Origin of the sequence: Robbsia andropogonis, from assembly GCF_000970345.1 — a bacterium.
Lineage (GTDB): Bacteria > Pseudomonadota > Gammaproteobacteria > Burkholderiales > Burkholderiaceae > Robbsia > Robbsia andropogonis.
The window spans coordinates 115343-203357 of the sequence record NZ_LAQU01000008.1 but is presented as its reverse complement, the minus strand read 5'-3'; the positions used below and the strand labels follow the sequence as shown (position 1 = coordinate 203357).

Genomic DNA, 88015 nt, shown 5'->3' with positions numbered 1-88015 from the left:
GGATTGAGGGATTTGCAAGGAACGGGCATATTACGTGTTGAATCCTGCAAATTCTGACGAGGTTTGAATGGGTCCGAAGAAGGTAGTGCCCGAGGAAGATTTCTTTCGACAGCCGCTGCGCGAGCAGATCAACCTGAAGCATTCCTTGGTCAAGCTGAGCGACTTGATCGAGTGGGAGCGCCTGAGCGTTGCGATGAGTGCGAGCTTCGCATCGTCGCGTGGGCAGCCGGCTAGTTCGCCGCGCTTGATCGCGGGTCTACTGTATTTGCAGCATGCTTTCGACTGGTCCGATGAGGACGTAGTATGGCAATGGATCGAGAATCCGTACGGGCAGGTTTTTACCGGCGAGACGTATTTCCAAACGACGCCGCCAATCGATCCGTTGAGCCTCACGCGCTGGCGCAAGGGCCTTGGTGAGGCACGCGTGGAGGAGTTGCTGGCCGAGACGATCGAAGCGGCCAAACGTGCCCAGGTTGTTGAAAGCGCAAACCTGAAGCGGGTCATCGTCGATACGACGGTGATGGAAAAAGCCATCGCGCACCCGACTGATTCGCGCCTGCTGGAGCGCTGCCGAGAACACTTGGTGAAGGCCGCGACACAACATGGTTTAGCACTGCCCCAGAACTACAATCGTGAAGCGCCTCGCTTAGCAAGTCAGATTGGCCGATATGCATACGCCAAGCAATTCAAGCGAACGAAGAAAACATTGCGAACACTGCGTTCGCGCGTTGGACGCGTCATGCGCGATGTAGAACGTCAAATTGACGGGGTCGCGCAACAAAGCCGCGCGGCACTCGACACGCTGCGGCTCAAAGCAAAACGGTTTCTCGCGCAACAACCCAAAGATAAAACCAAACTGTACGCGTTGCACGCGCCGGAGGTGGAGTGCGTCTCAAAAGGCAAGGCACGACGCCCGTATGAGTTTGGCGTGAAGGTGTGGATCACCACGAGACATCGCGAGAGCTTGGTGATCGGTGCGCGCTCGATGCCGGGGAACCCTTACGATGGACATATGTTAGCCGAAGCCTTGGAACAGGCAGCGATTCTGAGGTACGTTACGGCAAACATCGCGGCAGTGGAACGAGGTTATAGGGGCGTTGCGATAAGCGGAGTGAAGATCTATTACCCTGGTCCGCGACGTGGCATTACGCGAGGGCTACGAGCGATGATCAACAGACGCAGTGCGATCGAGGCGGCGATTGGCCACATGAAGTCCGACGGCAAACTAGATTGGAACTGGTTCAAGGGGGCGCTCGGCGACGCGATCCATGCTGTCATGTGCGGCACGGGCCACAACCTGCGGATGATCCTGAGGAAGCCGCGGTGTTTTTGCATCCTGCTATTGGCGTTGGCGTGGGGTGCGGAGTATGTCACGCGGCCGACGACCTGACCATCGCCAATCAAATTCCTTCAGGAAACGAATTTTTCAGGTCCGACTCCGTAAAGCTGTCGTCAGTGGGGCGTGAGTCAAGCAGGAGAGACGATGCATAGGAATATGCATTGATGACGGTTTGCATGGAAGGTGTTCCTGGAGACGGATGTGGTGGTGGCTTAGTACCCTCCCTGAGTATCAGTTCCTTTGAAGTAGAAGTGTATTAAAAAAGCGAGGCTTACCTACTCCGGGAAAATAAGACCAAATTGATCTAGGATAATGTCGCACCGAGACGGAGCGCGTCATTAAGAAGAGTCGATATAGCGATGAGCAGATTTTTCGGATATTGCGAGAGGCACGACGGCGTGCCGACGCCGATGTGCAACTGTTCGACATCTAGCCGACAGTGATACGACTGATTCGCGTCGTAAGCATCATAATATTGCATGCTTACATGCGTTAAACCGCTTTGCGGAACACTTACTATGTGCACCCGCTATATACAAAACACTTTAACAACGGGCAGCGCGGGAAAATGAGGTGGCCTCGCGAATGGAATCATCTCATCGCTTGTCGGTTCAGCGACCGCTCCATAAATCGAGTGCAGTAGCAGAAACGGCCCATTTGGAGCGAAGGTGCACACCCACCATTACCCTATCTCCGAAATCGTAATGCGGTTCGGCAGCGATCGTCGCTTCCTCTGCCTGGATAACGAAAGCGGCATCGTCTTCGCGCCACGCCTGGCATAGGTCGTCAAATTTTTCGCCAGGTCGATAAGGCAGTGCAAGATGAATACGGGATGCGACACGTTTGTCGATAGCAGACCACTGAGATTGGGTAAATAATCCTAAGCCGGACTCCATTCGTTTTCGCACAAATTCTCCTTTGCTTCGCTTATACAAAAATGAAGATTCCCATACGACAGGCGTCCAATTGTGGTCGAAGAATAAGTTATTCGCAATGATCCCCGCGACTTCATCCGAGACATCCACTTGATGACGAGCACAGAGATATACACTTATTTCGTAAGATAAGCGCTGCAACAACGGTTCTGCGTTCACAGATACGATCATTGCCGGCAATAAAGCCTTATCAAAAAGATCTAATGAATCCGTCAGCGAGTTTCGCGTAACACCGCTGCCTGACATAAAGCGTATCACCAAAATGTCGAGTAAGGAAAACGCTTCTTGAGATGATTGAGTAGGCTTACTGATTTCCTTTTCAATTGCGGCAATGATGCTCTTCAAGTCGGCACTGAAGATACACAGACCGTCAGGCAAAGCACGTTCTAAAAATATTTTAGAAGCTGGTATTCCCATGACTAATTTTCGGAGCAGAGCAGTCTGATCCGTTTTGCGAGGATGTGCCTGGATACTCGTTATAACGTCGGACGAAAGGAGCGGCATCCATCCCGTGTGAACGGCTCTTATTTCAGAGAGCGCGTTGAAGAGCTGCGGAAACAATGATTCCATAAAAGTTGCAAGGCGCTTGCTCGTTGATGCGAGTGTAACAATGCTCCGTGTCGAAAGCTGAAGCTTGCCGGCCTTAAATATATCGCCCGGAATATTTTCGAGATGCGTGCCAGCGCTGTGATTGACGTCATCGCATGATGCTTGCTTCGCAGAATCATCGACAGAGAACCAGGGCTCAAGCAGGCGAGATGATGCATAAGAAAAGGCGTTTGGGATGATTTGCATGAAGTACGATTGGAAATATAGTGGCAAGGCCTGTTCGGTAACGCTTTACTCGAAATTGTTCATCTTATGTGCGAAGATAAGTTTTGCAAAACGAAGCGATTTCATTTGACATGCGCGGCAAGTTATCGGCAATAACGCGTATCCGGTAGCCTTGCTGACAAGGCAGCATGCTGCATCTCTATCTAGGAAAGTCGGCGAGATTGCGCGCAGGAAAAGCCAGAATTGTGTTAAAAGCAAGTCTTGCTAGAAACGCGTTGCACAATTGGCAGAGGTATTACCATGCCTGATGCCGCGAGAATGGCGTTTATCCGCAGGAGCTTGCACAATGGCGGCAGGCGGCGACGCAGTTGCTGGCCAAGCCCGAAGATGCGCGCGCCATGTTCGTACATGCAAAGGCCGATGGTCAGCGGGCTAAGGAGCCTAAGCGCGCATCATGGCGTAAGGAGAAGGCGCTGGCTGAGACGGCGGCACTGCTCGTACTGTCAAAACACGTGAGGGTATATTCATTAAGAGCTGGTGACAACGTTGATCCGCACAAGATCTGGGCGACCATGTTCGCCAACGAGAAGTCGGGCGGCCATGGCGAGCGCCCAGTCGCGATTGGAACAATTGACATGGCGATCTGCCCGGCATCGGCTTCGAAGGGAAGGCCGACCTTTTCGCTGAGATGCAAAATCTTTCCGCATAAGCCTCCAAAACGCGGAAACGCCGGCAAAAGTGTCGGCGTGGCGTTCAAAAATACAGATTTCGAAAAGATCTTACGTTGGCGCTCTGCACCGTGCATCATCGTAACCTTTCAACTGCGGAGTGGTTCCGTCGCCATTTTGAGCAGCGGCACCAGGAAACGATACTTTCCGGTTACCGCGACGCTAACATGACGATGCCTTTTTCGAGGATACCCAATTAAAAGCGCTAGGGTATCCAGAAAGACCCATCAGCCTTTTACATTTTTCAGCACTTCGCGCGCTGCGCGGACCACGGCGTCCGTCGTAATATCGAACTTCGCGTAGACATCCTGGATCTTTCCGGACTCGCCGAAATCGTGCATTCCGACGAATTTACCTTCCAGGCCGAGATACCGCTCCCATCCCAGCTCGACAGCAGCCTCCACGGCCACGCGCGCGTGCGTGTCGCCTAACACTTTCTTCTTGTACTGCAGGTCCTGCTGTTCGAACAACAGGCGACATGGCATGGACACCACGGCTGTAGGCACGCCTTCCTTTTGCATGATCTCGCGCGCTTCCACCGCCAGATGCAATTCTGAACCGGTCGCAAGCAGCGTCAACTGCCGTGGGCCACCTTCCGCTTCAAGCAGAACGTAGGCGCCGCGAGCCGATTTGTTCTCTGTGCCGGCCTCCGTACGCAGCAGCGGCATCGGTTGGCGCGATAATGCGAGAAGCGCTGCCTGTCTTGGGTGTTCCAATACCAACTCCCACGCTTCGGCTGTCTCCACGGCATCTCCCGGACGGAAAACAGCCAAGTGCGGAATCGCGCGCAATGCCGCAAGGTGCTCCACCGGCTGGTGCGTCGGACCATCCTCTCCGAGGCCGATCGAATCATGGGTCATCACGAATGTCGTACGCACCCGCATCATCGCGGCAAGGCGAATGGCTGGCCGACAGTAATCCGAGAAACACAGGAAGGTACCGCCATAAGGAATCACGCCGCCGTGCAAGGCGAGGCCGTTCATTGCCGCCGCCATGCCGTGCTCTCGCACACCATAGTGGATGTACGACCCGTCATACTTGCCTGGCTTGATTTCTACCTGATTTTTCGCCTTGGTGTTATTCGACGGGGTCAGATCCGCCGATCCGCCTAACAATTCGGGAATCGCATCGAACAAGTGATTCAACACGGCACCGCTGGCTTGACGCGTTGCCATCTCGCCACCCTTGCTGACGAATTCCTCTCTCGCCGCCGCGATTGCGGCTTTCCAGTTTGGTGGTAATTCACCTTTGGTGCGCCGTTCGAATTCGCCACGCAGGGCATCCGGCGCTTTCTTGACACGCTCAGCCCATTTTGTCCGAGCCTCGCGGCCTTTGGCGCCGATTTCCCGCCATTCGTTCAGCAACTGTTGTGGGATCTCGAACGGTGCCGAATTCCATCCTAAAATTTTTCGTGCACCCGCGATTTCGTCCTCACCGGGCGCATCGCTGTGCGCTTTTTGCGTGCCGGCCTTCGTTGGGAAACCGAATCCAATAATGGTTTTACACGCGATCATCGTAGGCTGATCGGTTTTTGCACGGGCGGTCTTGATGGCATCGCGAATCGCATCGGTGTCGTGGCCGTCGATTTCGAGCACGTGCCAGCCGGATGCCTTGAATCGCTCGATCTCGTTGTCGGACACGGCAAGATTCGTCGCACCATCGATGGAAATGGAATTGTTATCCCAGAATGCGATCAACCGGCCCAATTTGAGATGGCCTGCCAGCGAAATCGCCTCCTGACTAATCCCTTCCATCAAGCAGCCGTCGCCGAGGAATACATAGGTGAAGTGATTCACGAGGTCGTCACCGAACTTGGCATTCATGATGCGTTCGCCAAGTGCCATGCCGACGGACTCCGCAATCCCTTGCCCGAGCGGGCCCGTGGTGAGTTCAATGCCGTCAGCGTGTCGATATTCCGGGTGGCCTGGGGTCTTGCTGCCAACTTGTCGGAATTTCTTCAATTCCTCGATCGGCATATCCGCGTAACCGGTCAAGTAGAGCAGGCTATACAACAGCATCGATCCATGGCCGTTTGACAGCACAAACCGGTCGCGATCAATCCAGTGCGGGTCCGCCGCATCAAACTGCATGAAATCCTTGAATAACACCGTTGCGATATCGGCCATGCCCATTGGCGCGCCAGGATGCCCGCTTTTTGCTTTCTGCACTGCGTCCATGGACAGGAACCGGATACAGTCCGCCATGTCTCGCAGATGTTTATCGCGCGGAGCCGGAAAATGGATCGGGGCTGAGGAAACTGAGGAAGATTGTGAGGTCATCGGGCTATCCTTTCGGGTCAATAGCGGGGCAGTACTGTCAAATGGACGTCTAAGTCCGGACGTGGGAGGCTGGGCGGCAGTCAGGGAAGGGGCGAACAGTCGTTCGCGGCGGCGTTGCTGACGGTCGATGCGTTCCTCTTATGGTAAGTCCGTCTGAGATCATTTGCAGGATGCTGTGAACCGAGGCTAGCAGGATGGATTGATGCCGGCGCTAGTACAGGGCGTAACGATGGGACGTGGGGAATAAACGCAAAAGGCGCCTGGGAGCGCCTTTTGCATTGTCAGTACGGCGTACACCGTGATTATTGCGCGGTGTAAGGGTTCATCGACACGGGACGACCGGCTGCGGACGAACCTGCTTCGACACCGCCGAAGCTGTTGCCCATGCGTGCGCGTGCCGCTTGTATATCATTTGGGTAGTCAGGATTGTTTCTTGCTGGTTCATATCCGGCGCGTTCCAGCTGTATCAGCTCGGCGCGAACCGATGCCCGCGTGACCGGTGCTGTTGACTGTGCGAAAGCTGCCAACGGCAAGGATAGGGCAACGGCAACGGCCAGTGATTGAATAAGTGCTTTCATGATCCCTTCTTCATTTTGTCTTTGTTACCAATGCTGCACGCCCGTGCAGTACGTCGATGCATGCATCTTACGGTAGGTTGCAAAGACAATAAATGGCGCTGAGACGAAGGAATTTGTACTAAAAAAGTAATAATAAAAGCGCGCGGGCGGGGTCACGGGGTTGCCATGCCCGATTGGCGCGAGACCAGGCGCGCATAGGTGCCCCCGTTCGCAATCAATACGGCGTGCGAGCCCGCCTCGACGATCCTGCCCTCATCCATCACGATAATGGTGTCCGCGTTCTTGATGGTCGAAAGACGATGCGCGATGACAATAGCAGTCTTGTTTTGTTTCAAGGCGTCGAACGCGGCATGGATATGATTTTCGTTGATCGTATCCAGCTGCGATGTTGCCTCGTCCATGATCAGGATCGGTGCATTCTTCAGAAACGCCCGCGCGATCGCAATCCGTTGGCGTTGACCCCCTGACAGTTGCACGCCGCGTTCCCCCACATGGGTTGCAAGACCGTCGGGCAGCGATTTGACGAAGTCGTCGAGTGCCGCGAGCGCCAACGCGCGCCGCATGTCATCATCGGACGCGTCAGGGCACGCAAGCCGAATGTTTGCTTCGAGGGTGTCGTTGAAGAGGTACGTGTCTTGGCTGACAAGTGCGATGTGCCGACGCAGGTCATCGAGACGTATGGTGCGCAGGTCGGTGTCGTCTAGCATGATGCTTCCTTGCTCTGGGTCCCAGAAACGCAGTAGCAAGTGCGCGAGGGTCGACTTGCCGGCGCCGGACGCCCCGACCAGTGCAACGCAGCTTCCCGGCTTCACCTGAAAGCTGACGCGTGCAAGTGCGGGTCGGGTATGCCCAGGATAGGCAAACGTCACGTCGTTGAAGCAGACGACCGGATTCTCCGGTACCGGTTGTATGCCGTCGCACACGGGTTCCGGTTCCGTTTCCACTAGATGTAATCGACGGGTGGATGCAATCGTGCCGGCCAACTGGCGTGCGGTCTGCCCTATCTCGGATACCGGCATGAAGGCGGCTACCGAGACAAGCGCGAGCAATGGCAACCATTGCGGCGCGATCCAGCCTTTTGCGCAAAGCACCGCGCCAAGGACCGTGACAGCCAGTGCGCCTGCGCCTGTCGCCACTTCCAATGCGGCACTTTGGCGTGCGAGGTCATCGAGCAAAGCGGAACGTACGCGCTGGTATTGTGAGACATCGGCCATGAAGACCGCTTTTCTTGCCTCTGTTGCCTGGAATGCGGACAATTCCGCAAGCCCCTGTATTGTCTCCGTAAGATGGGCGCCAAGTTGTCCGAGTGCCCCGCGCGCTTCGCCGCCGAGTCGATCGATCTTTGCGCGAGCGAATACCGGGTTTAAAGCCGCCCATGCGAGAAACGGGAACAGGATCACGGCAAGCGGCCAGGCAACGCATGCCAGCAGAACCAAGACCGCCGTGGGAATCAATACCGCGACGAACGCCGGGGCCACCGTATGCGCATAGAAATATTCGATTGTTTCCACGTCTTGCGTAGCCAGTGCGACGAGGTCTCCTGAGCGCCGACGTAGTAGATAGGCCGGCGCCAACTGCGACAGCTTTGCGAACAAGGCGATGCGCATCTCCGCAAGCAGCCGATAAGCCATGTCGTGTGCTTGCCAGGATTCGAGCCAGTGCAATGTCGCGGCGAGTGGCGCTGCCAGCAAGAGACCGAGCGTCGGCAGTAAAACCGGGCCTCCCGACGCGACTTCGGCCACGACCAGCGATCCCAATAAACTCACGGCGATAAACGCCAGCACACGGCCGATCCCGCAACATACGGTCAGCGTCAATCGTGACCGCCAGGGCGCCACGAAGCGCAGTAGCGTTTGCAACGTGCGCGTCCAACTCACCTCGGTCGGGTCATGGGCGAATGGTGGTGGCGCCGCCGATCCCGGCGCAGCGGTGCTGCTGTTTCGTCGATCGAGCGCCATTGATTGCGCCACGGCTGTTCCTATTTGCGGCGCCATCAATCTTGCGTAAAGGCCCGATTGCATGATCAGCTCAGCGTGCGTGCCGTGTTGCACAACACGTCCCGCGTCCAGCACCAGGATGCGATCCGCACCGATGACGCTGGACAGACGATGCGCCAGAATCAGCGTGGTACGGCCACGCATCAACGTATCCAACGCTTGTTGAATGACGGCTTCATTTTCCGCATCCACGGCGGAGAGGGCTTCGTCCAGAATCAGGATGGGCGCATCCCGGAGCAAGGCACGCGCGATTGCGATACGCTGGCGCTGGCCTCCTGAGAAACGCGCGCCTCGTTCTCCCACGCGTGTCTCGTATCCCTCCGGCAGCGCCGCGATGAATTCATGGATATTGGCGGCGGTTGTCGCGGCGATCATGTCGGCATTGCTTGCTTCCGGCCGGCCAAGTCGCAGGTTTTCCGCGATCGTCCCATGAAACAAGGTACTGTCTTGTGAAACGATGGCGATCATGCCGCGCACCTGTTGCGGATCTAGCGACCGAATGTCATGCCCCCCGATGCGAATGGTGCCCGTTTGCGGATCGTGCTGACGCAGCAACAGCCGCAGGATCGTCGATTTTCCCGCGCCGCTCGGACCGACGATGCCAATGGTCTCGCCAGCGTTTATCTTGAAGCTCAGGCCTGTGTGCGCATCGAGGCGGCGCCCCGGATAGGCGAAACCGACTTCCTCGAATGTGATGTCGGAAGTGAGGCCGCTTACATGCGCCGCCACGGTTGGCGGCAGATCGGTAGGCGTTTCCATCAGCGTATGGATGGCCGTCGCCGCGGACTGTCCCATCATGCCGCGATGGAGCACGGAACGCAGATCGCGAAGCGGCCGGAATACCTCGGTACCTGCCATCAACACGATTAGCAGTGCCTCGATATGCATTTCGCCGTGGTACACGCGCCATGCACCAAGCGCGATCGCGGCCGCGGCGCCCAGTGCCGTACCGAGGTCGGTGAAGAAACGCGTTAGCAGCCCGAGTGCCAAGACCCAGAAGGTACTATCGGATAGCGCCCTTGCCTGCGCTGCGAGTTTTTGTGCAAACGCATCGCTTTGGCCGAAAGCCTTGAGGGTCGGCAGTCCTTGCACGGCGTCGAGAAATGCTTCACCGAAAGACTTGAATGCGTGGGCGCGTTCAATGGCTGCTTTTTTATCGGCGTGATGGATCGTCATTGGCAATGCCAATGTGACAAGCGCGGCAACAAGCAGCACGGATGCGGTTGGCAGGTCCCACCATGCAAGAATGCCGAAGATGATGAGCGGGGCGCAGGCGGCAATGACCAACTGCGGGACATACGAACCGAAAAACGTCTCCAACTGTTCGACGCCATCGATGACCGCCAACATCACGCCGCCGGTGCGCGCCGATCCGAACCATGCCGGGCCGAGCGCGACGATCCGATCGAACAAACGCGCACGTAATATCGATTGGATCCGTCCCGCCGTCGCTTGCGCCAACACGACCCTGCGGTGGTCCAGCCATGCGCGCATGAGAATGCACGCCAGTGCGCTGGCGGCGTCGACGGCAATTGGCTGAACCGCCGCGCCACCAAGCACGCCTGCCAGGACGCGGCCGAGAAAAACGAAACGGAGCACACCAAAAACCATTGCCACGAGCCCCAGGCCGACAGCGCCCGCCACGCGCAGGCGGAATCCGGTCATGAGGGTCCACAGGGTATGGTTAAAATACATGCTTTATGCCTCCCGTCATGTCGTTTTGTCAGTTCGCACGGTATCGCGAGTCCTGCGGCAAGGCAAAAGACGTTTTTTCACGAGGTGTTGAGCAAGTTACAATACCCCCATGCCATCGCTTCCATCCCTGCCGTCGCTACGTGCTTTCGAGGCCACCGTCCGCCTCGGCGGGTTTGCGCGTGCGGCCGTGGAGTTACATGTATCGACGAGCGCGGTCAGCCACCAGATACGCGCTCTGGAAGAGACGCTTGGCGTGCGTTTGCTGGAGCGTAGCACCGGTCTGGGCGGTATCGCGTTGACGCAGGCGGGCGCACGTTTGCTGCCGGCCGCATCGGAGGCGTTGTCGATGCTCGAGGCAGCGTGTCTTGAGATCACGAAGTCTACAAGGCGTCTGACGATTTCGGCGAACGTCTCGTTCTCGTCGATGTGGCTCGCGCAGCGCATGGCCGCGTTCTCCGCGAGTCATCCCGAGGCGTCGCTGAATTCGATCGTCCAGGAAGGGCCGCCGGACGAAAGTCGCTATTCCGTCGATGTCGCGATCGTGCATGTTGCCGAGCGAGACATACAGCCGGACGATCTAGTCCTCTTGCGCGAAGCCGTGTTTCCCGTATGCAGTCCGACGCTGCACGCCGTTGCCGCCACTGCCGGGCCGTGTCTTTTGCTGCAGCAGGAGCACCGCGATTTCCCGGAGATCGAGTGGCATTACTGGATGGGCCGAATGGCACTCCCGGATAATTTTGAGACGAAGATCGTTCGTTATAGCAGTTTCAGTCAGGTCATTGGTGCCGCGGTGGCCGGCGCAGGTCTCGCACTGGGGCGTCTGCCGTTGATCGAGTCGGAGTTGAAAAGCGGGCGATTGGTGCGCGTGCGGCCCGATCTCTGCCAGGCGGCGTCATGGCGGTATGTGCTACGCAGGGGCAAGGCGCGGGAACACCGCTTGGTGGATCGCTTGATTGCGTTTCTACAAGCCGAAGCGGCGGCAATACCGGAAGTAACGCGGCAAGACGTGCGTGCCTGAATGTTCGTTAGAATCATGCCGTCGCATCGCATCACTTGCATCCCTTGAAATCATCACGATCGCTCATGACAACCATCAATGCCGCCAAGCCCGTCTACCATTCGCTGTTCCGTCGGCCAGATGTATTGGCGCTCCGCCAGGATCTGGCGCTGGCTTTGCGCGCCGCAGCCTATCATGACCTAAGTGAAGGTGTCTGCAATCACTTCAGCGTTGCCTTGCCAGACGACGATGGCCTGTTTCTACTTAATCCACGAGGCTTGATGTGGCGCGAGGTGACGGCGGAAGATATCGTCATCGTCGACGCCGCTGGCAACCGCGTCGCGGGGCGGCACGAAGTCGAACCCACCGCCATGTTCATTCATGCGGCGATTCATCGAATCGCGGGCAAGCATACGGTCCTTCATACGCATATGCCCCATGCAATGGCGTTAACGTTGATCGAGGACTGCGGCCTTGATACACGTTTATCTCAGAATGCCATGCGGTATCACGGCCGGGTCGCCATCGACCGCGAATATAACGGGCTCGCGCTGGATGCCGGTGAAGGCGAGCGAATCGCACGGGCGATGCAGGGCAGGGATGTGGTGTTTCTCGCCAATCATGGGGTGATTGTTTGTGGCTCGCGCGTCGATCATGCATACGATGACCTGTATTACCTCGAGCGTGCCTGTGCGGCGGAAGTTCTTGCGCGTTCGACCGGGTGCGTCTTGCGACCGGTGGATGATGCGATGGCCGCACGTGTTGCAACGCAGACCCTTGGCGAACGACTGCAATCCGAGCTGTTCTTCGCGGCACTGAGGCGCACTTTGTCGGCACCGGGCGACGGTGCCTGTTAAACGCGCCATCATGCTGATGCGATCCCCGACCCCAAGGCTCCCGCTCTCGCCGGGCTAACAAGCGCTGGGCTTGAAACAGGAATAGACGATGATCCCCGCCGCTTCTTCCGTCCCATCCTCCGTATCGTCCCTCCTATCGCCTGCGCGTATTGCCGCATTGCGCGCCGCAACGCCGGGAGTGCGGACAGTAACCCATTTCAATCACGCTGGGGCGTCGTTGCCGTCAATCGCGACGTTGGAGGCGATAAAAGCGCATCTGTGGCGCGAGGCGACCATGGGCCCCATCGAAGCGGGTGTTGCTGCTAAGGCGGTGACCGAGCGCGCGCGAACCCTTGCTGCGCGCTTGTTAAATGCCGATCCTGCCGAAATAGCGATCACAAGCGGCAACTCGGCGGGGTGGAGTGCCGCATTCGCCGGACTGGATGCGTGGCGACCGGGTGACCGCATTTTGACCGCGAGGCATGAATGGGGCGGCAACGTGGCCAACATGCAAATGGCCGCGCAGCGTCATGGCGCATCGGTGGAAGTCATACCATGCGATGCCAACGGCATGGCTGATCCGCAAGCGCTGGAAACGATGCTCGATGCGCGTGTCCGTTTAATTGCCATTACATGGTTGCCTGCGAACGGCGGTGTCATCAATCCCGCCGTTGCGATCGGCGAGGTGGCGCGACGGCACGCTATCCCCTATTTCATCGACGCGGCGCAGGCGCTTGGGCAATACCCGATCGATGTGGCGGCCGTTGGATGCGATGTCCTTACCGCGGCTTGCCGGAAAGCGCTTCGGGGACCGCGCGGCACCGGACTGCTATATGTGCGGCGCGATTTTCTCAAACATTTGTCGCCATCACAGGTTGACACCCATTCCGCGCCGTTGGTGGCCGAGACCTTACCCGACGGCGCCGCTTCTGTCCGTGCAGCCTTACGGAATGACGCGGCGCGCTTCGAGACGAGCGAGGCTTCTTTCGCGTTGCATTGCGGCTTGGCCAACGCGTTGGAAGAAGCGCTGGAACTAGGGATCGACATGATCCGTGTGCGGATCGATGCGACCGCCCGAGCAGTGCGAGCCCGTCTGGCATCTATCCCTGGCGTAACACTCCTGGATATGGGCATCGAACAATCGGGGTTGGTGTCCTTCGCTGTTGATGGCGTGGATTTACCCGCATTGCAGCGGGGCTTTGCCGATCGCGGAATAACGATCAGCGTGAACGGTGTGTCATACACGCCGTTCGATATGCGTGCGCGGGGCTTGTCGCACGTCGCGCGGGCGTCGGTAAGCTATCTTACGACCGATGACGAAATCGACATATTAATCAATGGCCTTCGTGCACTGATGGCATGACGATGCGATTGGCATTGACCGAGCGTTTCTCGCGGAGCGCGGGATAAGCATGCCATGCTACATAGCATTTTCCAATGCAATCCATCTGAAAAAAATTATTTGTCTTTAAATTTGGATTGTTAATTTATCAAGGCAAACCTTGGTGCCAAGTCGGCGTCGATAGACAGACCACGCGCGGTTGCAGGTAAATGCTCGCGTCATGCTATGGCGTGCATGACGCCGTTCTTCCATATCGAACTGTACAGCTTGTAATAATCAGCGTATGGCTGCTGGAAAATGTAACAATGACCTTCGATTGGCACTATTTTCTGAGTCTTTTTGGTGAAGTCGATTTTTGGCTGGCTACGTGGACGGTCATCAAGCTCAGTGTCTTGACCTGGGTCGCGAGTATCGTCCTTGGTTTCGTTCTGGCGATGGCCAAGCAGTCTTCTCGAAACATTCTCAGTCTGCCCGCGCGCTTCTATATCTGGCTTTTCAGAAGTGTACCGTTACTGGTTCTTCTTATTTTTGTCTATAACCTGCCGCAAGCGGCGCCGGCATTATCCGTCGTGCTCGGCAACCCATTTTGGGCCGGTGCGATCGCGTTGATCATGAGCGAGACAGCCTATATTGCGGAAATTCACCGTGGCGGATTGCTCTCGATCGATAAAGGGCAGTGGGAGGCCGCGCAGGCCTTGGGGCTCCGATTTGTGGGTATTCAGTGGAAGATTGTCATTCCACAGGCGCTGCGCGTCGCACTGCCCGCGCTAACCAACGAATACATATCCATCGTCAAGCTGAGTTCGCTGGTCTCAGTGATCTCGCTGACGGAAATATTGATGGTTGGGCAGCGGCTTTATTCCCAGAATTTCCTTGTCATGGAAACCATGGCGGCAGTTGCGGTTTATTATGTTCTGATCGTTACGGTATTCGACTTCATTCTCAAGCGCACCGAACGGATGCTTGATGTCACGCAGCGCAAGGCAACGCACAAACTGGATGAGAAAGTGCTGGCGTTGGCAACGCGCCAACGTATTTCGACCGTGCGTCAGACAGTGGAAGGACAAGGGCCTGCGTTGCAAGCTTGGCGATTGCATAAGGCCTACAACAATGTCGAGGTCTTGGGGTCGGTCAATCTGCAGGTTCAGCCGGGCGAAGTCGTGTCAGTGATCGGACCGTCTGGCTCCGGAAAGACAACGCTGATCCGTCTGCTCAACGGACTAGAGAAAATTGACAACGGTGAGATCCGCGTCAATGGACGGCCTTTTATTCATCTGAGTAAGCGGGGAACAGAAAAACCGCGTTTCGTGGAGCATCTGGAACATCGCTTGAACATCGGCATGGTGTTCCAGAGTTTTAACTTATTTCAACACCTCACCGTATTAAATAACCTTTTGCTTGCTCCGCGTTATCACCGGCTTGGTACGGTAAGCGAGTTGAAGCAGGATGCCTATGGCTTGCTGCATAAAGTCGGGATGCTGGAACACGCCTGGAAGTACCCGCATCAGCTCTCTGGTGGTCAGCAGCAGCGGATCGCCATAGCGCGGGCATTAATGATGCGTCCTCAGATCATGTTGTTCGACGAACCGACATCGGCGCTTGATCCGGAAAAGGTCAGCGAAGTACTTCAGGTGATAGAAACATTGGCCAAGGAAGGAACCACAATGGTCATCGTCACACACGAAATGCATTTTGCATTCAAAGTGTCTGACCGCATCGTCTTCATGGAGAAAGGTCGGGTTATCTGCGACGACAAGCCTTCGGTGCTACGCAATGGTGAGAATCCGCGCATGGCGGCATTTCTGAAAGGCGTAGTGCTGGCGTAATCAGGCAGTCCATTGTGACGGCTGTCAAACTTCCATCAACGTCGATCTGTTACTACAACTGCAAAAAGGGATTGCCATGAATCTGCTGCGACGAATCAACTGCCGCCATATCGCTGCGACGATTTTAGGGGGAGTGCTTGCCGTTGGTGCACTTCCGTCGTTTGCGTTCCAGCAGTCTGGAAAGATTATTGTCGGCTCGGACATGACCTTCTTTCCCTATGAGTATATGGATAAAGGTCAACCTGCCGGTTTCGACATTGAGTTCATCGACGGCGTGGCGAAAGTCATGGGGTGGAAGGTCGAAAACATCGATACTCGGTTCCCAAATCTTATCATTGGATTGCAAGGCGGGAAATTCGATATCATTAACTCCTCGATGTACATCACCGCGGAACGTGTCAAGGTGATCGACATGATCCCTTATCTCAAGAGCGGTGAGTCGTTGTTGGCATTGAAGGGTAGCGATTTTCAACCTAAGGTTCCGGAAGACTTGTGCGGCCATAAGCTGGGCTCGATGGGGGGCACGGCATGGCTTAAGCAAATGCACGCGGTGTCAGACGATTATTGCGTGAAGAAAGGCTTGCAGCCGATCACGATCAGCGAATTCGTGACGGATCCCCAAACAACGCAGGCGTTGCTTTCTCACGCCGTTGATGCCCAGATCACCGATGCCGCGGTGGCGCGCGGCGTGATTCAGAAACTCGGCAATCGTGTCGTCATTTCATCGGACTCGCTGATCTACCCTGTTTTGAATGGGTTTGGTGTCAAAAAGGGAAATGACGACGTCAAGAATGCTTTGCTGAACGGCATCGAGAAGTTTAAAAAGACACCGGCTTATGCCGCCTTGCTGAAAAAGTATCATTTTGAGGCACCCACCGAGCAAGATATCGCCACACTCATGCCAAAGCCCTGATAAACACGCGGGTGGTGTCGCCTACCGGTGGCATGCGGCCGCGTTTTTGAACGGCGGTGTCGAGGATCAAAAGAGAATGCTGACCGAATCGCAGAAATCATTTTTTCATGAAAACGGCTATCTCGTTGTGCATGATGTCGTTAGCAAGGCGTTGCTCGACCGTTTGCAAACGGCGTTTTCCAGTTGGGTGCAGGAAAGTCGCGCGCATGCCAACGCCTACGGTGAAACAGTGGATGGACGTGCGCGCTTTAGCGTGGAGCCGGGGCACAGTGCGGAACGTCCGGCGTTGCGGCGCGTGAATTCACCGGTGGAAATTTCGGAAGCCTACCTTGAGGCAATGCGTGATTCCGACGTGGTAACGGTGATTGCCGACCTCATTGGGCCGAACGTCAAATACCATCACAGCAAAGTGAATTCCAAAATGCCGGGGGCCGCTACAAATGTCAAATGGCATCAGGACTTCCCATTCACGCCGCATTCAAATGACGACATCATCACGGCATTGTTGATGGTCGATGAGGTCACGGCGCAAAACGGCCCTTTGACAGTGGTGCCGGGCAGCCATAAAGGGCCACTTCACGATTTGTGGCATGACGGCAAATTTACCGGGTTCGTCGCCGATGAGGTCGCGGCGCAGTGTGTGCCACAAGGCGTGCAATGCATTGGACCTGCGGGCTCCGTTTGTTTGATGCACACCCGTCTGTTGCATGCGTCGGAAGCGAATCTGTCGGCGGAACCACGGACGCTGTTCATCGCTGTGTACACCGCCGAAGACGCCATTCCGCTCTGCCCGAATCCTATCCCGAGTCGCTTTGAAGGACTGGTGGTTCATGGCGAGAAGACAGGGGTAGTACGATCGAAACCGTACCAACTGCGTTTGCCCGAGCATCCGAAGGGGGCGTCTTTTTTCGAACAACAGGCCGCTACTGCCGTGCAGACGATGCGCTGAATCGTAAGAAGTCAGTTTGACAGCGCATTATCCGTGCGTGTTCTATTCCGAATCCGGTCGTCCCAAAACGGGCAAATCGCGCGCTCCTGGCGGCACACGCCAGCTGCGCGAGATGGATCGACGGATCGATCGACGGCACACACTACCATGCATCTCGCCACCGTTTTTCCGCTTCGGCGGCGTACAACGTACGACCGACTGAAATCAGGAATTCAAGATCGGACGGCTCCAGATGGGCGGAATGTCCTGCGATCCATGCGGCCAATTCATCAGAGGTGGTACGTGGTCGATCCGCCGCTTGTTCGGAGTCTCTGAATTTTTTTCTAATTTGAGCCTGATTCATGGTGCGCCTCGGAAATGACTACTGTCCGAGCCCCACTGCGAGCGATCTCAGATTGACCGATTACGTTCCCAGCCGAGCATGTGCCTGTTCAAAATAATTTTTTTGAGCCGGTTCTTCTATTGGATATCGGCACGTATTTCTAATCCTTAAGGGAAATTTTAAGAAAAAACCGAAATTCTTTCTCTCATCATATGAAAGCGTAAAACCATGTTTATGCAAGATATATAGCGATATTTCCAATTAGTGACCAGGATTGAACCGCATTGTTACAGATACGCGCGCGTGCTTCACTGGAAGCGTTGCATCCTGAAAGGTGCCAGCAACGGATTACCACCAGCGTCGATGTTGCCCGATGATCCGGCGAGTGCGTCGATTGCCAATTGTTCACCAAGACCCGCGGAGTTTTTGAAGCCGTGCCCCGAGCAGGCGGAGACCATGCGAACATTTTGCATATCGCGGTAGGCATCAATGATGAAGTTGGAATCCTTGCTGACGGTATATAAACATGCGGCGCTGGCGATAGTTTCGCTTTGTACGAATCTCAGGCGCGTCGCGACGTGTCTTTCGTACATCGCCAACGACTCTTTCGTATCCACCTCTCGCAAATAGCAATCGGGTTCCGTCTCGGTGTGATATTGCTCGGAGGCAACCTTGACGCCGTGCTTGCCGTCCACCATCGGGAAGCCGTACAGATAGTCGTCGTCGCCGTTGCCATGCATCCAAATAAAGATCGGGCAGTTTTCCGGTGCGTAGAGAGAAGGTTTGTCCGTCTTGAACCAATGGAGCGTTTGTCGTCTTACGGTCAGATGACGCTGTACCTTGCCACCGGCCATCGCCGGCGCCCACGGACCGGCGGTCACGATGGCCTTTGCCGCGGAATAGGCGCCAGACGCGGTTTTGACGTTGACGCCATTGCCATCTTCTTCAATGGCGATGACTTTCTCGTTCAGGCGCAACGTTGCACCAAGCATTTTGGCTTGGTCGAGTTGTGCCTGTACGCAGGCCTCGGGCAGCAGTGCGCCCGCGCCGGGTTCGAAGTAGGCGGTTTCGTCGCCGCGCGTGATGAATTGCGGATAACGTTTCCGGATCTCCATTGCGTCGAACACTTCGTGGGGAATATCGAATTGCGCGGCATTATCGATGGTTCGCCGGACGAAATCAGGTTTTCCGTGATGGCTGACGGCGCCGCTGATCGAACCGATGATGAGGCCGCCTGTTTGATGAAAAAGGGTCTTGCCGGTTACCGCTTCCAATTCCCGCCATATCGCGTGTGAACGCTGTATGAGTGGGATGTAAATCTGGCCTTCCCCAACGGCGACGCGCGTGATGCGGCTTGCGCCATGGCTTGATCCGCGGTCGTGCGGTGGCGTGTATTGATCGATCCCGATGACACGGGCACCGCGCTTCGCCAATTGGTAGGTTGTGGCGCTGCCGAATGCGCCGAGCCCAATGACAATCACGTCAGCGCTTTGGCGATGGCTCATTCTTGCTTCCCTCTCTATTTTTGACGATTCGCAGGCATCTCCGCGCCTCGCGACAACAGACGCACGTTTCATTTGAACGCCAGTCTTGTTCGGGCGGAATGGCTTGGTCTTGTGCGCGCTGCGCCTAGGCCTCGACACGATGATTGCAGGGGACCGCACGATGGTGCTCGATCCTGTGTATCTTTCGGCGCGAGGAGAGTGGATGGCCGGGTGCGGCGTCCGTTTGACGCAGAGAGACGTATTACATCACGACGCGATGTCGCGATGTCAAGCGCGTGTCGACCGAAGGCCGGCACGGCATCGGATGGGCCAGGTACGCACGGTGGCGGGCTGGCCGTTGATGTCGAAAAGAGGCGATATCGCAGCATCGGCGCAGACTGCATCGCGTGTGGAAGACCTCCATCCGCGACGACAGGCTGCGCCGATGACCGCGTGACGCAGTCGTTTTCCCGGCGATGGGTCAGAATACGTGCTGAATGCCGGCGAAAACACCCGTTTGGCTGTGCCCAATCAGCGGATTGCCGGAACTCGCCGTGGTGCCCGCGCTGTTGGCATTCAAGCTGAAGTTTGCCGTTGAGCTGTTCTGCACGGTCGCGGCTTCCAGGTGCAATTGGGTGCGTTTCGACAAGTTGTAGGTTCCACCGACCGTGTACATCGTCGCGTTGCCCGCACCCTTGTTCGCATTCACGTGATACACGGCCGCGGTGAGTGTTGCCGCTGGTGTTGCTTGCCACGTGATGCCGCCCCATTCGTGATCCAGCGACGTCGGCTGGCCCGCGACATAGACACCGCCCGACGACCGGATCGCTTGATAGGCTGCGCGAACCGTGAATTGACCGAGGAAGACGTTCAGCGCCGCAGTGTATTCGCGAGAGGCGGTGAAGGCGTTATCCAACGAGCCGTTGCCGCTGTCACGCTGTTCGTCATAGAGGCCTCGGACCTGGAATAGCGATGATGTGTACGTTACCTGTGCGCCATCTGAACGCCCTTGCGTGGTCGTACCGTTGCCGTTCCAGTTAGTGGCGTTCGCGAAGGAATACTGTCCTGCGAAGTCGAAGCCACCATAAGTCGGCGATTGATAGGAGATGTTATTGCTGGTTTGATTCCAGTTACGACCCCGTACCAATGATGCCGATGACCAGTTCGACTGACCGAAAGGATCGAAATCCCATACGCCGTTGGAAATCGCAAGCTCACGGCCCATATTGAACGTACCGTATTGCTTGCTGGCCAATCCCACCGTGGCGTAGCGATTAAATATCTGGTTGTTGCCGGGCCCCGAACCGCTCATCGTATTGAAGGACCCTTCCAAGCGGAAGAGGGCCTGCAGCCCACCACCCAGGTCCTCTACTCCTTTCAAGCCCCACAAACTGGTTCCCCAATCGCCGCTTTCCGCGCGCCAGCGACTACCACCTCCACCCGGGGTGGTGTGCTGCAAGCCATTCATGTATTCAATGCCGGCGTCCAAACGACCGTACAGCGTCACGCTACTTTGCGCGTACGCGCTCGTCAAGGGTAATACCAGGGACGCCAACGACGTCACAATCCACGCTTTTTTCATTGTCTCTTCCATTTGATGGCGTGTTGTCATGGGTGACGGATTTCCGTCCTCATGTTCACGATAGTGTCGCTACTTTGTGATGAAGCCTCGGCGCTACTCCTCCTCTCAAAAACGGGTCATGCGACCCAAATCAACCCCGATCAGGCACCGGAAAAGCGATATTCCGACATGCCGGTAAATGTCGTTCGTACCGAAAATACACCGCCTGCCATGGGTTCGCTGGCAAGGGCCTCCGCCTGGAGACCAGTACGGGCACTCGTAATGAACAACGTGCGTCGGTCAGGTCCACCAAACGTCGCGCAGGTCAATCGCGATGCCGCTACATGAACATGAACGTCCATGACGCCCTCGCTATCGAAACGCACCATCCGGCTACCGTCCCAATGGGCGTTCCACAAGCCGCCTTGACTGTCGACGGTCGAGCCGTCCGGGCTGCTTTCATCGGCCAGCAATGTCGCAAACAAGGTGGGCACGCCCAGTCGACCGTCAGCAAAATAATCGCAGCGATGGATCTTGCGTGTCAACGAGTCGGCAAAGTACATTCTTGCCGGGTCGGCCGGTGCCTTTTGATCTTTTTCGGACGTTTCAGCGCCGGGGTAGGCAGCCGCGGCGCGCGTGTCGAACGCGATACTGTTCGCGCACGCAATGCGGGGCAGAGGCAACCGCTCCAGGCGGAGGTCGGCGTTCAGTCGCCAGAAATGCCCTACCGCTTCGGCTTTGTCTGCCTGGTCGAATGTGCCAAAAACAAAACGTCCTTGCGGATCGCAGCGGCCGTCATTGACACGGGTGCGGGGCAAATCGGCCTCCACCTCGACAATATCGACGAACGTATTCGTGGCAGGTTCGAACAACGCAAGCCGGGATGCCAAGCCAAGCAGCAACCAACCCGGTCGCGTGCAAAGCGCAAAACTGGCGAGGCGCTCGGGCAGTGCCCACTGATGCGTCTCGTATTGCGCGGGCGCGCCGTTGGACCAATCGGCGTCGGGGGCGAACGTATGCCGCCATAGGGTGGCGTTTTCGATATCGGTCCAATACAGTGCGTGGTTGATGTCATCCCAAAGGATGCATTCGCCAAGTGTAGCTTTGGCATCGTGAAACAGGCGTGCATGCAATTCAATCACGATCAGGTCCACCCGCCATCAACGACGAAATCTTGCGCCGTACACATCGCGCTGTCATCGGCTGCCAGGAAGAGCGCCATGCTGGCGATATGGATCGGTAGTAAGGGGGCATTGATGCATTGCCCCTTCGCAATGTCCTCTTTTGCCGCGTCGTCCACCCATAATGCCAACTGCTTCTCCGTCATGACCCAGCCCGGCATGATCGTGTTTACCCGGATATTGTACGGGCCGAGGTCCCGGGCTAGGCAGCGCGTCAGACCCTGCACCGCGGCTTTCGATGCGGTATAAGCAGGCATGCCGCCTTGTTTCAATTTCCAACTGATCGAGCCGAAATTGATGATCGAACCACCACCTGCCTGCTTCATGTCCTCCATCACCTGCTGCGCCGCAAAGAACTGGTGACGCAAGTTGACGGCAATGCCCTTGTCCCAGAATGCATAGGTGGTTTCTTCCACGCGATGCCGCTTATCGTTGGCCGCATTATTTACCAGCACGGTGATCGGACCGCAAGCGGCACGAATCTGTGCAATGGCATCGTTAAGCGCATTTTCCTCGGTGATATCTGCAGCGACAAAGCATGGACGATGGACCGTCGAAGGCAGGGGAGCGAGTTTTTCGACTAGCGCCGTGCCTGCTTTCTCGTCGAGGTCGACGAAGCCGACCCGGGCGCCTTGCGCGGCAAACGCCTCAACTAGCGCCGCGCCGATACCGGTGGCGCCACCACTGATGAATACGCAGCGATCTCTTAAAGTGGGATAGGCTGCATAAGCTCGCGCGAGAGACGAGGCCCCAAAATCCGGGGGCATGTTATTCGAGGCGTTTGTCGTCATATCAGAAAGAAAGGTCTACATTCCGCACTGCGTCAGCGGCGGGGCGTATTTATCTTAGCTAAATATCGTCGCACATGCTGAGGGCTCGAAAAGCATTCTAGTAATACCAATAGATCCCGTCATGCACGATATTCTCGGTGCTTACCCGTATTGAGTGCCTAAATAGTCTTACCATATGCTCTGAGCACTCAGGCTGGGCGTGTCAGAACCCTTGATATCGGTGCCTGGGCGACACAGAAGAAAGCCGCTGGCGAGGAAAGGCGCGCTTTTCTGTTAATCAAATGACACACGACCCAATATGTGGGATGTCGCCTTCGCGAATCGTCATCGCTAATCATTTATCGACCCATATCTTGGGATGTCCTTTAAATCGAGGCGTTGCGGTTCGGAGTAGCGCGGTACGCTCACTGACGCGAGGTTGGTTACAACAAGGATGGAGACTATAACGATGCGCATTTCAATGAAGATTTGCAGCCGCGCGATGGCAACTGGCGTACTCACGTCGGTGCTGGCGTTGGCAAGCGCCCACACTTACGCCGAAAAATTAGGGTTCCTCGTCAAACAGCCGGAGGAGCCGTGGTTCCAGACCGAGTGGAAGTTTGCGGATATCGCAGGGAAAAAGGATGGTTTCGAGGTCTTGAAGATCGCGGTTCCGGATGGGGAAAAGACACTGGCCGCCATTGACAGCCTGGCTGCGAATGGTGCCAAGGGATTCGTGATCTGCACCCCGGATCCCAAGCTTGGTCCGGCAATCGTTGCAAAGGCCAAAGCGGCTGGTTTGAAGGTCGTTGCGGTGGACGACCAGTTCGTCAATGCCAAGGGCCAGCCCATGACGGAAGTGCCGCTGGTCATGATGGCCGCGTCAAAGGTGGGTGAACGCCAAGGTCAGGAGTTGTATAAGGAGATGCAGAAGCGCCATTGGGACCCGAAGGTCACGGGTGCGATGGTCATCACGGCCAATGAGCTGGATACCGCACGTCGCCGGACCGACGGTGCTATGTCGGCGTTGAAGGCGGCGGGCTTCCCGGCGGCGCAGATCTACACCGTGCCAACGAAGAGCAACGACATTCCCGGCGCGTTGGACGCAGGTAATTCCTTGCTCGTGCAACACCCGAACGTGAAGAACTGGCTCGTTATCGGGATGAACGACAACACGGTGCTGGGTGGTGTGCGCGCGACGGAAGGTAATGGATTCCAGGCAGCAAATGTTATCGGGATCGGCATCAACGGTGTGGATGCGGTCAACGAACTGTCAAAGAGCAAACCCACAGGTTTCTACGGTTCGCTCCTGCCGAGTCCGGATATCCATGGCACCAAGAGCATCACGATGCTGCATGACTGGGTGACAAAGGGTATCGAGCCGCCGAAGTTCACCGAGGTCACCGATGTGGTGCTGATCACGCGTGACAATTTCCACCAGGAATTGAAGAAGAAGGGCCTGGAATAACGATTCCTGTGCTTATCTCCCGCACGCCCGGCCGATCGGGCGTGCTTTTGCGTCCCTATGGAACCTTTTTTACGGAGCGCAGTCATGCAGTCGAGCGCAACCTCGCTGGCATTTTGCGATATTGGCAAGACGTTTCCTGGCGTGACGGCATTGGCCGGCATCAGTTTCACCTGCCATCCTGGCGCGGTCCATGCGCTGATGGGAGAGAATGGCGCCGGCAAGTCGACCCTGCTGAAGATCCTCAGTGGCGCGTACCAGCCGAGCAGTGGCCATCTCGAAATCGACGGCAAGCCGGTGGCGTTCCGTAACACGCAGGATGCGTTGGCAAACGGCGTGGCTATCATTTACCAGGAATTGCATCTGGTACCCGAGTTGTCCGTGGCGGAAAATATCTGCCTGGGGCAGTTTCCCGGGCGCGCAGGTATCGTCGATCGCGCGTCGATGCGGGCGGCAGCGGGGTTGCAATTGCGACGATTGATGCAGGACATCGATCCCGATACGCCGGTCAAGTATTTATCGATCGGGCAACGTCAAATGGTGGAAATCGCAAAAGCGTTGCTGCACGAAGCCCGCATCATCGCTTTCGACGAACCCACCAGCAGCTTGTCCGCGCGCGAGATCGAGCAACTCGAACGCGTCATACGCGACTTGCGGGCCGAAGGACGGATTGTCATCTATGTGTCGCATCGGATGGAAGAAATCTATCGGATGTGCGACGAGATTACCGTTTTCAAGGATGGACGACTGGTGCAGACCTTTACCGATATCGCGCAACTCAGCCATGACCGGCTGGTGCGTGCGATGGTGGGTCGTGATATCGAAGACATTTTCGGTTATGCGCCGCGGCCACTCGGTGAGGTGCGGTTGGCAGTTTCGCAGCTGGACGTGCCCGGACTGGCGGCACCCGTGGATTTGACGGTGCGCCGTGGGGAGGTCGTCGGGCTGTTCGGACTTGTCGGCGCGGGCCGGACGACATTACTGCGGGCTTTGTTTGGTGCGGACCCTGCACGTTCGGGCGAAGTCAGGGTCGATGGCGCACTCTGTACGCCGGATTCTCCACGGGAGGCGATTCGCCAGGGCATGCTGCTTTGCCCGGAAGATCGCAAGGCGCAGGGCATCGTCCCCGTGCATTCGGTTGCCGACAACATCAATCTCAGCGCACGGCGTCACCATCTAGGCTGGCGAGCCCTGATCAATAGACGGTGGGAGCGCCACAATGCCGTCGAGCAGATCAAGTCCATGCGGATCAAGACGCCCGGCCCCGACCAGCTTATCCGTAACTTGTCCGGTGGCAATCAGCAGAAGGCCATCCTGGCGCGTTGGCTGTCGGAAGACAACATCAAGATCATGATCCTTGATGAACCAACGCGGGGCATCGATGTAGGCGCAAAACATGAAATTTATCAGGTGATATTTGAATTGGCAAAAAAAGGCGTGGCAGTGCTTTTTGCGTCAAGTGATCTTCCTGAGGCGCTGGGTCTTGCCGATCGGGTAATTGTCATGCGGGAAGGGAAGGTCGTAGGCGAGCGTAGTCACGATGAGGCGAACGAGGAAAGTGTGCTGGGCCTCGCGATGTTGTCCGCCGCGCCAACGGACAAGGACCCGATAGCCGCATGAACGCCGCGTTTTTTGCATTGTGCGACATGCATCTCGATTTACGCATTGGTTTTATCGATTTCAATCTATAGGTGAGAAAGAACATGGCCCTCACGCAAACGCAAGCAGGCAACAACGCGCCGCCGCAAAAGTCACGCGATGGCGCTGGCACTCTCGCATCTCGTGTATGGGACGGCTATGGCATGTTGTTGGTTGCCGTCGTTCTTTTCATCGTGTGTAGTGTCGCGGTGCCGAATTTCTTTTCGATGATCAATATGCGCGGCCTGGCGCTATCCGTGTCGCTGGCGGGGATGGTAGCGTGCGGCATGCTGTTCTGTCTGGCGGCGGGGGACTTCGATTTGTCCGTCGGGTCGATCGTCGCCTGCTCCGGCGTGGCGTGCGCCGTGGCGATGAACCGTACCGAATCCGTGGCCGTGGGCGTGGCGACGGGACTGCTCATCGGCGCGGCATTCGGCGCCTTGAATGGGTTTGTCGTAGCGCGCCTCAAGATTAATGCGCTGATTACGACGCTCGCCAGCATGCAGATGGCGCGTGGTCTCGCGTACATCATCTCGGACGGTCGCGCGGTGGGTATCGATCAGGAAAACTTCTTTCTGATCGGCAATACCAGCGTACTGGGATTGCCAGTGCCGGTATGGCTGATGATCGGGTGCCTGGTGATATTCGGCTTCCTGCTGGGACGGACGATCTTTGGCCGCAATACGCTGGCGATCGGCGGCAACGAAGAGGCGGCGCGACTTGCGGGCGTCAATGTGACATGGACGAAGTTCGTGATCTTCGTCTTAAGTGGACTGGTATCCGGGCTCGCAGGCGTGGTGCTTGCGTCGCGCATGACCTCGGGGCAACCGATGACATCGCTGGGCTTGGAGTTGACGGTGATTTCGGCCTGTGTGCTTGGTGGCGTCTCCCTGAAGGGCGGGGTCGGTCGGATTTCGTACGTGCTGGCGGGCGTGCTGATTCTGGGGACGGTGGAGAATGCGATGAATCTCCTGAACATCTCGCCGTTCGCGCAGTACGTTGTTCGTGGTCTGATCTTGTTGGTCGCGGTGATTTTCGATCGTTACAAGCAACAGTCGCGTACCTGATCGATGAGGCGGTGGTGTGTTTCTGGGCGAAGCACACCGCTTTCGGCTTGGTGAAAACCGGTCCGATGGACATGTGTGAGATAACGCAAAACGCGCCTCGGAGGCGCGTTTTGCGATTATACGGACGAAAGGGGTTGGTCGGCGAGCACGCTGTCCGCATCGACACCGGCGCTGTCGAGTTGCACAAGACTGGCCTGCCTGGCTGCGAGCGGGTCGCGGTTCTGGATCGCGGTCAAGATCGCTTTATGACGTGGCAGTGATAGCGCATGGGTGTTCGGATGGCGGCTTGTCAACTTGATCGACTCCGATAGTGCGAGCGACAGCATATTCCCGATGTGAGCCAGCATCCGGTTATGCGTGGCCGCCATGATCGCGCGGTGAAATGCGAGATCCGGTTCCAGCAGGCCATCCGGTGTATTGGCCGAAGCCATCTCAGAAAACGCGGTTTCAATGCGGCGGATATCGTTTTCATCAGCCGACGTTGCGGCAAGGGCAGCCGCGGCGGGTTCGATGATGCGGCGCACAGTCAATAGCGAGCGGAAGAAGTCTGTCTCGGGCATGCTGTTAAGTGTCCAGAACAGAACATCCGGATCGAGCAGATGCCAATCTTCGCTGTCTCGGACGACACTGCCCACACGCGGTTTCGAGACGACCAGACCTTTTGCAACAAGCACGCGCGTGGCCTCGCGCAGCACTGGCCGGCTGACGCCGTATGTCTCACATAGCAGGGGCTCAGGCGGCAACCTTTCCCCCGGTTTTAGCTTGCCGCTGACGATATCCGTCCCAATGTCTTGCACGATCTGGCTGTGCCGACTCTTGCGCGGTTGGGGATGGCGATAATCCATGCCTGCGTATGATTTGAGTTGGAGGACGGGCACGCAAGCATATCATGCAGAGATGCCGCAGGCGGATAGAACAGCGTTGCGTCACATATCACGCCGTTATCGCCGTAGAGGCATCGTATCATCGCGCGCTTTTTCCCCGCTTTGAGGCAAAGGCGTCTGGCGCGATCTGAATTATCTTGCCCAGCGCAGCACCAGGGGATCCAGCCGACGGGCGACGGTGAGCAGCCCGTCTCGGGTGGCCGGGTGAAGCGGCGCGAGCGGGTGACGGGTTGCATCGCTGGTGATGATGCCGCCCTCTCGCATCAACGCTTTGCAGGCGGCCAGTCCGGCTTGGCGATTTTCGTAGTTGATAAGCGGCAACCATTGCTGATATAACGCCGCGGCCTTCTCGGTATCGCCCGCGGTGTACGCATCGAGGATAAGCCGGATGCCGTCCGGATAGCCGCCACCGGTCATGGCGCCCGTGGCGCCGGCATCGAGATCCGCCATCAGCGTAATCGCTTCCTCGCCATCCCATGGGCCGATGATGGCGTCGCCGCCCAGTGCGATCAATTCGCGTAGCTTCGAGGCAGCTTGTGGTGTCTCTATCTTGAAATAAGATAGATTCTCGATCTCGCCAGCCATGCGCGCGAGAAAGGCCGCGGACAGCGGGGTGCCAGAAACCGGCGCATCCTGCACCATGATCGGAATCGAGATGGCGTCGGAGACCTGCTGGTAAAACGAATGGATGTGCGCCTCGCCGACGCGAATGGTTGCACCGTGATAAGGCGGCATGATCATTACCATGGCAGCGCCGGCATCTTGCGCCGCGCGGCTGCGCCTGGCGCAGATGTGCGTGCTGAAATGGCTCGTCGTGACAATCACCGGAACGCGGCCGGCCACGTGATCGAGGGCCAGTGTCTGCAGCACGTTTCGTTCATCGTCACTCAACGCGAACTGTTCTGAGAAGTTGGCCAGGATACATAAGCCATTTGAGCCGGCATCTATCATGAAGTCCAGCACACGACGCTGGCCCGCCAAATCGAGATTGCCATTGGCGTCGAAAATTGTCGGCACGACCGGGAACACGCCACGGTAGATTGGTGGGGAGTTCGTCGCGGCAACGGAGGGACGGGGCGCGTTGTGGTCGGTCATGCGGAAGGGCTCCTATGAGATTCGGTCGCGTTCATGCGCTGTTTGGACGGTGAAGAGGTCGAAGTGCCACGTTCAACATGGCGTGCGATAACGAAAGTCAGCAACACGCCAAGCAGCAGCACGCCGCCTGACAGGAAATACAGACCGTCTTCGATACGGCCAGTGGTTTGCTTGATCGCGCCCACGGCGAATGGCCCAAGATAGCCGCCGAGGTTGCCGATCGAATTGATGACAGCTATGCCCGCGGCCGCTTGCGTGCCGCTCAGGAAGCGCCCGGGCAAGGTCCAGAACACCGGTTGCGCGGCATACAGCGCACACGCCGTGACGGATAATGCCGCGAGTTGAACCACCGGTGAATGTACGGATGCCGACACGGCCAGGCCGATCGCGCCGACGCCCGCGGAAAGCGCGATATGCCACATCCGTTCGTCGCGCTTGTCTGAACTGCGCGGAATGGTTAGCAGACCGACGACCGCAAAGACATAAGGAACGGCCGTCAGCAAGCCGGTCGTGATATTAGATCCGCCAAAACCTTTGACAATGGTCGGCAGCCACGTGCTCAATCCATAGATCGCGAGCGGATAGGGCAGGAAATATAGCGCCAGCAGCAATATTCGCCGATCCTTGACCACGCTCAATAAGCCGCGTACCCCGTGTATGAGCGGTTGCGGTGCGGCGGCGCGCTCCCGTTCAAGGGTTCGTTCGAGCCATCGCCGGTCCGCTTCGGGGAGCCAGCGCGCTTTGGCGGGTGTGTCTGGCAGAATCAGAAGGGTGGGGACCGCCAGCAGGATCGCGGGGATGCCTGTCAGCAAGAAAAGCCATTGCCAACCGTGCAGACCGGCGACCCCTTCCATGTCCAACAATGCGCCCGATAAAGGGCCGGTGATGATCAGGGCGAACGGCTGGGACAGCAAGAACAGCCCGAAGATTTTCGCGCGATGATTTGACGGAAACCACTGGCAGAGAAAGTAGACCGCGCCCGGATAGAAACCCGCTTCTGCCGCGCCAAGCAGAAAACGCAACAGATAGAACGAATGCGGCCCGCTGATCAAGCACATGGCGGCCGTAATCGCGCCCCAGGTGACAAGGATGCGTGCGAACCAGCGGCTTGCGCCAACCTTCACCAGCATCACGTTGCTAGGTACCTCGAACAGGAAGTAGCCGATAAAGAACAGCCCGGCACCGAAGCCGTAAGCGGCATCGCCGATGCCCACATCGGCGTTCATCTGAAGTTTTGCAAAACCCAGGGTGGAACGATCGATATACGCGACTAGATAAAGCAATACCAGAAAGGGGACGAGACGCAAGCTGATGCGCCGTACGATGCGGTGCTCGGTAGCAGGGTCGAGATCGGCGTTGGGTACCGTTGCACCCCCAGCGGGAAGATTGTGCATCTCCGTCTCCTTGGACAGTAGCGCTATGGGGTCAATGCGAATGACGCGGTACCGCGGCGCCACGACAACCAACAAGGAAGTCGAAATCGCAACCCTGGTCCGCTTGCAGCACGTGATCTACGTAAAGATTGCGGTACCCACTCTGGTCCGCAGGGTCAGGCGCCTTTCGCGCATGCGTGTCGTGCCATTCCGTCAGTCGCGCTTGGAGTTCTTCATCAGGAATATCAAGGCGGAGGACGCCACGATAGCTGTCGAGATCAATCCAGTCGCCTTCCCGGACGACGGCAAGCGGACCACCGGCACGCGCTTCCGGAGCAACGTGCAGCACCACGGTGCCGTACGCGGTGCCGGACATCCGTGCATCCGACAGGCGCACCATGTCGGTAATGCCCTGCGCGAGCAATTTTGGCGGCAATCCCATATTGCCGACTTCGGCCATGCCGGGATAGCCCTTGGGTCCGCAGTTTTTCAAGACGAGTACGGAATCCGCGGTGACATCCAGGTCAGGATCGACGATGCGTGCCTTGTAGTCTTCCAGACTTTCGAACACAACCGCGCGACCACGATGTTTCAACAACGCGGCGGTTGCAGCCGATGGCTTGATCACGGCCCCGGAGGGAGCGAGGTTCCCGCGCAGGACGCACAGTCCGCCATCCGCCAGCAAGGGCTTGTCGATTTCGCGGATCACCTCTGTGTCGTAAATGGGTGCGTCCGAGACGTTTTCCCACAACGTTCGACCGTTGGCGGTACGTGCATCCGGATGCGGGATCAGATTTGCCTCACCCAGGCGCCGCAGCACGCCAGGCAGCCCGCCGGCGTAGTAGAACTCTTCCATCAGGAAGCGCCCCGACGGCTGCAAGTCGACCAAGGTAGGGGTGCCACGGCCGATTCGCGTCCAGTCCTCCAGTTCCAGCGGTACGCCAATGCGCCCGGCGATGGCTTTCAAATGAATCGCGGCGTTCGTCGAGCCACCAATGGCGGCGTTGACGCGAATGGCATTTTCAAACGCATCTCGCGTGAGCAACGTGGACAGGGTCACACCATCGCGAGCCATTTCCACGATGCGCATGCCGGACATATGGGCGAGCACGTACCGTCTCGCATCGACGGCGGGGATAGCCGCGTTATGCGGTAGTGTGACACCGAGCGCCTCGGCCATGCACGCCATGGTGGAGGCGGTACCCATGGTATTGCATGTGCCAACCGAGCGCGACATATCACCTTCGGCGGAGAGGAAATCATGCAGGGTAATGGTGCCAGCCTTGACCTGTTCGCTCAGTTGCCAGACCAGTGTGCCGGAGCCAACGTCGCGGCCGCGGTGTTTGCCGTTCAACATGGGGCCGCCGCTGACGAGAATGGCCGGCACGTCGCAACTGGCCGCGCCCATCAGTAGTGCCGGTGTTGTCTTGTCACAGCCAGCCAGCAACACCACCGCATCGATGGGATTGCCGCGGATGGCTTCCTCCACATCCATGCTGGCGAGATTCCGCGTGAACATGGCCGTGGGACGGAGGTTGGATTCACCGTTCGAGAAAACGGGAAACTCCACGGGGAAGCCACCTGCTTCCAATACGCCGCGTTTGACGTGTTCGGCCAGTTTGCGGAAATGGGAGTTGCAGGGCGTCAGTTCGGACCAGGTGTTGCAAATGCCGATGATCGGCTTACCTTGGAACTCATGATCGGGAATGCCCTGGTTCTTCATCCAGCTCCGATACATGAAGCCGTTCTTGTCCGCGGTACCAAACCATTGCGCGGATCGCAGTGGTCGGCCGGATGCACTCGCCGGGCCAGTCGGATGATCGGTGAGGCCGGCGCTCGGTGTATTGCTGCCGTGCGCCGTTGCGCCATGCGCCGCGTGTGCGCTGTCAGTTTCCGCTTCGCCCGTGGCAAGCCGCACGTCGGATGCGCGATCCTCGCTCATATGTCTCCTCCTGATTATTTTCCCTCATTATAGTCAGACTATTGAGACAGGTTATTCGGGTTAACGCGTTTATTAGGGCAAAGTTCGATCTTTGCCCGCATGTTGCACGAACAAAAGACCGACTATTGCAATGTTGTTCCGGCAAGGCGGTGAGAGCGAGCCGGCAATCGTGTCGCGTAGCCAGCTAGATCAGCGGTTCCGATATCTCGATAAGCGCATGGTGGCTTTGATGTCGACGCATGTCAGAACAAGATGATCCAGGTGATGCATGCGTGTCTTCAAGCTACTCTTCCATGGCGATCAATGTTTCCCAGGTAAAGACAGTCGCCGTTCCACGTGCCGCTGAATGATCTCGAGCACCGTACACATGATCCAGTATGTCGCCGCCGCGACCAGGTAGAAGGGCAGTGTGTAGAAAGTTGATGCGATCAGCTCTTGCGTGCTGCGCAACAGTTCCGTCACGGTGATCACCGACACCAGCGACGTATCCTTGATGAGGCTGATGAGGCTATTCGCCAGGCTTGGTGTGGCAATCCGCAGTGCCTGTGGACCGATCACGAAGCGCAGCGCCTGACCGCGACGCAAGCCGAGACTGTACGCCGCAAGCCATTGTCCCGGGGCGATCCCGAGAATCGCGCCTCGCATGCTTTCGGAGAGGTAAGCCGCCACGTTGGCCGACAGGGCAAGCACGCCCGCCGGTGTCGGATCCAACGAAATTCCCAGCGCGGGCAGGCCGTAGTACACGACAAAGATCTGTACCAATAAAGGCGTGCCACGCATCACACTGACATACAGGCGTGCGATGCCCGCGAGCAAACGATTGCCGCTGATGCCCATCGTTGCAAGGACCACGGCGGCGACCAACCCGAAGATCATCGACAAGACCGCGAACTTGACGGTCAGCCAGGCGCCTAGCGCCAACGCGGGCGCCGATTGAAGCAGGATGTCGGAGAAATTCATCGCCTGCCGAAACTCACTTTGCCGCAGTCGCTGACAGTGGCTTGGACACGTCCACGCCAAACCATTTGTCGGACAGTCTGGTCAATGTGCCGTCGCTGCGCATGTCGGCCAGCGCGTTATTCACCGCCTTTGCAAAGGCGGGATTATCCTTGCGGAATGGGATGCCCATCTCGGAAGGGTCGCCAGCCGTGCCGCTGGTACGCAACGGCAGTGCCGAATGCTTCAGCAGATAGGCGAGCATCAGGCGATCGTTCAGTGCCGCATCGATCCGTCCCGCCGCCAGGTCCGACAGATATTCCGGCGCGCCTGGGTAGGTGCGAACGTCGATGCCCGGCACCGCCTTGGCCATATCGTTATAGTTGCTGCCGAACGAGACGCCCAGCTTGTGGCCCTTCAAATCGTCAAGCGAACGGAATTGCCGGTCGTCGTTCTTCCGCTGGATCAGTTGGCCAATGGAATAGGTGTAAGGCGTCGAGAAATCCAGCATTTTCTGACGGGCGGCGGTAATCCCCACCTGATTGACGATCACATCGTATTTGCCCGCCTGGAGGCCAGCGATAATGCCGCTCCATTCGGTTGTCACAAAATGCGGCTTGACGCCGAGGCGACGGGCCAACTCTGTTGCAACGTCGACGTCAAAGCCTTGCAGGTCGCCGCCAGGCGCCTTGAAACCAAACGGAGGATAGGTGCCTTCCAAGCCGATTTCGAGCGTGCCGCGATGCTTCACGGTGTCGAGAAGATCCGCCGCATGCGCACATGGGGCGATGAAGGACAGCGCCGAGAGTGAAAACGCGGTGGCGCTGAAGAAGGCACGCGCCACGTTGCGCGGGGAAAAACGACTGGCCATTGCGACTCCTGCTGATGGAAAAACCGCCGGCGTCCGTCACGGACGCCGAGTTATCGGGACAGAGGAGGTCGAGCTTACCAAAAGATGGCAATCCAGGCGCAACGGCACGCGATATTCCCGCGCCGTATAAGGCTGGTCGTAAGATATCAAACGATACCGAACGCGTAGTACAACGCAATCACGAAGAATGCCGCCGCGATCTTGATCAAGGTCATGACGAAGATATTGCCGTACGACTCGCGATGACTGAGCCCCGTGACCGCTAGCAACGTAATCACCGCGCCATTGTGCGGCAAGGTATCCATGCCGCCGGAGGCCATCGCGGCGACCCGGTGCATGACTTCCATAGGAATATGCGCGGCATTGGCCGCGGCGATGAACTGGTCGGACATTGCCGCCAGCGCGATGCTCAGGCCTCCGGATGCCGAACCGGTGATGCCTGCGAGCAGGTTGATCGCGATCGCTTCGTTGATCAGTGGATTCGGAATGGCCTTCAGCCCTTCGGCGATCAACAGGAAGCCAGGTAGCGCCGCGATGATCGCGCCAAAGCCATATTCGGAGGCCGTGTTCATTGTCGCCAGCATGGCGCCGCTGACGGCGGTTTTTGTCCCCTCGGCAATGCCAGGACCATTGCGCATTCCGCGCCAACCGAAAATCAAGACAAACAGTGAACCGGAAGCCAACGCGGCAAGCACCGCCCAGATCCCGACGAGCTTCGTAGCGTCCACCGGGATAGGGGATGGCAGGCCGGGCAGGGCGAGTGAGTATACCCCCGGGAACCATACGGGGATCGCCCTGGTATAAATCAGATTGCTGACGCCGACGATGATCAAGGGGGCGAGCGCGATCAGCGGATGTGGCAACGCGATATTCGCCGGGGTTTCGGGTTCATTGCGCAGATTGGTGCCATAGCCTTCATTGGCCCGTTGTGCACGGCTGCGCGCCCGCTCGAGATAGACAATGCCGAGAATGAAGACGAAGAAGGATCCGAGAAGGCCCAGCCAGGGGGAGGCCCAGGCAGTGGTATGAAAGAAGGTTGTCGGGATAATGTTTTGAATCTGCGGCGTGCCCGGCATGGCGTCCATCGTGAAGGTGAACGCGCCCAAGGCGATGGTGGCCGGCATCAACCGTTTTGGTATGCCGCTCTGGCGGAACATTTCGGCCGCGAACGGATAGACGGCAAACACGACAACGAAGAGTGATACGCCCCCATAGGTCAGCAATGCGCACACGACGACAATGACAGGAATAGCGCGTTCGCGCCCGAGCAAGCGTATGACCGCCTCGACAATCGCCCGGGAAAACCCCGATAGTTCGACAAGCTTGCCGAACAGGGCGCCAAGCAGGAATACGGGGAAATACAGCTTTATGAATCCGACCATCTTGTCCATGAAGAGCCCCGAGAAAGCAGGCGCCACAGCGGACGGATCGGTGAGCAGTACCGCGCCCAGCGCGGCAAGGGGGGCAAACAGGATGACGCTATAGCCGCGGTAGGCAGCCAGCATCAACGCGCCAAGCGCGAGAATGGCGATGACGATGCTCATGGTCGAGGCTCGCTTTTTTTGTTGATATGTCGTCCGCTGCCGACGGCCGGGGCAGCGATGTGGCATCCATTCGGATAGCGTATCAGTGCCCCGTTGTCTCCAGTCGCTTCCGGCAAAATACCTCGAATTGGCGAACGTTCACGGCTAAAGTCAAATTCAGTGTAGCGCAGGAATGATGGCAGTGCGTCCTCGGTGCGAAACAAGCTGAGAAAATAGGTATCGACCTTGGCGAAACGCCGGATCCGCGCGGCGTCGGCTTACCCTATTGGACGCCGTCAGGTCCGGTGTCGCGAAAACCGCGCACTTCCCGCACAGGCCACGGTGATCGCACCGATGCCGAGACATTGCCAGGGGCTTAATGTCTCGCCCAGCACGATCCAGCTTGCCAGTGCGGCGATTGCGGGAGATGCACTCATCAGTACGCCAAAAACGCGAGACGGCAGGGCGTGCAGTGCAAACATGTCCAGTAGATACGGAATCATGCTCGACAGTAACGCGACCGCAAAACCGATCGCCAGGACAGGTCCTTGCCATAGTGTCGCGCCCGCCTGATGCACGCCAATCGGGACGGCGAAACTGGCGGCGATCAACATCCCGCTGGCCACTGCTCGGGTACCCAGATGGGCGACACGGGCGCCGAAGGTCATGTACAAGGCCCAGCATAGCGCCGCGGCCAGTGCGAAACCAATGCCCCGTGGATCCAGGCAGCCACCTAGTGCGCTAAAGGGCAACAGACACAAGCCCACAACGGATAACGCAATCCATACCAGGTCGATCCTTCTCCGGGACAAGAGCAACGCCACGCCGAGTGGGCCAATCACCTCGATCGATACCGCGATGCTGACCGGGATGGTGGCGAAGGCGTGATAGATCATCAGGTTCATCAGGCCCAGCGTGACACCATAGCCTATTAACGCAGGCCAGATGCCCGGCGTGCGCCAGCAACGCCATGGACGGATCAGGGCGGCAAGCAACACCGCCGACAGCGCCAGGCGGAGTGCCGCCATGCCTTCCGGGCCCACCATCGGGAACAGCGTCTTGGCAAAGGCCGCGCCGGTCTGTACGGACACCATGCCGGCGATTGCCGCAAGGGACGCCAGCGATGCCGTCCGCGATGAGGTCTCATTTCGTTGGGGCAAAGCGTCTCCTCGACATCACACGTCCACGATGAAGCTTGGGCAATACCATGCATTGCCGGTCGTGCAGCATTTCACTTTCCAACGGATTATGCAAGTACGGATGGTGCGTGGCGGGCGTTGGACCTGAGGAGATGGTTTTAGGCGGATCAGGCGGGTGTTCGCCTGACGGCGAGACACTCCCTATGCAAATGTCAGCGATGGCGCCGCTTCAGCAAAGCCTTGCCGAGCAAGGTAAAGGCGCTATCCGGCAGGTCCTGTAACGTGTCTACCACGGCGGTCAAGGGATAGAACGACTCGACGGCATCGTTGAGGATACCGACGCCGACCAGCGCAACGCCTTGCATGCGCCATTCCTCCACCCGTCGCTTCAGGTCGGAACCCAGCAGGGCCGGGTCGCCGTCCGCGGTCGAGGGATAGCCGTCGGAGAACACCATCATCACGTGGCGTCGTTCGCGGCGGTCCATCAGTCGTGTTGCCGCCCAGCTAAGCGCTTCGCCGTCTGGATTTTCATGACCGCATTCGATGCAGGCGATGCCGGACAGGTTATGGGAATCAAAGCGCTTGTAGATTTGGAGATCCAATTTCTCGACGAAGCGGTTATACCCTTCCGGCTGATTTCCGGCGTCGCGCCAGCGGTGATAGAAATCGCGCATTTCCGGATCTTCCACCGAACAGTAGCCCAATACCTCGCATGCAAATCCAAGCCGCGTCACCGCGTCACTCAATGCCGCCACGCAGAGGCGCGCGAGCGCAATCTTGCTGGCGGCCATTGATCCGCTCCGGTCGACCAGCAGGGTGATCGCGGTATCGCGCGTGGGCATGAGGCGTCGGGTCTGGAACGGCGTGCGATATCCTGGGAATGCCGCAAACCGGAACAACGCCGCGCGATTGAGTTCGCCACGCTCCTGTTCGCTTCGCCAGTGCGTGGCTTCCTCGGACTGCAAGACGCGTTCGAGTGCTGCCCGTAACGGCGCGGTCTGCGCGCGCGCCGCATTGCGCAGTCGGCGCCAGGCCAGCGGGGCACCTTGCCCGGTTACATCGGTGACCGTATCGAAAGCCGTGGTGATCGGAATCGAGTGGTTCAACGGCATTGCTCCCGGCGGCGCGGAAGCACGGTCGGCAACATCGCCCGCCGACGGCGCCCTCGCTGATTCCGCCGAGTCGGCGAGCGCACCTGCCGCCGCGTCGCCAGCTTGTGGCGGCCGCGTTCTGTCTGCATCAGGCAAGGTGTCGCCCACGTCGTCATCCGATCCGTCCGCTGCGTCACCACCGCTGTCGCCGTCCGGGACGAACATCATCGCATTGACGCCATCGGTGTTCAGCGCACGGACGCGAGCGGCCAGAGCGAACGCAAAACGAATGCTGTCGAATGTCGATGACGCGGTACGCGCCGCGACAAGAATATCCGCGATGCCATCGAGAACCCGTCGGCTTTCCGCATCCGGATCATCGATGGTAGGGGTTGTCTGCCAGAGTGTTTGTTCGATGTGCCAGATTAAGCGTTGCCGCCAGGGCAGATCGGGCCAGCGTTGGCGCATCTGTCGTGCCTGCTCCGCCCGTGCCGCGGCGATGAAGCATCGCGCGCCAGGGTGACGCGCCGTCAGTCGCGCCGCGGTACGGTGATCGTCGAGAACCTGGGCTAGGCTGCGTAGCATCGGCGTGCGCAACGCATCGATTGCCGGCATGTCGCTGAAGCAGGCTCTGGCAGCGAGCTGATCGACATAGCCGATCATCGTCGCGAGCGATGCCCTCTCGTCGATCAATCGTGCCGGCAGCGTGATGTACCGGCCATCCCGCGACGCGCTGCCGGCAGTGAAGACGACCGTTGCGTCATTGACGCCAATCAGGGTGCGCGCCACCTTCGACAGGTGGTCGGCAAGCGCATGTTCTGACGTGAGCGGAGAATCAGGCATCGCCTTCGATATCGATGGCGATATGGTGCCGGATGATGCTGCCGATCAATGCGGCGTCCTCGGCATCCACCTTCGCATAGATCGTCGGTCCCGCCGCGATCTCCGGGTCGCCGGTACGCAACATCATCGCGGTCCAGTCAAGCAGCCGTCTCGTGGAGAAAGCGCTGCCGATGTCTTCGCGGATAAAAGCCGCCCGACAGTCCGCGGCGATGGCCGCAAGCGTGCGGGCCATGCCGTCGGACAGGCTGTTGAACGTCTGACGCAGTACGACGGCTTCGTCCTCGGGCGAGAGATAGTCGATCAGATAGACGCGCCAACGATCAAGAAATGCCTCGTTCATCAGGTTGGCCCCTTGATACAAGTGCCGGAAGCGGCTCATCGCACCAACGGCGTTGGCTGTGGCGAAAAGACGGAATGCAGGATGCGGCGCGATGATCTCGTTGCCTTTCTCCTTCAGCATCAGGTTGCCACCCGGTTCCAGCACCGCGGTCAGGACAGAGAGGATGGCCGGCTCCGCGAAATCGATCTCGTCGATGATCAGCCACAGGCCTTGTCGCATCGCGATGGGCAGCACACCATCGACCCATACCGTCTCGCCGCCCTTGACGGTCCAGAAGCCGACAAAATCGCCTACGCTCGTCTGGCCGTTCATATTGGCGCGCAGCACCCCTTGCTTGCAACGTGCCGCGGCCTGTTCGATCAGGCTTGTCTTGCCGGTGCCGGTATGGCCGATCAACATGATGCGCCGATTCTCGTTGACGTCTCGCAGCACGTCGTCCGAGCGTGCGGCGAACAGATAGGCATTGTTGACGGGAGGCACCAAGGGACCGCCCGTGCCGGTCGGCACCACCACGTGGCCGATGGTCACGCCAGCGCGATCGTTCGCGCGCTCCACGGCGTGCAAGCGTGCTGCCGCGTCACGGAGATCCGGCATGAAAGTGGGATGCGAAAAAGACGATGTATCGCGATCGACAGTGCGTTTGACGAATCCCTCGCGTTGCCATTTGTTGAGCTTCGCGTGTAGATTATCGAGATCGACGACGGTGTCCACCTTGACCGATTGTCCGGGTAGCCCATGCTGTATTCGGTAAAGATTCGGACGATCGGAGCGGGAGACATGCCAGCGTCCCGCACCCTCATTGCCCGGATGTGCATATTCTCCGAGTAATGCGTCGTCGGGTGCAAGAAGGGAAGCGGACGGAGAATGGCGAATAGTCATGGCCGAAAGGCGTGAGATGTGTGCTGCATGCCGGCAGAAGGTTGATCTGGCATTGGACGCGTGTCCAGCAGCAATTGCATGAAGGCAAGGTCGAGCCAGACGCCGAATTTGGTGCCGACTTCTTTCATGTGGCCCACTTGCACGAATCCCAATTTCTCGTGCAAGCGCACCGAACCTTTGTTGTTCGCTTCGATCGCCGCGACCATGATGTGCTTGCCGAGCGCTTGCGCACGGCAGATCAGTGCGTCCATTAATGTTTTGCCAATGCCTTGGCCGCGCTGATCGCTCCGGACGTATACCGAATGTTCGACCGTATAGCGATATCCATCGAATGCGCGCCAATCGCCGAACGAGGCATAACCTAGAACGGTATTGTGTTCATCCACGGCAACCAATACCGGATAGCCGGTTTCTCGACGAGACGTGAGCCATGCGGCGCGATTAGCCACATCTACCGTCACATCGTTCCAGATCGCTGTGGTGTGTTCCACGGCGTGGTTATAAATAGCCGTAATGCCTTCGAGGTGTTCGGCGGCGGCATCGCGAACGTTCATGTAAATCTCCCGTGTTGATCGGCATCATGATACCTAGCGTATCGAAGCTGCATACGAAAATGCGCCTGGACTGCCCGGGAATAGCTCATGCAAAAAGCGAATTTAGGCCAACATCGGTGTCAGGTCCGGATCGCCTTTGGCCATTGCACGCCGATACGCGGGGCGCTCGCCCATCCGTTGCAAATAGGTGCGAATGGCGGGATAGGGCGCGAGATCGATCGGATAAAACAAGCGCATGGTCGTCAGCGAAAAGACGGTCATGATGTCGGCTGCGGTGAACGCGTCGCCTGCGAGACAAGCATTTCGGGACAGATGGTCATTCATCAGCGCCAGCACTTTTGCAAGGCGTTCCTGCGTTGCCTTGATGGTCGGGTGATCGTTGGCGAGACCGCAGCGTTCGGCAGTCAACGCGCGCATGATCACGGGTTGCAGATTGCCGTTTGCAAAGTGGAACCAGTAGAGATACGGCGCGAAACCAGGGTGATCGGGCCCATGCTGCAACCTTCCATTGCCGAATTTAGCCAGAATATACTCGACGATTGCAGCCGACTCCGCAAGTATCAGGCCGTTGGTTTCCAACAGCGGTGATGCTCCCAGCGGATGCAAGGCTTTCAATTCCGGCGGGGATAGACGGGTAATCGGGTCACGTGTGTATTTTTCAATCTCGTACGGCACGTCGAGTTCTTCGCAGAGCCAGAGTATGCGCTCGGATTGAGAGTGGCCGAGGTGGTGGATTTTCAACATCGGAGGCTCCTGGTCGATACCGTTATTTCAGCGTAACGGCAAAATCGTCAAGCTGTGTGATCATCGCGTTACATCCATCATGCAAGCCAAGCTTTTCGTGCCGTTCACGTGCCGCTTCGTCCAGAAGCAGCACGCGCGCAACGTAGCGGGTGCCACTGCCTTCGTCGGCCATCGTGATGCTCCTGTCAGGATCGTTTCGAGACTATCGCAAAAAACCAGGGTGGGTAGAAAAGTTTCCGCGCGGCCCATAGTGAAAAAGGCACATTGGCATGTTTGTCGTGCCGGCCAATAAGGCGCCGCCGCTGTCATTGCCGCAACGGCTGAGTGGGCGTGGTGGAAGCGATTGGATGATTGTTCCATGGGCTCTCGTCTTGCAGGCCGAACAATTCGCGCACCCTTTTTTGAATCTCTGCGTTAATCTCGGTCTTCAACTGACGCTTGCGCAAGGTGCGCGTGCGGTGCTTGCTGCGAATGGCGTCAAGAGGTTTTTCCAAAGCGCCCGGAACGACTACGAAATAGCCGTTATCAGTGTGAATTGCACCGGCTTCCTGCCACATCGCATCGTAATTCAAGGAGATTTTCTCGCCAGCATAGCCCATCGCGGCTTGGCCGTCGGACGACACGCCAACGATATAGCCAATGCCCATCGCTTGCGCCAGGGCTTTCGACGCAACCAGCAACATCGCGTTGGGCACGATTTCGCCATTGGACTTTGCCGCCATGCGGATCTGCTCGCGGCAGTCGACGCCCCCTTGTACACCGCCGATGAAGATCACTTCGCCGTGCGGCAAATTGATGTCGCGGCCGCGCAAGAACGAGAACGTCAGCGTGCACAATGTCAGATCACCCATCGTAAAACGCAGTTGGCTTTCGCCTTCCATCGGCGAAAGCGCTGACTGTTCGACGACGATGTTGAAGGCATGTCCCAGTGCTTCGTCACGGCGCTCCCATAGCGTCGCACCGGTGGTCCATCGTGCACCGAGGCGAGGATCGGTGATTTTGCGCGTCAGGAATCCATAGTGATGCATTAAAATCTGGCGACGTGCCTCGGTGTTCATGAATTCCGAGAGATAGACGCCAAGATATTTCAGGTCGATCAATTTATCATCTGACGCAACACCGGCTTGCCGCGCCATGCGGATGACATGCAAATATTCGGCATGCTCGGCGCGATGTGACACGAAATGCAGCAATTGCCTTGTACGTTTGACGAGCTTGCGAGGCGAATTCAACAACCGGGCCAGCATGACATTTTCCCTGGGATGCGTGTTGCGTTCTTATTCTCATTGTTTATCGCGGCGCTTCTGATAAAGCAACGATTTTCTTAAAAGGGTACCGTTACCTTATTTTCTTTCGGTAAAAACGTAAATGCTTGTCAAAAAAGAAAATCAAATGCCTCGACAGCACAAGGCCGCGTCGATTATCCATAGACGTAATTCATTGGTCAATGACGGGATTGGTGCCGTGATTTTTGGCAGCCGATTTAAGCGTGCACCTGCAAAACACGTCTCATTAAGATATTGGGGAAGCGTGGCATGTATCCGGTGCGTGTATTGCGGATTGCCGTTTCCGAAGTTTTCGCGAATGGAGTGGAAAAACGTGATGACCAAACTCGTGTCGAAATGGCGATTGTTCGCTACGCCGAACTATGCCATTTCGTGATGCCAATGCCTGTGGCATCACAGGTTTTCTTCCAGTGCCTTACGCTGCGTTTCGAGTTGCATGATCACACGCTGTAATACACGCTCCGCCAAGGCGGAGCGTTCCACAAAGCGGCAACTAATCACGTAGCGAATTTCGCCTGTCTCCGAAGTTGCCTGCCTTGGTGCGATAATTTCCAGGTTGACGCTCAGTGAACCGAAATGCCCCAACTCGAGCGCCACATCGTGAAGTACGCTACCAATTTCGAGTCCGCTGAATCGCGCTTCATAGGTCCGCAGTGCAACGCCGCCGAGTGATAAGTCTTGCAATTCAAGCCTGAAAGCGCCACCGGCGGCAGCCGGACCGTGCGCCACGAAGGGATCCGCCACCGGCGTTGGTACGCGAAAATATTCCCGGCGTTGCACATAGAACAGTGTCTCCGGGAATCGTGCTTCAAATGCAGGCCGCCCGTCGAGTCGTACTTTCGACGCGGCGCCCGTCGTGAAATGGGTGTGAAGCGCCCCAGGCAAGCTTCGGAACGTCAATTCGTCGGCTTTGAGCAAAGCTTCGTTGTCGGCTTCCAAAGTGCCGTAGTCAAACATGAAAGTCCCGTTGCGCGGGTCAACCGCGAGCACGTGCGCGACGTACTGTCGTTCCGCGAATTCCACCGTCATGCGGTCGCGTCGCGACATCAGTGTGCGCAAGGACATGGAAATCTGCAACGGATCACGCTGCTCGTAGTCCGGGCCTATATCCTGCGACGGATCGGTTGCGTCAGGGCCGGGGACGGAATCGGTAGTCATCGTGAGGTCGGTGTGTTCATGGGGCTTACCTGTTAACGGCAGCGCGCCGGCATTCCTTGATAGAAACCGTTTTCTTGCGTGCCAGATTGCTTCATCGCGTCAAAAGGCGCAATATTATTGCGCATAAATACAAACGTTCGAATTATTTGATGGAAATTCGCGGAATTTGTGAGAAGGATGCCGTGCCGTTGCGATGCTCATGAGCACCAGGTGCGTTCTTGGCGCCACCGCATGCACTTAAAGAGCGAGCGTACGACGAGCGGGGATGGGCAAAATCGCTTACGCGACAGGTCGGCGTACCATCGCGAGCAATATACCGAAGCTGACCATCATTGCGCCGCTGGCGCGATTTAGCCAACGGAAACCTTTCGGATGCTTCGCAAGGGAGCGCAGTCGTGCGCCAATAGCCGCATATATGGCAATCGCAACCCACTCCAACGCCAAAAACGTCGCACCGATGACGGTAAAGCTGCTCGCGTAATGCGTACGGTCGACAAATTGCGGCAGGAACGCAGTGAAAATCAGGATGGCTTTCGGGTTGCCTGCCGCCACGTAGAACTCCTGCTTGAAATCCTGGGACAAAGTTCTCTGTGTGTGGTGTGATGACGCGGTTGCGGCAAGCATGTCTATCGGCCGCGAGCGCAGCAACCTGATGCCGATCCATATCAAGTACGCCGCGCCTCCCAGTTTCAAGATGGTAAAGAGCGTCGCCGAGGCAAGTAACAGGGTGCTCAGCCCCAGGCCGGTAATGGTGATCATCACCGTGAATGCCAACAACCGGCCTGATGATGCCCACACCGCGTGCATGATGCCGCTACGCGCGCCGTTCGAAACCGACAGGACATTGTTCGGTCCGAACGACATGTTCAGCGCAAAGCAGGCAGGGAGGAAGAAAAGCCAGGCATGAAACGACATCGGTGCACCCGTCGCGGTATGGTGATCCGGCTATTTTACAAAGGTCGGCCGAGTGGGGCGGGAAAGTGCACGGCGCCCCCTGTTGGCTAGGCTGAATAGTCGAACCTGCCGATCGCTTCGAAATGGAACCGCCATCGCGGTGGTAAACTCGGAGCGATCATCGCAATCGGGCGATGATCGCGTTTGCGTCTTGATTTCGACGAAATTTCGGGTGCTCCAGTCGCATGCGCGGTGGATCTCCCGACCATCACTGGAAAATGAGCCAATATCTCGAGGTACCGTTCCGGGAAAAAGACGCCGCGAAAGCGCTTGGCGCCCGCTGGGATGGGAGTGCCAAGAAATGGTACGTCCCGGACGGCACGGCACTCGCGCCCTTCCAGGCTTGGTTACCCGCGTCGTCAGCCGCTGCGGGCGACCTTGTCGACGCGGCTTTGGATACCCTGCCTGGAGATGAGTCCGCCTCGCGTGATCTCGCCGTGCCGGAGAAGGGCATTCGGCTTTCGCAACTCCTGGCTGGCGTCTCCCAACTCGTTGCCAATGCCTATAAAGCGCCGGTGTGGACCATGGTTGAAGTCATCGAGGTCAGCAGTCGTGGCGGACATGTGTACCTCGACCTCTCGGAGCGTACATCGGAAGGCCGGGTCCTTGCGCGCGCACGCGGCATGATCTGGGCGAGCGTTGCACGGGCGATCCTGCCGGAATTCGAGCGGGTTACCGGCGCGACGCTCGCACCGGGCATCAAACTCCTGGTTCGCGGCAGGCCGGTCTTCAAGCCTGAATTTGGCTTCAGTATCGAAGTCGACGCAATCGACCCCGAATATACATTGGGCGACCTCGAAGCACGAAAACGGGAAATTCGCGCGCGCTTGCAGAAGGAGGGCATTTACGAAGCAAACCGCGCGTTGCCCGGTGTGTGGGACTTTAACGCGGTTCTGGTCGTTGCACCAGAGTCTGCCGCCGGTCTAGGCGACTTCCAGGCCGAGGCAAAACGTCTGGAAAGCCATGCGGTCTGCCGCTTTGTTTATGTCCATAGCCGATTTCAGGGGGAAGGGGCGGCACAGCAGATACGTAAGGCGCTGTTGGACGGTTTGGCGACATGGCATGACGCAAACGTGTCGCCCCCCGATGCGGTAGTGATTATCCGTGGTGGTGGCGCGGTAAATGATCTCGCCTGGCTCAACGATTATGAACTGGCGCAAACGGTTTGCACGTTGTCGATTCCTGTGTTGACCGGCCTGGGACATGAGCGTGACAGTACGATCCTCGACGAAGTGGCCAATCATGCGTACGACACGCCTAGTAAAGTCGCCGCCGGCATCGAGCAGACCGTCCGGCAGCGGGTTGCGGAAGTGCATTATCATTTTCAGCTTGTCGTCGATCGCGCCATGAGTGCCACCCGGGCGGCGGACGCCGTTGTCGAGCGCCAGTTCACGGCAACGCGGGCGGGTGCGGATCGGCAGATCGCCGCGGCGCGGCAAGCCACATCGGCCGTCTTGAGTGAAGTGCGATGGCAAGCCGGCAAGACGGTTCAAGCGGCAAAGTTCGCCGATCGGCAATTAATTAACGCAGTGGCTGATCGCGCCCGCACGCTGGTGGCTCACGCCAAGCAGCAGGTGCCCACGATGTTTGTGGATATCACCGTGAATGCAACGAAGACCGTGGCCCGATCGCATGAACAAGCGCGTTCGCAATATGAGGCGGTTTGTGATGTCACTGGCGCGGCAACGCGGCGGCGACGTGAAGCGCTCCAGTCGAGCATGCAGGATATCGGACGCGCGGCGCGGCGCACCGTCATACAAGCAAAAACGGACGTGGCATCGCACTTTCAGTCGGTCGTGGGAATGGGGCCAAACCGGACGCTGCAGCGTGGTTTCGCAATCGTGCGCGACAACGCGGATGCAACCGTGACGTCAGCGGCGCAAGCGGCGATCAAAAATGATCTCGAAATAGAATTCCGCGACGGCCGTATTGCCGTGCATATCATCAGGAAAGCAGGAAAAAATGGCTGAGCAAACTTTCAAGAGCGCCTATGGCATCCTCAAAAAGCACGCTGATGCGTTGCGTACTCAGCAGGAGCCCAACATTGACGATTTGCTGTCGATCGTGAACGAGTCGGTGGAAGCGTATAAGGTCTGCAAGGCTCGGATCGATGCCGTGGAGGCGGCGTTGGAACAGGCGCTTCGCGAGGGGGCCTACGAGGAAAGCGCAGAAATGACCCCGGTGGCGGCATCCGCGGACGAGCGTGACGACGACGTGCCCTTCTGAAAACATCGAACGCCAGCGTCGCTGCGCGCCAGGGCGATGCTGAAAAAGCTTGCTGCCTGGCGCGGCTTGCGGTCAATACACTTCCGGCACGATCATCGACGCGGGAACCGGCTGGCGGATATAGTCGTCATGGTGTTCGCGCGGGGGCAACGCGATCGTAGGGTGCGCAACGCCGTGGTAGGGGACCTGCGTCAGCAAATGTTGAATGCAGTTCAAGCGTGCGCGCTTCTTGTCCACCGCTTGCACAACCCACCAAGGCGCTTCCGGGATATGCGAACGCTGCAGCATGACTTCCTTTGCCTGCGTATAAGCCTCCCATCGGCGCCGGCTTTCCAGATCCATGGGACTCAGCTTCCATTGCTTTAACGGGTCGTGAATACGTGTCTGGAAGCGTACCTCTTGTTCCTCATCGGTAATCGAGAACCAATACTTGACAATCTGGATGCCGCTGCGCACCAGCATTTTCTCGAATTCAGGGACCGACCGGAAGAATTCTTCGTACTCGTCGTCCGTGCAAAAACCCATTACACGCTCTACGCCCGCGCGGTTGTACCAGCTTCGATCGAACAGCACCATTTCACCACCGGCCGGCAAGTGCGTCGCGTATCGCTGGAAGTACCACTGCGTTCTTTCGCGATTGTTCGGCGCAGGAAGCGCGGCAACGCGACAGACGCGTGGATTGAGTCGCTGGGTAATGCGCTTGATCGCACCACCTTTGCCTGCCGCATCGCGGCCCTCGAAAATCACGACCAGACGATGCCCGGTGGCCACGATCCAATCCTGCAGTTTCACGAGTTCACCCTGCAGGCGATACAGTTCGCGGAAATAGCTTTTCCGCGCATTCCGCGCTTCAAGATCGAGTTGCGCGTCCCCCTCGAGAATGCGATCGTCGATCTCCATTTCGAGCTCTTCATCGTAGGCGTCGATCATTTCCTCGTGAAAGCGATTGAGCCGTTCGCGAAAATAGTCGGATTCTTCGCTGGACCGATCACTCATTCCTGCTCTCCCAAAATAGCGGTATTGATTCTACGATTTTCAGCTCGGCGTATGGCAAACGCATGTATGTGCGCGTCAGATATTGCGTGCCCGGACCCGAAACACCGATTGAACGCAGTGTCGCGTGACAGGTCATGAAACGGCTTTTGTCGGCGAATTCCTTATTTTCAGGCTGATTCCGGCCGAAAAGCATCGAATTTTGTGTATTTTAAGAAAATTAGTCAAAAATCGCACACGGTGTCCGATTGTTAGCGGTCCAGGCTTGGACTCACGAAGCCGCTAAAGTGGTATGGGTGATTCGCGCCCTCGACCACGTCACATGTATCCAGCGCATGTCGTCAACCGTATTTCAGCGCGGTGACGGTCTCCACGCTAGCTCATGGACCCCGCGATTGACGCAGTTACTTGCGTGGCGATGAAAAACGCGGCCTTCTGCCGCGCGTGTTCACCATGGGTTTTTCCGATTCGTTAACACAACAATTCTTATCCGATTCGTAAGATTTCTATTGGAATCTTAAAATATCGTCGTTACAATCGCGAACGATTCTTATTCCGATAACACCTGTAATCATTAACCGATCGATATGTCTAACCGGATCACGCACTCGGGGATGCGCGTGCAGCGCACCGCAATTCCACGGGCCATCGGCCGCTTCTTGATTGGGGCGCTCAGTGCCGCGACGGTTCCGGCAATTGCGCATGCGCAGGCTACGGTATCGCAGAATACAACGTCATCGACGGTGGACTCGGCCTTGCCGGCGGTATCCGTAAAAGCGAGCGTGGAACCGGGCGCACAGCCACCGGCGTATGCGGGCGGCCAGCTCGCCAGCGGTGGCAGCATCGGCATATTGGGTAGGGCAAAGGTCATCAACCAGCCGTTCAGCGTGGCCAACTACACGGAGCAGTTTATTCAGGACACGCAGGCCCGCACGATCGGTGATGTGGTGATCAATAACGCGTCGGTGCGTACCGAGCAAAGCAGCGGAGGTTTTGGCGATGCCTTCCAGATTCGGGGATTCGATGTCTCCGCGAACGATGTGGCATTGAATGGCTTATATGGCATGGTGTCCACTGCGCGCATGCCGGTAAACCTGCTGGATCGTATCGAAGTGTTGCAGGGGCCGGGTTCGCTGATGTATGGGATGGGTCCGTCCGGCAGCGTGGGGGGCGCGATCAATATCGTAACCAAGCGCGCCGACGACGTGCCGTTGACGCGTGTCACCGCACTCTATCAATCAAAGGGGCAGTTTGGCACCGAGGTGGACGTGGGGCGCCGTTTTGGCGATCAGGATCAATGGGGCATCCGGGTCAACGGCGCGTACAAGGATGGGCAGACCGGTATCGCGCATGGCAATCAAAGCCAAGGTGATGGTTCTGTTGCGTTGGATTATCGCGGCCGGAAACTACGATGGTGGCTCGATGCGTATAACAGCTCGGAAAACACCGATCAGTATCGGTCACAGATCGGCTTTGGTCTCGCGACGGCGTTGCCAACGTCGCCGTCCGCCTACAGCAACCTGTATCCGGGGAATAAGCTGAAATTGCGCGATACGGCGGTCATGACGCGTGCCGAATACGACATCAATCAATATGTCACGCTGTATGGCGCTGTCGGTGAGCACTACGGCACGTCGGACCAGAACTTTCCGTACACGCCTGGCGTGCACAACGACGGTAATTTCTCTGTCTACAACGGCTACTACGACGAATACAACCGTACGCGCACCGTCGATGTGGGCGCACGCTTCCACTTCGATACCTTTGGCGTGAAGCATACATTGGTCGCCGGGGTGACATCGCTCAATGAAGAGCAGGGGTATTTTTATGCCTTGTCCGCCACCAGCGCCGCGTCGAGCATCTACAATCCGTCGCCACTCCCGGCGATGACCGTTGCTCGCGATGAGCCGCAGCGCAACAGTCATACCCGTTTGTTCAGCGAGCAACTGGTCGATACGATCTCCCTCTGGAATGATCGGCTTTTGATCACGGGCGGCTTCCGACATCAAACGATCGGTTCCGATACGTATGACACTACGTCGGGGGCACAAACCGCCAGCTACACGAAGGAGGCCATCTCGCCATTGGCCGGCATCGTCTTCAAGCCGCTGTCATATGTCTCCGTATATGGCAACTTCACATCGGGATTGACGGACGGCGGTAGCGCACCGGCCTATGCGGCGAATGCGAACCAGGCGTTTGCACCGTACAAGTCGAACCAGTATGAGGCGGGTGTCAAGGCCGACTGGGGGCGTGTCATGACGACTGTGTCAATCTTCCAGATAGCACAGCCGAATTACACCACCAACGCGGTTACCAATGTCTATGGCCAGGAAGGCAAGAAGCAGGTGCGCGGCTTGGAATTGTCCGCATATGGCCAAGCATTCCGCAACCTGCGGCTGATGGCGAGCGCCACGTTCTATGATGCCAAGCTCAAGGATGTCACCGATGGCAGCGCGTATGGCGACCACGCCACGAATGTCCCGTCGTTCACATTCAATTTCGGTGCGGATTATGACCTGCCGTGGGTACAGGGCTTGAGCGTCAATGCACGGATTATCCACAACGGCGCGCAGTACTATAACGGTGCGGCCGAATTCCGCATTCCTGCCTGGACTCGTTATGACATGGGTGCCCGCTATCGCACACAGATCGCGCGAAAGAAGGTCGTGTTCCGCGGCAATATCGAAAATCTGTTTGGTAGTCGCTATTGGCTGCAACAAGGGACCTATCTGACGACGGCCGCACCCCGTACGCTGTTCCTGTCGGCGCAGGTCGATTTCTGAGATAAAAAGCGGAGCACGCTTGATGCCGACGACTGTCCCGTCGACTTCATAGCAGCGTCATGCGCCCGTGCGCCGTTGCCGCTTCCGTTCAACGGGCGTGTCGGGGCCGAATGTCGATCGATTCGTCATCACTAGGCGCGCACCCTGGCATTCCGGGTATCGGCCGCTCGCGCGAATGCAACGAACGATGCAAGATAGTCGATCGATGCGTCTGCTTCCCGCATTCCCAGAAATATCTGCTTGGCGATGCCATGCTCGCCCAGCTTGACCGCGGTCACGGCCATTCTGTCCGCGTATTCTTCGGCAAGCCAGCGCGGTAATGCCGCCACGCCACGGCCGTTTGCGACCATTTGCAATTGAATATCCGTCGTTTCGATGGTCTTGTGACGATGCGGCGTGATGCCGGCCGGCCTCAGGAACTGGTTATAGATGTCGAGGCGGTCCGTTTCAACCGGATAGGTAATCAGCGTCTCGTCGCGCAATGCCTCTGGCTCGATATGATCGACCCCTGCAAGCCGGTGCGTATCGGCAACGACCAACACCTGCTCGTAATCGAAAACGGGTTCGAAGCGCAGCCCGGGTCGGATCAAAGGATCCGGCGTGACGAGCATATCGATGTCATAGCCAAGCAAGGCGCCGATGCCGCCGAACTGGAAGCGCTGTTTCACGTCGACATCCACGTCAGGCCAACGCGTCAGGTATGGCGACACGATGTTCAACAGCCATTGGTAGCAAGGGTGGCATTCCATGCCAATCCGTAATGTCCCACGCTCGCCTTTAGCGAACTGCCGCATGCGTATTTCCGCGTGCTCGAATTGCGGCAACAAACGTTCAGCGAGTGCCAATAGGTACTGCCCCGCTTGTGTCAGTCGCAAGCTTCTCCCTTCTCTATCCCAGATCGGCGTGCCAAGTTGCTGTTCGATCTTCTTGACTGTATGACTCAGTGCCGACTGGGTCAAATGCAAGACGCTGGCGGCGGCGGTCAGCGAGCCCTGACGTTCGACCTCCCGAATGATGACGAGATGAAATCGATCCAGCATGGCCGTGTGCATCCCTATCGATGAAAATTATTAATGAATGAATGAAATAATGCCATTATATTTCATCGATGCAAATCCCTATCATCATCTTCAGCGCGAAATCAGCGACTCCTCTACCTCTTTCAGGATGCCAGTGTCATGGTGATGACTCACAATCTCGGATTCCCTCGTATCGGTGCAAAACGTGAACTCAAGTTCGGACTCGAACGTTATTGGGCGGGCACGTCGTCGCGCGATGATTTGCTGGCATTAGGCGCTCGGTTGCGTGAGCGCCACTGGAAAGACCAGGAGCGACTCGATCTTTTGCCGGTGGGCGATTTCGCGTTCTACGATCAAGTCTTGGACATGAGTTTTACGCTGGGTAACTTGCCGGGCCGGGTGCGGCACTTCCATGGCGATGCGCTCGACAACTATTTTCGCGTGGCTCGGGGGCGTTCCGCGCAAAGCGTCGACGCACATCTCGCATGCGATGGGGTTGCCGCCGGGGAAATGACAAAATGGTTTGATACCAATTATCACTTCATTGTTCCGGAATTCCATCGGCACACGACATTTGAACTGGATGCGTCGCGACTGGTCACGCAGCTTGCCGAAGCGCGTGCGCAAGGGCGAAAAAGCAAGCCGGTCATCATTGGACCACTTACCTATCTATGGCTCGGAAAAGCGAAGGACGATTCGGATAAGCTGGCCCTGCTGGCGCGGCTTTTGCCGATCTATTCGGCCTTGCTGGATACCCTTGCCCGGGAAGGCGTTGAGTGGGTACAGATCGACGAGCCGGCATTGGTCATGGATCTCGACCCGCAATGGCAACGCGCTTACATCAGGGCCTACGATGTGCTGCAGACATCAAGCGTCAAGCTGCTTCTCGCGACGTACTTTGGCCCGTTGCAAGACAATCTCGACCTTGCCGCGGGACTACCTGTCGACGGGATTCATATCGACGCCATCAATGCCGCCGAAGAGGTGCCGATACTATCTCAAAAAATGTCGGCACCCCGCGTGCTGTCCGTCGGCGTGATAAACGGTCGAAATATCTGGAAGACCGACCTGGAAGCCGCGCTGGCATGGCTCGAGCCATTGGCGCGACAACGTGGCGCGGCGTTGTGGTTGGCGCCGTCTTGTTCTTTGTTGCATGTGCCTGTCGACCTCGACAGTGAAGTGGCGCTCGAGCCGGACATCAAGGCGTGGTTGGCGTTTGCGCTGCAGAAGCTCGATGAATTGAACATTTTAGCGATCGCGTTGAAGGAGGGACGGGATAAGGTGGCCGAGGCGCTCGCTGAAAATGCCGACGCCATGGCGCGGCGGCGCCACTCGCCGCGCGTCAACAATCCCGTGGTCAAGGCGGCAATCGCCGATATTGATGTCACGCTGGGCCAGCGGAAAAGCCCTTATCCCGCCCGCGCAGCGAGACAATCCGCGTTGCTGCAACTGCCACCGTTTCCCACGACGACGATTGGTTCATTTCCCCAGACGCCGGAGATCCGGCAGGCACGCAGCGAATACAAGCGCGGCGCACTCGACGAGACGCGCTATCGTGATGCAATGCGTGCCGAGATCGCGCGCAGTGTGCGCGAGCAGGAAGCATTGGGCCTGGACGTGCTCGTGCACGGTGAAGCAGAGCGCAACGACATGGTCGAATATTTCGGTGAGCAGTTGGACGGTTATGCGTTCAGTCAGTTCGGCTGGGTACAATCCTACGGCTCACGTTGTGTGAAACCCCCTATTCTGTTCGGAGACATCAGCCGGCCGAAGCCGATGACCGTGGAGTGGATACGATACGCACAATCACTGACGTCACGGCCGATGAAAGGCATGTTGACGGGCCCAGTGACCATATTGAATTGGTCTTTTGTTCGCGATGACCAACCGCGTTCGGTGTCGTGTTACCAGCTGGCGCTGGCGATTCGCGATGAAGTCCGTGATCTTGAGAAAGCAGGTGTACGGATCATTCAAATCGACGAAGCGGCGTTGCGGGAAGGTCTCCCATTACGCCGTTCGCAATGGGATCACTATCTGCGATGGGCCGTTGAGGCGTTTCGCATCGCGGCAAATGGTGTCAACGACGAAACGCAGATTCATACGCATATGTGCTATTCAGAGTTCAACGACATCATCGCATCGATCGCCGACATGGATGCGGATGTCATCACCATCGAGACATCACGCTCGGACATGGAATTATTGGATGCGTTCGATCATTACCAGTATCCGAATGAAATCGGGCCTGGTGTGTATGACATTCACTCCCCCAATATCCCTACCGAGGCGCATATCGTCGCGTTGATGCAGAAGGCGGCAACGCGTATTCCCGCGCAGCGATTGTGGATCAATCCAGACTGCGGCCTGAAAACACGTCAGTGGGCGGAAGTCATTCCGGCACTGAGAAACATGGTGGCTGCAGCGAAGACGTTGCGTGCCACGGTGCAGTAACCCAGGCGGCATGGGTTGTTGGCAGGCCATGTCCGGACAAAGCATGACGTTGGCGGAGGAACGCATGGCGGATGGCGTCCGACTCGCTTCCTTCGCGCGCCAGTCCGCCGCTTCGATCAGACTGGCACGGTGCCGCGATCGTGTCTTCCCGCGATCCAGTTATCGAACAACCATGTCAATAACAATGTCAGGCCGAGCAGGGGGAAAAGAATCCCAAGCCCGGCCAAGCCGACGATCCAGGCCCGCATCGCCGGGACACTGGCAGGACGGGCAGGGGCGGCCAGTTGCCCTGTTGGGCGACGTTTCAACCATAGCCAAAAGCCACTGAGCGCCAGCGCCATGATGCTGAGAGAGATGGCGGTGCAAAGCAGTTGATTGGCCAGGCCGAAGACACGGCCCATATGCAAGCTGGTGCCGTATGAGACGGCTGCGCCCATGAAGCCATAATCGCGAAAGCCGATATCCTTCAGCACGCGTCCGTCGTAGCGGTCGATGTGCAAGGTGCGCTCGTCGCGAGGATCAAGGGCAAAGTAGGTCACCGTATAAACGTCGGTCGGCCGTTTCGGCAGCACGATCTGATAGCCGCTTGTTACGTGATGCGCCGCCGCCAATGCGACAACGCGATCGATGGAAATCGACGGTGCGTTTTCCGCTGCCGTCGTGGGAACAGGCAATGCGCCTACGGCCCATGGCAGTTGTTTCACGGGCAAATCGTCCATGACCATGCCCGGCATGACGTCCGAGTGCGCGTCAGGTTGGCGAGCGGCAGACGGCGCTGCACCGGGTGGCAGGGAATGAACGCTCTGGGGCGCATAGGTGTCGAGTGGATAGCCGACCCTGGCGGTGGTCACCACTTGCTTGAACCACTTGCCCCAGGTACTGGTCCAGGGCAGTCCGGAGAGGACGAAGGCGAGGGCCCCCATCACGACCCAGGCACCCAGTGCCATATGTGCGTCGCGCCACCAGGCGCGTCCGGTGCGGCGCTTGTCCGGCCATAAACGGGCGGGCTGTCTTGATGACGGCCACCACATGGCAACGCCAGTGCCCAACATCACCAGCGTCCAGCATCCGACCAGTTCCATGACGATCTCGCCTGGCTTGCCTAACAGCAAGCCGCGATGGATCATCCGCACTTGTTGCGTGAAGCGATGTTCGACGCTGAGACGGCCCAGTATCGCACCCGTATACGGATTAACGAATACGCTTTCTTTTTCGCCGTTCGCGAGCTTGAACCGATATTCGACCGAACGGTCGGGGGCGCTTTCAACGGATAACGTGGTGGCGACTGCCCGACTTGGTTCGGCGTTTTTCGCCTTATCGAGCAAGATGTCATAACTCAGCCGTGGTCCCGTCGACACCGGTACGACGAACAGATCGCGATGCAACAACCGGTCGATCTGCGGCTGGAAGCAATACAGGATGCCTGTAACCGCGAGTACCACCAGGAAGGGCATGACGAACAAGCCCGCATAGAAATGCCAGCGCCACAGCATCCTATAGCGTGCGGCGGCTTGCGCATCGTCACCACGTGGCATCGGGGAAGGGTGGGTTAGCTGCATGTTGTGCCTCTCTCATCAATACGGTACGGGAGTTCGCATTGCCGGGTCCGGGTAGGATACGCCTGTGCCAAGAATGCGAACCTAGCCTGAGCGCGTCTCAAAATCGGTAGTCCAGCAACAACTCGAAGCGTCGATCGTTCCCGAGCAAGTACTGCGTCTCGTTGTAATAGGCGCTTTGCACATAGCGTCGATTCAATATGTTGTAGCCGCGCAGCGTGATTGTCGTATCGCGACGTGCTTGCCATGCCAGGCCGAGATCGACAGTCGTGTACGACGGCATGCTGTATTGGTTTGCGCTATCGGCGTAACGTTTTCCGGCAAACTTCAATCCTGCAATGGCGGTCCACGCTGGCTTGAAGCGATATCGCAACCAGAGATTGCCCAGTCGTTGTGGCACACCCGCCGGGACGTTGCCAGCCTGCGATACAAGCGCGCCATTGATATTGGCTGCGTAGTCGTCGTATTTCGCGCGCAGCAGCGATACGTTGGCATCGACATGAAGGTTGCGCGTGATATCGGCACCGACCGTCGCCTCCACGCCCCGGGACGATTGCTGACCGATTTGTATCGAATTGTCGGGGTTCGCGGGATCGGGGGACACCAAGTTGTTCTTGACGATCCGATAGGCTGCCAGTGTCGCCTCCGCGCGGCCGTCAAGGAAGATCTGCTTGATGCCGACTTCAATCTGTTTACCCGTGCCCAACTTGTATTGGGCACTGGTGGCGTTCAGCATCAGCAGTGAACTGACGGGATCAGCGGCTTCGGCATATTGCGCATAGAGGGCCGTATTCTCGGTCAAGTCAAAGACAGACCCCACACGCCAGCCGGTGTTGGCGACAACTTTCGAGAAACCCCCGCCGTTGACGAGGTCGATCCGATTGATTGAAGCATGGTCATAGCGGACGCCACCAATCACGGACCAACGGGATGTCAGGTCCAGCCGATCTTCCGCGAACAGGGCGAATGCGTTCGATTGCGATCGGTATTTCGGTTTCGTGCCCGGAATATTGATGAACAGTCCTGGATCGAAATCGTATGCATCAACGGTCGACGTACCGGAATACGGTGAGTTGTTGTCGTGCTGGAACGTGGTGTGATTGATGTCGAAGCCGACGGCCACCCGATTCTTCAGTCCACCGATATCATGTGTCAGCGTGGCGGACGTGGTATTGCCGATCTGTTCCTGGTCGTGGAAGATCTCCGTGTAGTCTCCGCGGGCGATCTGCCCGCTGGATGGCACGTAGCTGTAGTCTTCGACATCCCGCCAGTGGCGATTGCTTTTCATTCTGTAAAACGTACTTGAAATGCGCAGCGCATCACTGGGGCGCCATTGCGCTGCCAGCGTGGCCCAGCTGTCGCGGTAGGAGATCACGCTGTCGGCTACGTTGTAATTCTTGTTGTATAGCGACCGGTCCAACGTGCCATTGACCAGTGGAATACCGAAATAGCGCATGGGATGTTGATATCCTTGCGCGTAGGATGCAGTGACATCCAATGTGGGCGTGATGTCATAGCGTACGGCGGCGGAGAATGACAGGTCCTTGCTGTTACCGCGATCTACCCAGTTGTCGGAGCGATTGCCGCTGACATCGAGTCGATAAGACAGTTTATCGTTGATGGCGCCGCCGCTGCCGAACGCCACGCGTGCGGTCTTTTCCGTACCAACACCAAGCCGTATTTCATTTTCAATCGGCCCTTGCGTTGGTTTTTTTGGCACGATGTTCACAATGCCGCCAATCGCCCCTTCGCCGTATATTACCGAGGCGGGGCCACGTAGGACGTCAATATAGTCGACGGACCAGGTGTCGAATGGATAGGTCACGCCAATCGCCCCGTATGGCTTTACGCCGTCGAACAACTGTGTGACTGAACTGCTGCCGATGAAGCCGCGCGCCGCCAGCTCACTGCCGCCGTTTCCAGGATGTGGCGATTCGCTGAAACCGGCGGCCCGGCTGACTGCGTCGGTGATGTTTTCATCACCTCGCGTTCGAAGCGTCTGTTGATCAATACGCTCGATGCTTGCTGGCGTTTCAAATATCGAAAGGCCCAGATTGGAGCCGGTGCTCGTGGTGCGATCGAGCGTGGTCTCGCGTACGGCCTTTACCGAAACCGCAGGCAATGCGCTTGTATCCCATCGATGCGTCGAGTCACTTGGGATATCGGTCGATTTTTGCACTGCTCCGTCCACCGAGGACGGAAAAGTGTTCGCCTGCGCGAGCGCATTTTGGGCCATGTATAGCGTTGCCAGCAGACCGATGATCTTCAGTCGTCGTGCGAGAAAAGTAGAGCGAAAGGGCGGCGGGACCCAGGGGCCGTATGCCGAGCGCATCGGCATGTCGCGTCGAGAAAACATGAAAAATAGCGTAATGGATACTGTTGTCGTTCATCAATGGCAACATGCGATCCTTTGTCGAAGACGAGTCGCCCCATGGCGCGAACAGAATTTCTGGTATGCGCCGCATCGTCACGCGTACGTGCCTCTCGACAAGTGCGAGAAACGAAAAGCCAGCCGGAAAACGTCGGCACGAGCGTCGACGTGCCTGGCGCGCAATGCGCCTGGCAGGCAAATCAGGGCGAACGGATTATCAAGCGGGATGCGGGGGAAAGGGCGGCGCGCGGCTAAGCGGCAGTGAGAAAGGCAAGGGCGTGCGGATGACAACTCGAACGAATCGATTACGCACGCGTCGGATGGTCGGCAACGCGACCATCAGCAAAAGCGCGACAAACAGTGCGCCAATGCCGGTCAGCAAGGCCGCGCTAAATGCACAGATATTGCTTACGGACGTGGTGCCATGCATCGGCATGCTGTCTGACATTGCGCCGGGAATGAGCGTTGACGAGCGGTCTGAATCCGTCGATGTGACGGTGGACATCGGCATTGGCATCGACATGTCCATTGCCATGTCGGTGTGACTTGCCGCCCTGTCATCCGGCATGGGCGGCAAGTGGTCGTTCGGGTCTTTCGCGGTCGCCGGAAACATCGGGCCAAAGCCGGAGCAGATGACCAGCCCGAAACTACCCGCTGGCGCGTTCATGTCGAACATGACGGCACCGCAGAGCAGTCCGCGGCATAGCATTACCAGTACGGCGCCCCATCGAAGCAGACGCGCACGGTAGCTATTGCCACGGCAAAGGGACAGAACAGGGAACATAACCCCGCATTCTATCCTTTTTGAGACGATGATTACCGTCTATTTCCGCGATTACAAAGATGGCGTGCTGCGTTGGGGCGGGATACGGCGGCCAAGGATTCGCCGCGCCGCGATGCGCTGAAGTGCTAAGCATTGCTGCGCGAGTACCCCGTTTCCGTAGTATCGGCCTGGCTGGCCACCTGTGCGCAACTGATCGCGTATACCGGTTGGCTCGATCGTTTTCGTCCAGACAGCTGTTCGAAACAGCATGTCCCACCATGGCAGCAGCACGCCGAAATTACAGCCGTAGTGCATGCCTTCATGGCCATAGCCTATGGCGTGGTGCCGGCGATGGAATGCCGGACTGACGATAACGCGCTCCAGCACCGATCCATACGGCAACCGGGCATTGATATGTTGCACGCTCTGCATGAAATTGCCTACGGCGACCAGCACGACGAATTGTGCCGGCTCGACGCCGATAAACAGAGAAATAAGTGCGAAGAACGCCGCTTGCAGGAAGGTATCGAGGATATGATTGCGGTCGTCATTCCAGAACGACATTTGACGCTGGCTGTGGTGCACCGCGTGCAATTCCCACCATACGCCGAACTTATGCTGCCAGCGGTGATACCAATAGCCGGCAAAATCCAGAATGACGAGATAGAGGCAGAATGAAACCAATGGCTGATCGGTCAGGCCGGGCCACAGCGCATCGATGTCGATATTCGGAATGCCATACAGCGTGATCAAGCTTTGCCAATGGAAGAAAAGTGGTTGAAACAGAACGAAGAACGCCAGGTTGAGCAATCCCAGCTTGGCAATCCACGTGTACACCACGTCGGCGTGCAGCGCTTTGCGTTCCGCCCAATGCTCTACCGGTCGCCACGCTTCCAGCGGACGTAATACCGCGTAGGTCAGCAGTACCTGGATTGCGCCGACGATGACCATGTACAACGCGTCATAGGTGTCCTCGTCGTAACCCATCAATCCAAAGCGGAAGAACAGCGGCTGCACTACGTGCTCGTATAGTTGCGTCTGCAGAAACGATACCGCTGTATCCGCGAGCGTCAGGATGTGGTCGATCATGTCCGCCTCAATCGGGATTCGGGGACAGGATCGGCGCGCGATCCGCCAGGAAAATACCGTGTGGCGATCGACCGACGCGGATGGTATCGATCAACTGCCGCGTGCCGAGGTCGATGATGCCCACGTGTTTGGCGAATCGGAACGTCACCCACAGATAGCGGTGATCGGATGTCAATTCCATGTCGTCCGGTCCGGGCAACAGGCCGGTGATATCTCCGGCGTTGGTCAGCGTGTTGTAATCGATCAGGCTGATCGTATTGGCAACGCGATTCGATACCGCGACGTGCGAGCCATCGTCCAGATAGCGGAAATTATGTGCCCCCCGCCCGGTGTGGATGCGTTTTACAATCTGGCGATTCCGCCAATCGACTACTGCCACATCATCCTCGCCGGTCATGCCGACCAGCAGGTAGCGATCCTGGGGAGTCATCCACAGCCCGGCCGGTTGCGTGCCGACGGGCATGCGCCACAAGATCGTCTGCGTTGGCAGGTCAATCGCCGCCAATTCACCGGAATCCTGCAACGTGACGAAGACGGTCCGGTTGTCGGATGCAAAGGTCAGGTGACTGGGCGTCATGCCAATGGGAATGCGCTTGACAAGGGTCACGTCGGTGCCGTCGTAGCGATAGATATCCACGCGGTTTATCCGCAGGGCGGCGGTGACGAACCACTTGTGATCAGGGGAAAAGCCGAGTTGATACGGGTCCTCGATATGTGGAATCGTGCGTTGGATGTCGCCAGTATGCGGGTCGACGAGCATCAGATTATTGGATACCGAGTTCGCCACCATCAGAGATCGGCCATCGGGTGTGACCATCAGGTGGTGCGGCTCCTTTCCGGTCGCGATATTGCCAACGACGGTTCGGGTGGCGGGATCAATCAGTGTCAACTGCGCTTGCGCGGAGTCAAGGACAATGACGCGATCCGTGGCGCCAGCCCGTCCGGCGAGGCAGAGACTCGTGACGATCACGGTGACGAGGGCATGACAGACACGGTTCAGCGGCATGGATGATCACGTTGGCGGACAAGACACGCCGACGCGGCGTGCTGTGTGATCGTAAAACGTGAGAGGCGCCAAAATGGTTGACGTACTTTCGGGTCAATCAGCAAAAAACGGCAGTGGAATGGCAGCGGCCATTGCGCGGTAGCCGGCATCGTTGGGATGGATGTGATCGCCGCTGTCGTATTTTCGCAGCAGCATCGACGGATGAACAGGGTCTCGCAGCGCCTGGTCGAAGTCGATGATACTGTCGAATCCATTGCCTCCGCGTATCCATCGATTGACAGCCAGGCGAATCTTTTCGCGATCCGGTGGCAGCGACGCCGGCGTCAACGTCGCGCCGGTCAACCGTTTTCCTGCGCGATGCGCGCGCATGATCAGATCTTTGTAACCGTCGATCAGGTCCACGGCCGTGACTTTCGTATGGGGGAAATCGCAGTCGAGCCCGGCGCGTGGCGGCATCGCCTGGAAATTGATGTCATTGATACCGATCAGGAGAATAATGTCACGAGCGCCCGCGATCTCCAACGCATCGTGATCGAACCGCGCGCGTAATGCCTTGCCATAGCATGGGGAATCGCTGAGTAAGCGATTGCCGCTGATCCCCATGTTTACAACGGTCGGGTTGCCGCGGGCGTCGTTGGCATTGCTTTGAGCGGCGAGGCGCTCGGCCAGCCGGTCCGGCCAACGCGCATTGGCGTTCAGTGTCGACCGCATGCCGTCCGTGATTGAATCGCCGATGGCGACGATGACACCGGCCGGCGGCTTTGTGGCGACCAGCAACATGTCCATGAAAAGCCACGATGTCGGACCGATGTGAAAGGCACTGGCCGCGCGATCCTTGGTGCGGTCGCCTGCGGCGACGAAGGTGACCTGGCTCGACAGTTTATGCCAGGTCCGCGGTGCCGCGGTGCCGTCGTCTATCGCCAAGCTGATCGATAGCGGGCCAGGCTGCAAGGCGGCGGCGATCGGATCGCTCAACCGCTCCTCGCCCGGTGCAAGCGTAACCGATCCCGCGGTGCCGAATGTCAGCGGGAGGGGCGTGCCGGCCAGCGCTGCCCCATTCCGGGCCTGGGCCAAGGTGCCGGCGGTAATCGTGACCGGCGTTTCGCCGTACCGATTTGATAAACGGAGTCGCCAGAGCGTGCCTCCTGTCCGCACCTGAATGACTTCGCGCACTGTCCGGCCTGCGACAGCCGGCGCGAGATTATAGAGTGGTGCATGGGTGGCGGGAGGCACGGACTGCATCGCCGTGCCCCACGCAGCCTGCCATGTCTCATCATGCGTCGTCCCGGCACCGCTGTCAGCATGTGCCACGCGTAAAAACGCGATCGCGAAAACGAGTGCCAGGCACGTATGGCGCAAACGCGCGTCAACAGGGTGGATCATCTGTGATTCACTTTGTTTTGTAGTGTTTTCCGTTGCATCAACAGGTGCGATGTTTGCCGGAGAGGATGCGCCCGCCGTCAACTGCCGGCCAGGCAGGACGTGGACGCACTGGGTCGATCCAGCATCAACATTGCCGGCTCCGCGATTATCTCTCGTCTTGCTCGACCGTCAAGCGTCTCTCGCTGCGCAAACGCCGGTTCAGGCTTACAGCCACGCATGGCCGTCTCATGGCATCGATTCCGCGCGGATGTTGGCTGTTGCTGCAGCGGTATCGATGTGCCGGACTTCCCTCGTTGCGGGCAACGCGTAAAGAGATCGCAAGCTCACAATCAGCGCTGCAATTTTGCGACTACATTGAGGAAGCGATGACCGACGGCAAGCGTCGGAGACAACAATACATGAAGGAGTAACGGCATGGACGCTTCAACGGCGCGATATTCCGATGCGTTTTCCGCTGAACCGTTGGTCGCCGATGGCGCGTGGCCGACAACCGGACGTTGCTTGGATGAGGACATCGCGTCGCCGCCCATGTTTCCTTTCCGTAAGGAGCATGCCGCTACGCTACCCGGCCTCCCCTTCGAACTCATCGGTTCAATCAGCGAGCACCTGGACGCGCGTGGCGCGGCGTTTTTGGGGATGTCTTCCCAGTCGACATTGGCAGCAATGCAAATCAGCCTGGCACGATTCGTTCAGGTCGCCTCGGTGGCGGATAGAATTTATCTAGCGTCCGGCGAGAGGAGACTGTCGGGTTTTATAGAAGCGCTCAAGACGATTGCGCTTTTCCCGTTCGACGCACGGCCTGTGGCGCTGCTGCTGTTGGTCCAGCGGCTTGCGCATCGGCAGGGAGATTTCGAGAAAGAATTGGGCGTCGCACCCGCACAATCGGAGATTGTCAGTCTCTGGCGTATGCCGGTATGCGAGCATAAGGACGGTAGTCCCGCGTTGATGGCATGCAAACAATGGCGCGCGGCGGCGGATGTGATCAGGCAGCACCATGCCGTGTCCTCATCATCTTCACCATTACTGCGCAATACGGCCTTGCAGCAGTTGTGTAAGGCGGAAACCTATCTGCCTTGGTTGAGTCTTGTTCGCTATCCTCTATGCCATCTCGACCACGTTTTGAAAGTCACGGTCGGGCTACCGCTATCGTACTGGCCGGACATCTTGTCATTGGTGCAGCCGCTGTTGGGCATGCCGGTATTTGCAAAGCTCAATCGGGCCTTTCATTGGTTTTCAATCCGTTATCGGGAAGTGTCGGAGCCTGTACCGCGGGAGCTGTTGGTCAACGTGCTTCGCTACCTCGTTTCGATCGATCAACGTGATACGGTACGTGACGCATTGGTCACGCGTTTCAGCATTTCCGCGACGCGGGATTCCGCGGGCATCGTGTCGGCGGTTGCGAAGACCATTGCGATGACGTTGCTAAACAAGGGCAAAAACCCGTTCGGAACGCCAGTTGACCGTCGATCACGGCTATCGGATATTCTCGTTGAGCAATTGACGCGATGGGACATTGACGATGACGGAATGTTAAACGAAGTAAATCGTTTTCTGGTGGATGGGGTCGCGAGACAATCGCATGCATTGGGGGATTGCTGGGAAAACTTTTCCCCAAAAGTGCAAAAGCATTACCGCGATAAAGTGCTGGGCGCGCCCGATGACGTGGTGCAAGCATGGGGCCATGCACGGCAAACAACGTTGCCGTTCTGGTCTATCTATCTCGATATAACGTGCACACCGGAATTCGACGACCTGACGGTGTTATGGGAACGTATCAATGTCGCACCGTGGCAATTGCAAGGCACCCTTGTTTTGCGGTTATGGACGGAGTATAGACGGCGTTCTCTGCATTTCTCTGAAGATTTTGCCTTTGAGATGTCTTCGCAATGCGTTGCATGGGAAGGTCGGCAGAGTACGAACGCCTTGAATGCTCGCACGCCCGCGCTGGCGCTGCGGGCGATTTTGGCGTCCGTGCAATGGCAGGTGACGTGTGCCAGGCAAATGCGCGATGATTGGACACGCCACGAAAATTGGGATCAGGAAACGTGCCGGCCGCGATGCCCGATAATCAGCGACCCTGGCGCCGGGGTGATCGAGCAGGTCTCGGCTGTGGATAGCGTCGAGCTGATTGGCGCGCTCGTGGCCATGCGTGAAAGCATGGTCACCGCGGGATTTTCATGGCGCTACGACAGCTATATACAGTCGAGCTTGCGGGACTTGCTATGTGATTGCAATACGACTTTATTGCGGCCGTCGTGGAAAGTGGCATGCGCTATCTCGGAAGCGGTCGCCGATGTGTGGTGGGATATCCCCGATGCCGCCGACGAACATCTGAGTCGCTTCGACCGTTTTGCGCGACGATTCGATTTGCCACCAGATGCGCGTGATCGCGCATGGCAGCGCGTCGTGATGCATGCCGTCATTTGCATCGGACGTGGCGATTTCACTATCGACATGGCGATCACCCACGGCGGTTTCTCAACGGAGGCGGAGCGGAAGACGCTGGCTTTTCATTGCTCAAGGATGGGCACTTGAACGTCTCGGCATTCAATGACGCGTCGGCCACGACGAACATGATGATTGGTGTAGATCAGTCTTGAAATCCACCGCGTTTACTAGGCCTATGGTTGAAAAGTTTATGGTCCGAGGTGGCGGGAGGAAGATCCGCGGTAAACGCCCCGTGCACGACAAACAGGCGCTTGCTCTGGAAGAATCGGGTGTCGTAGTAAAATGCACTGTTTGATATAGAAGGCATCCCTGACGGACGAACTGTTGTCAAATGTGTATTAAACGACTCTTTGTATTATTTCCTAATACGAAGGGCTTGGCCGACATTAATCATCCGCAATAATCACCGCGTAAGATTTTTTCCCATTAGTCGACTAAAACGGCTTAGAATGCGATCTATCGCCAAGGCGCGGTTCCAGGCTTTTCGCCATAAGGCCCAGAGTGGATTTGTCGTTTTTTCCGGAACGACATTGGCTGGTTAGGCTGGATCTGCATCGTCAGGCGCAGGTTTTGCTAAAATATCGATTCGATAAGACCGCTAATCCAAATCGGTCCGGTACGGGCAATCCGTGCCGTCGTAGTGCAATCGGAGAGTAAATCCATAATGAAGGACACGCGCTTTCCCACCGACAAGGTCGCGATGCGCAGGAACGACGATGCAATCGCGCGGTTTAATGCGCTATTCAAGTCTCGCAGCGAACTGGAACGTGACGCTGAAGAAGCGGAGCGGGCACAACGCGCCGCGGAAACTGCTATCAAATGGCGTGCTCAGCGCGATGAAGCACTGGAAACAGTGCGTGCGTCGATCAGCGCGCACGGTTTTTCTCAAGCTGAACTGTTTGATCACTGATTCGTAAGGTTATCTGCCGCGTTGCGTCGATGATTATCGAATCCGAATCAAACGCTATTTTCGGGGTTTTTCGGGCTTTTGGCATCGCCAACAGTATCGGCGCGTCCGAGTTCCGATAGACGCAGCGTTTCAGGAATATACCGTTGGTTCGAGCGATATTTGCCTGAGCCGAAGCGCTGAGCGTGATAAATCCCGGTATGGCCTGAAAAAAAGTAGGCCATGACGCAGGCTATGGCGGCAAATGGGCCGATGTCGACGCCAAACAACTCGATGGCCATCAGAATGGTCGCCACGGGCGTGTTGGCCGCTCCTGCGAATACGGCAACAAAGCCGATTCCCGCTAGCATCGATATCGGCAGGTGCAGGAATGGCGCCAGTGCATTGCCAAGCGTTGCACCGATGTAGAAGAGCGGTGTTACTTCTCCGCCTTTGAACCCGCTGCCGAGCGAACCAACCGTGTAGACAAATTTTCCGATGAAGTCCCACGGTCGCATGGGCTCGTTGAAAGCAAGGACAATGTCTGGAATGCCCAGGCCGATGTAGTGGTAGGTATCGAACACCCAGACGGCAGTGGCGATCACAGCCCCACCGAATAATGGGCGAAATGGCGCGAAAGGGATCATACGCTTGATGGCCCTACCTAGCGCGTGCGTTGCATTTGCAAATACCCTGCTGACGAGACCGAACAGTATTCCCGCAAGCATGACGGTGAAGGCGCTATGAAAACTGATCGATGTGATCTCGGAGACGAGATAGTGGGTGTGAACCGCACCCCATGCGCGGCAAACCTGGTCCGCCACCAACCCCGCGATCAGGCAGGGTAGCAACGCGTCGTATCGCATCCGGCCGATTGCCAATACTTCCAGGCCGAAGATCGTACCGGCCAGCGGCGTTCCAAATATTGAGGCAAACCCTGCGCTGATGCCACTCATCAGCAGAATGCGCCGGTCTTCGTGCTGGAGTTTGAACACATGCGTCAATTGATCGGCTAGCGCGCCTCCCATCTGAACAGCGGTGCCTTCACGGCCGACCGACGCGCCGAACAAGTGCGAAGCGATGGTTCCACCCAGCACGAGCGGCGCCATCCGCAGAGGGATGACCCGCTTCGGATCGTGTATCTCATCGATCAGCAGGTTGTTGCCACCATCTACGGACTGACCATAGCGGTGATACAGCAGACCGACTCCACAGCCGGCAAAAGGCAGCAGCCAGATAATCCAGCGATGCGCTTCACGCCAGGACGTGACGTGGTCGAGTGCGACCAGGAATAATGCGGACGCTGATCCGGACAGGACCGCAACAATACTGGACAGCGTGAACCATTTGCCAAGATACAGCAGCGAGGCCAGCGGTTCCGGAGGAACGCCAAGGCGTTGCAGTAAGCGCAGAAAAATCGGCATGGCGGCACAGGCAAGGAAAATAAGGGCCTGACGCACGCTGGGGTGGGGGCGGCGACAATGCGCGCGCGCCCACAGCCCCGGACGTAAATCAGGGAAACTGTAGGCGCCATCGGCCTCGCGTCCTGCGGAATAATATATTCAGCGATCGACGGGGCGGTTTGTCTAAACCAGGAGGAGCACCATCTCCTGCGCGGCTGGTCCTCTAGAAAAGCCGCATGCCCGCATTATTCCCAAATAGCGCCAACCTGTCCAGTCTGTCAGGACGGCACCGTGCGGTGAAATGCGTGGCGGTACAATCGCAGGCAACCCATGCGCGGCGTTGATCAGGCGCCTCCTGCAGACCAAGTTTCGGCTTTGAGGACGATTATTGCCTCGGGGACGCACGCGCCGACGAAGAACAGGGAGACGATGGGATGGTCTGGTTGTGTTGCGCATTTTTGCTGGCGGGTCTGGTCAAGGGGATTTCCGGGATGGGATTGCCGACTGTCGCGATGGGATTGCTCGGCAGTGTGATGTCGCCAGCCAGCGCGGCGGCGATTCTGGTGATTCCTTCGTTCGTGACGAACGTCTGGCAATTGGTGGCTGGCGGCGGGTTACATGTTTTATGGCGGCGTCTATCGAGGATGTTGCTAGGCATCGTTATTGGGACGGTGGCCGGTGCTGTATTGTTGGTGGGCGGATCGTCTCATTATTCTGGCGTCGCGCTGGGTGCGGCGTTGATCGTCTATGGCGGTTATGCATTGCTTGGACCGTCCTTGCGTGTGCCGCTCGCCTGGGAGTGGTGGTTATCTCCGGTGATTGGCGTGGTGACTGGCCTGATTACCGGTGTGACCGGCGTGTTCGTCATGCCTGCGGTCCCTTATCTGCAAGCGTTGGATATGGATAAAGACCGGCTGGTGCAGGCGCTCGGTTTGTCATTCACCGTATCGACGATTGCGTTGGCGTTAGCTTTGCTCTTGCACGGTGGCCTGCCGATCGCACGCGTGGGGCTGTCGATATTGGCCGTGATCCCGGCGTTGATCGGTATGTGGATCGGGCAGAAAGTGCGAAACCGTATCAGCGCACGCGCGTTTCGTCGTGGCTTTCTCATTTTTCTGATTCTCCTTGGCGGTGAACTTGTGGCGCGCGGCATCATTGGCCTGATTCATTCGTGATCCGGCGCGGTTTCCGCGATGAGTCGGCGCATCCTCATCCGTGGAAGAGGTCAGCCGGTCTTATTGACAGCGAGTCGCTCTCGGCGATAAGGTGCTTGCCTGGAGCACGGATCAAGCTTATTCCTCGGGCGCTGTCATTTTGGCCCAGGACCACGGGGCTACCCCGTGGATGATTTGGATGTCGCATTGCACCGCAAGAGCCCCGTTGCGCACGGCGCAAGCCCGCTCTCGCCACACCGGTACGTTGATTCGTGGCTCCTCTTTTACTATGCAACTCGATCTATCAGCTGCGGTACAGCTTATCGCGGAAGCTGCCCTTGCAGGCCCGTCCAAACACGCCAGTGTCGTCGAGCGGATCGTAGCGGTAGTCGGTGCCGACCCGCCGTGGTGTCACGATGTCGCGACCCTTGCCGTGCAACGCTTCGCGTATTGCTGGCGGGAGGCATCACCGGAAGACCTCGCACTGCTGATCGTCGATGTCCCGGCCTTCGCCGCGGCGTGGTCTGGCGTGGATCGTCCCACATTCGTTCGGGTGTTGAAGCGCGTCCCCACGCAAGTCGCGCCCCCCGTCTCGCTGGCGCATATCTCGATCCCGCTGTTGCCGACACTGGCAGACCTCGCCGATTGGCTGGAGTTGCGCTCTACCGATCTGGAATGGCTTGCCGATCGTTGGCGTGTGGAGGGCCATGCGCGCCGGCTGCATCATTACGGCTATCACGCTTGCGAAAAACGAGACGGCCGCTACCGTTTGATTGAGCGGCCGAAGCCGCTGCTACGTTCGGCCCAGCATAAAATCCTGCATCAAATACTCGATCATATTCCCGTGCATGCTGCCGCGCACGGGTTCTGTAAAAGGCGCAACATCGTCTCATTCGCGGCGCCGCATGCCGGGCAAGCGATGGTGTTGTCGTTTGATCTTCAGGATTTCTTCAGTTCTGTGACAGCCGGGAGGGTGCATGCGATCTTCCGAACCCTGGGCTATCCATTCGCCGTGGCGCGCGCGATCACGGCCTTGACGACAAATCGTGTGCCAAGTGCATATTTCGACGCGCCTCCGTTACGCGGAAAATTCACATGGCATGAACGTGAGCGCTTGCGCGCTCGGCATTTACCGCAAGGTGCGGCGACGTCGCCCGCGCTGGCCAATTTATGCGCATTTCGACTCGATATGCGGCTATCCGCATTGGCTCGCGCCCTCGGCGCACGCTATACGCGCTATGCCGACGATCTGGCGTTCTCCGGCGGCAGCGTACTCGCGCGCGCCAGCGAGCGGCTATCCATCCAGGTCGCGGCGATTGCTTTGGAGGAAGGGTTCGAAGTGCATTCGCGTAAAACGCATGGAATGCCGCGAGGCGTTCGGCAACAGCTTGCCGGTGTCGTCATCAATCGACATCCGAACCTGGCGCGTGATTGCTACGACCGATGCAAAGCCGTGCTGCATAACTGCGCGCTCCATGGTCCCGCATCTCAAAATCGTGAAGCACATGGGGACTTTCGCGCTCACCTGATGGGAAAGGTGGCGCACGCGACAATGCTCAATCCGCGACGCGGCGCAAAGCTCAAGGTTTTGTTCGATCGCATCATATGGCCTGAGGACGCCCCGGCCCGACCGCCGGACGACGGTACGGTGCACGCGATGCCGCAATGATTATCTTGCCATCATGCCGCGCGGCAATGTGCAATCGCGCTATCGAGGATAGCCAGCGCTTCCTCCGCGACCGACTTCGGTGTGTTCAGCGGCGCGAGCAGGCGTAACGTGTTGCGATGGACCCCGCACTTGATCACCAGCAGGCCTTCCTCGCGGCAGCGATCGATTACCGCCTGCGCGAAGTGTGCGTCCGGCTGGAACGGATCGGCATCCTTGACGAATTCCAGCGCTGCCATCGGTCCCACGCCACGCACGATGCCCACTTCCGGCGACGCGGCGGCGATACGCTGCAGACCGGCACGAAGTTGCTCGCCCAAAGCACGTCCTTGCTCCAGGAGCTTTTCCGCCTCGAAAACATCCAATACCGCGAGAGCAGCGGCGCACGCAAGCGGATTCCCCGCATACGTGCCGCCGAGACCGCCTGGTAGTGGCGCATCCATTATCTCGGCACGCCCGACCACGCCCGACAAAGGCAGTCCACCTGCGAGCGACTTCGCCACCGTCACGAGATCCGGTTGAATACCAAAATGCTGGAAGCCGAACATTTCGCCGGTACGGCCGAAACCGGACTGGATCTCGTCGAGAATCAGGACAATGCCGTGTTTCCGCGTCAGATCACGTAATGCATGCATGAACTCCTTGCCCGCCGGCAGGAAACCGCCGTCGCCTTGCACCGGTTCGATAATGATTGCGGCAACGCGGTCCGGCATGATTTGCGTGGCGAACAGATCTTCCAATGCACGGATGGCATCCGCTGCGCTGAAGCCGCGATAGTCATCGGGATAGGGCGTGTGATACACATCGCCTGCCAGTGGTCCGAAATTCTGCTTGTAGGGCGAACTCATGCCGGTTAGTGTCGAGCCCAACAACGTACGGCCATGGAAACCGCCTCGGAACGCGATGATACCTGGCACATTGCGATAGGCCCGCGCGATCTTTACCGCGTTTTCTACCGCTTCCACGCCGGTGGTCGCGAAGAACGTCTTGTACGGTGTATCGCCGCCAATCATCTTGTTCAGCTTTGCCGCCAACGTTACATAGCCGTCGTAACCGACGACCTGGAATGCCGCGTGCGTGACACGCTTCAACTGCTCATGCACGGCCGCGATCACTTTAGGATGTGAGTGACCGATATTTTGCACCCCGATACCGCCGACGAAGTCGATATAGCGACGACCTTCCACATCCCATAACTCCGCGCCCGCCGCCTTGTCGGCGAAGATCGGATGCGCGGTGACGACACCTCGCGGCACGTGTTGTTGACGGAAAGTGTTGAAAGCGGCGTTATCGCGGGTCATGACGAAAAGTTCTCCAGAAAAACAGCGGATCGGACCGCAAATAAGGTGTCGAGACGTGAGCTCAGGGCGTGGTGCGAGCGGCACTGACCGTTGTTGGGTCAGGGACCGCGGACGATGTGTCGTGGTCTTCCGGGGGCAGCGACGCGGCCAGGATTTCCGCGAGGTGGCGCGCGTGGCGCCCACTGAGGCGTTTGATCTGCGTGCGGCAACTGAAGCCATCCGCGACCACGGTGCTGTCGGCCGACAGCGAGTGGAGTGCGGGCAGCAATTCGCGTTCGCCGACCGTCTTAGCCACCGAGGCGGTTTTTTCGTGATAGCCGAAGGCACCCGCCATGCCGCAACAACCGGTATCGAGCACATTCGCGCCAATCGCTTTTTCCGCGCCGGCACCGCCGCAGGCGCGTTGATGGCAATGTGGGTGCAAGTGCACGGCGTCGTTCGCCAGTGCGTCCACTCGCAGCCCGTGTTTCCGCGCGTATTCCGCCATCGTGATGCAGGCTGCCGCCAACGCGTCGGCACGCGCGTCATGGGCAATCAAGGCGCGCATTTCGTCGCGGAAAACGGAAAGGCAACTGGGTTCCAGAACCAGGATCGGCACATTCGCCGCCACTGGCGGGCCCATCATGTCGAGGATGGCGTGCAACTGCGTGCGCGCCTCGTCCAGCAGGCCGACGTCGTACAGCGGGCGACCACAGCAGACATGGCGCGGTGTCAACCGTGGCGTGCCCCCCGCGGCACGTACCACTTGCACGGCGGCTTCGAGCACTTCAGGCGTAAAGCCGTTGTTGAACGTGTCGGTCCAGATCACGACATCGTTCTCGCCAAAGCCGTTCGACCAATCGGATGACAGCGTCTTCGCCACCACGCCGTCACGAAATGCCTTGCGCGCAATATCGGGGAACTGCGCGGTCTCGGCCAAGCCAAAGCGACGTGCGGCACGCTTGACCACGGGGTTGCGCATGGCGCCATTCAATACGCTGCTGAAACGAGTGGCAAGGGGCAACCAATTGCCGATACGACCCACGGCCGCATCCATCGGCGCGCGGCGCCGGGTCTGATAGTAGCGATGCAGAAACTCCGCACGGTATTTCGGGATGTCGACATGGGTCGGGCAGTCGTTCTTGCAGCCCTTGCACGACAGGCATAGATCCATCGACTCCTTGACGGCATCGGCATCGCGAGATTCACTGATGATTTCGCCGTTCAACATCTCGAAAAAGAGTCGGGCACGACCTCGTGTCGAATACCGTTCCTCGCGCGTGGCTTTGAAGCTCGGGCACATGGTCCCCGCATCGAGCGACCGACATTTTCCCATGCCGATGCAGCGCTCGGTTTCGCGTCCGTAACCGCGATCCTGCTTTTGTCCGGTTTCGGAACTGTCTCCGGAAACGGTATGTGCCGCCATCGGATACGTGAAGGCACCCGTAATATCGCCACGGCGATAGTCCGGGCCCATGCGCAGATGGGCATCGGCAGGCATGGCGTCAATCAACTTACCGGGGTTCATCAACTGTTGCGGGTCCCACAGTGCCTTGAATTCCCGAAAAGCCTGCATCAGCGTGGGTGGGTACATCAATGGCAGGAACTCGCCTTTGGCTTGTCCATCGCCGTGTTCGCCCGATAGCGATCCCTTGTACTTGACGACGAGTCTGGCGGCCTCTTCCAGGAAATCGCGCCACGACCGCACGCCGGTTTTGGAGCGCAAGTCGAATGTAATGCGGGAATGGATGCAGCCGTCGCCGAAATGACCGTATAGATTGGTCTTGTAACCGTAACGCGCTACCAGTGCGGTGAATTCACGCAAGTAAGGGCCAAGCAAAGCGGGTTCTACCGCAGCGTCTTCCCAGCCCACCACCGGATCGGGCACCCCAGGAATGTGAGATAGCGACGTGGCCGAGGCACCTGTTTCGCGAATCGTCCACAGACGATTCATCAACGTGGCGTCGTCGACAAAGCGCACGCTTGGGCGTTGCGGGAAATGTTGCGCGGCTGCCACCATCGTTTGTGCTTGCGCAATAGCTTCGGCACGCGTTGCCGCGCCGAATTCGACCAAGAGCCAGGCATCGCCGGCGGGAAGTTCCGCAATGTCGTCCAATTTCAGACGCAAAGCCTTCAGACCGCCGATGATGCCCTGGTCTAGGCCTTCCATCGCGATAGCGCCCAGGGGCAGTAGATCGGGGACGCTGTCCGCCGCGTCGAAGATCGTCTCGAAACCGAGCACTACGAGCACGCGCTCCGGGCGACCTTCCACGAGCGTCGTCTGTGCCCGCAGCGTGGTGGCGAGCGTGCCTTCGCTTCCTACCAGGGCACGGGCAATATTGAATCCGTTTTCCGGTAGCAGTTGATCGAGGTTGTAGCCCGATACGCGTCGCTTTAACTTCGGGAAGCCCGCGCGGATGTCGTCCGCATACCGGGTGACCAGATCACGCAGACCGGCGACGATGCGGGCCTGCTCGCCGCCCGCCGCCATATGTGCCGCATACGCCGCGTCGTCGGTCGCGCCAACCCAGAAACGTGCGCCGGTGGTGGTCAGAATCTCGAGACGCTCGATGTTCTCAACGGTCTTGCCCGCCATCACCGAATGGGCGCCGCACGAGTTATTGCCGATCATGCCGCCCAACGTGCATCGGCTATGCGTGGCCGGGTCCGGGCCGAACGTCAGGCCATGTTTCGCGGCGGCTTTCTTGAGTTGATCGCAGATGACGCCGGGTTGCACGATTGCATGGCGCGCCGTGGCATCAACATGCTCGATTTCGTGCAGGTATTTCGAATGATCGATACAGATCGCATCATTGACGGACTGGCCACACATCGATGTACCGGCGCCGCGCGGTAACATCGCGATACCCAATTCCGCGCAAAGTCGCACCGTTTTCTCGAAATCGTCGGTCGAACGTGGCACGACGACGCCAATCGGCGGTTGCCTGTAGTTCGACGCCTCGGAAGCATAGACGGCACGCGTCGCTGCGTCGAAACGCACCTCGGCAGTGGTTTCCGCTTGCAATCGACGACGCAATGTCATCATGCGATTCAGATCCGCGCCGCGTGTGAAGGACGATTTCATTGATCGATTTAGCACCAGAAGAGCACGAAGTGCAGTACCTAGTATAGGAAGTCGCGGTGACGCGAAACTATCGAAAAGACCGTGTGGTGCGGCACCGGATGCTGAATTTCAAGGAATGACGGCAGATCCTTCGATCCCCTTGCCGGACCTTGAGGGCGCCGCCGTCGGTGAGCGGTTTTTAACGCAGAGAGCCTTGGCAGATGTACTTGATGTGCATGTATTCCTGGATACCGTGGCGCGAGCCTTCACGGCCGTAACCCGAGTCCTTGATACCGCCAAACGGCGCCGCTTCAGCGGCGAGTGCGCCTTCGTTTACGCCAATGATGCCGCTTTCGATTGCATCGGCCAGGCGCCAGATCCGGCGCACATCGTTCGAGTAGAAATACGCGGCGAGACCGAATGGGGTTGCATTCGCGTCGGCGATCACGTCGGCCTCGGTCGTGAAGCGCGTCACGGGTACGACGGGGCCGAAGGTTTCTTCGCACGAACAATCCATCGAAGGAGTGGCGCCTGTCAATACGGTGGGTGCAAAGTAGTTTCCGCTCTTGATATGCGGCCCGGTGATCCGTTCGCCGCCCACCACGAGCTCTGCGCCCTGTTCAACCGCGTTGCGTACATGGCGCGCTATCTTGTCCACGGCTCGTGCGTTGATCATCGGACCGATCTGTGATGTCGGGTCCGTTGCGGGTCCGACTTTCAAGGCCGACACGCGCGCCGCGAGCTTGTCGACGAACGCGTCGTGCACGCTGTCCTGCACGTAGATACGATTGGGGCAGACACAGGTCTGGCCGCCGTTGCGGAACTTTGCGATCATCAGCCCCTCGACGGCCGCGTCGAGGTCGGCGTCGTCGAATACGATGAACGGAGCGTTGCCGCCGAGTTCCAGCGACAACTTCTTCAGTGTGTCCGCACTGCGGCGTGCCAGATGCTTTCCGACCGGTGTCGAGCCGGTGAACGTGATCTTGCGCACGCGCCTGTCATCGAGCCAGACGTCGACAACATCGGGCGTATGCGCGCGCGAGGCGGTGACGATATTCAAGACGCCCTTCGGCACACCGGCCTGCTCGGCGAGCTTTACCAGTGCCAGAGACGTCAGCGGCGTGTCTTCCGCGGGTTTGCATACCACCGTGCAACCGGCGGCCAGTGCCGGGGCGATCTTGCGGGCGATCATCGCGGCGGGGAAGTTCCATGGGGTGACCGCGGCAATGACGCCAACCGGTTCACGCAAGGCAAACATCATGCGACCCGGGGCAGGAGAAGGGATGATGTCGCCGTCTGTCCGGGTGGCCTCCTCCGCGAACCACTCGACATAGCTGGCGGCGTACGACACTTCGCCTTTGCCTTCGGCAAGCGGCTTGCCCTGTTCGCGCGAGATTAGCTTGCCCAAGTCATCGGCGTGCTCGATGATCAAATCGTTCCAGCGTTTGATGATGCTCGCCCGTTGCTTCGCCGGCACTTTGCGCCATGTGGCGAATGCGCGATGCGCGGCATCCACCGCGCGTCGGGCATCCTCGGCACCGCTGTCTGGGACCGACATGAAAACCTCATCGGTTGCCGGGTCGGAGACACCGAAGGTGGCGCCATCGGCCGCATCGACCCATGCACCGTCAATATGATTCTGGCCCAACAACAGGGCGGCGTTTTTCATCGTCAAAGACATGATCGATTTTCCTAGGATTTGTACGGTAGAAGCGCGTTATCGCGCCATGAATGTGATGTCGGCTAGACAGCCAATGGTGTATTTCGTGCGGCTTCTTCGGCCAGCGTTCGTACGCCGCGAAGATCGACTTCGTCGATCCATCCCCGTCGTAGTTCCGGCACCGACTTGGAAAGCAACGCATAGTAGGGATGCGGCTCGGGTTGGTCATAGTCGGCACGCGCGATCTGCGTGACTTTGCGTCCGTATTGCATGACGACGATTTCATCGCAGATCGCGCGCACGGTGTGCAGATCGTGGCTGATGAACAGATACGATACACCCAGTTCCTTCCGGAGTTCCGCCATCAGGTCCAGTACCGCCGCGGCGACGACCGTGTCCAATGCGGAGGTGACTTCATCGCACAATATCAAGTCGGGTTCCGCCGCCAAGGCTCGCGCGAGGTTGATACGTTGCTTTTGCCCGCCCGACAACGCGGCCGGATAGCGATGCATTGTATCGCGCGGCATGCGTACCATATCCAGCAACGCTGCAATGCGCGTCTGCAGCGCCCGCCCTTTCAGCCCGTGGTAGAACTGCAGTGGCCTGGCGAGGATGCGCTCGATCGTATGACCCGGATTCAACGCGGTATCGGCCATCTGGAAAACGATCTGTATACGACGCAGTTCTTCGCGGCTGCGCCGGCCGAGGTCGTGCGCCAGCGTTTGGCCGTCGAAGCGAATGCGCCCCTCGTAAGGCGCGATAAGCCCGGCGATCGCGCGTGCGAGCGTCGTCTTGCCCGACCCGGATTCTCCAATCACGCCGATTGCTTGGCCACGATACAGTTTCAAGTCGACGCGATCCAGAATCTGGTTTTCAGGGCGACCCTGTTTATCGAGGCGACCATAGCCGGCGCAAAGCACGTCCACTTGCAGCAATGGCTGTTTCGGCGTTACCGTTCCCCTGGATGTCACGTCGGGCGATGTCGACGATGCCCCGCCCACCTCTGAAGCGGGCGCTGCCATGGCGGCACCGTCGATGACATGGCCACTGCTAACCCGTGTGTCAGGCCGCACGGCCGCGAGCAGCCTGCGCGTGTAGTCGTGGGTTGGCGCATGCAGGATCTGATCGGTGTCGCCGAACTCCTGCATCTGGCCATTGCGTAAAACCAGAATGCGGTCGGCCACCTGTGCGACAACCGCGAGATCGTGGCTGACGTAGACCGCGGTTGTTTGACGTTCGCGCACCGCCCGCTTGAATGCACGCAACACATCGACCTGCGTGGTCACGTCAAGCGCCGTTGTGGGCTCATCGAGAATCACGACATCGGGGTCCGTGATCAGCGCCATCGCCGCCATCAGGCGCTGTAGTTGGCCCCCGGAGACTTGGTGCGGGTAACGCGCCCCAATGTGATCCGGGTCCGGCAGCGACAACTCGCGGAACAAGGCCACTGCCTTACGTTCGGCGGCATCTCGCGTCATCGTCTTGTGGATCAAGGCGGGCTCCACCACTTGATCGATGATCGTCCGCGAGGGATTGAACGACGCCGAGGCGCTTTGCGCGACGTAGGTGATCTTGCGGCCGCGCAAAGCACGCTGCGCCTCCGCGGACAGTTCCAGCACGTGAACGCCGCCTACGTCGATTGTGCTGTCGTCTGCAATCGCACAACCGCTGCGGGCATATCCCATCAATGAGAGCGCGGTGGTTGTTTTGCCGGAGCCGGACTCGCCGATCAGCGCCAGCACTTCGCCGGGACGAATATCAAAATGCAACTTGTCTACCAGCACGGCATCGCCAGCGGTGATCGTCAGGTTATTGACGTGAATCGAGACGCCCATTATTACTTCTCCGAGTGCGTGTCGCCAGTGCGGTTCATTACGTCTATCTTTGCTTTACGTTTAAGCAACGTCTTGCCGCCGGCGAGGTTGTCGATCAGCACGTTCACTGCAATCGTGAGGCTGGCGATAGCCAATGCCGGCGCGATCACGGCGAGGCTGCCTTCGGCCAAGCCATCGAGGTTCTCCCGTACCAACGAACCCCAGTCCGCGTTGGGCGGTTGAATACCCAGGCCAAGGAAACTCAGGCTCGCCAATAACAAGACGACGTAGACGAAACGTAGGCCGAGATCCGCCAGCATCGGACCGGCGATATTTGGCAGAATCTCCTGTGTCATGATGTAGGCAAGCCCTTCACCGCGTGTACGGGCAACGGCAATATAATCCATCGCGTAAATGTTGACGGCGAGTGAGCGTGCGATGCGGTAGGCGCCTGGCAGGTAGATGACGGCCGCGGTCGCCCCCAACATCCAGGTGGACGATCCGAACGCCGCCACCATGATCAGCGCGAACATTTTGCTGGGAATCGCCGTCAATGTGTCCAATACCCGACTGAGCGTATCGTCCACGGTGGTGCCGCCCACGGTTGCGATCAAAGCCAGTGCCGTGCCAAGGCCGCTCGCTACCAGTGTTGCAACTAGCGCCAAGCCAACGGTATAACGGGCGCCCATGATGACACGCGCCAGCATGTCTCGGCCAAGATAGTCGGTTCCCAGCCAATGCTGTGCGCTGATGCCGGCGAATATCTGGACATCGCCATTGCCGTAACTGGCGCCGTTCGCGCCACCGAAGGCCGCGCCGAAGATGGCGGCGCTGACCCATCCCACAATGATGCATAAGCCCGCCCATCCCGCAATGCCAAGGCGTGCACGGCAACGGCGAAACGGGGCAAGCAGGCCGCCGGCCGGCACACCTGTCGGTTCCGCTGCGACGCTTTCGTCGATGCCGCTTTGCGTGGCTTTGTTCATCGATTCATACTCCATCCAGTAACGTGAAAAGCGGTGCAGTGCGTGTGGCGTCATTTCCGGGTGCGCCTTGCGAAAACACGGGCACACGGGAAGCCTGTCCGTCCATTCAACGATGACGCAGACGCGGGTTTGCGACAATGCCGAAGATGTCCGCGGTAGTGACCAGAATCAGGTAGCCGGCGCAAAAGATCATCGCGCATGCCTGAACGATCGGCATATCTCGTTGACTGACACTGTCCACCATCAACTTTGCAATGCCGGGATAGTTGAATATCGTCTCGACAATGATGACACCGCCCAATAGATAAGAGAGGCTCAACGCAACCGCGTTCGCAATTGGCCCAACTGCATTGGGCAACGCATGCAGCATGACCAAGCGTACCGGCGATGCACCTTTCAGGCGAACCATCTCGATATACGGCGCCTGCAGTTGATCGATCAACGCGGCGCGTGTCATGCGCACCATCTGCGCGACGATCACGCAGCACAAGGTCATCACGGGCATGGCCATTGACCGCAACATCTTGCCGAGTGGGTCGCCGTCGTTGATGTAAGTCAATGCAGGCAACCAATGCAATTTCACCGCAAACAGCAATACGGCCAGTGTGGCTACCAGAAACTCGGGGACCGACACGACGCTGACAACCGCCACGCTGACGCCCCGATCGAATGCGGAGCCGCGACGCACGGCGCAGAGAATACCGAGGCCCAGCGCGATGGGTACGGAGATCAGTGCGGTCATGCCCGCCAAGAAAAGGGAATGGGCCAGACGCCCCCCCACCAAGGTTCCCACCGATGAATGCGTGACCAACGAGTCACCCGGCTGACCGGTCATCAGCCCACCTAGCCAATGCCAGTAGCGCACGGGGGCCGGTACGTCGAGTCCCATCTGCGCCCGAAGCGCAGCCACCGCTTCCGGCGTGGCGTCCTGACCGAGTTGTGCTTGCGCTGCATCTCCTGGAAGAACGGCGGTGATGGCGAATACGACGACCGAAATCGCCAGGAGCGACAGTACGGCTGCAGCGATACGCCGCACGAGCAGTTGGAGGATGGCAGTGTTCACGCGAAATCTCCTTCGTTGAAGCGGGCAGGCACGCGCGGCGGGCGGTGCATGGACGTGCGTGGGGCAGTGGATAAGCCGCTGGCGCTTACGTCTCCAACCAGACGTGTTCGGCGAATGAATAGCCCATCATTCCGCCCAGGGGAATGGGCGACAGACCCTTCAACTTATTGTTATAGCCATCGAGCGATGCAAGGAATAGGGGAATGCCAATACCCGCATCGGTGCGGATCATCGATTGCATGTCGCCGTAAAGTTGTTTGCGTTTGGCGAGGTCCGTCTCCGCGCGGGCCGCGAGCAGCAATTGATCGAACTTCTGGTCTTTCCAGCGCGATTCATTCCACGGCGCATCCGATTTGAAAAATTGCGTCAATAGCGTATCCGCATTGGGCCGTGGATTCACGGTTCCAAAACCCACTGGTGCAGTCAGCCAATAGTTCGACCAGAAACCGTCGGCAGGCATGCGCTTGACGTCCAGATTCAATCCCGCCTGGCGTGCCGTCTGTTGCAAGATCAACGCCATGTCGACGGAATACATCGCCGCGGGGGACGCGACGACCGGGATGGGTGCACTGCCGAGGTTTGCTTTCTTGAGATGGAATTTCGCCTTGTCCAGGTCGAGCATCGTCTGCGGTTGTCCCGCCGCATAGAAGCGATTTGTCGGATCGATCGGCTGGTCGTTGCCAATTACCGCGTAGCCCAGCGCAATCGACTGCTTCATCAGGTTTCGATCGAGCAGCAACTTCATCCCTTTGACGAAGTCCGGGTTCGCACCCGGTCCGGCGTCGCGATGCATGATCAGATCGGTGTACAGACCCGATTGCGTGACGAATACCGCATGGTCGGACGAACCCTTGATCCGCGTCACCGAACGCGGATTGATGCTGGCGATCAGGTCCATGTCGCCGGATAGCAATGCATTGACACGGGCACTTTCGTCGCCGATGCCGACGAATTCGATTTCATCGAGATGTGGCAGACCCGGCTTCCAGTAACCCGGATTTCGAACAACAACGGAGCGTACCCCCGGTTGGAACGTCTGCAGCTTAAACGGCCCGGTGCCGATGCCTGTCGAGAAGTCGATTGTACCGTCCTTGACGATATGAAAATAAAACGTGCCGAGGATAACCGGAAAATCCGCGTTGGCGGCGCTGAGCACGACGGTTACCTCGTTGGGCCCACTGGCTTTCACGCTTTCAATCTGGTCCGCGAGCGTCTTCGCTTTTGACGCGACTGCAGGATCCTTGTGGCGCATCAATGAGAAGACGACGTCGGCCGGTGTCAAAGCCTTGCCGTCATGGAATGTGACACCCTTGCGTAGTTTGAAGAGCCAGGTCTTGGCGTCCTGTGTCGTAAACGACTCGGCAAGAGAAGGCTGAGGCGTCAGCGTGGCGTCCAGCTCGGTCAGATTGTTGTAAAGCATCGTGCCGCGGCAGTAGTCGGTTTTGTTCGACTGCTTTGCCGGGTCGAGCGTATCACTGGCGGACGTATTATCGCCCGCGACGCGTATCTTCCCGCCGCGACGTGGCGTGTCGGCGTGCGCACGGGTTGCAACCCCGGCCAGGCTACTGGCAAGCGCCAACTGCATGCCGCCCGCGGCAAGAATCGCGAGCACGTCGCGCCGCGTGGCGCCGCGATTCAGGGCGGACATCAACTGATCCGATTGCCGTGTGCCAACTAGGGTGTCGAGTTGCTTGCGCTGCGTCATGGTGTCTGGTTCCCGGGAGCATTGCGATGCGCTTGTTAAAAAGGGGGCAGGTCTCACTCAGGCCAATGCGTCCTTCATTCGATAGTACATGCCCATCAACGGCAAAAACCACGGCGGTCCGAGATGTCCCGGAATAGCGGGCCAATTGCGATATCGCCATGGATTCGCCTCTGTCTCGCCCAGCATGACCCGCGCGATCCGTTGACCGGTATGGACGGACATCTGTGTACCGTGACCGCTGAAGCCCATGGCGTAGTACAGTCCGTGTCGCACGCCGGCGTGCGGCAGGCGATCTCGTGTCATATCGACGATGCCGCCCCAGCAGTGCGTCAATGGGACGTCTTGCAATTGCGGAAAGGTCTCCAGAAGCCCCGCCTGTAAAATCTTGCCACTTTCGGCATCGGACAGCGGATTGGAGATCGCGAAGCGCGCGCGACCGCCGAAGATCAGACGGTGATCGGGCGAAATGCGGAAGTAATGATGCAGGTTCGATGTGGTGACGTAGGTGCGTCGTTCGCGCAGCAGTGCGGTGGCGCGTGCTTCACCCAACGGCGCGGTGGCGACGATAAAGCTCCCGATCGGCACGATGCGTCGGCGTATCCACCCAAAGGAACCATAGCCGCCGTGACGCGAGGCGCCGGTTGCAAGCAAGACGCGATCTGCACCGATCACCCCGCGCGGTGTGTGTACCCTATACCCGTGCGCGCTGCCGCCTATGCGCGTCAGCTTTTCGACCGGTGTCGCCAGATGCAGCGTCGCGCCATGCCTGACGGCGGCTTCGGCCAGGCCTCGACCAAAACGGCCCATATGCATCTGGCCACTTTTCTTGTATAGCAACCCGCCGTGATATATATCGCTGTCCACTTCGGCGCGTACGGTGGCTTGGTCGAGCAATGCCATATCCGTATCCACGCGATCGTCGGCCAGCCGTTTGAAGCTGCGGGCCAGCGCCTCGAAATGCGCGGGACGGGATGCGAGCTTCAGTTTGCCGTGCCGCAGGAAATCGCAATCGATCTGTTCCTGCCGCACCAGCCGTTCGACGGTGTCCACGGCATCGTCATAGACATGATAGATCGCGCGGGCCTGCTCGGTCCCCAATTTCTCGGCTAACGTGGCGTAATCGACGGCAAGGCCGTTATTCACATGGCCTCCGTTGCGGCCCGACGCTTCGGCCGTCACGCTGTCATGGGCTTCAAGAATGGCAACACGCAAGCCATTGCGCGCGAGTTCCAGGGCGGCGGAGAGGCCACAGAATCCCGCACCGATCACCGCGACGTCAACGGCCTCTGGTAGCGCGCTTGTGTCCCAGTGCGCCGGAGCGAGTCCTTCTTTCCAGTAAGAATCGAGTTTCATCGGTGCCGGGCAGTCCGCAGAAGGTGTGGGGGAAATGGTGACCGCATTGTGTCAACGGAATAATTGAATCACGTCAAAACCATGGCTTCGTCTCGTATTGACCATGTTCCGCAGCGGGAACTGCGGTTTGATGGGTCGTACACGGCATTGTTTGCGGTGCCCGAGCAATTATTTTGATGGGACTGGCTCGCGTCGCAAAGAGAGCCGAATTTTCCTAGCCTCTTCTGGTGGCGTATCCGCATCATCAAATCTGGCCTGCACTTCCTGTCGCATCCGTTTTACCTCGAACCATGAGCGCTTCGACGTCCTTTCCCAGCCCAACCGATGTCGGTCCTCCGATCTCGGGCATACGCGATATGACCGCGGCGGACCTTGCCGCCGCGCTGCATTTGTCCGAAGACATTGGATGGCCGCACAGGCTGAGTGACTGGCGTTTGTTCAGTAGCCTGGGTCGAGGCCGAGTCGCGATGGTTCAGGGTAGAGTGGCGGTGGTGGGGCAACGTTGGACTTGGGGTGAGCAGGCTGGCACGATTGGCTTGCTTGTTACCGCGCCGCCGTTTCGCGGTAGTGAGATCGAACAGCAGTTGCTTGCGGACCTGATGGCTGGCATGGGCCGCCGGACGATGCTGATATACCCGTTCGGCGGCCTCGAACAACTGGCGCGACGTGCCGGCTTTCAACACGATGGCGGCGTCGAGCAATGGCAGGGACGACCCCGTCCCGCGCCGCTCATGCCGCTGCCGGACGGGGCCCGTCTGCGCCCGGCGAGCCGCAACGACCTTTCTGCATTGACGGGCCTGGATGCAAGAGCGACGGGTTTGTCGCGAGGGCCGATGATTGCTGCCTGGCTCGATCATGCGGTCAACGCCATCGTCCTCGATCAGGGTTCGGCGGTATCAGGGTTCGCCATCATGCGTCGTTTTGGGCGTGGCGTGTATATCGGCCCCGTGGTGGCGCCCGACGTCGAACAGGCCCAGTCAATGATTGCGCACCTGTGCAGTGCTGCAACCGGGCGATTTTTGAGAATCGATATTCGAAGTGACGTGCTCTCCGGCATGCGCACTTGGCTGACCGGATTGGGGCTGAGTTGTGTAACAACGGTGCCGATGATGCGCCATGGCCCGGCACTTGAAACGGATCCGCGTGTGCGAAATATCGCCATCGCGGCCCAGGCGATGGCGTAGCGGTGCCCGCGGGCCTATTGGTCCGAGCGCATCAGGGTTGCCTTCATACGGGGCCGCGCGGTACTCTCCTAAAATTGTACCCCATCGGCGTGGCGGGGTACCGTTTGCGTGGCAGCGAACCAAGACCTCCTTCCTGGCTGGAATTTCATGGCAGCAAATCTGAAACTCGATCGACTCGATCTCCGCATACTCAGCCAATTGCAGAAAAACGGCCGGATGACGAACGTTGATCTGGCCGAAGCAGTGGGCTTGTCCGCGAGTCCTTGTCTTAATCGCGTCAAGCGGCTTGAGCAGGGGGGCTTCATCGATGGCTATAGCGCGCAGATTCGGATGGAGAAGCTGGGCGATACATTGACCGTCTTCACCGAGGTAACGCTATCCGACCATCATCGTGAAGATTTCATCCGTTTTGAAAAAGCGGTGAAGGAGATGGACGAAATCATCGAATGCCATCTCGTCAGCGGCGGATACGATTACTTGTTGAAAGTTATCACGCGCGGAGTGAATCACTATCAGGAATTGATGGAAGGGCTGCTTGAACGCAATATCGGTATCGAGAAGTATTTCAGTTTCATTGTGATCAAGTCTCCTTTCATCAAGACGCACTATCCAATCGAGCGATTATTCTCGCCGCCGGCCTAGCGCGTGAAGATACACGATGCGCGTCTGCATACCGTCGGACGCGCGACAATGCACGCGCCTGTTCATAGCAGTACGCGCACGTGTGTTGACCGTTTCACGCTGCCATTACCACATACACTTTGCGGATCGGTGATGTGACATTCCAGACACCTTCTGTGTTTGCCGGGAAGAATAGCGTATCGCCCGAGCGAATCTCCAGTGTTTCACCACCCGTTGGCGTAAATGTGCATTCGCCGGACAGAATGTGCATGACCTCTGAATTGGCGAGTTGGCGTTCGAAGCGTCCGATGCTGACTTCCCAGATGCCGGTTCGATTTTCTCCCTGGCCTTCCAATGGCACCTCGTGGCTTTTCGCCACGGCGGCGGGGGCGGACAATGGCCGCGCGACCGGGCCATCTTCGGTCAACGTATTCAGAGTTGCAGATTGACGCAAAATTGTGATCGGCATAATGGGGAGCGTTTCTACTGTAAGTTATTGATTGGCGTCCACCGCATCGGCTAATTGCGCGAGCGTGTGAAAGTGGTAATCCGGAATCGTATGCTCGGATTCGATCGTGCCGCCAGAGCCAGTCTGGCCGTGCCGTCGTTCGATCCAGCACGTCGCAATACCGAGTTTTTTCGAGATGCCGATATCGTGATACTGGCTCTGCGCGACGTGCAGGTTATCTTGCTGTGTATAACCCCATTTCTCCTCAAAGCGGCCGCGCGCATACGCGAAATATTGGGGGTCCGGTTTTTCGCAACGGGAATCATCAGCGCTTAATTGCAAGTCGAACGGCTGATCGAGCGTTGCTGCAAAATGTTCGAGAGCCCAACGTTGCCCGTTTGTCATTGTCACCAGTCGGAAGTGCCTGCGCAACCGTTTCAGCGCGTCGATGGAATCTGGAAATGCCGGCCATTGTGACACCGAGTCTCGGAATCCTTGCGCAGTGGCGTCATCGTCAGGTAACCCCAGGCCTGGCGCCACGATGTGCCAGCAGTGTTCAATATCATCCGGATACGCAATGGTATCAGGGCGTTTGCGCGCTTGGCGGTAGGCAGCGAGGAACGCCTCATCCTGCACCTTTGAATCCGGCGCGACTGCGCGCAGGTAGTTCAACATGCCACGCTCGAAATCGATCAGCGTGCCGACGACGTCGAACGTCAGGACCTTGAAACGCTTCAGGCTCATGAACAATGCTCTGTAAGAGGAAGTGGAATAGCGAGATTTCCAACGAGGACGCCTGGTTCGTCCAGGGCAGGAAATATCGGCCGTTGCAGTAAGTCGAATGCGTGTTGCGTGATCGGGCGGCGTATTTGCAACGCGGCGCTGATGGCTTTCACACTTCGCGAGAGGTGACTTTGATCGTAAAAACCGCTGGCCAATGCAGCCTGCAGAGGTGTTGCACCATGTTCCAGCAATGCGAGGGCATGCCTAATCCGGACCAAACAGACATACCGATGAGGCGGCATGCCGACTTTCTGTTTGAACACGCGTGCGAAACGGCCCACGCTCAATCGCGCAATGCCCGCCAGGCGCGGCACTGCGTGATTATCCGCCGGTCGGCGATGGATGTGCTCACGTACCGTGTGAATGGCCAAGTTGTTGCGTTGCGATACCTTCTCACGCGCACTGCCTGCCGCGAGGTCAGGCGGGGCGCCGAAATCGTCGTGCAAGATAAATGTACCGGTCCCGGCAGGTGCTCCACCAAATCGTGGCGCGTGTGCTGTCACGGGAACCGGGGGCGTCGCGAGCGTAGCGGAAGCAGCCATGGCGATTGGGACCATCGAGTACATGCAGCAAAGCATAAGCGAGTCCGAGCCGTCGAAAAAACTGATTTCGCGCGCATGCGCCGCAGCGAATAGCGATAAGGCAATGCATCGCCGCAGAATCTATGCCGTCTTGCCATGACAGTGAGTGGCAGGGCGACCGATGCTGATTCCAGTACTGATCGTGCATGCGGAGATTATCCGTTAAGGTCTGGCTCACGGCGTTGATGTGCGGTCGGATTCGTCGATGCAAAGTCATTGGCGTCGTGGGTACTTCTTGGTAACGGAAAGGGCGAAGACAATGCGGAGCGTGATACGTCTAGGAGACGCTACCAGCCGCGGCAGCAAGGTGTTGAATGGGCGACCGGCAGCCACGTAATGGACCGTCCCGTACTCGATTCGAACGCGCGCTCGATGCGCGTCACACACTTCTCTCACGGACTACGGCGATTATTTGTTCGTTCATAAATGAATTTTCTGGCGGCTTCGAATATAAATTAATTCAGCAGTTGATATGGTAAATTTGCGGTATTGGAATGCGCACCACGCTGCGGGTTCATCAGCCTTGTTCCTTATTGACTCCCCATGCAAACGGATTCTTCAGACCTTCCTCGTGCATATCTTTGTCGCCGCTTCCCGGTATCGATCGAGGCGTCGCTGCGCGAAAAGTATCAACTCTCCGTCAACAATGAAGACAGCATCTTGTCTCCCGCCGGGATTGCCCGACAGGCGCAAGGTGTGTCGATCTTGTTTGTTTCGGCGACTGAGCGCGTTGATGCATCGGTGATTGCGTCTTTATCGCCGACGCTTCGCACGATCGCGACACTGTCGGTGGGACTCGACCACATCGACATTGTCGCCGCACGTGTGCATGGGGTTAGCGTGTTGCACACACCGGACGTTTTGAACGATGCATGCGCGGAAATTGCCATGCTCCATGTCCTGAACACGTGCCGTCGCGGTTATGAGGGTGACAAAATGATTCGGGATGGCGCGTGGCAGGGTTGCGCTCCGACGCAAATGCTAGGCAAGGGGCTGGTTGGCGCACGACTGGGTATTTTCGGAATGGGGCGCATCGGTCGTGCCATTGCGCGACGGGCCCAGGCGTTTGACATGGTGATCCATTATCACAATCGTAGTCGTCTCCCGGAGCGCTTGGAGGCCGGGGCAGTCTATCATTCCACGCTGGACGAACTCGCGACGGTATCGGATGTGCTAGTCATCGCGGCACCGGGAACGCCGGAGTCGCGCGGCGCGATCAATGCGGATCGCATCGCGCTGTTGCCGAAAGGAAGCGTTGTCGTCAACATTTCGCGGGGTGACCTCGTCGACGATACGGCGCTGATTGCGGCATTGACGTCTGGACATTTGATGGCAGCCGGGCTTGACGTGTTCGCTAACGAGCCATACGTCGATATGCGTTATCGCACTCTGCCCAATGTCTTTATGACTCCCCACATCGGTAGCGCGACGCATCAAACCCGTGAAGCGATGGGCCAGATGTTGATTGACGGGCTTGATCAGTTGGCGGCGGGAAAGCGGCCTACGAACCTTGTCGTCTGACTATCTTTGCGCACCAGTCTGGACCTGCTAGGTCCTCGTCAAGATCTACCTGGCCGAAAACGGTAGGGCTGTCATGCCAGGTCCGCACTACGGCCCAATCCGCGCACTGTTTGGCATGATCAGAAGATCTTGCCTATGGCGGCATTGTCATCCACCGCCTGCAGGGTGAAATCGAGCGCATCGCTGAATGAGGTAACCTGTTTCTCCACCGCCGCTGGCGGTGGGGCTTTCCCATTATCGGTAAATGGATCGACGATCCGTACCGCGGCGCGAGCCGCGTCCGGCACGCCTGCTGCGATTTTATTGGTTAAATCGGTGACACGCGCCTCGGTTTCCGCATCGCTAATGGTATAAAGCAGCAGGCACACGCCGACCAATGCCGGGTCCGCATCTGGTGGCGGGGACAGGAACTCCTCAAACGTGAGGTGACGTGCGTCGAGATCGCGCGCGCGCAGTACCCTTAC

General features: G+C 58.1%; 68 protein-coding genes, 2 pseudogenes and 1 riboswitch (1 of these 71 only partly in view). Of the genes and pseudogenes, 24 read left to right on the top strand and 46 right to left on the bottom strand.

The window, feature by feature from the left end:
• Positions 1–67: 67 nt before the first annotated feature.
• Entirely contained in the window at positions 68–1390 is a 1323-nt protein-coding gene (locus WM40_RS10555) for an IS5 family transposase (RefSeq protein ID WP_046152819.1), read from the top strand.
• 560 nt (positions 1391–1950) lie between these two features.
• Here WM40_RS10555 and WM40_RS10550 read toward each other — a convergent pair.
• Positions 1951–3069 carry a hypothetical protein gene (locus tag WM40_RS10550; protein ID WP_046152818.1) on the bottom strand — a complete coding sequence of 373 codons (1119 nt, stop codon included), beginning with the start codon at positions 3067–3069 and terminating at the stop codon, positions 1951–1953.
• 287 nt (positions 3070–3356) lie between these two features.
• Here WM40_RS10550 and WM40_RS31340 point away from each other — a divergent pair.
• Positions 3357–3566 (top strand): annotated as a pseudogene (locus WM40_RS31340) (IS3-like element ISAzo10 family transposase); the annotation flags it as partial.
• Positions 3567–3581: 15 nt separating this feature from the next.
• Positions 3582–3702: pseudogene (locus WM40_RS29550) on the top strand (mandelate racemase); the annotation flags it as partial.
• Positions 3703–4003: 301 nt separating this feature from the next.
• On the opposite strand, the gene tkt reads toward WM40_RS29550, so the two are convergent.
• The 3 genes from tkt to WM40_RS10530 all read right to left on the bottom strand — a co-directional run bounded on the left by tkt (position 4004) and on the right by WM40_RS10530 (position 10325).
• The gene (tkt, locus tag WM40_RS10540) at positions 4004–6055 is read right to left on the bottom strand and encodes a transketolase (RefSeq protein WP_046152816.1); all 2052 of its coding nucleotides are present in this window, start codon (positions 6053–6055) and stop codon (positions 4004–4006) included.
• A 302-nt stretch (positions 6056–6357) separates the two neighbouring features.
• Positions 6358–6633, bottom strand: coding sequence for a DUF4148 domain-containing protein (locus WM40_RS10535; protein WP_046152815.1), 276 nt, complete (start codon positions 6631–6633; stop codon positions 6358–6360).
• A gap of 152 nt (positions 6634–6785) precedes the next feature.
• Entirely contained in the window at positions 6786–10325 is a 3540-nt protein-coding gene (locus tag WM40_RS10530; protein ID WP_046152814.1) for an ABC transporter ATP-binding protein, read from the bottom strand.
• A 109-nt stretch (positions 10326–10434) separates the two neighbouring features.
• Between WM40_RS10530 and WM40_RS10525 the strand changes: the two genes are divergently transcribed.
• From WM40_RS10525 to WM40_RS10500, 6 genes are all read left to right on the top strand, one after another.
• Positions 10435–11343: a LysR family transcriptional regulator gene (locus tag WM40_RS10525; RefSeq protein WP_046152813.1), complete on the top strand. Its 909-nt coding sequence runs from the start codon at positions 10435–10437 to the stop codon at positions 11341–11343.
• A gap of 65 nt (positions 11344–11408) precedes the next feature.
• A complete protein-coding gene (locus tag WM40_RS10520; protein WP_024903827.1) occupies positions 11409–12179 on the top strand; it encodes an aldolase in 771 nt (256 codons plus the stop codon).
• An 88-nt stretch (positions 12180–12267) separates the two neighbouring features.
• Positions 12268–13521: an aminotransferase class V-fold PLP-dependent enzyme gene (locus tag WM40_RS10515; RefSeq protein WP_024903828.1), complete on the top strand. Its 1254-nt coding sequence runs from the start codon at positions 12268–12270 to the stop codon at positions 13519–13521.
• Positions 13522–13805: 284 nt separating this feature from the next.
• Complete coding sequence (locus WM40_RS10510) at positions 13806–15326, top strand: amino acid ABC transporter permease/ATP-binding protein (RefSeq protein ID WP_024903829.1); 1521 nt, start codon at positions 13806–13808, stop codon at positions 15324–15326.
• 76 nt (positions 15327–15402) lie between these two features.
• Positions 15403–16239 (top strand): ABC transporter substrate-binding protein, encoded by an 837-nt coding sequence (locus WM40_RS10505; protein WP_024903830.1) that lies wholly within the window; start codon positions 15403–15405, stop codon positions 16237–16239.
• A 76-nt stretch (positions 16240–16315) separates the two neighbouring features.
• Positions 16316–17188 (top strand): phytanoyl-CoA dioxygenase family protein, encoded by an 873-nt coding sequence (locus WM40_RS10500; RefSeq protein ID WP_024903831.1) that lies wholly within the window; start codon positions 16316–16318, stop codon positions 17186–17188.
• A 142-nt stretch (positions 17189–17330) separates the two neighbouring features.
• Here WM40_RS10500 and WM40_RS31335 read toward each other — a convergent pair whose 3' ends face one another.
• Both WM40_RS31335 and solA read right to left on the bottom strand, forming a co-directional pair.
• Positions 17331–17531 (bottom strand): hypothetical protein, encoded by a 201-nt coding sequence (locus WM40_RS31335; protein ID WP_024903832.1) that lies wholly within the window; start codon positions 17529–17531, stop codon positions 17331–17333.
• A 287-nt stretch (positions 17532–17818) separates the two neighbouring features.
• The gene (solA, locus tag WM40_RS10495) at positions 17819–19015 is read right to left on the bottom strand and encodes an N-methyl-L-tryptophan oxidase (protein WP_024903833.1); all 1197 of its coding nucleotides are present in this window, start codon (positions 19013–19015) and stop codon (positions 17819–17821) included.
• Positions 19016–19175: 160 nt separating this feature from the next.
• Here solA and WM40_RS10490 point away from each other — a divergent pair, with 160 nt between their 5' ends.
• Entirely contained in the window at positions 19176–19451 is a 276-nt protein-coding gene (locus WM40_RS10490) for a hypothetical protein (RefSeq protein WP_157685771.1), read from the top strand.
• Between the two features lie 24 nt (positions 19452–19475).
• Here WM40_RS10490 and WM40_RS10485 read toward each other — a convergent pair whose 3' ends face one another.
• From WM40_RS10485 to WM40_RS10475, 3 genes are all read right to left on the bottom strand, one after another.
• Positions 19476–20576, bottom strand: a complete 1101-nt coding sequence (locus WM40_RS10485) for a porin (RefSeq protein ID WP_024903835.1) — start codon at positions 20574–20576, stop codon at positions 19476–19478.
• A 140-nt stretch (positions 20577–20716) separates the two neighbouring features.
• Positions 20717–21697 carry an SMP-30/gluconolactonase/LRE family protein gene (locus WM40_RS10480; RefSeq protein WP_236693462.1) on the bottom strand — a complete coding sequence of 327 codons (981 nt, stop codon included), beginning with the start codon at positions 21695–21697 and terminating at the stop codon, positions 20717–20719.
• Positions 21698–21699: 2 nt separating this feature from the next.
• Positions 21700–22527 carry an SDR family NAD(P)-dependent oxidoreductase gene (locus WM40_RS10475; RefSeq protein WP_024903837.1) on the bottom strand — a complete coding sequence of 276 codons (828 nt, stop codon included), beginning with the start codon at positions 22525–22527 and terminating at the stop codon, positions 21700–21702.
• Between the two features lie 460 nt (positions 22528–22987).
• On the opposite strand from WM40_RS10475, the gene WM40_RS10470 reads away from it, so the two are divergent.
• From WM40_RS10470 to araH, 3 genes are all read left to right on the top strand, one after another.
• On the top strand, positions 22988–23974 hold the full coding sequence (locus tag WM40_RS10470) for an arabinose ABC transporter substrate-binding protein (protein WP_024903838.1): 987 nt from the start codon (positions 22988–22990) through the stop codon (positions 23972–23974).
• Positions 23975–24058: 84 nt separating this feature from the next.
• On the top strand, positions 24059–25591 hold the full coding sequence (gene araG / locus WM40_RS10465; RefSeq protein WP_024903839.1) for an L-arabinose ABC transporter ATP-binding protein AraG: 1533 nt from the start codon (positions 24059–24061) through the stop codon (positions 25589–25591).
• An 83-nt stretch (positions 25592–25674) separates the two neighbouring features.
• Positions 25675–26676: an L-arabinose ABC transporter permease AraH gene (araH, locus tag WM40_RS10460; RefSeq protein ID WP_024903840.1), complete on the top strand. Its 1002-nt coding sequence runs from the start codon at positions 25675–25677 to the stop codon at positions 26674–26676.
• 116 nt (positions 26677–26792) lie between these two features.
• On the opposite strand, the gene WM40_RS10455 is transcribed toward araH, so the two are convergent.
• The 16 genes from WM40_RS10455 to WM40_RS10370 form a co-directional block, all read right to left on the bottom strand.
• On the bottom strand, positions 26793–27521 hold the full coding sequence (locus tag WM40_RS10455; protein WP_046152812.1) for a FadR/GntR family transcriptional regulator: 729 nt from the start codon (positions 27519–27521) through the stop codon (positions 26793–26795).
• Positions 27522–27692: 171 nt separating this feature from the next.
• Positions 27693–28655: a dihydrodipicolinate synthase family protein gene (locus WM40_RS10450; protein ID WP_024903842.1), complete on the bottom strand. Its 963-nt coding sequence runs from the start codon at positions 28653–28655 to the stop codon at positions 27693–27695.
• Positions 28652–30049 carry an MFS transporter gene (locus WM40_RS10445; RefSeq protein ID WP_046152857.1) on the bottom strand — a complete coding sequence of 466 codons (1398 nt, stop codon included), beginning with the start codon at positions 30047–30049 and terminating at the stop codon, positions 28652–28654. Before WM40_RS10445 ends, WM40_RS10450 begins: the two co-directional genes overlap by 4 nt.
• Before the next feature lie 31 nt (positions 30050–30080).
• On the bottom strand, positions 30081–31970 hold the full coding sequence (locus WM40_RS10440; RefSeq protein ID WP_024903844.1) for an IlvD/Edd family dehydratase: 1890 nt from the start codon (positions 31968–31970) through the stop codon (positions 30081–30083).
• 300 nt (positions 31971–32270) lie between these two features.
• A complete protein-coding gene (locus WM40_RS10435) occupies positions 32271–32930 on the bottom strand; it encodes an amino acid ABC transporter permease (RefSeq protein WP_024903845.1) in 660 nt (219 codons plus the stop codon).
• A gap of 13 nt (positions 32931–32943) precedes the next feature.
• Positions 32944–33777: a cystine ABC transporter substrate-binding protein gene (locus tag WM40_RS10430; protein WP_046152811.1), complete on the bottom strand. Its 834-nt coding sequence runs from the start codon at positions 33775–33777 to the stop codon at positions 32944–32946.
• A gap of 146 nt (positions 33778–33923) precedes the next feature.
• Positions 33924–35321, bottom strand: a complete 1398-nt coding sequence (locus WM40_RS10425; protein WP_024903847.1) for a GntP family permease — start codon at positions 35319–35321, stop codon at positions 33924–33926.
• 275 nt (positions 35322–35596) lie between these two features.
• A complete protein-coding gene (locus WM40_RS10420; protein ID WP_024903848.1) occupies positions 35597–36460 on the bottom strand; it encodes an EamA family transporter in 864 nt (287 codons plus the stop codon).
• Between the two features lie 191 nt (positions 36461–36651).
• Positions 36652–38373, bottom strand: a complete 1722-nt coding sequence (locus tag WM40_RS10410) for a cobaltochelatase CobT-related protein (RefSeq protein WP_024903849.1) — start codon at positions 38371–38373, stop codon at positions 36652–36654.
• Positions 38366–39592, bottom strand: a complete 1227-nt coding sequence (locus WM40_RS10405; protein WP_024903850.1) for an AAA family ATPase — start codon at positions 39590–39592, stop codon at positions 38366–38368. The genes WM40_RS10410 and WM40_RS10405 overlap by 8 nt, the downstream gene beginning before the upstream one ends.
• Positions 39589–40146, bottom strand: a complete 558-nt coding sequence (locus WM40_RS10400) for a GNAT family N-acetyltransferase (RefSeq protein WP_024903851.1) — start codon at positions 40144–40146, stop codon at positions 39589–39591. The genes WM40_RS10405 and WM40_RS10400 overlap by 4 nt, the downstream gene beginning before the upstream one ends.
• 102 nt (positions 40147–40248) lie before the next feature.
• On the bottom strand, positions 40249–40890 hold the full coding sequence (locus WM40_RS10395; protein WP_024903852.1) for a glutathione S-transferase family protein: 642 nt from the start codon (positions 40888–40890) through the stop codon (positions 40249–40251).
• A gap of 22 nt (positions 40891–40912) precedes the next feature.
• A complete protein-coding gene (locus WM40_RS30070) occupies positions 40913–41062 on the bottom strand; it encodes an SRPBCC family protein (protein WP_157685064.1) in 150 nt (49 codons plus the stop codon).
• Positions 41063–41195: 133 nt separating this feature from the next.
• Positions 41196–42137, bottom strand: a complete 942-nt coding sequence (locus WM40_RS10385) for a DUF535 family protein (RefSeq protein WP_024903853.1) — start codon at positions 42135–42137, stop codon at positions 41196–41198.
• Between the two features lie 432 nt (positions 42138–42569).
• Positions 42570–43334 carry a flagellar brake protein gene (locus WM40_RS10375; RefSeq protein WP_024903854.1) on the bottom strand — a complete coding sequence of 255 codons (765 nt, stop codon included), beginning with the start codon at positions 43332–43334 and terminating at the stop codon, positions 42570–42572.
• A gap of 279 nt (positions 43335–43613) precedes the next feature.
• A complete protein-coding gene (locus tag WM40_RS10370) occupies positions 43614–44249 on the bottom strand; it encodes a LysE family translocator (protein WP_024903855.1) in 636 nt (211 codons plus the stop codon).
• Positions 44250–44506: 257 nt separating this feature from the next.
• Here WM40_RS10370 and WM40_RS10365 point away from each other — a divergent pair, with 257 nt between their 5' ends.
• Positions 44507–46258, top strand: coding sequence for an exodeoxyribonuclease VII large subunit (locus tag WM40_RS10365; protein WP_046152807.1), 1752 nt, complete (start codon positions 44507–44509; stop codon positions 46256–46258).
• Positions 46251–46514, top strand: coding sequence for an exodeoxyribonuclease VII small subunit (xseB, locus tag WM40_RS10360; RefSeq protein ID WP_024903857.1), 264 nt, complete (start codon positions 46251–46253; stop codon positions 46512–46514). Before WM40_RS10365 ends, xseB begins: the two co-directional genes overlap by 8 nt.
• A 72-nt stretch (positions 46515–46586) precedes the next feature.
• Here the strand turns inward: xseB and ppk2 are convergent, their stop codons facing one another.
• Complete coding sequence (gene ppk2, locus WM40_RS10355) at positions 46587–47510, bottom strand: polyphosphate kinase 2 (protein WP_024903858.1); 924 nt, start codon at positions 47508–47510, stop codon at positions 46587–46589.
• Between the two features lie 584 nt (positions 47511–48094).
• On the opposite strand from ppk2, the gene WM40_RS10345 reads away from it, so the two are divergent.
• Positions 48095–50293: a TonB-dependent receptor gene (locus tag WM40_RS10345; RefSeq protein WP_046152806.1), complete on the top strand. Its 2199-nt coding sequence runs from the start codon at positions 48095–48097 to the stop codon at positions 50291–50293.
• A 131-nt stretch (positions 50294–50424) separates the two neighbouring features.
• On the opposite strand, the gene WM40_RS10340 is transcribed toward WM40_RS10345, so the two are convergent.
• Positions 50425–51333, bottom strand: a complete 909-nt coding sequence (locus tag WM40_RS10340; RefSeq protein WP_024903861.1) for a LysR family transcriptional regulator — start codon at positions 51331–51333, stop codon at positions 50425–50427.
• Between the two features lie 138 nt (positions 51334–51471).
• Between WM40_RS10340 and metE the strand changes: the two genes are divergently transcribed.
• The gene (gene metE / locus WM40_RS10335) at positions 51472–53763 is read left to right on the top strand and encodes a 5-methyltetrahydropteroyltriglutamate--homocysteine S-methyltransferase (RefSeq protein ID WP_046152805.1); all 2292 of its coding nucleotides are present in this window, start codon (positions 51472–51474) and stop codon (positions 53761–53763) included.
• A 116-nt stretch (positions 53764–53879) separates the two neighbouring features.
• Here the strand turns inward: metE and WM40_RS10330 are convergent, their stop codons facing one another.
• The 6 genes from WM40_RS10330 to WM40_RS10300 form a co-directional block, all read right to left on the bottom strand.
• Complete coding sequence (locus WM40_RS10330) at positions 53880–55322, bottom strand: PepSY-associated TM helix domain-containing protein (protein ID WP_236693461.1); 1443 nt, start codon at positions 55320–55322, stop codon at positions 53880–53882.
• A 97-nt stretch (positions 55323–55419) separates the two neighbouring features.
• Positions 55420–57675: a TonB-dependent receptor gene (locus WM40_RS10325; RefSeq protein ID WP_236693460.1), complete on the bottom strand. Its 2256-nt coding sequence runs from the start codon at positions 57673–57675 to the stop codon at positions 55420–55422.
• Between the two features lie 232 nt (positions 57676–57907).
• Complete coding sequence (locus tag WM40_RS30065) at positions 57908–58366, bottom strand: hypothetical protein (protein WP_157685065.1); 459 nt, start codon at positions 58364–58366, stop codon at positions 57908–57910.
• A 159-nt stretch (positions 58367–58525) separates the two neighbouring features.
• Positions 58526–59542 (bottom strand): sterol desaturase family protein, encoded by a 1017-nt coding sequence (locus WM40_RS10310; RefSeq protein ID WP_024903868.1) that lies wholly within the window; start codon positions 59540–59542, stop codon positions 58526–58528.
• A gap of 7 nt (positions 59543–59549) precedes the next feature.
• Positions 59550–60548, bottom strand: a complete 999-nt coding sequence (locus tag WM40_RS10305) for a YVTN family beta-propeller repeat protein (protein ID WP_024903869.1) — start codon at positions 60546–60548, stop codon at positions 59550–59552.
• Between the two features lie 93 nt (positions 60549–60641).
• Positions 60642–61931 (bottom strand): SGNH/GDSL hydrolase family protein, encoded by a 1290-nt coding sequence (locus WM40_RS10300; protein ID WP_024903870.1) that lies wholly within the window; start codon positions 61929–61931, stop codon positions 60642–60644.
• Between the two features lie 414 nt (positions 61932–62345).
• Between WM40_RS10300 and WM40_RS10290 the strand changes: the two genes are divergently transcribed.
• Together WM40_RS10290 and WM40_RS10285 are read left to right on the top strand one after the other, a co-directional pair.
• Positions 62346–64466, top strand: coding sequence for a hypothetical protein (locus tag WM40_RS10290; protein ID WP_046152804.1), 2121 nt, complete (start codon positions 62346–62348; stop codon positions 64464–64466).
• 577 nt (positions 64467–65043) lie between these two features.
• Complete coding sequence (locus WM40_RS10285) at positions 65044–65289, top strand: hypothetical protein (RefSeq protein WP_024903873.1); 246 nt, start codon at positions 65044–65046, stop codon at positions 65287–65289.
• Positions 65290–65336: 47 nt separating this feature from the next.
• On the opposite strand, the gene WM40_RS10280 is transcribed toward WM40_RS10285, so the two are convergent.
• Complete coding sequence (locus tag WM40_RS10280) at positions 65337–66689, bottom strand: voltage-gated chloride channel family protein (protein WP_046152853.1); 1353 nt, start codon at positions 66687–66689, stop codon at positions 65337–65339.
• 93 nt (positions 66690–66782) lie between these two features.
• Positions 66783–66885: riboswitch (Fluoride riboswitch) on the bottom strand.
• A 217-nt stretch (positions 66886–67102) separates the two neighbouring features.
• On the opposite strand from WM40_RS10280, the gene WM40_RS10275 reads away from it, so the two are divergent.
• The gene (locus WM40_RS10275; RefSeq protein WP_024903875.1) at positions 67103–67843 is read left to right on the top strand and encodes a sulfite exporter TauE/SafE family protein; all 741 of its coding nucleotides are present in this window, start codon (positions 67103–67105) and stop codon (positions 67841–67843) included.
• A gap of 268 nt (positions 67844–68111) precedes the next feature.
• Entirely contained in the window at positions 68112–69491 is a 1380-nt protein-coding gene (locus WM40_RS10270) for a reverse transcriptase family protein (protein WP_024903876.1), read from the top strand.
• Positions 69492–69502: 11 nt separating this feature from the next.
• Here the strand turns inward: WM40_RS10270 and gabT are convergent, their stop codons facing one another.
• The 8 genes from gabT to WM40_RS10230 form a co-directional block, all read right to left on the bottom strand.
• On the bottom strand, positions 69503–70789 hold the full coding sequence (gene gabT, locus WM40_RS10265; RefSeq protein WP_024903877.1) for a 4-aminobutyrate--2-oxoglutarate transaminase: 1287 nt from the start codon (positions 70787–70789) through the stop codon (positions 69503–69505).
• A gap of 61 nt (positions 70790–70850) precedes the next feature.
• Entirely contained in the window at positions 70851–73853 is a 3003-nt protein-coding gene (locus WM40_RS10260) for an FAD-binding and (Fe-S)-binding domain-containing protein (RefSeq protein ID WP_046152803.1), read from the bottom strand.
• Between the two features lie 178 nt (positions 73854–74031).
• On the bottom strand, positions 74032–75513 hold the full coding sequence (locus WM40_RS10255; RefSeq protein ID WP_046152802.1) for an NAD-dependent succinate-semialdehyde dehydrogenase: 1482 nt from the start codon (positions 75511–75513) through the stop codon (positions 74032–74034).
• A gap of 62 nt (positions 75514–75575) precedes the next feature.
• Positions 75576–77327: an ABC transporter ATP-binding protein gene (locus WM40_RS10250; protein WP_046152801.1), complete on the bottom strand. Its 1752-nt coding sequence runs from the start codon at positions 77325–77327 to the stop codon at positions 75576–75578.
• Between the two features lie 2 nt (positions 77328–77329).
• Positions 77330–78292, bottom strand: a complete 963-nt coding sequence (locus tag WM40_RS10245; protein WP_082102569.1) for an ABC transporter permease — start codon at positions 78290–78292, stop codon at positions 77330–77332.
• Positions 78293–78398: 106 nt separating this feature from the next.
• The gene (locus tag WM40_RS10240; RefSeq protein WP_024903882.1) at positions 78399–79355 is read right to left on the bottom strand and encodes an ABC transporter permease; all 957 of its coding nucleotides are present in this window, start codon (positions 79353–79355) and stop codon (positions 78399–78401) included.
• Between the two features lie 85 nt (positions 79356–79440).
• On the bottom strand, positions 79441–81060 hold the full coding sequence (locus tag WM40_RS10235; RefSeq protein ID WP_024903883.1) for an ABC transporter substrate-binding protein: 1620 nt from the start codon (positions 81058–81060) through the stop codon (positions 79441–79443).
• Between the two features lie 57 nt (positions 81061–81117).
• A complete protein-coding gene (locus tag WM40_RS10230; RefSeq protein ID WP_046152800.1) occupies positions 81118–82413 on the bottom strand; it encodes an NAD(P)/FAD-dependent oxidoreductase in 1296 nt (431 codons plus the stop codon).
• Positions 82414–82703: 290 nt separating this feature from the next.
• On the opposite strand from WM40_RS10230, the gene WM40_RS10225 reads away from it, so the two are divergent.
• The gene (locus WM40_RS10225; RefSeq protein ID WP_024903885.1) at positions 82704–83597 is read left to right on the top strand and encodes a GNAT family N-acetyltransferase; all 894 of its coding nucleotides are present in this window, start codon (positions 82704–82706) and stop codon (positions 83595–83597) included.
• A gap of 147 nt (positions 83598–83744) precedes the next feature.
• Complete coding sequence (locus tag WM40_RS10220) at positions 83745–84239, top strand: Lrp/AsnC family transcriptional regulator (protein ID WP_024903886.1); 495 nt, start codon at positions 83745–83747, stop codon at positions 84237–84239.
• Positions 84240–84333: 94 nt separating this feature from the next.
• Here WM40_RS10220 and WM40_RS10215 read toward each other — a convergent pair whose 3' ends face one another.
• The 3 genes from WM40_RS10215 to WM40_RS27840 are packed head-to-tail and all read right to left on the bottom strand — an operon-like array spanning position 84334 to position 85991.
• Positions 84334–84687, bottom strand: coding sequence for a cupin domain-containing protein (locus tag WM40_RS10215; protein WP_046152799.1), 354 nt, complete (start codon positions 84685–84687; stop codon positions 84334–84336).
• A 24-nt stretch (positions 84688–84711) separates the two neighbouring features.
• Positions 84712–85410, bottom strand: a complete 699-nt coding sequence (locus tag WM40_RS10210; protein WP_024903888.1) for an HAD-IA family hydrolase — start codon at positions 85408–85410, stop codon at positions 84712–84714.
• Positions 85407–85991: a helix-turn-helix transcriptional regulator gene (locus WM40_RS27840; RefSeq protein WP_157685770.1), complete on the bottom strand. Its 585-nt coding sequence runs from the start codon at positions 85989–85991 to the stop codon at positions 85407–85409. Before WM40_RS27840 ends, WM40_RS10210 begins: the two co-directional genes overlap by 4 nt.
• Positions 85992–86573: 582 nt before the next feature.
• Between WM40_RS27840 and WM40_RS10200 the strand changes: the two genes are divergently transcribed.
• A complete protein-coding gene (locus WM40_RS10200; RefSeq protein ID WP_024903890.1) occupies positions 86574–87551 on the top strand; it encodes a 2-hydroxyacid dehydrogenase in 978 nt (325 codons plus the stop codon).
• Between the two features lie 119 nt (positions 87552–87670).
• Here the strand turns inward: WM40_RS10200 and WM40_RS10195 are convergent, their stop codons facing one another.
• Positions 87671–88015, bottom strand: partial view of an AI-2E family transporter gene (locus WM40_RS10195; RefSeq protein WP_162199061.1) — the 3' portion only. It continues 1536 nt past the right edge of the window; only the last 345 of its 1881 coding nucleotides appear in the window; its start codon lies off the right edge, out of view; it ends in the stop codon at positions 87671–87673.

Excerpts from the sequence above, each read along its gene's own strand:
- WM40_RS10365 (WP_046152807.1), top strand. The coding sequence starts at position 44,507 with ATGAGCCAATATCTCGAGGTACCGTTCCGGGAAAAAGACGCCGCGAAA.
- araH (WP_024903840.1), top strand. The coding sequence starts at position 25,675 with ATGGCCCTCACGCAAACGCAAGCAGGCAACAACGCGCCGCCGCAAAAG.
- WM40_RS10440 (WP_024903844.1), bottom strand. The coding sequence starts at position 31,970 with ATGAGCGAGGATCGCGCATCCGACGTGCGGCTTGCCACGGGCGAAGCG.
- WM40_RS10395 (WP_024903852.1), bottom strand. The coding sequence starts at position 40,890 with ATGTTGAAAATCCACCACCTCGGCCACTCTCAATCCGAGCGCATACTC.
- WM40_RS10530 (WP_046152814.1), bottom strand. The coding sequence starts at position 10,325 with ATGTATTTTAACCATACCCTGTGGACCCTCATGACCGGATTCCGCCTG.
- gabT (WP_024903877.1), bottom strand. The coding sequence starts at position 70,789 with ATGACCCGCGATAACGCCGCTTTCAACACTTTCCGTCAACAACACGTG.
- WM40_RS10385 (WP_024903853.1), bottom strand. The coding sequence starts at position 42,137 with ATGCTGGCCCGGTTGTTGAATTCGCCTCGCAAGCTCGTCAAACGTACA.
- WM40_RS10325 (WP_236693460.1), bottom strand. The coding sequence starts at position 57,675 with ATGTTTTCTCGACGCGACATGCCGATGCGCTCGGCATACGGCCCCTGG.
- WM40_RS10430 (WP_046152811.1), bottom strand. The coding sequence starts at position 33,777 with ATGGCCAGTCGTTTTTCCCCGCGCAACGTGGCGCGTGCCTTCTTCAGC.
- WM40_RS10410 (WP_024903849.1), bottom strand. The coding sequence starts at position 38,373 with ATGCCTGATTCTCCGCTCACGTCAGAACATGCGCTTGCCGACCACCTG.
- WM40_RS10490 (WP_157685771.1), top strand. The coding sequence starts at position 19,176 with ATGGTGCTCGATCCTGTGTATCTTTCGGCGCGAGGAGAGTGGATGGCC.
- WM40_RS10555 (WP_046152819.1), top strand. The coding sequence starts at position 68 with ATGGGTCCGAAGAAGGTAGTGCCCGAGGAAGATTTCTTTCGACAGCCG.
- WM40_RS10210 (WP_024903888.1), bottom strand. The coding sequence starts at position 85,410 with ATGAGCCTGAAGCGTTTCAAGGTCCTGACGTTCGACGTCGTCGGCACG.
- xseB (WP_024903857.1), top strand. The coding sequence starts at position 46,251 with ATGGCTGAGCAAACTTTCAAGAGCGCCTATGGCATCCTCAAAAAGCAC.
- WM40_RS30070 (WP_157685064.1), bottom strand. The coding sequence starts at position 41,062 with ATGGCCGACGAAGGCAGTGGCACCCGCTACGTTGCGCGCGTGCTGCTT.
- WM40_RS10370 (WP_024903855.1), bottom strand. The coding sequence starts at position 44,249 with ATGTCGTTTCATGCCTGGCTTTTCTTCCTCCCTGCCTGCTTTGCGCTG.
- WM40_RS10225 (WP_024903885.1), top strand. The coding sequence starts at position 82,704 with ATGAGCGCTTCGACGTCCTTTCCCAGCCCAACCGATGTCGGTCCTCCG.
- WM40_RS10500 (WP_024903831.1), top strand. The coding sequence starts at position 16,316 with ATGCTGACCGAATCGCAGAAATCATTTTTTCATGAAAACGGCTATCTC.
- WM40_RS10515 (WP_024903828.1), top strand. The coding sequence starts at position 12,268 with ATGATCCCCGCCGCTTCTTCCGTCCCATCCTCCGTATCGTCCCTCCTA.
- WM40_RS10300 (WP_024903870.1), bottom strand. The coding sequence starts at position 61,931 with ATGATCCACCCTGTTGACGCGCGTTTGCGCCATACGTGCCTGGCACTC.
- WM40_RS10520 (WP_024903827.1), top strand. The coding sequence starts at position 11,409 with ATGACAACCATCAATGCCGCCAAGCCCGTCTACCATTCGCTGTTCCGT.
- WM40_RS10400 (WP_024903851.1), bottom strand. The coding sequence starts at position 40,146 with ATGAACGTTCGCGATGCCGCCGCCGAACACCTCGAAGGCATTACGGCT.
- WM40_RS10305 (WP_024903869.1), bottom strand. The coding sequence starts at position 60,548 with ATGCCGCTGAACCGTGTCTGTCATGCCCTCGTCACCGTGATCGTCACG.
- WM40_RS10270 (WP_024903876.1), top strand. The coding sequence starts at position 68,112 with ATGCAACTCGATCTATCAGCTGCGGTACAGCTTATCGCGGAAGCTGCC.
- WM40_RS10310 (WP_024903868.1), bottom strand. The coding sequence starts at position 59,542 with ATGATCGACCACATCCTGACGCTCGCGGATACAGCGGTATCGTTTCTG.
- WM40_RS10485 (WP_024903835.1), bottom strand. The coding sequence starts at position 20,576 with ATGAAAAAAGCGTGGATTGTGACGTCGTTGGCGTCCCTGGTATTACCC.
- WM40_RS10215 (WP_046152799.1), bottom strand. The coding sequence starts at position 84,687 with ATGCCGATCACAATTTTGCGTCAATCTGCAACTCTGAATACGTTGACC.
- WM40_RS10290 (WP_046152804.1), top strand. The coding sequence starts at position 62,346 with ATGGACGCTTCAACGGCGCGATATTCCGATGCGTTTTCCGCTGAACCG.
- WM40_RS10250 (WP_046152801.1), bottom strand. The coding sequence starts at position 77,327 with ATGGGCGTCTCGATTCACGTCAATAACCTGACGATCACCGCTGGCGAT.
- WM40_RS10450 (WP_024903842.1), bottom strand. The coding sequence starts at position 28,655 with ATGACCGACCACAACGCGCCCCGTCCCTCCGTTGCCGCGACGAACTCC.
- WM40_RS10475 (WP_024903837.1), bottom strand. The coding sequence starts at position 22,527 with ATGACGACAAACGCCTCGAATAACATGCCCCCGGATTTTGGGGCCTCG.
- WM40_RS10340 (WP_024903861.1), bottom strand. The coding sequence starts at position 51,333 with ATGCTGGATCGATTTCATCTCGTCATCATTCGGGAGGTCGAACGTCAG.
- solA (WP_024903833.1), bottom strand. The coding sequence starts at position 19,015 with ATGAGCCATCGCCAAAGCGCTGACGTGATTGTCATTGGGCTCGGCGCA.
- WM40_RS10280 (WP_046152853.1), bottom strand. The coding sequence starts at position 66,689 with ATGCCGATTTTTCTGCGCTTACTGCAACGCCTTGGCGTTCCTCCGGAA.
- araG (WP_024903839.1), top strand. The coding sequence starts at position 24,059 with ATGCAGTCGAGCGCAACCTCGCTGGCATTTTGCGATATTGGCAAGACG.
- WM40_RS10445 (WP_046152857.1), bottom strand. The coding sequence starts at position 30,049 with ATGCACAATCTTCCCGCTGGGGGTGCAACGGTACCCAACGCCGATCTC.
- WM40_RS10455 (WP_046152812.1), bottom strand. The coding sequence starts at position 27,521 with ATGGATTATCGCCATCCCCAACCGCGCAAGAGTCGGCACAGCCAGATC.
- WM40_RS10230 (WP_046152800.1), bottom strand. The coding sequence starts at position 82,413 with ATGAAACTCGATTCTTACTGGAAAGAAGGACTCGCTCCGGCGCACTGG.
- WM40_RS10260 (WP_046152803.1), bottom strand. The coding sequence starts at position 73,853 with ATGAAATCGTCCTTCACACGCGGCGCGGATCTGAATCGCATGATGACA.
- WM40_RS31335 (WP_024903832.1), bottom strand. The coding sequence starts at position 17,531 with ATGAATCAGGCTCAAATTAGAAAAAAATTCAGAGACTCCGAACAAGCG.
- WM40_RS10550 (WP_046152818.1), bottom strand. The coding sequence starts at position 3,069 with ATGCAAATCATCCCAAACGCCTTTTCTTATGCATCATCTCGCCTGCTT.
- WM40_RS10425 (WP_024903847.1), bottom strand. The coding sequence starts at position 35,321 with ATGAGCATCGTCATCGCCATTCTCGCGCTTGGCGCGTTGATGCTGGCT.
- WM40_RS10255 (WP_046152802.1), bottom strand. The coding sequence starts at position 75,513 with ATGTCTTTGACGATGAAAAACGCCGCCCTGTTGTTGGGCCAGAATCAT.
- WM40_RS10470 (WP_024903838.1), top strand. The coding sequence starts at position 22,988 with ATGAAGATTTGCAGCCGCGCGATGGCAACTGGCGTACTCACGTCGGTG.
- WM40_RS27840 (WP_157685770.1), bottom strand. The coding sequence starts at position 85,991 with ATGGCTGCTTCCGCTACGCTCGCGACGCCCCCGGTTCCCGTGACAGCA.
- WM40_RS10510 (WP_024903829.1), top strand. The coding sequence starts at position 13,806 with ATGACCTTCGATTGGCACTATTTTCTGAGTCTTTTTGGTGAAGTCGAT.
- WM40_RS10375 (WP_024903854.1), bottom strand. The coding sequence starts at position 43,334 with ATGACTACCGATTCCGTCCCCGGCCCTGACGCAACCGATCCGTCGCAG.
- WM40_RS10245 (WP_082102569.1), bottom strand. The coding sequence starts at position 78,292 with ATGAACAAAGCCACGCAAAGCGGCATCGACGAAAGCGTCGCAGCGGAA.
- WM40_RS10275 (WP_024903875.1), top strand. The coding sequence starts at position 67,103 with ATGGTCTGGTTGTGTTGCGCATTTTTGCTGGCGGGTCTGGTCAAGGGG.
- WM40_RS10435 (WP_024903845.1), bottom strand. The coding sequence starts at position 32,930 with ATGAATTTCTCCGACATCCTGCTTCAATCGGCGCCCGCGTTGGCGCTA.
- WM40_RS10345 (WP_046152806.1), top strand. The coding sequence starts at position 48,095 with ATGTCTAACCGGATCACGCACTCGGGGATGCGCGTGCAGCGCACCGCA.
- WM40_RS10330 (WP_236693461.1), bottom strand. The coding sequence starts at position 55,322 with ATGCAGCTAACCCACCCTTCCCCGATGCCACGTGGTGACGATGCGCAA.
- ppk2 (WP_024903858.1), bottom strand. The coding sequence starts at position 47,510 with ATGAGTGATCGGTCCAGCGAAGAATCCGACTATTTTCGCGAACGGCTC.
- metE (WP_046152805.1), top strand. The coding sequence starts at position 51,472 with ATGGTGATGACTCACAATCTCGGATTCCCTCGTATCGGTGCAAAACGT.
- WM40_RS10405 (WP_024903850.1), bottom strand. The coding sequence starts at position 39,592 with ATGACTATTCGCCATTCTCCGTCCGCTTCCCTTCTTGCACCCGACGAC.
- WM40_RS10200 (WP_024903890.1), top strand. The coding sequence starts at position 86,574 with ATGCAAACGGATTCTTCAGACCTTCCTCGTGCATATCTTTGTCGCCGC.
- WM40_RS10535 (WP_046152815.1), bottom strand. The coding sequence starts at position 6,633 with ATGAAAGCACTTATTCAATCACTGGCCGTTGCCGTTGCCCTATCCTTG.
- tkt (WP_046152816.1), bottom strand. The coding sequence starts at position 6,055 with ATGACCTCACAATCTTCCTCAGTTTCCTCAGCCCCGATCCATTTTCCG.
- WM40_RS10285 (WP_024903873.1), top strand. The coding sequence starts at position 65,044 with ATGAAGGACACGCGCTTTCCCACCGACAAGGTCGCGATGCGCAGGAAC.
- WM40_RS10505 (WP_024903830.1), top strand. The coding sequence starts at position 15,403 with ATGAATCTGCTGCGACGAATCAACTGCCGCCATATCGCTGCGACGATT.
- WM40_RS10220 (WP_024903886.1), top strand. The coding sequence starts at position 83,745 with ATGGCAGCAAATCTGAAACTCGATCGACTCGATCTCCGCATACTCAGC.
- WM40_RS30065 (WP_157685065.1), bottom strand. The coding sequence starts at position 58,366 with ATGTTCGACATGAACGCGCCAGCGGGTAGTTTCGGGCTGGTCATCTGC.
- WM40_RS10525 (WP_046152813.1), top strand. The coding sequence starts at position 10,435 with ATGCCATCGCTTCCATCCCTGCCGTCGCTACGTGCTTTCGAGGCCACC.
- WM40_RS10235 (WP_024903883.1), bottom strand. The coding sequence starts at position 81,060 with ATGACGCAGCGCAAGCAACTCGACACCCTAGTTGGCACACGGCAATCG.